The organism is Phytohabitans rumicis, from assembly GCF_011764445.1.
GTDB lineage: Bacteria > Actinomycetota > Actinomycetes > Mycobacteriales > Micromonosporaceae > Phytohabitans > Phytohabitans rumicis.
In genome coordinates this window covers 7,051,010-7,165,998 of sequence record NZ_BLPG01000001.1, presented here as the reverse complement: position 1 = coordinate 7,165,998, position 114,989 = coordinate 7,051,010, and the positions used below count along the sequence as shown (strand labels likewise).

General features: G+C 69.2%; 108 protein-coding genes and 14 pseudogenes (2 of these 122 running past the window's edge). 53 read left to right on the top strand and 69 right to left on the bottom strand.

Features of this window, described 5'->3' with window-relative positions; all coding sequences use genetic code 11:
• Together istB (Prum_RS32670) and Prum_RS32665 are read left to right on the top strand one after the other, a co-directional pair.
• Window positions 1-362, top strand: partial view of an IS21-like element helper ATPase IstB gene (gene istB, locus Prum_RS32670; protein WP_173084403.1) — the 3' portion only. Its footprint begins 403 nt before the window's first position; the window shows 362 of its 765 coding nt (coding positions 404-765); its start codon lies beyond the left edge, outside the window; its stop codon occupies window positions 360-362.
• Between the two features lie 148 nt (window positions 363-510).
• A complete protein-coding gene (locus tag Prum_RS32665) occupies window positions 511-888 on the top strand; it encodes a hypothetical protein (protein WP_173079951.1) in 378 nt (125 codons plus the stop codon).
• Window positions 889-1,084: 196 nt separating this feature from the next.
• Here Prum_RS32665 and Prum_RS32660 read toward each other — a convergent pair whose 3' ends face one another.
• Window positions 1,085-3,361: a tetratricopeptide repeat protein gene (locus Prum_RS32660; RefSeq protein WP_173079950.1), complete on the bottom strand. Its 2,277-nt coding sequence runs from the start codon at window positions 3,359-3,361 to the stop codon at window positions 1,085-1,087.
• 370 nt (window positions 3,362-3,731) lie between these two features.
• On the opposite strand from Prum_RS32660, the gene Prum_RS53980 reads away from it, so the two are divergent.
• On the top strand, window positions 3,732-3,854 hold the full coding sequence (locus tag Prum_RS53980) for a hypothetical protein (protein ID WP_281369066.1): 123 nt from the start codon (window positions 3,732-3,734) through the stop codon (window positions 3,852-3,854).
• Window positions 3,855-4,065: 211 nt separating this feature from the next.
• Here Prum_RS53980 and imuA' read toward each other — a convergent pair whose 3' ends face one another.
• The 22 genes and pseudogenes from imuA' to Prum_RS32555 all read right to left on the bottom strand — a co-directional run bounded on the left by imuA' (window position 4,066) and on the right by Prum_RS32555 (window position 25,470).
• The gene (gene imuA', locus Prum_RS32655) at window positions 4,066-4,875 is read right to left on the bottom strand and encodes a DnaE2-dependent mutagenesis accessory factor ImuA' (protein WP_173079949.1); all 810 of its coding nucleotides are present in this window, start codon (window positions 4,873-4,875) and stop codon (window positions 4,066-4,068) included.
• A gap of 151 nt (window positions 4,876-5,026) precedes the next feature.
• Complete coding sequence (locus Prum_RS32650) at window positions 5,027-5,689, bottom strand: hypothetical protein (RefSeq protein ID WP_173079948.1); 663 nt, start codon at window positions 5,687-5,689, stop codon at window positions 5,027-5,029.
• Between the two features lie 362 nt (window positions 5,690-6,051).
• On the bottom strand, window positions 6,052-6,840 hold the full coding sequence (locus tag Prum_RS32645) for a transposase (RefSeq protein ID WP_246278238.1): 789 nt from the start codon (window positions 6,838-6,840) through the stop codon (window positions 6,052-6,054).
• A 116-nt stretch (window positions 6,841-6,956) separates the two neighbouring features.
• Window positions 6,957-7,304: pseudogene (locus Prum_RS55285) on the bottom strand (IS110 family transposase); the annotation flags it as partial.
• Window positions 7,305-8,277: 973 nt separating this feature from the next.
• Complete coding sequence (locus tag Prum_RS32635; RefSeq protein ID WP_173079945.1) at window positions 8,278-9,111, bottom strand: SAM-dependent methyltransferase; 834 nt, start codon at window positions 9,109-9,111, stop codon at window positions 8,278-8,280.
• A gap of 627 nt (window positions 9,112-9,738) precedes the next feature.
• The gene (locus Prum_RS32630; RefSeq protein WP_173079944.1) at window positions 9,739-10,650 is read right to left on the bottom strand and encodes a helix-turn-helix domain-containing protein; all 912 of its coding nucleotides are present in this window, start codon (window positions 10,648-10,650) and stop codon (window positions 9,739-9,741) included.
• Window positions 10,651-10,721: 71 nt separating this feature from the next.
• Entirely contained in the window at window positions 10,722-11,477 is a 756-nt protein-coding gene (locus tag Prum_RS32625) for a tetratricopeptide repeat protein (protein WP_173079943.1), read from the bottom strand.
• Window positions 11,474-11,755 carry a hypothetical protein gene (locus Prum_RS32620; protein ID WP_173079942.1) on the bottom strand — a complete coding sequence of 94 codons (282 nt, stop codon included), beginning with the start codon at window positions 11,753-11,755 and terminating at the stop codon, window positions 11,474-11,476. Before Prum_RS32620 ends, Prum_RS32625 begins: the two co-directional genes overlap by 4 nt.
• Window positions 11,756-11,849: 94 nt before the next feature.
• Complete coding sequence (locus tag Prum_RS32615; RefSeq protein WP_218577433.1) at window positions 11,850-12,656, bottom strand: SAM-dependent methyltransferase; 807 nt, start codon at window positions 12,654-12,656, stop codon at window positions 11,850-11,852.
• Window positions 12,657-13,041: 385 nt separating this feature from the next.
• The gene (locus Prum_RS32610; protein WP_173079940.1) at window positions 13,042-14,022 is read right to left on the bottom strand and encodes a hypothetical protein; all 981 of its coding nucleotides are present in this window, start codon (window positions 14,020-14,022) and stop codon (window positions 13,042-13,044) included.
• Window positions 14,023-14,097: 75 nt separating this feature from the next.
• Window positions 14,098-14,754, bottom strand: a complete 657-nt coding sequence (locus Prum_RS32605; RefSeq protein ID WP_173079939.1) for a hypothetical protein — start codon at window positions 14,752-14,754, stop codon at window positions 14,098-14,100.
• A 44-nt stretch (window positions 14,755-14,798) separates the two neighbouring features.
• A complete protein-coding gene (locus Prum_RS32600; RefSeq protein ID WP_173079938.1) occupies window positions 14,799-15,041 on the bottom strand; it encodes a hypothetical protein in 243 nt (80 codons plus the stop codon).
• Complete coding sequence (locus Prum_RS32595) at window positions 15,038-17,299, bottom strand: tetratricopeptide repeat protein (RefSeq protein WP_173079937.1); 2,262 nt, start codon at window positions 17,297-17,299, stop codon at window positions 15,038-15,040. The genes Prum_RS32600 and Prum_RS32595 overlap by 4 nt, the downstream gene beginning before the upstream one ends.
• Window positions 17,296-18,627, bottom strand: coding sequence for a hypothetical protein (locus tag Prum_RS32590; protein ID WP_173079936.1), 1,332 nt, complete (start codon window positions 18,625-18,627; stop codon window positions 17,296-17,298). Before Prum_RS32590 ends, Prum_RS32595 begins: the two co-directional genes overlap by 4 nt.
• 35 nt (window positions 18,628-18,662) lie before the next feature.
• The gene (locus Prum_RS32585) at window positions 18,663-19,511 is read right to left on the bottom strand and encodes an endonuclease/exonuclease/phosphatase family protein (protein WP_173079935.1); all 849 of its coding nucleotides are present in this window, start codon (window positions 19,509-19,511) and stop codon (window positions 18,663-18,665) included.
• Complete coding sequence (locus tag Prum_RS32580; protein ID WP_173079934.1) at window positions 19,508-20,557, bottom strand: hypothetical protein; 1,050 nt, start codon at window positions 20,555-20,557, stop codon at window positions 19,508-19,510. Before Prum_RS32580 ends, Prum_RS32585 begins: the two co-directional genes overlap by 4 nt.
• Window positions 20,558-20,600: 43 nt before the next feature.
• The gene (locus tag Prum_RS32575) at window positions 20,601-20,996 is read right to left on the bottom strand and encodes a hypothetical protein (protein ID WP_173079933.1); all 396 of its coding nucleotides are present in this window, start codon (window positions 20,994-20,996) and stop codon (window positions 20,601-20,603) included.
• A 640-nt stretch (window positions 20,997-21,636) separates the two neighbouring features.
• On the bottom strand, window positions 21,637-22,239 hold the full coding sequence (locus tag Prum_RS32570; protein ID WP_173079932.1) for a GNAT family N-acetyltransferase: 603 nt from the start codon (window positions 22,237-22,239) through the stop codon (window positions 21,637-21,639).
• A 14-nt stretch (window positions 22,240-22,253) separates the two neighbouring features.
• Window positions 22,254-22,481 (bottom strand): hypothetical protein, encoded by a 228-nt coding sequence (locus Prum_RS52255; protein WP_246278237.1) that lies wholly within the window; start codon window positions 22,479-22,481, stop codon window positions 22,254-22,256.
• Between the two features lie 86 nt (window positions 22,482-22,567).
• A complete protein-coding gene (locus Prum_RS32565) occupies window positions 22,568-23,701 on the bottom strand; it encodes an APC family permease (protein ID WP_246278236.1) in 1,134 nt (377 codons plus the stop codon).
• A gap of 80 nt (window positions 23,702-23,781) precedes the next feature.
• Window positions 23,782-24,573, bottom strand: coding sequence for a GPP34 family phosphoprotein (locus Prum_RS32560; protein ID WP_173079931.1), 792 nt, complete (start codon window positions 24,571-24,573; stop codon window positions 23,782-23,784).
• A 180-nt stretch (window positions 24,574-24,753) separates the two neighbouring features.
• Window positions 24,754-25,470, bottom strand: a complete 717-nt coding sequence (locus Prum_RS32555) for a hypothetical protein (protein WP_173079930.1) — start codon at window positions 25,468-25,470, stop codon at window positions 24,754-24,756.
• Window positions 25,471-26,690: 1,220 nt separating this feature from the next.
• On the opposite strand from Prum_RS32555, the gene Prum_RS32550 reads away from it, so the two are divergent.
• Complete coding sequence (locus tag Prum_RS32550; protein WP_173079929.1) at window positions 26,691-26,969, top strand: hypothetical protein; 279 nt, start codon at window positions 26,691-26,693, stop codon at window positions 26,967-26,969.
• Between the two features lie 69 nt (window positions 26,970-27,038).
• A complete protein-coding gene (locus tag Prum_RS32545; protein ID WP_173079928.1) occupies window positions 27,039-27,320 on the top strand; it encodes a hypothetical protein in 282 nt (93 codons plus the stop codon).
• 111 nt (window positions 27,321-27,431) lie between these two features.
• Here Prum_RS32545 and tmk read toward each other — a convergent pair whose 3' ends face one another.
• Window positions 27,432-28,085, bottom strand: a complete 654-nt coding sequence (gene tmk, locus Prum_RS32540; RefSeq protein ID WP_173079927.1) for a dTMP kinase — start codon at window positions 28,083-28,085, stop codon at window positions 27,432-27,434.
• A gap of 319 nt (window positions 28,086-28,404) precedes the next feature.
• Between tmk and Prum_RS32535 the strand changes: the two genes are divergently transcribed.
• From Prum_RS32535 to Prum_RS32520, 4 genes and pseudogenes are all read left to right on the top strand, one after another.
• Window positions 28,405-29,736: a helix-turn-helix domain-containing protein gene (locus tag Prum_RS32535; protein ID WP_173079926.1), complete on the top strand. Its 1,332-nt coding sequence runs from the start codon at window positions 28,405-28,407 to the stop codon at window positions 29,734-29,736.
• A gap of 1 nt (window position 29,737) precedes the next feature.
• On the top strand, window positions 29,738-30,274 hold the full coding sequence (locus tag Prum_RS32530) for a flavoprotein (protein WP_173079925.1): 537 nt from the start codon (window positions 29,738-29,740) through the stop codon (window positions 30,272-30,274).
• 3 nt (window positions 30,275-30,277) lie between these two features.
• Window positions 30,278-30,646, top strand: a pseudogene (locus tag Prum_RS32525) (PCC domain-containing protein).
• A gap of 313 nt (window positions 30,647-30,959) precedes the next feature.
• A complete protein-coding gene (locus Prum_RS32520; RefSeq protein WP_308785392.1) occupies window positions 30,960-32,111 on the top strand; it encodes an NAD-dependent epimerase/dehydratase family protein in 1,152 nt (383 codons plus the stop codon).
• Here the strand turns inward: Prum_RS32520 and Prum_RS32515 are convergent.
• The 7 genes from Prum_RS32515 to fxlM (Prum_RS32485) all read right to left on the bottom strand — a co-directional run bounded on the left by Prum_RS32515 (window position 32,071) and on the right by fxlM (Prum_RS32485) (window position 43,508).
• The gene (locus tag Prum_RS32515) at window positions 32,071-33,447 is read right to left on the bottom strand and encodes a helix-turn-helix domain-containing protein (protein WP_281369065.1); all 1,377 of its coding nucleotides are present in this window, start codon (window positions 33,445-33,447) and stop codon (window positions 32,071-32,073) included. The genes Prum_RS32520 and Prum_RS32515 overlap by 41 nt on opposite strands.
• Window positions 33,448-34,043: 596 nt before the next feature.
• A complete protein-coding gene (locus tag Prum_RS32510; protein WP_173079923.1) occupies window positions 34,044-35,165 on the bottom strand; it encodes a hypothetical protein in 1,122 nt (373 codons plus the stop codon).
• A 58-nt stretch (window positions 35,166-35,223) separates the two neighbouring features.
• Window positions 35,224-37,293 (bottom strand): methyltransferase, FxLD system, encoded by a 2,070-nt coding sequence (gene fxlM / locus Prum_RS32505; protein WP_173079922.1) that lies wholly within the window; start codon window positions 37,291-37,293, stop codon window positions 35,224-35,226.
• Between the two features lie 38 nt (window positions 37,294-37,331).
• Window positions 37,332-38,588, bottom strand: a complete 1,257-nt coding sequence (locus tag Prum_RS32500) for a lanthionine synthetase C family protein (protein ID WP_246278234.1) — start codon at window positions 38,586-38,588, stop codon at window positions 37,332-37,334.
• Window positions 38,585-41,671 (bottom strand): lantibiotic dehydratase, encoded by a 3,087-nt coding sequence (locus Prum_RS32495; protein WP_173079921.1) that lies wholly within the window; start codon window positions 41,669-41,671, stop codon window positions 38,585-38,587. The genes Prum_RS32500 and Prum_RS32495 overlap by 4 nt, the downstream gene beginning before the upstream one ends.
• Window positions 41,672-41,761: 90 nt before the next feature.
• Window positions 41,762-41,935, bottom strand: coding sequence for an FxLD family lanthipeptide (locus tag Prum_RS32490; RefSeq protein ID WP_173079920.1), 174 nt, complete (start codon window positions 41,933-41,935; stop codon window positions 41,762-41,764).
• Window positions 41,936-42,254: 319 nt separating this feature from the next.
• The gene (gene fxlM, locus Prum_RS32485; protein WP_281369064.1) at window positions 42,255-43,508 is read right to left on the bottom strand and encodes a methyltransferase, FxLD system; all 1,254 of its coding nucleotides are present in this window, start codon (window positions 43,506-43,508) and stop codon (window positions 42,255-42,257) included.
• A gap of 184 nt (window positions 43,509-43,692) precedes the next feature.
• Here fxlM (Prum_RS32485) and Prum_RS32480 point away from each other — a divergent pair, with 184 nt between their 5' ends.
• The gene (locus tag Prum_RS32480; protein WP_173079918.1) at window positions 43,693-44,139 is read left to right on the top strand and encodes a helix-turn-helix domain-containing protein; all 447 of its coding nucleotides are present in this window, start codon (window positions 43,693-43,695) and stop codon (window positions 44,137-44,139) included.
• A 108-nt stretch (window positions 44,140-44,247) separates the two neighbouring features.
• Here the strand turns inward: Prum_RS32480 and Prum_RS32475 are convergent, their stop codons facing one another.
• The 3 genes from Prum_RS32475 to Prum_RS32465 are packed head-to-tail and all read right to left on the bottom strand — an operon-like array spanning window position 44,248 to window position 45,979.
• Window positions 44,248-44,898 carry a hypothetical protein gene (locus Prum_RS32475; RefSeq protein WP_173079917.1) on the bottom strand — a complete coding sequence of 217 codons (651 nt, stop codon included), beginning with the start codon at window positions 44,896-44,898 and terminating at the stop codon, window positions 44,248-44,250.
• The gene (locus tag Prum_RS32470) at window positions 44,871-45,467 is read right to left on the bottom strand and encodes a hypothetical protein (RefSeq protein ID WP_173079916.1); all 597 of its coding nucleotides are present in this window, start codon (window positions 45,465-45,467) and stop codon (window positions 44,871-44,873) included. The genes Prum_RS32475 and Prum_RS32470 overlap by 28 nt, the downstream gene beginning before the upstream one ends.
• A 2-nt stretch (window positions 45,468-45,469) precedes the next feature.
• Window positions 45,470-45,979, bottom strand: a complete 510-nt coding sequence (locus Prum_RS32465; protein WP_173079915.1) for a SigE family RNA polymerase sigma factor — start codon at window positions 45,977-45,979, stop codon at window positions 45,470-45,472.
• A gap of 623 nt (window positions 45,980-46,602) precedes the next feature.
• Between Prum_RS32465 and Prum_RS32460 the strand changes: the two genes are divergently transcribed.
• The 5 genes and pseudogenes from Prum_RS32460 (at window position 46,603) to Prum_RS32435 (ending at window position 52,638) form a co-directional block, all read left to right on the top strand.
• On the top strand, window positions 46,603-47,817 hold the full coding sequence (locus tag Prum_RS32460) for a helix-turn-helix domain-containing protein (RefSeq protein WP_173079914.1): 1,215 nt from the start codon (window positions 46,603-46,605) through the stop codon (window positions 47,815-47,817).
• A 2-nt stretch (window positions 47,818-47,819) separates the two neighbouring features.
• Window positions 47,820-48,170, top strand: a pseudogene (locus Prum_RS32455) (creatininase family protein); the annotation flags it as partial.
• 222 nt (window positions 48,171-48,392) lie between these two features.
• On the top strand, window positions 48,393-49,472 hold the full coding sequence (locus Prum_RS32450; protein WP_218577432.1) for a tyrosine-type recombinase/integrase: 1,080 nt from the start codon (window positions 48,393-48,395) through the stop codon (window positions 49,470-49,472).
• Complete coding sequence (locus tag Prum_RS32440; RefSeq protein WP_246278232.1) at window positions 49,469-52,054, top strand: tyrosine-type recombinase/integrase; 2,586 nt, start codon at window positions 49,469-49,471, stop codon at window positions 52,052-52,054. Before Prum_RS32450 ends, Prum_RS32440 begins: the two co-directional genes overlap by 4 nt.
• Complete coding sequence (locus Prum_RS32435; protein ID WP_173079910.1) at window positions 52,051-52,638, top strand: DUF6262 family protein; 588 nt, start codon at window positions 52,051-52,053, stop codon at window positions 52,636-52,638. The genes Prum_RS32440 and Prum_RS32435 overlap by 4 nt, the downstream gene beginning before the upstream one ends.
• A gap of 24 nt (window positions 52,639-52,662) precedes the next feature.
• On the opposite strand, the pseudogene Prum_RS32430 reads toward Prum_RS32435, so the two are convergent.
• The 9 genes and pseudogenes from Prum_RS32430 to Prum_RS32390 form a co-directional block, all read right to left on the bottom strand.
• A pseudogene (locus Prum_RS32430) lies at window positions 52,663-53,300 on the bottom strand (creatininase family protein).
• A gap of 310 nt (window positions 53,301-53,610) precedes the next feature.
• Window positions 53,611-53,763 (bottom strand): annotated as a pseudogene (locus tag Prum_RS55280) (Tn3 family transposase); the annotation flags it as partial.
• A 22-nt stretch (window positions 53,764-53,785) separates the two neighbouring features.
• Window positions 53,786-54,823 carry a hypothetical protein gene (locus Prum_RS32420; protein ID WP_173079909.1) on the bottom strand — a complete coding sequence of 346 codons (1,038 nt, stop codon included), beginning with the start codon at window positions 54,821-54,823 and terminating at the stop codon, window positions 53,786-53,788.
• Between the two features lie 26 nt (window positions 54,824-54,849).
• Window positions 54,850-55,746: an RNA polymerase sigma-70 factor gene (locus Prum_RS32415; RefSeq protein WP_246278231.1), complete on the bottom strand. Its 897-nt coding sequence runs from the start codon at window positions 55,744-55,746 to the stop codon at window positions 54,850-54,852.
• Window positions 55,747-55,774: 28 nt separating this feature from the next.
• Entirely contained in the window at window positions 55,775-56,947 is a 1,173-nt protein-coding gene (locus tag Prum_RS32410; RefSeq protein WP_173079907.1) for an NAD(P)/FAD-dependent oxidoreductase, read from the bottom strand.
• A gap of 151 nt (window positions 56,948-57,098) precedes the next feature.
• Entirely contained in the window at window positions 57,099-58,052 is a 954-nt protein-coding gene (locus Prum_RS32405) for a sigma-70 family RNA polymerase sigma factor (protein WP_173079906.1), read from the bottom strand.
• A 10-nt stretch (window positions 58,053-58,062) separates the two neighbouring features.
• Window positions 58,063-59,262 carry an NAD(P)/FAD-dependent oxidoreductase gene (locus Prum_RS32400; protein ID WP_173079905.1) on the bottom strand — a complete coding sequence of 400 codons (1,200 nt, stop codon included), beginning with the start codon at window positions 59,260-59,262 and terminating at the stop codon, window positions 58,063-58,065.
• A 307-nt stretch (window positions 59,263-59,569) separates the two neighbouring features.
• Complete coding sequence (locus Prum_RS32395; RefSeq protein WP_173079904.1) at window positions 59,570-60,868, bottom strand: ArsB/NhaD family transporter; 1,299 nt, start codon at window positions 60,866-60,868, stop codon at window positions 59,570-59,572.
• The gene (locus Prum_RS32390; RefSeq protein ID WP_173079903.1) at window positions 60,865-61,311 is read right to left on the bottom strand and encodes a CBS domain-containing protein; all 447 of its coding nucleotides are present in this window, start codon (window positions 61,309-61,311) and stop codon (window positions 60,865-60,867) included. Before Prum_RS32390 ends, Prum_RS32395 begins: the two co-directional genes overlap by 4 nt.
• A gap of 286 nt (window positions 61,312-61,597) precedes the next feature.
• Here Prum_RS32390 and Prum_RS32385 point away from each other — a divergent pair, with 286 nt between their 5' ends.
• The 7 genes from Prum_RS32385 (at window position 61,598) to Prum_RS32355 (ending at window position 65,392) form a co-directional block, all read left to right on the top strand.
• Entirely contained in the window at window positions 61,598-61,927 is a 330-nt protein-coding gene (locus Prum_RS32385; RefSeq protein WP_173079902.1) for a hypothetical protein, read from the top strand.
• A gap of 16 nt (window positions 61,928-61,943) precedes the next feature.
• Complete coding sequence (locus tag Prum_RS32380) at window positions 61,944-62,321, top strand: hypothetical protein (protein WP_173079901.1); 378 nt, start codon at window positions 61,944-61,946, stop codon at window positions 62,319-62,321.
• 75 nt (window positions 62,322-62,396) lie between these two features.
• Window positions 62,397-62,543: a hypothetical protein gene (locus tag Prum_RS32375; protein ID WP_173079900.1), complete on the top strand. Its 147-nt coding sequence runs from the start codon at window positions 62,397-62,399 to the stop codon at window positions 62,541-62,543.
• A gap of 85 nt (window positions 62,544-62,628) precedes the next feature.
• Complete coding sequence (locus Prum_RS32370; protein ID WP_173079899.1) at window positions 62,629-62,946, top strand: hypothetical protein; 318 nt, start codon at window positions 62,629-62,631, stop codon at window positions 62,944-62,946.
• A gap of 229 nt (window positions 62,947-63,175) precedes the next feature.
• The gene (locus Prum_RS32365; protein WP_173079898.1) at window positions 63,176-63,550 is read left to right on the top strand and encodes an STAS domain-containing protein; all 375 of its coding nucleotides are present in this window, start codon (window positions 63,176-63,178) and stop codon (window positions 63,548-63,550) included.
• Between the two features lie 56 nt (window positions 63,551-63,606).
• Window positions 63,607-63,900, top strand: a complete 294-nt coding sequence (locus Prum_RS32360) for an STAS domain-containing protein (RefSeq protein WP_173079897.1) — start codon at window positions 63,607-63,609, stop codon at window positions 63,898-63,900.
• A gap of 832 nt (window positions 63,901-64,732) precedes the next feature.
• Window positions 64,733-65,392 (top strand): arsenate reductase/protein-tyrosine-phosphatase family protein, encoded by a 660-nt coding sequence (locus Prum_RS32355; RefSeq protein WP_173079896.1) that lies wholly within the window; start codon window positions 64,733-64,735, stop codon window positions 65,390-65,392.
• Window positions 65,393-65,420: 28 nt separating this feature from the next.
• On the opposite strand, the gene Prum_RS32350 is transcribed toward Prum_RS32355, so the two are convergent.
• Entirely contained in the window at window positions 65,421-65,762 is a 342-nt protein-coding gene (locus Prum_RS32350; protein WP_173079895.1) for an Rv3488 family transcriptional regulator, read from the bottom strand.
• Between the two features lie 122 nt (window positions 65,763-65,884).
• On the opposite strand from Prum_RS32350, the gene Prum_RS49865 reads away from it, so the two are divergent.
• Complete coding sequence (locus Prum_RS49865; protein WP_218577429.1) at window positions 65,885-66,301, top strand: chromate transporter; 417 nt, start codon at window positions 65,885-65,887, stop codon at window positions 66,299-66,301.
• Entirely contained in the window at window positions 66,298-67,083 is a 786-nt protein-coding gene (locus Prum_RS32345; RefSeq protein WP_218577428.1) for a chromate transporter, read from the top strand. Before Prum_RS49865 ends, Prum_RS32345 begins: the two co-directional genes overlap by 4 nt.
• A 91-nt stretch (window positions 67,084-67,174) precedes the next feature.
• Here Prum_RS32345 and Prum_RS32340 read toward each other — a convergent pair whose 3' ends face one another.
• The 4 genes and pseudogenes from Prum_RS32340 to Prum_RS32325 all read right to left on the bottom strand — a co-directional run bounded on the left by Prum_RS32340 (window position 67,175) and on the right by Prum_RS32325 (window position 71,083).
• Complete coding sequence (locus Prum_RS32340) at window positions 67,175-67,546, bottom strand: NAD-binding protein (protein ID WP_173079894.1); 372 nt, start codon at window positions 67,544-67,546, stop codon at window positions 67,175-67,177.
• Window positions 67,547-67,625: 79 nt separating this feature from the next.
• Window positions 67,626-68,854, bottom strand: a pseudogene (nhaA, locus tag Prum_RS32335) (Na+/H+ antiporter NhaA).
• 235 nt (window positions 68,855-69,089) lie between these two features.
• Window positions 69,090-69,869, bottom strand: a complete 780-nt coding sequence (locus Prum_RS32330) for an ABC transporter permease (protein WP_173079893.1) — start codon at window positions 69,867-69,869, stop codon at window positions 69,090-69,092.
• Complete coding sequence (locus tag Prum_RS32325) at window positions 69,866-71,083, bottom strand: ABC transporter ATP-binding protein (protein ID WP_246278230.1); 1,218 nt, start codon at window positions 71,081-71,083, stop codon at window positions 69,866-69,868. The genes Prum_RS32330 and Prum_RS32325 overlap by 4 nt, the downstream gene beginning before the upstream one ends.
• Here Prum_RS32325 and Prum_RS32320 point away from each other — a divergent pair.
• The 7 genes and pseudogenes from Prum_RS32320 to Prum_RS32295 all read left to right on the top strand — a co-directional run bounded on the left by Prum_RS32320 (window position 71,021) and on the right by Prum_RS32295 (window position 76,767).
• Window positions 71,021-71,997, top strand: a pseudogene (locus tag Prum_RS32320) (calcium/sodium antiporter). The gene Prum_RS32325 and the pseudogene Prum_RS32320 sit on opposite strands and share 63 nt — an antisense overlap.
• A 108-nt stretch (window positions 71,998-72,105) precedes the next feature.
• Entirely contained in the window at window positions 72,106-73,029 is a 924-nt protein-coding gene (locus tag Prum_RS32315) for an ABC transporter ATP-binding protein (RefSeq protein WP_173079891.1), read from the top strand.
• Window positions 73,029-73,817, top strand: a complete 789-nt coding sequence (locus Prum_RS32310) for an efflux permease Rv1217c-related protein (RefSeq protein WP_173079890.1) — start codon at window positions 73,029-73,031, stop codon at window positions 73,815-73,817. Before Prum_RS32315 ends, Prum_RS32310 begins: the two co-directional genes overlap by 1 nt.
• Window positions 73,818-73,845: 28 nt before the next feature.
• A pseudogene (locus Prum_RS54610) lies at window positions 73,846-74,448 on the top strand (RsbRD N-terminal domain-containing protein); the annotation flags it as partial.
• Window positions 74,343-74,918: a PucR family transcriptional regulator gene (locus Prum_RS54605; protein ID WP_308785442.1), complete on the top strand. Its 576-nt coding sequence runs from the start codon at window positions 74,343-74,345 to the stop codon at window positions 74,916-74,918. The pseudogene Prum_RS54610 and the gene Prum_RS54605, both read left to right, overlap by 106 nt.
• 201 nt (window positions 74,919-75,119) lie before the next feature.
• Window positions 75,120-75,491 (top strand): annotated as a pseudogene (locus Prum_RS32300) (creatininase family protein); the annotation flags it as partial.
• 481 nt (window positions 75,492-75,972) lie between these two features.
• The gene (locus Prum_RS32295) at window positions 75,973-76,767 is read left to right on the top strand and encodes an SAM-dependent methyltransferase (RefSeq protein WP_246278229.1); all 795 of its coding nucleotides are present in this window, start codon (window positions 75,973-75,975) and stop codon (window positions 76,765-76,767) included.
• A gap of 155 nt (window positions 76,768-76,922) precedes the next feature.
• Here Prum_RS32295 and Prum_RS32290 read toward each other — a convergent pair whose 3' ends face one another.
• The 4 genes from Prum_RS32290 to Prum_RS32275 form a co-directional block, all read right to left on the bottom strand.
• Window positions 76,923-77,717, bottom strand: coding sequence for a helix-turn-helix domain-containing protein (locus tag Prum_RS32290; RefSeq protein ID WP_281369136.1), 795 nt, complete (start codon window positions 77,715-77,717; stop codon window positions 76,923-76,925).
• A gap of 322 nt (window positions 77,718-78,039) precedes the next feature.
• Entirely contained in the window at window positions 78,040-78,903 is an 864-nt protein-coding gene (locus Prum_RS32285) for a helix-turn-helix domain-containing protein (RefSeq protein WP_173079887.1), read from the bottom strand.
• A 9-nt stretch (window positions 78,904-78,912) separates the two neighbouring features.
• Window positions 78,913-79,431, bottom strand: coding sequence for a DUF6879 family protein (locus tag Prum_RS32280; RefSeq protein WP_173079886.1), 519 nt, complete (start codon window positions 79,429-79,431; stop codon window positions 78,913-78,915).
• Window positions 79,431-79,634: a hypothetical protein gene (locus Prum_RS32275; protein WP_173072766.1), complete on the bottom strand. Its 204-nt coding sequence runs from the start codon at window positions 79,632-79,634 to the stop codon at window positions 79,431-79,433. Before Prum_RS32275 ends, Prum_RS32280 begins: the two co-directional genes overlap by 1 nt.
• Before the next feature lie 255 nt (window positions 79,635-79,889).
• On the opposite strand from Prum_RS32275, the pseudogene Prum_RS52240 reads away from it, so the two are divergent.
• Window positions 79,890-80,012: pseudogene (locus Prum_RS52240) on the top strand (SAM-dependent methyltransferase); the annotation flags it as partial.
• A gap of 338 nt (window positions 80,013-80,350) precedes the next feature.
• Here the strand turns inward: Prum_RS52240 and Prum_RS32265 are convergent.
• On the bottom strand, window positions 80,351-81,829 hold the full coding sequence (locus tag Prum_RS32265) for a hypothetical protein (RefSeq protein ID WP_173079885.1): 1,479 nt from the start codon (window positions 81,827-81,829) through the stop codon (window positions 80,351-80,353).
• Window positions 81,830-82,157: 328 nt separating this feature from the next.
• Between Prum_RS32265 and Prum_RS32260 the strand changes: the two genes are divergently transcribed.
• From Prum_RS32260 to Prum_RS32240, 5 genes and pseudogenes are all read left to right on the top strand, one after another.
• The gene (locus tag Prum_RS32260; RefSeq protein WP_173079884.1) at window positions 82,158-83,231 is read left to right on the top strand and encodes a WD40 repeat domain-containing protein; all 1,074 of its coding nucleotides are present in this window, start codon (window positions 82,158-82,160) and stop codon (window positions 83,229-83,231) included.
• A 125-nt stretch (window positions 83,232-83,356) separates the two neighbouring features.
• Window positions 83,357-84,469, top strand: a complete 1,113-nt coding sequence (locus Prum_RS32255; protein WP_173079883.1) for a damage-control phosphatase ARMT1 family protein — start codon at window positions 83,357-83,359, stop codon at window positions 84,467-84,469.
• A gap of 180 nt (window positions 84,470-84,649) precedes the next feature.
• Window positions 84,650-84,793: pseudogene (locus Prum_RS52235) on the top strand (IclR family transcriptional regulator); the annotation flags it as partial.
• A gap of 101 nt (window positions 84,794-84,894) precedes the next feature.
• Window positions 84,895-85,428, top strand: a complete 534-nt coding sequence (locus Prum_RS32245) for an Rv1733c family protein (RefSeq protein WP_173079882.1) — start codon at window positions 84,895-84,897, stop codon at window positions 85,426-85,428.
• A gap of 231 nt (window positions 85,429-85,659) precedes the next feature.
• Complete coding sequence (locus Prum_RS32240) at window positions 85,660-85,881, top strand: CBS domain-containing protein (RefSeq protein WP_173079881.1); 222 nt, start codon at window positions 85,660-85,662, stop codon at window positions 85,879-85,881.
• Between the two features lie 99 nt (window positions 85,882-85,980).
• On the opposite strand, the gene Prum_RS32235 is transcribed toward Prum_RS32240, so the two are convergent.
• The 4 genes from Prum_RS32235 to Prum_RS32220 form a co-directional block, all read right to left on the bottom strand.
• On the bottom strand, window positions 85,981-86,445 hold the full coding sequence (locus tag Prum_RS32235) for a pyridoxamine 5'-phosphate oxidase family protein (protein WP_218577425.1): 465 nt from the start codon (window positions 86,443-86,445) through the stop codon (window positions 85,981-85,983).
• 1,015 nt (window positions 86,446-87,460) lie between these two features.
• Window positions 87,461-87,811 carry a hypothetical protein gene (locus tag Prum_RS32230; RefSeq protein ID WP_173079880.1) on the bottom strand — a complete coding sequence of 117 codons (351 nt, stop codon included), beginning with the start codon at window positions 87,809-87,811 and terminating at the stop codon, window positions 87,461-87,463.
• A gap of 235 nt (window positions 87,812-88,046) precedes the next feature.
• A complete protein-coding gene (locus Prum_RS32225; protein ID WP_173079879.1) occupies window positions 88,047-89,270 on the bottom strand; it encodes a cation:proton antiporter in 1,224 nt (407 codons plus the stop codon).
• A 7-nt stretch (window positions 89,271-89,277) separates the two neighbouring features.
• A complete protein-coding gene (locus Prum_RS32220; RefSeq protein WP_173079878.1) occupies window positions 89,278-89,760 on the bottom strand; it encodes a cation:proton antiporter regulatory subunit in 483 nt (160 codons plus the stop codon).
• 243 nt (window positions 89,761-90,003) lie between these two features.
• On the opposite strand from Prum_RS32220, the gene Prum_RS32215 reads away from it, so the two are divergent.
• Both Prum_RS32215 and Prum_RS32210 read left to right on the top strand, forming a co-directional pair.
• Window positions 90,004-90,330, top strand: a complete 327-nt coding sequence (locus Prum_RS32215; RefSeq protein ID WP_173079877.1) for a hypothetical protein — start codon at window positions 90,004-90,006, stop codon at window positions 90,328-90,330.
• A gap of 53 nt (window positions 90,331-90,383) precedes the next feature.
• On the top strand, window positions 90,384-90,596 hold the full coding sequence (locus Prum_RS32210) for a hypothetical protein (protein ID WP_173079876.1): 213 nt from the start codon (window positions 90,384-90,386) through the stop codon (window positions 90,594-90,596).
• Window positions 90,597-90,608: 12 nt separating this feature from the next.
• Here Prum_RS32210 and Prum_RS32205 read toward each other — a convergent pair whose 3' ends face one another.
• The 3 genes from Prum_RS32205 to Prum_RS32195 all read right to left on the bottom strand — a co-directional run bounded on the left by Prum_RS32205 (window position 90,609) and on the right by Prum_RS32195 (window position 93,131).
• Entirely contained in the window at window positions 90,609-91,100 is a 492-nt protein-coding gene (locus Prum_RS32205; protein ID WP_173079875.1) for a TrkA C-terminal domain-containing protein, read from the bottom strand.
• 29 nt (window positions 91,101-91,129) lie between these two features.
• Window positions 91,130-92,422, bottom strand: a complete 1,293-nt coding sequence (locus Prum_RS32200) for an ArsB/NhaD family transporter (protein WP_246278228.1) — start codon at window positions 92,420-92,422, stop codon at window positions 91,130-91,132.
• Between the two features lie 382 nt (window positions 92,423-92,804).
• On the bottom strand, window positions 92,805-93,131 hold the full coding sequence (locus Prum_RS32195) for a hypothetical protein (RefSeq protein WP_173079873.1): 327 nt from the start codon (window positions 93,129-93,131) through the stop codon (window positions 92,805-92,807).
• Between the two features lie 810 nt (window positions 93,132-93,941).
• On the opposite strand from Prum_RS32195, the gene Prum_RS32190 reads away from it, so the two are divergent.
• The 4 genes from Prum_RS32190 (at window position 93,942) to Prum_RS32175 (ending at window position 97,192) form a co-directional block, all read left to right on the top strand.
• Window positions 93,942-94,895 (top strand): HAMP domain-containing sensor histidine kinase, encoded by a 954-nt coding sequence (locus Prum_RS32190; protein WP_173079872.1) that lies wholly within the window; start codon window positions 93,942-93,944, stop codon window positions 94,893-94,895.
• A gap of 3 nt (window positions 94,896-94,898) precedes the next feature.
• Window positions 94,899-95,555, top strand: coding sequence for a response regulator (locus tag Prum_RS32185; RefSeq protein ID WP_173079871.1), 657 nt, complete (start codon window positions 94,899-94,901; stop codon window positions 95,553-95,555).
• Between the two features lie 18 nt (window positions 95,556-95,573).
• A complete protein-coding gene (locus tag Prum_RS32180; RefSeq protein ID WP_173079870.1) occupies window positions 95,574-96,350 on the top strand; it encodes a hypothetical protein in 777 nt (258 codons plus the stop codon).
• Window positions 96,351-96,538: 188 nt separating this feature from the next.
• On the top strand, window positions 96,539-97,192 hold the full coding sequence (locus tag Prum_RS32175) for a hypothetical protein (RefSeq protein ID WP_173079869.1): 654 nt from the start codon (window positions 96,539-96,541) through the stop codon (window positions 97,190-97,192).
• Between the two features lie 108 nt (window positions 97,193-97,300).
• Here the strand turns inward: Prum_RS32175 and Prum_RS32170 are convergent, their stop codons facing one another.
• On the bottom strand, window positions 97,301-97,495 hold the full coding sequence (locus Prum_RS32170; RefSeq protein ID WP_173079868.1) for a DUF2795 domain-containing protein: 195 nt from the start codon (window positions 97,493-97,495) through the stop codon (window positions 97,301-97,303).
• 1,046 nt (window positions 97,496-98,541) lie between these two features.
• Here Prum_RS32170 and Prum_RS32165 point away from each other — a divergent pair.
• Window positions 98,542-99,120, top strand: a complete 579-nt coding sequence (locus Prum_RS32165) for a peptidase inhibitor family I36 protein (protein ID WP_173079867.1) — start codon at window positions 98,542-98,544, stop codon at window positions 99,118-99,120.
• A gap of 69 nt (window positions 99,121-99,189) precedes the next feature.
• Here the strand turns inward: Prum_RS32165 and Prum_RS32160 are convergent, their stop codons facing one another.
• Window positions 99,190-100,245 (bottom strand): CU044_5270 family protein, encoded by a 1,056-nt coding sequence (locus Prum_RS32160; RefSeq protein WP_173079866.1) that lies wholly within the window; start codon window positions 100,243-100,245, stop codon window positions 99,190-99,192.
• On the bottom strand, window positions 100,242-100,808 hold the full coding sequence (locus Prum_RS32155) for an RNA polymerase sigma factor (protein WP_173079865.1): 567 nt from the start codon (window positions 100,806-100,808) through the stop codon (window positions 100,242-100,244). Before Prum_RS32155 ends, Prum_RS32160 begins: the two co-directional genes overlap by 4 nt.
• 828 nt (window positions 100,809-101,636) lie before the next feature.
• Here Prum_RS32155 and Prum_RS32150 point away from each other — a divergent pair.
• Entirely contained in the window at window positions 101,637-102,404 is a 768-nt protein-coding gene (locus tag Prum_RS32150; protein ID WP_173079864.1) for a GAF domain-containing protein, read from the top strand.
• 753 nt (window positions 102,405-103,157) lie between these two features.
• Here the strand turns inward: Prum_RS32150 and Prum_RS55915 are convergent.
• Together Prum_RS55915 and Prum_RS52230 are read right to left on the bottom strand one after the other, a co-directional pair.
• Window positions 103,158-103,259: a DUF8847 domain-containing protein gene (locus Prum_RS55915; protein WP_503826944.1), complete on the bottom strand. Its 102-nt coding sequence runs from the start codon at window positions 103,257-103,259 to the stop codon at window positions 103,158-103,160.
• Between the two features lie 432 nt (window positions 103,260-103,691).
• On the bottom strand, window positions 103,692-104,270 hold the full coding sequence (locus Prum_RS52230; RefSeq protein ID WP_246278227.1) for a hypothetical protein: 579 nt from the start codon (window positions 104,268-104,270) through the stop codon (window positions 103,692-103,694).
• Between the two features lie 714 nt (window positions 104,271-104,984).
• Here Prum_RS52230 and Prum_RS32140 point away from each other — a divergent pair.
• The 5 genes and pseudogenes from Prum_RS32140 (at window position 104,985) to Prum_RS32120 (ending at window position 108,886) form a co-directional block, all read left to right on the top strand.
• Window positions 104,985-105,449, top strand: a complete 465-nt coding sequence (locus tag Prum_RS32140; RefSeq protein WP_173079863.1) for an XRE family transcriptional regulator — start codon at window positions 104,985-104,987, stop codon at window positions 105,447-105,449.
• Window positions 105,450-105,549: 100 nt separating this feature from the next.
• A complete protein-coding gene (locus Prum_RS32135; RefSeq protein ID WP_173079862.1) occupies window positions 105,550-106,392 on the top strand; it encodes an SAM-dependent methyltransferase in 843 nt (280 codons plus the stop codon).
• A 153-nt stretch (window positions 106,393-106,545) separates the two neighbouring features.
• Window positions 106,546-106,632 (top strand): annotated as a pseudogene (locus Prum_RS55275) (hypothetical protein); the annotation flags it as partial.
• Window positions 106,633-106,718: 86 nt separating this feature from the next.
• Window positions 106,719-107,369: an SAM-dependent methyltransferase gene (locus tag Prum_RS32130; RefSeq protein WP_246278225.1), complete on the top strand. Its 651-nt coding sequence runs from the start codon at window positions 106,719-106,721 to the stop codon at window positions 107,367-107,369.
• Between the two features lie 708 nt (window positions 107,370-108,077).
• Window positions 108,078-108,886: pseudogene (locus Prum_RS32120) on the top strand (IS5 family transposase).
• A 99-nt stretch (window positions 108,887-108,985) separates the two neighbouring features.
• Here the strand turns inward: Prum_RS32120 and istB (Prum_RS32115) are convergent.
• Window positions 108,986-109,660 (bottom strand): annotated as a pseudogene (gene istB, locus Prum_RS32115) (IS21-like element helper ATPase IstB); the annotation flags it as partial.
• Window positions 109,661-109,813: 153 nt separating this feature from the next.
• Between istB (Prum_RS32115) and Prum_RS32110 the strand changes: the two are divergent.
• On the top strand, window positions 109,814-110,119 hold the full coding sequence (locus Prum_RS32110) for a group II intron maturase-specific domain-containing protein (protein ID WP_173079859.1): 306 nt from the start codon (window positions 109,814-109,816) through the stop codon (window positions 110,117-110,119).
• 1,289 nt (window positions 110,120-111,408) lie between these two features.
• Window positions 111,409-111,675 carry a protein kinase domain-containing protein gene (locus tag Prum_RS49855; RefSeq protein WP_218577424.1) on the top strand — a complete coding sequence of 89 codons (267 nt, stop codon included), beginning with the start codon at window positions 111,409-111,411 and terminating at the stop codon, window positions 111,673-111,675.
• 177 nt (window positions 111,676-111,852) lie between these two features.
• Here the strand turns inward: Prum_RS49855 and Prum_RS32100 are convergent, their stop codons facing one another.
• Window positions 111,853-112,293 carry a hypothetical protein gene (locus tag Prum_RS32100; RefSeq protein ID WP_173079858.1) on the bottom strand — a complete coding sequence of 147 codons (441 nt, stop codon included), beginning with the start codon at window positions 112,291-112,293 and terminating at the stop codon, window positions 111,853-111,855.
• Window positions 112,294-112,464: 171 nt separating this feature from the next.
• Between Prum_RS32100 and Prum_RS32095 the strand changes: the two genes are divergently transcribed.
• Complete coding sequence (locus tag Prum_RS32095) at window positions 112,465-112,617, top strand: hypothetical protein (RefSeq protein WP_173079857.1); 153 nt, start codon at window positions 112,465-112,467, stop codon at window positions 112,615-112,617.
• Between the two features lie 224 nt (window positions 112,618-112,841).
• Here the strand turns inward: Prum_RS32095 and Prum_RS32090 are convergent, their stop codons facing one another.
• Together Prum_RS32090 and Prum_RS32085 are read right to left on the bottom strand one after the other, a co-directional pair.
• Window positions 112,842-113,402, bottom strand: coding sequence for a WD40 repeat domain-containing protein (locus Prum_RS32090; protein ID WP_173079856.1), 561 nt, complete (start codon window positions 113,400-113,402; stop codon window positions 112,842-112,844).
• Window positions 113,291-114,989 carry the 3' portion of a trypsin-like peptidase domain-containing protein gene (locus tag Prum_RS32085; RefSeq protein WP_173079855.1) on the bottom strand. Its footprint extends 1,913 nt past the window's final position, so 1,699 of the gene's 3,612 nt are visible here — the last part of the coding sequence; its start codon lies off the right edge, out of view; its stop codon occupies window positions 113,291-113,293. The genes Prum_RS32090 and Prum_RS32085 overlap by 112 nt, the downstream gene beginning before the upstream one ends.

Genomic DNA, 114,989 nt, shown 5'->3' with positions numbered 1-114,989 from the left:
GCAACTGGATCACCCGCCTCGCCGAGGCGCACCGCGGCAACCGCCTCGAGGCCGAGCTGAAGAAGATCCGCCGCTACAAGCTGATCATCATCGATGAGGTCGGCTACATCCCGTTCGACCAGGACGCCGCCAACCTGTTCTTCCAACTCGTCGCCTCCCGCTACGAACAAGGCTCGATCATGGTCACCTCGAACCTGCCCTTCGGCCGCTGGGGCGAGACCTTCTCCGACGACGTCGTCGCCGCAGCCATGATCGACCGACTCGTCCACCACGCCGAGGTCCTCACCCTCACCGGCGACTCCTACCGCACCCGCCAACGCCGCGAACTCCTGGCCAAGGAAAACCGCGCCAGCCGCGACTGACCAAACCGCACGGGGGTCAATTTTCCCGGAGCGCTAGAGGGTCAAAATTTTCGGAGCGTTGACACTGGTTGGCGTGGTGGTCGGTCTCGTCGGGGCTGGCCTTACGAGCCGGCTAAGCGACCGCCGTCGCCACGCCCACGAGCGCAGCATGCGCGTTCTCGACCGGGAGCTCGACGCTGCGATCGAGTTTCGCACGGCGGCCGACCGCCTCTGGCGTACCGCGTCCAGCGCCGATGTGGCGAACCACATGCTGTCGAACGCGGAGGGCAACCGGAACGAGGAATCTATCCAGGCACACCGAGAGCGGTGGAGTGAGGCAGCCGAGGCGCGGGGTGATGCGTTCCGCAAAGCAGAAGCCGTGTTCGCGGTGATCGACCTTCTCTTGCCGGCAACCAGCAAGGCGGCGCGTGACTACCTTGACCTCTGCGATCAGGAGGATCACCGAACGTCGAAACAAACCGAGCGAGAGGCTGCGAAGGCAGCGTTTGACGACGCGCTGTGGGCTGCGTTGAAGACCACGCGGTAGAGGAACCATCTTGGTGCGCAACCTGGCACGACACGTTGTGGTTGACCGACAGGCTAGCCAGTCCAAGGTACAGACCGCTGAGGCCGCCCAAGCCCGCTCCGAGGAATACCGCATGGTTGGAATAGGTGCACTCCACCAGTAAAACCAGTAAAACGCGCCAACCACCCCTCTCGCTTGGGCCCCCTTTGATATGAACTCAGAGCTTAAGTCGACCCGCTGCGTCGTCGTTATCGCGCGTTGAACTACGTGTAATTGCGGCAAGCTGCTCGGCAGCGCCGAACGTGCCTGCATTAACCTCGGCCTGCAGATCGTCGAGGCGTCCGTCGCGGGCAAGCAGCGCGACTAGCCGAACCGCTGCATCGCCGTAGCCCGCGTCTGCGTGCTGGCGCAGCACACCGATCGCGTCCTCCACCTCACCTCGTGCCATGTACAGATCGACAAGTTGGTCTGCCGCGAGGCGATCACCGGAGTTGGCCGCCGGCCGTAGCACGTCAATGGCTTCCTCGAAGCGGCGCTCCGCACGAAGTCGATCGGCGAGTCGACGTGTGGCGGGCTGATCACCAGCGCTCGCACGCTCGCGTAACTCTTCGAGGTTTCCCTCCTTTAAGAGCAGGACTGCGAGCCGGCGCGAGGCGTCGCCCTCGCCCGCGTCGGCGGCCTGGCGCAGCACGGCGATAGCGTCTCCGAGTTTGTGCTGCTCTACGAATAGACTGGCCAGCTTGCCTGCAGCGTGGAGGTCGCCCATGTCGGCACGCTGCCGGAGCCCATCCGTGTCGCCCATCCTCACAAGGAGGTCGACCAAACTAAGCGCGGCCGTTTGGTCGCCAGCATCAGCGCGGAGACGCAGCTCCTCTACTCTTCCCGATGCGCCAAGCACCCGCGCAAGGCTTATAGACGCATCTCGGTTGCCCGCATCAGCGTGAGGGCGTAATAGGGCGGCGGCCTCGTCGGCGTAGCCGTATTTTACGAATCGGTCGATTACCTCCCTGGTCCCCCATGTGATCCCAGAATCTCGGTAGTTGCCGAGAAGGTATGGCCCGAGCACTCTGATTGCTTCGTCGACGCGGCCCTGCTGGAGAAGTGGATCGCCGACGCTCAACGCAGTGATCCAGTCTCCAACCTGGTCATCGTGTCGGATCAGTACCGCAGAAGCCTCGTCGGCACGCCCTTGCGTCACGAGGAGATCAACCAGTTGGCGTGCCGCGTCTCGGTTGCCGGTTTCCGCTCCGCGTCGATAGAGGGCCTCAAGGTGGCCAGATCGGCCACGCCGGGCAGCCCCGGCGACCAACTCGTCGAAATCTCGGTCTTGGTGGTGCTCGACCAACGCCTGCCAGGCCAGCTCGGGTAGAGGCACCTCACGGCGCACTTGGCGAGCATGTTGGTACAGAAAGTCCGCCACGACGTAACCAGTTGGACGACCAATTTCATTAGAGACTGGTGTTAGGGCGGCGGTAGCGCCCCGCAGTTTGGCGGTGGCGTAGGACAGCGCCTGATGGGCCCAGTCAGGTGGGGCGGCGGCCTGGTCTGCCGGCATCAGGTAAGCCGCTGCCGCTGCCACAAGCAAGGTTCGTGTCAGCGGCGTTTGAACACCGACACGGCGGGCGTCTAGAGCCGCAGTCAACACCGCCTTGCCGTACGGATCGTGGGCATGCTCCCACCGTCGGACAAGGTCCGGACCGGCCGCCAGGACCTGCGTGAATCCGCCGTCCTCGCTGTCGAGGGCTACTCTAATCCGCGAGTCGATGCCGGACAGGGCCTCGGCGCGGCGCCGCTCGGATGCGCTGAACCGATCCGGGACATCAATCAGGTCAGCGATGTCGAGCAGCTCTCGGTCACCGGCGTTCAGGTCCGGCATACCCGGGATTCGCGTGGCGCTCCGCTCGTGGTACTCGTGCGGCCACAGCGTGGCTACCAACACGGCGCCTGCACGGATCAGCTCGCGGGCTAATCCGGCTGTCAGTCGGTTCTCCAAGCTGAGAAGTCGCTGTAATTCGTCCAGCCAGACCACCGTTCTTGGCGAAGGGCACGCCGCGAAGGCCCGGATAGCTGCGACATCCTCGGGGTGAATCAACCACCACTCCGGCAGCGCCGCCTGCACGGCCTCGTACAGCGCCCGACTCTTCCCGACCGATGAGCCGCCAACCAGCAGGACGAACCCGCCCATCTCGGCTGCAGCGGTAATAGCGGTCCGCAGATCCGGATCCAGGTCGCGCGGCACATACACCGGTAGTTCCCTGGTTGCCGCATCGGCCTGGATAGAATCGTGCACCCCGAGCAATCGCGCGCGCGCCTCCCGTATCCGCACGGCCCCCGCCGGGCGCCGTAGATGGGCGGTGGCCACCCGCTCCCACGCCGCCAGCCAGGGCGTCCGCGATTCCTCGTCGAGGCCGCAGGCCGTCAGGAAGGTCACCATCCTGTTCCGTGTTGGCACGGTGCCGCCGCTGAGCAGGTTGCTGATCGTCGACTTCGGCAATGCTCCGCTCGTCGCCCGGTCTAACGCAGCGTATGAGCGAGCCCCACGCAGCCGCTTCAATCCTGCCTTCAACTCAGGAAGCGTGTGCAACCTGCCAGGGTCGAGGGGGCGACTGCCATCTGCTGGTTCTTGATCAGCGCGCATGCCTACTCCTGCCCGTTCGGCGAGATCGATCGAACCCTGAGAAGCCCAGCCTAGGCACCACGACAAGTTCGCGGTTTGCGCAGGTCACCCAACTGGGTGCTTGACCCGATCGTTCGGCTTCCTCCCAACCCGATGCCGGACCCCGTACACCCCGGGTCTGCTCGAACGGTCATCTAGGGAGACCGGCCGGACCCTCCCGCTCCGCCAACGGAACCGGGAGCGCAACATGAACGGCGAACACGACGAGAAGCGCACCTGGCGCAAGAAGATCACCCTGGCCGCCATCACCGGCGCGGCCGCGGGCGCCGTCAGGGCACTGCTCAGTTGGGCGCTAGATCTAATGCCCTGATCCATACTCACCCTCCACTGCTGCGGGCCTGACCAGCCGTGGTCGGGCCCGCGCACGTTCGGTCCCAGGAAGGAATACCGCACGGTCGGAATAGGTGCAGTCCACCAGTAGACCCCCGCAACCGTGGTGACGGCCAGCCGTACAAGCCCGTGAAGACCCTCGGCGCGCAGACGCAGAACGACTAGCAGGGATACCGGCCGCCCGGGCGGAGTTACGCGCTTAGCGCCACCGGACCTGTCTCGTCCCGCGCGGCCCGGCGCGGCGCCATGTCGGCGGGATCGGGTAGCGGGATCGGCACCACCAGCTCGCGGGAGCGGGCCCCTGCGCCGCGGCCGGTAGAAGTCACGGTCATCACGGCGCGGCGTAACCGGCCACGGCCTGCGCCGAGGCCCTCCCACGCGGGCGGATCAGCGACCAGGACCACGTCGGCGCCGGGCCACACAACTGCCGGCCCAGCGGGGACGAGGACGGCGCCGCTACGGCGAGCTCGCGCGGCCAGCCGCTGCGCGGTCTCGGCGTTCACCTCGCCGTCGACGCCGGTCACCACCATGGCGAGGCCATCGAGCAGGATCGCGGTGATCGCTGCCCAGTTCGGGCCCGGGTCCGGCACCAGCGCCAGCCGCTCAAGGCGTACCCCGTACTCGTCGGCCGCAAGGGCGCCGAGCCGCGGCATGTTCACCACAGCGGCGTATCGGCCGGCCGCAGTCGGGGTGGCCAGCAAGGCGAGGATGAGCGACGTCGTCCCGGCGGCGACCACGACCGAGCCGTGCCGAGGGCCGCCCGCAGGGAACAGCGGCTTGAGGGACGGGTGGACGGGCAGCAAATGATGTCGGCGTTTGTCGGTGTTTAGGTCGTCGGCCTGCTCGACCGGCCGCAGCACAGCAGCGGTGGCCGCACGCTGGGCCGCCCGGGTGGTGACGCCGGCGAGGACCTGTTCAACCTCCGCTGGATCGCCGACGCGACCGGGCCACGCCGTCGCCCCGCCCGGGAGGGGTGTAAGTCCAAGTCGTTGCGGTGCCACCTCCACACGGTATCGAACACTCGTTCGACTCGTTAGGGGGAACAGGCGCATCTTCACCAGGCCGACGGTCGTGTTGGGGTGGGGGCACGCGATGCCATGGGTACCTCCGTCAAGCAGGGTGGCGGCAGGCACCGTAGACCGAGATTCCCGATTAGGTCCGGGGAACGACCGTGGGCAGCCGGCCACCGAGCCGGCACAGCGCGGCGATCGTGAGCATGTCTCGGGAGTAGCCGCGATACGGGGCAGCTGGTGGTCGCCGGTCGGGGTCGCTGAACTGGTCGAGGACACGGTTGGCGAATGAGGCCACCGTGATGGCGTCCAACGACCTGGGCGTGCCGTCGTCGTCCGGCTGTCGCAGCAGCGCCTCGATGTCGTCTGCGGTCTCGTTGAGTAGCTGGTCCAGGTCCTGATCGTGCGCAGCGTTGTCGAGGATGGTCTGCGCGTACTCCGCCCGGATCTCATCCAGCGTGTGCATCCTGCGGCCGGACGACGTAATGAAGCGGACCTTGCCGCGCCGGATCCGCCGGCCCGCGAGGTGCAGGCCGAGCCGCCCGCCGGTCCATCCGCGCCGGGCGCTGAGGCGGTTGTCCCAGTGAACCGCGATCATGAGCATGAGCGCCGCAGCTGGGAACATGGTCCACAAGTCGCGGTAGACGATCGTGGCGGCGAAGAGACCCGCCGTCGCTGCGGTGAGCAGGAGCAACGGCCCGATGATCCACCTACTTGCCGCCACGCGCAGCGTGAGCATGGGCCACATCATCGCCGCGTTGGCCAGGCCGATCACGCTGGTGCCGGTCGTGAACAGGTGATCCATTCGCGGACGGTACCTGGCCGGTTACCGGCGCATCCATCGGCCGGGCGGGTTCACCAGTTCGGGTGACCGGCTGTTTGCCGGGCCCGCAGTTGGCGGGCGACGCGTGACAGGGCGCATCCCATGTACCGGCCCGGCTGTTGCCCGGCTCTTCGCGGTCCCTGCCGGACTCGCTGTCCACCACCCGTGGCCGGTGCAGGTGGCGTGCCCGGTCACGAGGCGGCGCCGGCCACGGTCACCAGGTGCGCGTGGATCCGGGTCACAGCGTGCTGAATGCGGATGGAGGGCCGGCCGGGCACCGCTCCCACGTTGGAGCTCGAGGCTCGGGATTGACTCAGGCGTACCGGCCGGCCTTCAACCCGCATTCAGTCGCCAGGAACCACAGTGGACGTTGAGAACGCGGCTGCCTCGTCGTATTGCTGGCCTGTGGCCAGACAGTGGTGCAGGCAGCTGAGCAGGCGTCCGGCGACGCGGCGAAGGGCGCCGGCGTAGGTGTCGCCGGCTGTGCGCCGTCGGTCGTACAACGTCCGGCATCCTGGGGAGCGGGTCAGCGACGTGAAGGCCCACAAGATGGCCGTTCGCTTGAGTCTGCGGTCGCAGATCCGCCGATGGGTGACCAGGCGGCTGGAGCCGCTTTCCCAGGTCAGTGGTGCGACGCCGGCGTATGCCCGCAGCCCTTTCGAGGTGGCGAATCGTGCGGGGTCATCGCCGATCTCGGCAAGGAGTCTGGCGCCGGTCAGGAGCCCGCACCCGGGAAGAGAGGTGTAGATCTTAGCCGTGCCATGGTCGAGGAACGCGTCAGTCAGCTGGGTAGTGAGGTGGTCGCTGGCCCGGCAGGCTTGCTCGAACAGGTCCAGCACGGTGCGTACCTCGACGGCCATGGCCTGCTCGACAGGCGCCGGAAGCCGCAGCACGGGAACTGCGAACGCCTCAGCCAACCGGTACGCCTCGGCGTCGATCAGACGGGTCCGGCCGGCCGCCGCGAGGATCTTCGAGAGGCGATACGGGGTCAGCCGCTGCGCGGTCGCGGCAGTGGGTCCGGCGGCCAGCACTGCCCGCGCCTCCCGGCGCCGCAGACCGTAGTCAAGCCCGGCCCATACGTCGACCGCCGCCGGGTGCGCCTGGCACAGCAGCGCGCGCAGCCTGGCCTGCACGCGTTCGCGGGCAACCTGGGCACGCAGTTGAGCCTGGGCCAGGATGCGGATCGACGCAGCAGCAGAGCTGACATCGGGCAGCGGACGCAGCCACCCCCACCCTCACGCAGGATCAGCGCAAGCAACTCCGCGTCGGACCGGTCCGATTTCCGCGGAGCCGGGGACACGCGCCGCCGGTACGCCGCCACGACATTCGGCGGAATCTGGTAAACCTGCTGTCCCTTCTCGCGTAGTGCATGTACCAATAGGCCCTCACACGTCTCGATCGCGACCGGCACATGCCGGCGGCTGTGGGTGTGGCTGGCCCGCAGGCCGGCCAGCAGCGCGCATAGCTCCCGCACGCCTGCAGGCGTGGCGGCGAAACGCGCGTGCGCGATGGTCGAACCACCCTGGTCGATGACCGCGACGTCGTTCAGGCCGTGAGACCAGTCGATCCCGGCTACAAACCTTGGCGCCCGTTCCATAGGTGGTGGCCCTCTCGGTCGAATACCTGCCATCAGGGACGCGGGCGCCCGGCCTGTGTCGACGAAACCGCAGTCGCTCGGTGACGCGAGGCCGACCAACGATCTCGCCGACGTCCGGACACAGGGCAAACCAAGGGCAAGCATGGACACAGGGCGCGAATGACCCGCGCAAACCCTGCGATGGCAGGGACCAAGCGGCCAGTCATCCCGACAGGACTGCCGCCGATGAGCCACCCCCACAAAGGTGGGGAGCATCGGGATGCCGCACATGTTACTCACAGAGGCGGACCCATCGCCACCCCGCACGGAGGCCACCAGGCTGGTCCGTCGCACCGCAATAGGGTCCGGTGCGATGAGAGCGCAGCCGAACGCGGTTTACGTTGGACGAGAAGGTTTGCAGGAGGATCCGAATGCCCCGCGCTACCCAACGCCGTCCAGCCCGGCCCGCCTCCACCCCGCGCCAGCGCCGGTCGGACCCGACCGCCCCCATTGCGTCGCAGGACCAGGCCGTCGAGCTCTACCGCGGCGGCGCCACTACCCGCCACGTTGGCGTGGCGCTCGACGTCGAGTCGACGGTGCGGCGGTGGCTGCGTGCCGCCCGGGTGGTCATGCGCCCAAGTGGTCCGCGACCGGACCCGAACACGCCGCCGAAGCCGGCCCGCGCGTCGCCGCCGCACCGCGGTGTATGCCGACCCCAAAGGGCCGCTGCCGGCCAAGACCCGCAACCGCATCTTGACCTTGCTACGTCGCGGTTACAGCCCGGTGGAGGCTGCCGAGGTGGTGGGGGACCATCGTGGAGCGACTCTGGGGGGTCGGCGAGGCTGTTGCCCGCGTTTGTGATTGCTGACGGGGAACTGGCCACAGCAGTTGACGGTCCCGCACTGGCGCCCGGACGGCACGGTGGGCGCGATCGACGAGCCGCTCTACGCAGTGGCGTGGCCCTCTTCAGTTCCAAACCCGTTGCCCTGGCGGTCTATAGATCCTTGTATCCGACGCCAGCCACGATGCCGGAGCGAGATGGGTGATCGACAAAGGGGCCTAGATCCGTGTCCGTGTGATCGGGACGCCATTCGGGCACCCACACCAGCCCAGGCGGCACGAGCGTGAACCCATCGAAGTACCCAAGGATTTCGTCGGGCTGCCGGAGCCGGAAGCCGGAGTCGGTCCGCTCGCGGTATTCCTTCGCGCCCTCTGCAGCGCTGGCAGCGCTACCACCGACTTCAGGTGTCGGGTGAGACATGGCCAGGTAGCTACCAGGCGCCATGCGTTCGCGCACCGCCCGCACCGCCGCGGCGGCCGCTGTATCGTCCTGTACGAACTGGACCACCGAGGCGAGGATGATAGCCGTCGGCATGCTCAGGTCGATGATCGAGGACAGAGCGTCGTCCGTGTCTATCCGGTGGAGTAGCTCGCCGGGGTCCCGGAGGTCGCCTTGGACGGCGTCGGCGAGGTCGTTGCCGTCCAGTATCTGGTGGCCGTGCATGACGGCCACCGGATCGGTGTCCACATAGAGCACCCGGGAGTCTGCGGCAACGGCCTGGGCAATCTCATGGACGTTGCCCTTCGTTGGGATGCCTGATCCGATGTCCAGAAACTGACGGATCCCCTGCTGGGCGAGGTAGCTCACCGCTCGTCCGAGCCAGGCCCGGTTGGCCCTGGCGATCAGTGGGGCGAGAGGTTGCAGCGTAAGGATCTGCGCGGCGATTTCGCGATCGACTTCGAAATTGTGCGTTCCGCCCAGATAGTAGTCATACAGGCGTGCCACGGATCCACGCGTGGTGTCGACGCCTCTTGCCCAACCCTGCATGACGGCCTCCCCCTTCGTCAGTCCTGAGCCCGTTGTCCAGCCACCGATCTTCGACCCCGAGCAATACAGGCAGCGTCACGCCGCTAGATGAGCCAGCAACCGCCTCAAACGCCACCGCGTCGTCGCCACCAGATTCGACAAGGTAACCACGTGCTACCTCGCCACAGTCCACGTCGTCGCGATCAACGAGTGGCATCGACCCAGCTATGAAACATGGGCTGAGGGCCGACGCGCAAGGGACTACGAGGGCCGCGCGAGCGCCGCCGGACACCAGCCCGATGCCCGGCCTGCTAGTGGCGAGCTACGGCTTTCAACCAACACCGCAGTACTGATTGACGTCGATGAGCGCGGCCGGCCATGCCGTGTCGTGTCGCCGATCGGTTTGAGCCCGCGCGGGTCGATGATCCGGCACCAGGCCACCATCTCGCTGGGCGGCTCGGAGTCTGCGGACCGGCGGGTGTAACCGACCGAACCGGACGCCGCTGAGGGGCCTCAAGCACAACGGCGATGGCGATGGGGCGGGCGGGTATTGGCGGTCGCTCGGCACGCTGCGGCTGGTGTGGCGTCGGGCAGTGGCTGATGGGATGGGCCCGGCAGGCGCGGCCCGTGCGCGGTATCCGGGCTTGGTCAGCTGGGCTGCAAGTGCGCCGCTGTGGTCAGCCGGGCTATGGCGGCGTCGATGGGGCGGAGGTCATACGGGTCGGTGGCCGCCTCCAACGCGACGAAGTCGGCTAGATACTGCTCGGTTTCGCAGGAGTCGGTGTCGGTTCGGCGGCGCCGGCCGTCGCGGACGAACAGGACCTCACCGTCGTCGGCGAACCCGAAGATGACGTACGGGCTGCTCAGGCCGAGATGCAGGCCGTGGCTGTACGGCAGGATCCGAACGTTGATGTGTGGGTGGGCTGCCATCTGTTTGAGGTGCTCCAGCTGGGCCAGGGTGATGTCCAGGTCGGCGGGCGTGGCGCCGACCGGCCGGTCGATGACGGCCTGGTCCAGCACGTACGACATGGTTGGCGGGTGTGGACGTTCGTGCAGGGCTTGCTGGCGCAGGCACGCCTGGATTCGACGCTCGGTCCGATGCGGTGGGGTACCTGGTGGGGCGAAGCGGTACTGCACCGCGCGGGCGTACGCCTCGGTGCGCAGGATGGCGGGGATCAGGGCGTGGTCGAACTGGCGGATGGTGCCGGCGGCGTCCTCGTGGGCGAGGCGCAGCAGCGTGTCGGCGTCGTACACGTCGCGGTAGCTGGCCCACGGCTGCCGGGTTCCGCGTACCGCCAACGCCGCCAGCGCGTCGATCTGTCCGCGGTTGGTCACGCCGTACGTGTGGGCAAGCACCGTCAGGTCGGACTTCGACACGCCGACGTGACCGGTCTCCATCCGGATCACTTTTGTTTCCGACCAGCCGAGCAGCGCCGCTACCGCGGCCTGGGTCAGCTGCGCGGCCTCGCGTAGCTGCCGTATCGCTGCGGACAACCGGCGCCGGGCCAGGATGGGGTGTAGTTGCTCGTCGTCCACGGGTGGTCGGGGAGTGCCTGGCACGGAACATGGGGTTGACGATGTGCGTGAAACGGAAGAGTTGAGGCTGCGCTGGGGCTCGCGGCTGCCGGGGGTCATCGGGTGACGCCCCCGTCCGCGTCGCCGTACAGGTATGAGCCGGCGGTCGCGCCATCGCGGCATTGCCGGCACGGTGGGCCGCCTGGTGTGCGGGCCAGGCGCGTCGCTTGTCGGATCAGCGGGTCGCCGGTGGGCAGGTGCTGGTGGGCCAAGGTGACGGCGGCGACAAAGCTCTGCACCGCGTCGGGGTCTGCCTGGCAGCGGCGCTGCATCTGCGCGAGGGTCAGTAGCATCCGCACGTGGGTGCGGTGATCGTGTGGGTGATGGCGGCGGTAGGCGGCAAGGACGGTGGACATCTCGGTCCGCGCGGCCGCGCATCGGCCGTTGACGTGCTGGGCGAGGGCCAGGTCGGCGCGGGCGATGAGCGCCGCGCTGCCGTCGGGACCGACCCGGCGCTGCAGTCCTTCGACCAGGCCTTGGAAAAGCTGGATGCAGCGGTCGAGTTGGCCGGCGCGATACAACACACCAGCGAGTGCGCCACGCGCGGCCAGGGCGGGCAGGGCATCCGGTTCGGGCAGGCGCTGGCTGACCTCGAACGCGTGGGTGGCCCACCGCTCCGCAGCTGGGTCACGGCCGAGCACGACCGCGTACAGCGCAGCCGCGCGCATCACGACCGGGTTCGAGTCCTGCACGGCCGGCGGCTTCGGCGGCAGCGCCTCGGCCAAGACGGCCTTGGCCGCGGCGCTCTGACCGGCGTCGATGAGCACGGCGGCGTAATCGACCGCGCCGGCGTCGACCTCGAATACCATCAACTGCCTTGCCTTCCTTGATGTGCGCGACGGCTCAGGCTGGGCCGGCCCGCGAAAAGTCGCTTCGGCCGGCCGGGCGCGGGTTCGGCCCGCTCGGCAGGGTCGGGGTGCGCTGCGGTGTCGCCGTCGCCGGGTGTGGCGAGGATCTGGCGCAGAATCGCCTCTTTGACCGCTGGGTCTGGTTGCCAGCGGCGCGCGCTGGCGGCAGCCAGCGGCTGCCAGGTCTCGAGCAGTTCCCGCGTGGCGCGGCGGTCGATGAGGTTGAAAAACCAATCAAACATCGCGATGGTGTCCTATCTTGGCTCGTGGTGTTCCGGGACGGCGGCGGAAGTCGGGGCAGTTAGACGCGCCAAGACCCGGCCTGACGGTGGGGGGTTACGGCTTTCGGACGACACCGCAGTACTGGTTGACGTCGATGTCGGGATCCTTCGGCCCTGGGCACCAGCGCGTGCAGGGCACGACGCCTGGCTGCAGCAGTTCCAATCCGTCAAAGAACCGTCGGATCTCGGCGGAGCTGCGGTAGACGATCTTCGGCCTGCCGCGTTCGTTCCAGAACGTGACGATGTCGTCCGCCTCGGCTTTCCTGATGTCGTGGCATCCGTGCGCGATGGCCAGGTAGCTGCCGGGCGGCACGGCGGCGGCGAGTTGTCGCACCACTTGTTGTGCTTCCTCCTCGTCGAGGATGAAATGCACGACGCCCAGCAGGGTGATCGCGATGGGTTTGTCGAAGTCGAGGGTGCGGCGCGCGTCGCGCAGGATCGTGTCCGGGTTGTGTAGGTCGGCTTCGATGTAGTCGGTGGCGCCTGCGGGGTTGCTGGTGAGCAGGGCGCGGGCGTGCACGAGTACGAGCGGGTCGTTGTCGACGTACACGATCCGGGACTCGGGGGCGATCGACTGGGCGACCTCGTGGGTGTTGTCGGCGGTGGGCAGGCCGGTCCCGATGTCGAGGATCTGCCGGATGCCCTGGTCGGCGACGAAGTAGCGGACGACGCGTTGCAGGAAGGCCCGGTCGGCTTTGGCAAGGTCGATGATGGACGGAAAGCGCCTGGCGATCTCGTCTCCGGCGACGCGGTCTGATGCGAAGTTGTCCTTGCCGCCGAGCCAGTAGTTCCACAATCGTGCCGAGTGCGGCACAAGCGCATCAAAGTTTGGGTGTGGCTGGCTACCTGTCATGGGGCGCATCTCCGTGGTCTGTCAGGGTGCGGAAGGGCGTCGGAAAGTCGGACGATGGCGTGCGCAGGGTCCAATTGCCTGCTGGACGGGTGCGAGCGGCCCGCGCGGGTCTGGCAGGCGCGCGGCCCGCCGTGTTGACGCTCACCGCGGCTCGATGCCGGCCAGGAGGCCGCCGGTCAGATGGCGGGCGGTCATGTCCTGGGGGCCGGTCGTCGCCACGGCCACCGACAGCGGCCTCACCTGGGGACGGTGAGCACACCAGACGGGACCAACCCGGCGGCGGCTCCCATCTCTAATAGTTCGACGGCGCGGTGTGCGGCTGGTTGGCGCCGGGGGTGCCTGGGCCGGTGTCGGTGGCTCACGGGAGTTGGTTCCCCTCTTGGTGGTGAGGTGGCTAGCAGCCGACGGCTGGTGTGGTGGTGGATGTGGTGCGGGTGACCTGCTGCCAGGTGTGGGTGAGTTCGGTGGTGGCCCGCTCGTACGCGGGCACGCTGCCCGGGTCGAGGAAGGCTGTTTGGTAGGCGACCGGTTGTCCGGTCCGGGCGTCGAAGGTCAGGGTGTAGCGGACGGTGCGGTCCGGCTGCGGCAGGTCAACGTCCATTGCGCTGACGGCCACCGTGGTGCGGCCACCTGACGTGGTCGGGGCGAGAAGGAGGCCGGGGGTTTCGGCCAGCAGCCGCAGGACCGTGGCCCGGACCGGCGTGCTCGCGTAGTGGTTTTCGAGCAGGGCGGCCAGGTCGGCGATCACGTCGGTGGGCGTGCCTGCCCTGCCGGGTAGCTGCCGCCGCAGCATGGCCGGGTCGTCGGCGAGTGGTTCGTCGACCCAGCCGGGCATGTCGCGGTTCCACCTGGTGTCGGCGTTGATCTGCCGGCAGCCGGCGGTCAGCTCGAAGCTGACTTGCCTGCCTTCGCCGCCGGGGCCACGCCACCGGTGGGTGCGCACCACGTGCCGGCCCAGCGGTCCGGTGTGTCCCGGCAGGATGTCCGGGTCGTGGGAGTCCTGCCGGACCTGCAGGTAGGCGTATCTGCCGGGTGCGTCCTGCCCGCGGGCGGCGACCCGGTCGGCGAATGAGCGCAGTTCCCGGCGCACCCGCCGGTCCACAGTAGGGGTTGGAGCCGACAGCATCCCGGCGGGCGACCGCGACGCCCACGCGTCCACGGACGCCGGTGCCGGCGCGGCGGGGGTGGACTGCTGCGGGTGCCCGGTTGGCGGGACGGTGTACCGAACCTCAGGCCGGGCCGGCCCGGGCAGGTAGGCTGCCGCGGCCACGACCGCGGCGGCAGCACAGATCGCGGCCACCGACACCGCTATGGCCACCGTCCGTCGGCGTCCGCGGTCGATAGGTGGTGGTGTCAACGCCTCGTCGTGGTTCACGAACACTCTCCAGGTCTGCTGTGCGTTTGCGGGCAGCCGCTGCGAACTTCGCGGGCCGGATCTGCCGCGGGCGGGTCAGAGGTCGGGGGTGCGGGTACGGCGTCCCTGTTCGATGATCAGCAAGTAGCTGGCGACACTCGCGGCCCGGTCCGTCGGGTCGGCTCCGGGCAGGGCGACGTCCTCGAAGGCCAGGACGTGGCCGGTGCGGGGATCGAACAGCGCGGTCATCCGGCTGCTTTGGTGCTGTGCGGTGACAGCGACCGCGGCTCGTCCGGCCCGGTCGGTGGCAGCGCCGCGGAATAGCAGCCCGCTGCGGGCCAGGCAGGTCAACAGGGCCTGGCGCACGTCGATCGAGGCCAGCAGGTGCGGATGCCAGAAGGCCAGCGACCCGACTGCGTGGAGCCGCTGCGCCGCGTGGCCGCCGTCGGTCGCGTCGAGCTGCGCACACAACCGCTCGGGGTCCGTTGAAAGGTCACCGGCGACCACGGTGAACATGCCGCCGGCAGCAAACCGGCTGGTGACCTTCTGCAGCGAATGGTCGGCCTCTGCCGTCAGCTGAGCGGCTGCGGGACCGACGAGCTCGACCAGCAGGCCGGAATCATCCGGGGCCCGCCACAGCGAGCGTCGAGTCACCTGTGCAACCCCGTCCGCGGCAGCCCACTGCAGTGCATGGGCGTACTCGAAGCCGGCCTGTTGCTGGTCGATGGTCGAGGCGCGGATTGTCCCTGCCAACGCAAGCAGCGGCTCGCGCGCCGGTTGGTCGTGCCCGGCGGTGATCAGCGGGTCCTGCCACCGGCCAGCCCACCCGCCGACCGGTTGTGGGGCCAACACGGCCGATGCCCGATCGTGCGGCCCGTCTCCTGGACCATGGCAGTGACCGCGAGCGTGGCCCCCAACCCGGCAAGCACCACGACGGCGAACGCCCGGCGGACCCGCCGACGGCGCCGCGTCAGGAGCGCCGCCGCCGTCTGCTCGATGCTGTCCGGCTCCACACCGGCATGGCCACTCTCGGCGCTCATCGGCGCTCGATCGATTCGAAGAGCTGTCGGGCATCGGCGGCCTCCCGGTCGCCGAGTTCCTCGAACAAGCGCACCGCCTCGACGAGGTTCGCGGCGGCGCTGTCACACTGGCCCAGGCTCAGGGCCAGTTCGCCGAGCGCCCAGCGGGCGAGGGCTTGGCCGCGCGGCGATCCGCGTTCGGTCATCTGACAGAGCGCCGTGTCCAGTTCGGCGGCGGCGCGCTGGTGCTCGCCAGCGTGGGTCAACACGCGGCCCAACTCGATGCGGGCACGGGCGTGGTTGTACGGGTCCGCGCTGTCGAGGTCGGCGAACACCTCGATTGCCTCGGTGAGGGTGTCGACTGCCCGCTGCACCTCGCCTTTGCCGGCCTGGGCCCGGCCAAGGTTCACAAGCACCAGCCCCGTGCGTCGGCGGTCGCCCGCCTGCTGGTACAGCCGCAGCGCCCGGGTGAACACGCCGACCGCGTTCAGCGGCGACTGTTGCGCCAGAGCCACCTGACCCAACCCGTTCAGCGCGGCGGCCAGCTGGTGTGGGTCGGCCAGTTCCTCGCCCAGGACCAGGCTGCGCGCGAACAGCTGATGCGCCTGGTCGAACCGGCCGCGGTCGTAGCAACCCCACGCGTGCCGGGCCAGGGCGGCAGCCTGGTAGTCGCGGTCGCCGAGCCGCTGCGCACAGTCCACGGCGATGCGGTCGACGACCTCACGGTCCCGGTGGTAGCGGCGCAGATGAAACAGCGGCCACATCGCGTAGGCCAGCCGGAACGCCAGTTCCGGCCAGAACGTCGCCGCGGCCGAGGTCGCCTCGACCAGGTTGACACGCTCCAACTCCAGCCAGTCCAGCGCCTCATCCCAGCCAGCCAACCCCTGTACCTGGACCGGCGGGAGGTCGGCCTGGAACTTCGGTGTGCGCCGCCGGTACGGGGTCAGGATCCGGTCCGCGGCCAGCGCGACGGCCAGGTACCACTGGATGATCCGCAGGATCGTCGCGGCCTGCTCAGGGTCGTCCGACGCGTGCAGGACGGCGTGGTCGCGGACCGCGTTCGGGTAGGTGTACCGGTCGCCGGGTAGCTCGTCGAGCAGGTGCGCGTCCACCAGGATGGTCAACGCCTGCACCGTTTCCTGGCCCGACAGTTGTAGCGCCGCTGCCGCGACGGCTGGCCCGAAGTCTGGGCCGGGGTGCAGCACCAGGAGCCGGTAGCAGCGGGCTGCCAGCGCCGGCAACCCGGTGTATGACGCCTCGAAGGCGGCAGTCATAGAAACATCTCCGTCTGCTCGGATGGACAACGTGGACAGTCGGCCGCGGCAGTGGGCCAACTCGTCGAGCAGCCGACGTATCGGCCACTGTGGACGTATTGCCAGCCGCGCGGCGGTCACAGTCAGCGCGAGTGGCACGCCGCCGCACGCCCGCACCAGGTCGGTGGCGGCGGCCGGGTCGTCGGCCACCCGCCGATCGCCGACAACCCGTTCGAGAAAGGCGACCGCGGACCCCTCGTCCAGCGGCCGCACGGTGAGCACCTGCGCGCCGTCCGCGACCAGACCGGCAAGCAGGGTGCGGGCGGTGACCAGCACGACGCAGCCGGGCGAGGCCGGCAGCAGCGGGCGTACCTGAGCGACCGACACGGCGTTGTCCAGCAGGAGCAGCAACCGTCGGTCCGCGGTCAGCGACCGCCACAGCCCCGCCTGCTCCTCAACGGCGGCCGGCACGCGCTCAGGTGGCACGCCCAGCGAGCGCAACATCCGGCCCAGCGCGTCACCCGCCGACAGCGGACCATTCGGGCTCGCGCCGCCCAACTCCACGTGAAGCTGCCCATCCGGCACCAGCCCGGCCACGGACATCGCGCAGCGCACCGCGAGTGCCGTCTTGCCGACGCCCGGCAACCCGGTCAGCAGCACCACCCGCCGGCGGGCATTGTCGCGGAGAACCTGCTCCAGCGCGGCCAGCTCACGCAGGCGGTCAACCCAGTAGACCGGTGCGGGCGGTAGCTGCCGCGGCGCCGGCATCTGCTGCCACAGCGCGACAATCTCGCCGGCCACCGCCTCATCGGCGACAGCCGCACGCCGCAGGACGGCGCGCAACGCGGCGACCGCCTCGCGGTCTGGGTGACCCTGCGCCCGGCTCAGCACGACCGCGGAGGCCGGATCGTCACTGGTACGGCGCCGCAGCCGCTTAAGGGCCGCCCTGCCGGCCTCGGTGAGCCCGTCGGCGACCTTACCCACCAACGCGGCAGCAACCGCGGCGACCATCGCCTCGTCGATCATGTGGCAGCCACCCGACGGTAGACCGCCGTTCTCGGACCCTGATCGGCGGCGAAGTCGCCGTATCCGTGCTTGGCAACGTGTTTGAGCACCACGCGGGCACCGGTTTCGAGCGCCACTCCCGCCGAGTTCACTGGGGCACGGGCCACCACGCGCATGATCGTTTGGCAACGAGATCGGGGGCCATCTCGTCGGCGTACCCCGTCACCCACCGCGATCGATGGCAACCCGATCTGCACCGCAGGCGCGCCAGCGCCGAGGAGCGGAAGCGGGACGGCAGCCGGAAGGTCACCCGCGGTGACCCGCCGCAGATGCGGGAACCGCGAGCGAGTGGATCCCAATCCCGTTGTCCATTGCCCCATCCGAATTACTCGATCGGAGCTGTGGCGCTCGATGACGTTGCCGGAGTGGTGCTCATCCACCTTGCCGAAATCAGCCCAGTTGTTGTACCGGGACAGGCACAGCCCGCCCTCCGGGTAGTCGTACGGCAGCGGCTGCCCGCTCGCGCCGTCAAAGCTTCCGCCGTACACGGGCTTGCCACGCTCCTCGTAGACCCCGTGCACGGAACGTTGAAAGGGGCGACAGTAGGTGCGGGTGGCCGCCAGCCAGATCGCCCGCATGTCCCGGTACCGGCCGAAGTAGTGGGCGTGACCCGCCTCCGGCCAGAACGCGCCGTCCGGCCCCCAGTACTCGAACGTCAGCTCACTGCAAAAGCGACGCGCATCAAATGTCGCCATCCGCTGCGGAAAGCCGTCGGGAAGGCCGTAGCCGTGGACGTGCCCGAGAAACTCGCCGTCTTGCGGCGACAGCGCACCATCCGTGCGACTCGGGCTCGTCGCCGCGTCACCCACGGCAACACTCACCAGGATCAGGATCGCCAGACCGATCAGGACGGTGCGGCCAAGCCGACCGCGACCGGTTCCGCGCCTGCTCCTACCGGCGCCTGGCCGGGTGGCGGACGGTTGCCGCGTCTGGGCTGGCGCACGCCGGCCCACATCGTTGCCGGTCACGGCTTGTGTCCGATCCGGCTGGCAAACGGCAACCGACTGCGCGGCCGACGGTCCCCACTCGGTTCGCCACTGCTCGGCTATCCGGTCCGCGTCGGCGTGCAGCGCCTCCCGCCGGCCAGGCCCGGCGAACACCAAGAAGGCGACGACGGCGAAACCGTCGACCACGCTGCCCGCGATCCCTCGCGCCCTGGCAACCAGGCCGTTGCCGGCGCTGCGCGTGCCGCTGGCGGCCAGCTCGTCCGTGCCGTCGCGGGGCGCCGCACGCAAAGCACCGGTCGGATCTGCGCCGGCAATCACGGTGTCCGCCTCCGGGTCTAACATGGCTGACCGAGGCTCGGGCAGGCTGGGTGGGCGGGTCACGGTGCGGCGGGGTCGTAGTGCACGCCGACGGGTAGGTGGTCGGAGGCGGCCCGCGCGATGGATGTGTCGATGACGACGGTGTGGCGGATGGCGTCGAGCATGCGGCGGGTGGCCAGGATGGCGTCGATGGGTCGGGGGCCGTTGCGTTCGCTGGGCCAGTGGCCGGTCGTGATCGACCTCGGCTGCCCGAGGACGACGGCGGGGTCGTGCAGACCGGCGTGGGACAGGGTTTGGGCGGCGAGCCGGTTGGCGACGGCGATGTCGGGGTCGTCGCGGTTGTCCCACCAGGGCTGTGGCCAGGCCAGTTCCCGACCGTCCCGGTCGGCGTAGTAGTAGGGGTTGTTCCAGTCGGCGCCGACCAACCCCATCGAGGTGGTCATGGCGTCGGCGAGGAGGGTGGCCTCGTCCGGGCGGCGCGGCCCACCGGCGCGTGGTGGTGCGTGGTAGCAGGCATGCCGGACCCGGTGCCCGTCATCGACGTTCAGTTCCACGCTGATCAGCGCATGCCACCATTGGTGGCCGCGGTGGATGCGCATGCTGCCCGGTGTGGCCCAGATACCGGGCCGCCATAGCAACCCGAGCCCGAGGTCGTCGTGGCCGCCCGGGGTGGCGGCGACGGGGCCGGTGTAGTCCGGCCCGAGCGTGCACCGCATGCCGGTCGCCTCGGCCAGCCACAACGCGGCCTTCTCGGCGTGCTCGTCGCTGTGGCCGGGCAGTTCCTGAACCGCGATCACATCGGGGGCGGCGTCGCGGATCACCTGCTCGACCAGGCGGTGCCGGTCCCGCTCGTCCGGTGTGTCGTGACGGCGGTAGTCCTTGGCGTTGTAGGTCAGAAAGGTGATCACGGCGTCGTCCTAGGCCCCAGCGGCCGCTGCCGGTAGGCGGGTGTGGGTGGCGTGCAGGCTGGTGCTGGAGTCCGCACGTCGGTGGTGTGGGCCCGGTCGAGGAACAGGGTGTAGCTCAGGAACCCTGTGCGCTGCCACGGGGCGGCATCCGGGCTCGGGGTGCCGGCTGCGGCGGTGTTGGTTGTTGAGCTGGCGAGCAGGTTGCCTGTTGCCGGGTCGAAGATCAGGGTCTTGCGGAGCGTCGTGTTCGGCGGGACCGGCGAGGACAGGGTGGTGACGACCGCAATGCCGGTCCGTCCGTTCTGATCGGAGACGTCTTGGTGCACGGTGATGTTCGGCTGCCGGGCCAGCATCCGCAGGATGCCTCGCCGGGTTTCCAGGGGCACGATGCGGGCGCCATAGAGTTGCGCGATCTGGCCGAACAGGTCGATCCCGCTGTTGGGTGGCGGGCCGAGAAGTTGACGGCGGACCGCGTCGGGATCACTGGACAGCGGACCGTCCCACGGCCCCGCCTCCCTCGCGGTCCACGTGTCATCGGTTTCCGCTGGGCAGCCTTTGGCCTCATCGACGGCAAACATTCGGCCCGAGTCGACCGTGTTGGTCCAGTGCTTGATGCGCCGCACGGAGACGGTGACCGTGACCGTGTCGACCGGGCCGGTCGCGGACAGCGCCTGCGGGTCGGCTTCCCAGACCCGGATGTCGGTGTACTCGTAGACCGCCTTGCGGGCCTCGAACGGCGATGCCACGATGTTGTTCGCGAACCGGTCCAGGTCCGCCTTCGCGGACGGCGGCCCGGCCGCGGCCGAGGGCTCGTCGGCCGTCACCGGCACGGGCGCTCCTGACTCGCCGTCGCGCCACGGCAGCGAAACGACCGCCGCCGTGAGCAGCACGACGAGGGTCGCGGCCACCGCACCGAGCGCGGTCCACCGGGCTCGGCGGCGCGAGGTGCCGACCTCGCGCGTCGCGTCGTCGGTCGGTACTTCTGTGCCGCGGTCGGCGAGGGTTGTCACAGGCTGGTCGATCTCGGGATTCACGGGGGTGGTCACGGTGTATGGCCTTCTGTGGTGATCGGACAAAAGGGAGGTCGGCCTATGCCGGATGTACGGCGCTGCCAAGACCGCGCAGGCCGGTGGGGATCGAGAGGATGTAGGTGCCCCAGCCGGCCAGGCAGGAGGCGATCAGGAGGGTCCAGGCCGTGTCCACCGGCCCTGGCCAGGTGAACGTGATGGTGACACCGGCTGCGGCGCAGCCGAGGATGAGCGCCAGCCCTGCGGCGCGGTTAGCCAGTAGCGGCCATCTCGGCGTTGGCCCCAGCGCCTGCGCCTGCGTGGTGATTGGCGGCATGGTCGGTGATGCCTGCGGTGGGGTGGTCGGCGGTGCGGGTGGGGTAGCCATCACTGCCCGACCCGCCACGCTGGGCGCCAACAGCGGCGCGACGCCGGGGTGGCCGTCGCGGGAGGTGGTGCCAGGTCCTGCGCTGCTCATGAAGTTCGTCCCTCGATACGGGTTGTGGGCTGGTGGTGGTGATGGCCGGGGCCGAAGGGCGCAGCACGGTTTGCGGGTGCGACTGCTCGTTCGGAGGCGGGTGAACGGGTGTCGCTCGCGCTGCGCGCCTTCGGCCCCGGCCCGCCCGCCGGGTCGGGGATGCTCGGCGGGCGGCCTCGGTGTTGGCTAGGTGAGGTCAGGCCGGCGGTGATGGCCGAGGTAGAGGTCGCAGCGGCATCCATGGGCGCTGCCGGGCTGTCGGTGCGGGTGTGGGCCACGGCTATGCCGCCGACCACGCCGAAGACCAACACGAGAGTCACCGTCGCCGCTGCGGCGCTCACGGCCCTGGACCGTCGGCGTGGTGGGGTCGGCTCGGGTAATAGTCGGTCGGAGGCGGCGGTCACTTGGCCACCTCCTGATCGCTGCTGCGAATCGGGGCCGTCGTGCTCATCGATGGTCTCCTGTGGACGGTGAAAGGGGTGCGGACTCGGCCGAAGCCCCATGAATGAGGGCCTGTTTGGTGAGCGTCGTTACTTCGGGGCTGTCCTGGGGGCAAAAGCTGGTCTGATCAGGTCGGCAAGCTCGGTCAGCGAGGTGATGACGTAGTCGGCTGCGGCGCTCACGCGGGTTGCCGCGGGTGTCAGTGGTTCTGCGTGGGGCGCCACATGCGGTAGAGGTGGGCGTCGTCGGACACCTCGATGACCGGTGGGTTCATGTCGGTGTAGCCGTGGCGCTGGTACAGGTTGCGGTTCTGTTCGCTGGTGGCTTCCAGGTAGGCGGGGATGCCCTGGGCATCGAGGCGGGCGTGGGTGTGGTTCATGAGGGCGCTGCCGAGGCTCTGGCTCCAGCGGTTGGGGTGCACGGCGAGGAACAGCAGGTGCCAGTGCGGGTCGGTGGGGTGGTTGGCTTCCATCTGCCGGTCGAGGTGCTGGAAGCGGCCGAGGTGTTCGCCGGCGAGGTCGGCCAGGCGTTTGTCGTAGTCCTCGGGTTCGCTGGCGCCGTTGGTGCGGTCGAACCAGACCGCGGCGCCGGCGGCGTCGGTGGTCATGACGACCTGGCCGGCGCCGCCGATGGCGTGCGCGACGTATAGGCGGTACCAGTCCCGGGTGACCGGGCGGCGTCGGTCCGGGTCGGGTACGAGGAAGTGGATGACGTCGATGTGGTCGAACGAGTCGGCGATCAGGTCGGCGACGTGGTCGATGTCGTCCTCGCTGGCGGTGCGTAGGGCCGGGGTGGTGGTCATCGGTTGCCTTTCGGTTAGAGGATGGTGGAGAGGCCGGAGGCGGTGGCGCTGCGGGTGCCGCGTCCGATGCCTTCGTAGACAGTCGGCTTGGTGCGTTTGAGGATCAGGCCCCAGGCGGTACCGGCCGCGAAGATCACCAGGTAGGCGATGGGTGCGACGCGTGCGGGGCCGGTGCCGGCCTCGACGCCGTACATGGCGGCGAGGTTGTCCACGGCGAGGTAGGTGACGCCGAGCAGGATCACGGTCGCGATGAGCGGCGCGATGAGCCGTTGCCACAGGTTCTCGCCGCGCGCGTTGCGGGCGAAGAAGCCGATGACGGCGATGCTGGTCAGGGTGTAGAGAAGCAGGACGCCGAGGCCGCCGGTGGTGCTGCCCCAGTAGAACAGTTGGACGAGGGGTCCCAGCCGGCGATGGCGTACGCCGTGAGCACGACGAAGGCGAGTGCCGTCTGGGCGAGGGAGGCGTTGCGGGGGGCGCCTTTGATGGTGGTGCGGCCGAAGACTCGGGGCAGGACGCCTTCGCGGCCGAGGGCGAAGGTGTAGCGGGTGATGGCGTTGTGGAACGCGAGTAGGGCGGCGATCAGGCCGGTGCCGAGCAGGATCTTTCCGACGGTCACGGCGGTTTGGCCGAGTTCGGCGGCGGCCTCGTTGAAGAACAGGTCGGCGCCTTCGGCGCTCGCGCGGTCGATGGGCTGCGGGCCGGCGGCGGAGATCTGGACCCAGGACGCGAGCATGTAGACCGCGCCGATGGTGGCGATGGTGACGTATGTGGCGACGGGGATGGTGCGCTTGGGGTCTTTGCTCTCCTCGATGTAGACCACGGACTGTTCGACGCCGGCGAACGAGGTCGCGCCCAGGACGATGAAGACACCGAGCATCGGCCCGGACAGGTCGCTGACGGACATCGCGGCGCCAGAGAAGACGAAGCCGGGGGCCAGCATGATCGCGACGCTGTAGAGCACGACCAGGACCGTTTCGGCGATGACCAGGAAGACCAGGACGTATCCCGATAGCTTGATTTCGTTCGCGCCCAGGACGCCGACCAAGATCCATGCGAGGAAGGCCGGGACGTACCAGGGGACGTCGAAGCCGACCCAGGTAGACAGCAGCGGGGCACCGATCGCGGCGCCGAACGCGCCGTAGCAGCACAGTTGGAAGCTGCAATAGGTGAGCAGTGCGCCCCATGAGGTGCCGACGCCCCAGGGGCGGCCGATGCCGTGGGCGACGTAGGCGTAGAAGGCGCCGGCGTTGGGGATGTGCCGGGCCATCGCCAGGTACCCGACCGCGTAGATCATCAGGATCGCGGCGACGGCACCGATCGCGATAGGGAAGCCGATCAGGCCGGTCGCGGCGAGCGCGAGGGGGACGACGAGCGTGATGACGGTCAGTGGCGCCACCGATGAGGCGATGGCTGAGCCGATCGCGAACGGGCCGAGTCGGTTGCGGGCCAGCGCGTTGGACACGCTGGTCGCCGCTACGAGGGGGTTGATGTTGCGGGCACCGTGGGTTCCTCCGGAAGGGTGAGAAGGGGATGGGGGTGGTGCTAGCGCATGGCTGCCTCGCCGACGGCTACGTCCGCGGCTTTGAGCAGTTCGCGCGACATGGGATCCAGGCCCGCTCCGAGCTGCCGTGTCAGTTGGGTTCGCTCGGCGGGGGTCAGAGTGGACAGTGCATAGTGGTGCAGACCCGTGACCAGGAACAGCCCTGCAAGGAGCAGTTCAGACGGGGACAAGGCACGGTCGCGCTGCACTGCGTCGCTGATCGCGTTGGCCGGCGTTCCCGTGGCGATGGAGTCGTACGGCACGTAGCGCACCTTCGTGCCACCCAGCAGCCTGCGGCGCTCGTCGCGCCGGATCAGGCCGGTCCGCGAAAGCCGGTCGATGACTCGCTCCTCGGCGCGTTTCTCGTAGGCCAGGTACGACAGCCACTCGCCGAGATCGTGGCCGCGTTGGCGGTGCCGGTTTTCCGCCTGTGCCGGCGGCGGCCAGGCCCGGCCGCGCGGTGCCGTAGGCGGCCTGCCCCAGCTCTGTTCGGCCGCTACCGGTGCGCGTGCCTGTATCCGTGCCGTTGGCGGCGGCGTCGGCCAGGTCTGCTCTTCGGCGGCCATCTTGATCAGCAGCGGGGCCAGTGCCGGATCGTCGGGCAGTTCAGCGATTGTGCGGAACAGTTCGCCCTGCCGCAGCTCGCAGTATTGGTCGTGGACCAGTTCGGCGAGCAGGCCAGTGGCCAACCCGACCGCCAGGGGCCACTCACCGATGTGGGGCTTGCCGTTGACGCTGTCATGCGCCGCTAGCCACAGGTTGTCGGTGAGCCACGTTGGCGCCGCTGACGGCATGACGGATTCCCTTTCTCACACATTGAGGTCGGTCCCCGGGTGGGGCTGCACACGGGGCGAGGCTGCGGTCACCCTCGGCTTTAGCTGTGCCAGTCCGGTCAATTCCCGTGGATCTCGGCCGGGGTGCGGTGGGCGGTTACGTAGCCGCGACCGGCGCGGGCTCGTTGGCTTTCCCCGCGCTCACCCGCGGTCCCCGGCCGGCGAGACGTGCGGGTTGCCCGGCCAGTCCTCGGCCCGTGGGCGGGTGTTGGTGGCGGGCGCGCCAGGACAGTGGGGCATCGGCTGGCGGGCCGTCAGCGCACCAGTCGGCCGGGCGCCGCTGGAGGCGTCCAACGACCGGGGATCGCAGGGATCTTCGGCAACGCCCGGCACGTCGTCCGGGCAGCCGTCGCCCGAATGCGGTTTCACCGGCCACCACCGCGCCCGGGGCGAGCGCCACCGCCGGGGAGCGATCAGGAACCCCTTCCAGTGCCGCGCCGCAGCCGTCATGGCGGCTGCGGCCGGGACGTGGTCGCGGCGATCCGGCCAGGCCCGCAGCGTCTGCGCCACCGAGGTGCATGGGGGCGCCTGGAAGACGTCGACCAGGTAGGCCGCCAGCAGGGCCTCGGCCTCGTCCGCCATGCGGTGCGCGGCACCGCTGTCGGCGTCACCGCGGTGCACGCGGGCGAGCTCGAACAGCGTCTCGTGGATGGCGCTGGGCGTGTACCGGCCAGGCGTCTGCGACAGCAGCCGCGCCGCATGCGCCAAGAGGTCCGCGCCAGTCCAGGTCACTGCGGCGCAGGCCGGGGAAACCACCTGTGGACCGCGCGGCGGGTGCCGGTGTGATGCTCGAACGGTCACGAAGCCGATACGGCGGGCCGTTCCCCGCACGAGGGCGGCCAGGTCGGTCAGGGTCACAAACACCTCCTCCTGCGCAGCTGTGCCGGGGCGAGTCGAGGCCGACAAGGGACGCCATGCGCCCACCGAAGAAGTGAGCGGCCGTTGACGCGCCGACCGGATGCCTCTAAGACTCAAAACGGCGCAAGGTGATGTCGGCCAGCCATGGACCATTGCTCCGACAATTCATTGACACCACTGTGCGTAGTCGACGGTGATCGGTGGCTGCCATGCCTCGCCGTCCGTGGCTTCTGCGGTCGAGCGGAGAAATGCGTGACGCGCGGTTACACGATGCGGTCGCGTATACGGGGCGTGCCGTCAGCCGTCCTGGCCGTATGCATTGGCGCGATGGCCAGCCGCTGGTCTGCGGCTCGTCGATCAGGCCGCTGCCGCGCTCGACTGCGTCGCCTCGTACCGCGAGAGCCAGGCATCGGCCGCCCGGGCAGGAGGGCACGGCCACGGCAGCCCGCATTCACGAAGGCGGCAGCGGGGCCGACCGATGGTCAACGGGGGCCAGTGAAATCCACACTCGATCCAGGCCCGATCGGGTTGGTGATCGTTCCAGTTCTGTGCCGCCTGGTGGTAGGTCAGCTTGTGATCGCCGGATGGCGGCACCGTCGCGCCAGTCACTACAGGCTCGGTGAGATGGGCCGTATCGCCGCCCCGATGGCGCGCCTGCGACGTTGGGTCAGGTGTCATGTGATGGTCGCTTTCCTAGCGGGCCTGGTTGTGCGATGGATCGTCGACTTTCGACGCTCGCGCATGCCGGGCTTCGTGTTCCTGGTACATCAGGTGATCGAGGCGTCGTTCGGCAGCGATCGGCTGCCACGGTGGCATGCGCGCCGACGTTTTCCGTTGATGGGAACCCGCGTCGCGCAGTGTCGGCGAGGGCCCGGCCACACCGTTGACAAAGCTCCGACATTCGTCACCCGAAGGGGGCGGGCAAAGTGCCCGCTATGCTGCCGGGGCGAGGTCAAGCACCTGCTGCCGGAGCTGTACCGGGCGCTGGACGCGGCCGTCGGAAAGCGCCGGAGCATCGTGGCAGGTCTGCTCGTCCAGGCGTACCGGGCCGCGGACGCGGTGGCGGACAAGTTCGGCTTCTACGACCTGTCGGCGTGCGTCATCGGCCTGATGATGGAGGCGGCGCGGGAGTCCGGCGACGAGCGGGCTATCGCCGCGGCCTCCTACGTGCGGGCGGAGACGTTCTGCCAATGGGCAGTACGAGGTTGGCCGGGGCATGTTTGGAGCGCACTACGCAACGGCTCAAGCCCGAGGCGGGAAACGGCGCCGCGGCGGCATACGGCGCGTTGCACATGCGCGCGGCGGTCCTGGCCGCGCGGGCCGGCAGGCTCGCGAAGGCCAATGATCATCTGCTGGAGGCCGGCACCTGGGCGCATGGTCTGCCCGACGGTGGCTACGCGGGCACCGTCTTAGGCCCGGCGTCCGTGCGTATCCACGAGGTCGCGTTGGCCGTCGCCGGCGGCGATCCCGACGCCGCGCTCACCGTCGCGGCGCGCTGACAGCCACGGGCCGACCTGCCCGCCGAACGCCGTTCGCACTTCTACATCGATCTGGCCAGGGCGTTCGCGATGGTCGAGTCGCCAGAGCAGACGCGTGACGCGCTGGTGACCGCTCGGGCGATCGCACCCGAACATGTGCATGATCACCCGCAGGTGCTCGAAACCCTCGACGGGCTGACGCGTGGCCGACTCCGCCAGGACGCGCAGGTGCAGGCGTTGGGGCAGTGGGTCGGCGAGGGCCTCGGCGTCAACTCGCCGTTGCCGGGCCGCAGCAGGTCCGGCAGTTCCCCCAACAAGCTGATCACACCGAACGCGTCGGCGGTGGTGACCGGGTCGTCTGCCCACAGGTGACCCCACGGACCCCGGCGGATCAGTACCGGGCACAGCCCGGCGGCCCGCGATGCCACGATGTCGTTGTCTCGCTGATCGCCGACGTAGTGATCCCACACCCTCGATCGAGGATCACAGCTGAAGACTGTCGAAAATCGCACCGACGATGTGGTCGGGGTCTTTGCCGTGGCAGTCGATGACATGCTGCGGCCAGTCCTCGCCGGCCAGAAACTGCCGGGCTTCGCGGTACAGCTCCAACTCCCGGCGCGGGCTGCCCACCATCTCCAGCCGGCTCAACGCCGCGCCCTGCCTCAACCGGCAGGTCATCACCTCGGGATCGTCCTCCAGGTAGATGCTCGTCGCCGGCAGGACGTACTGGTTGTAGGCCCAGATCTCGTCAAGGTCCAGTCCGTCAACCCGCTGCAGGACCATCGACGACTGGACGTACCGATCGGTGACCACGTGCAGGCATTCATCCAGCGCCGGGATGATCTCCGACTCGACGTGAGCGGCGCGGTCCGCGGCCACGGCGAGCGCAAGCGGCCGGCCATGCAGCACGGACTCCGGCGTGCGCAGCAGCCGCCCAAGCGCACTCTGGGTGGGCTCGCTGGTCAAGTGGACCCGCTTGTTGGTGCGCTTCTCCAAGCGAGTCGCCAGCAGGCCTGCGATCGTGGTCTTTCCCACGCGGTGTGGGCCCTCGACCGCGATGAACAGACTGGTCATGACCGATCGGCGGACACGGGCGGCAGCGGCAGAGCCTGCCGCCCGGCCGGAACGACCATCCACGGCCAACGGCTCTGAGATTCGGAGGGAGTCCGCGCCCAGCGGGTACGGACACAAGTATCGACAATGATTGGTTGATTCACCAGGTGCTCCTTGCCGGCCCTAGCGGGGTCACGCGTTGGCGATGACGAGATCGCCGTGGTCTTCCTGGGCGGGTACCCCCGGCCGGATGGCGCGGTCGCGCCGGCCGGGCCTCCCGGTGCGCCGGAGTGCTCGAACGAGAACACCTCCGAGTTAAGGTCATCGCACCGCATGTCGGACAGCCACCACGGACAGGACTGACAATTCGTTGACATCGCACTCGCGGACGGGAGCGACCAGCATGATCAGCCCGGAAGACATCGCCGCCGCCAGGCAAGCCCTCGGCGGCCGGCTCGCGGCGCTGCGCCAGGCCGAGGGGCACAACCAGCATGCGCTCGCCGGGATACTGTTCACCTCCCGCAGCAGCGTCGCCAACATCGAACGTGGCCGGCAAGCCGGCACCCGCGACTTCTGGGAACGCTGCGACACCCTCCTGCACGCCGACGGCGCCCTGGTGGGCGGCTACGACGAGCTCCGCAAGCTGGAGGCCCACCAGCGGCGCGAAGCCGCCGGCGCCGCTGCGAGCACGGGCGTCGCCGGCCCATCGCCGCTACAGGTCGCGCCGGGCGACCGCTGCGGCGCGAACAGCGCCCTCGACGCGGTACGCGACGGGCTCCGCGCGGCGCTGATCTCCTACCGGCCAGTCCGCCACGCGGCAACAGCCGGCCGGTCCGTCCGCGAACTGTGGGCGGCGACGGCGTCCATCCACGCCGTATACCAGCGCGGCGACTACGGCTCCGCCGCCAGCCGGCTGCCGGTGGTGCTCGACGACGCGCACCGCCTGGCGGACACGACCACGGGCCGGCACCGCGAGCGGGCGCTGCGGGTGGTCGCCGCCGGATACCTCGCGGCGTCGAAGCTGGCCAGCAAGACCGGTGACGGCGCGCTCGCCTGGCTCGCCGCCGACCGCGCTGGTACCGCCGCCAACCTCGCCGGCGCGCTCTCGCTCGGCGCGGTGTCGACCTACCAGACCGCCTGTGCGCTGCTGCGCCTACCCGGCACCGCCACGCAGGCCGAGACGCTGGCCGTCGCCGCCGCCGACGACCTCGGACAGCCAGCCCGCGAGCCCGACGCCGATCTGCTGTCCGCGCGCGGCGCGCTGCTGCTGCTCGCTGCCGTTACCGCAGGTCGTCGCGGTGACCACGCCGACGTACGCGGCTACCTCGACGCCGCCACCGCCACCGCCAGGCAACTCGGCCGAGACGGCAACCGGATGTGGACCGCCTTCGGGCCGAGCAACGTCGCGATTCACCAACTGTCGATCGCGGTCGCGATGCGGCAACCCGACGAGGCGGTCAAGATCGGCCAACAACTCGACCTGAGCCGTCTTCCAGCCGGCCTCGGAGGACGCCGGGCCCAGGTGCACGTGGAACTCGCCGCCGCCCACGCCCAACAGCGCGACGGCGACGCCGTCGCCGTCCTGCACCTGCTCGAAGCCGAACGCGTCGCGGCGCAAGCAGTGCACGTCAACATCGGCGCGCGCGACCTGCTGACCGTCCTACTCCACCGCGAACGACGCTCAGCAACGCCAGGGCTTCGCCCGCTCGCGCAACGGGCCGGGGTGGCGACCTGACATGGGATCAACCCCACACCGCCCGGATCGGGTGCTGTACCTGGTGGTGTGCGCCGCGCCTCCAGCACGCGCCATCGGCGAACTGGTCGACCTACTCCAGCAGAACGGCTGGACGGTCTGCGTGATCGCCACGCCCGAGGCGGTGTCGTGGATCGACCCGCAGGCGCTTGCCGAACAGACCAGCCACCCCGTCCGTTCCACACACCGGCGCCCGGACGATCCCGACGTCCTGCCACCGGCGGACGCCCTCGCCGTGGTCCCCGCGACCTTCAACACCATCAACAAATGGGCCGCCGGCATCAGCGACACGTTCGCCCTCGGCATCCTCAACGAAGCTCTCGGTCTCGGCATGCCCGTCGTCGTGGCCCCCTACGCCAAACCACCCCTCGCAGCTCACGGCGCGTTCCAACGGAGCCTGGAATTCCTCCGCGACAGCGGCGCCACGCTGACCCCCACCGAAGCGATCCGCCCACACCAACCCGACGAGCCGTTCCGCTGGTCCGCGGTGCTGCCCTTGTTGACCCGACCCGCGCAGTAGCCGATGCGTAGCCAGCAGCGGGCCGTCGGCCGCAACTTCGCCGTTGTGTTCGACCACGGCGAGGACTTCTTCGCCGCCCAGAGCGAGTTCTGCCGCGCCAAACCAGATCCGGCAAGGATTCATCCCGGTCTTCATCGCCGGCTTCTCCGAGGTCACGACTGTGAGCACCTGCCAGAAGCTCACCGACCCGCACGCGCCGGCGTGGCCGTCGGTCTCACGGCGCACAGCGCCACCGGACACACCAGCCACCTACTCACCGCGCAGGTCCAGTTCCTGACCGAGATGCTGCTCATCGAGGTCGCCGAACCCGCCATTACCCGCCAGCAGAACCCCGACCTCTACGACATGCCGCTCCTGCGCTTCGGCGCCTAAATGCGACCGCACAGCCCGGTGGACCCAACCCGAACCGGTGACGCCACGCGGCGTCCGCCGTTCCGGCGGCTCGGCCGCAGCCACCCCTCAGCCTAGGGTGATGACAACCCGGTCGCCTGCGAGCCAGCGGAGCCCACCCCGTGGCAGACATTTGCCACCTCACCGCCTCGGCCGTCGTCCTCGACGACCACGACCGCGTGCTCTGGTCGCCACCAGCGGCAGCGGCTGACGCCCCCGTTACGAGTCCGGCGGACCCGCACAGGCCACGCTAGGCGGCAACCGCGACGCCTACAACCGAGGCCACGATCCAGCCGTGCGAATTCGCGGGAATGCGATGGGCTCCGTCGGCGTGGTGCAGCCGGGGCAGGCCGCACGGATCGTCAGCGATGATGGACCGATGCGGCTCCTCATTCTTGGCGGCACCTGGTACCTCGGCCGCGCCATCGGCGAACTCGCCCTTGACGCCGGATGGCAGGTCACCACGTTCAACCGAGGCGTCTCGGCACCGGACCTCGCCGGGGTCGAGGTGGTCCGCGGCGATCGCGAACGCCCCGAAGACCTGCGCCGACTCGCCGAGCATGGTCCCTGGGACGCGGTCGTCGACACGATTGGATACATTCCGAGGCAGGTCCTCGACGCTGCGACCGCCCTGTCGGCCGTGGCCGGTCACTACGTGTTCCTGTCGTCCGTCAACGTCTACACCGGCTGGCCGAACGAGCCGTTGGACGACGATTCCGCGCTGTTCGCGTGTCCGCCCGACGCGGACGCGACGTTCGGCGCGGATCTGGGCTACGCCGGCCAGTACGGCGCCCTCAAGGCAGGGTGCGAGCGCGCCGTCGTCACGGCCCTCGGCGCTGACCGGTCGACCGTGCTGCGCCCCGGTATCATTCTCGGCCCCCGCGAGTACGTGGGCCGTCTGACCTGGTGGCTCGGCCGCGCCGTCCGGGGCGGACAGCTGCTGGTTCCGGGGCCGGCCACCCGAGCGATCCAGCCGATCGATGTGCGAGACGTCGCCCAGTTCGCCCTGCACTGCGCCACCGCCCAGATCGCGGGGGCCTACAACGTCACCGCGCCGCTCGGGCACGGCACGTTCGCCGACCTCATCGGCGGCTGCATCGCCGAGACGAAGGCGGACACCGAACCCGTCTGGGTCGATCCGGACTGGCTCATCGACCACGGCGTCGAACAGTGGACCGAACTGCCGCTGTGGCGCACCCACCCCGGGGTCTGGGCCGTCGACAGCAGCCGCGCGTTCGCCGCCGGGCTGCGCTGCCGGCTGCTGCGCGACACCATCGCCGAGACGTGGACCTGGATGACCAGCGGCGGCGCCGCGATCACCGGGAAGGGTGAGGCCGCCCGAGCCGCCGACCACGGGCTGCCCCCGACCGGGAAGCCGAGTTGCTGGCGGCCTGGCGGCAGGCCGGTCAGGCCGGCGGCAGCGCGGGCGGCGTCTCGTGAGTGGTGACGAACCCGGATGCGAGTTCGGCCATCCGCCGCGCCTTCGGCACACCCCGCCATTGGGGCTCTGACAGCACCCTCTGCACCCGGGACAGGCGGCCGACGAGGCCGATGCGTCGCCAGTCCGCCGGCATCGGCCACAGCGGCGCCAGGGTTTCCCGAGCGCTGTCGAGTTGACCGCCGAGCAGTTGGCAAGTGGCCAGGTCCACCCGCGCCTCCGCGGGTACGGTCGACCATGGATCCGCGGGCTGACTACCGGCCAGCTCCAGCGCGGTGGCCGCAGCCGCGATCGCCGACTCAGCCCGGCCCACCTGCAACCATGCGGTACTCACGCTGCGCGCCTGCTGCGCCGCGCTGTAGCCGAACTCGCCACCGACGACGTCATGCAACAGATCCTGACCGTCCACCGTACGGGCCTCCTCGGCCGCGGTGATCGCCTGCTGCACCTGATCGGCGGCACCGCGGTGCGACCAGGCGCGGGCCAGCACGGACAACGCACGAACCCGCGCGACGCCGGCCGGCGCGAGCGCTACCGCAGCCTCGGCGTACTCGACCGCCTCGGCGGGCTGCCCGGTCCAGTACGCGATCGTCGCCTGCATCCCGCGTGCGTACGCCCGGACGCCGTCGTGGCCGATCACTTCGCCGTAGGTGTAGGCGGCGCGGGCGTAGTCCTTAGCCAAGGGCCACAACCCGAGATCGATACTTTCGCTGGCCAGCAGGCCCGCCGCCTGCGCGACGATGAGGTAGAGCTCCTGTTGCTGGCCGGGACGACGCGTGCGCTCCAGCAGGCTGGCGGCCAGGTTGCGTAGCCGCAGGGTCTCGGTCACTGCGACCGCCGGAGCCAGCCGGGTAAAGCTCCGCGCGATCCGGGTGGCCTCGTCGCGCAGTTGCTCAATGGTGGCGTCTGACACGGCCCACGCCCCTGCGTCCATCGCGTGTTCGCTGGTCTCCCGCGCGGCGTCCATGATCGAACGCGCCACCTCAACGTACGCGTCGCTCGAAGTATCGGCAAACCCACCCGCGCGACTGGACGACCGCGCGGTGGCGGCAAGCAACTGCTGTTCGAGCAGAGTGATCTCGTCGTAGTCTGCGGTAAGGACACCGTCGGTGTTGAGCAGTTGGTCGCAGCGCTGCCAGAACTCGCGCTGCGCGCGCTGGCCGCCTGTCTCGACGTTCGCGATGGTCGAACGCCCGTAGAGGGTCAGCGGCGCGAACTCGTGCTGCGTGTAGCCGGCGGCCTCCCGGAACAACCTCAACCGCCTGCCCAAGGCTCGGCGTCGCTCCCGAACGTCATCAGGGCCCACCGGCGAACCTCCCAGACCCCACGAGGGCAAGGCAGGCATCCTGCCGTGCCGCTCTGGCTATGGCCATACGCAGCCGAACATGCGCCTGCCGGTGTCCAGCACACCGAGCGTGCGTGCCGTCATTATCGGTAGTCGCCGGTGCCGTCGTGCAGCCTTGGTGGCCCGGCTCGGGACGTGTTCGCTCACCCGCGCCTTACGACGGTGGGGTGTGACCTGCAACGACACCGGTCCGTTCGTGCAAGGCCGCGAATGTCAAAGTTTTGTCGGAATTCGTCGGTCCGCGCCTCTCCCGGCACTGCGGGGACCGTCACGGTGGCCCAAGACGGAACCCAGCCCGTCGGGTGGCGACACGACGCAACCCGGCGACGCCCTTGCGATGAGCGATGGCGAAGGTCTGTCACATCCGCCGGTCGGCGACAGCGACAGCCGCCTTCCGGCGCGGTCAAGGCCACAGGGCACGGCATCAATCGCAGCGGCTGAGTCGGCTACACCTCCTCGCCCACATCCATTTCGGCGCCGCTAGTTAGCCGAGGAACTGGTGGCATGCCGGGGATCCGCCGGTCGTAGCGTTCGATTTCCAGCTCGGCCTTCCGCCACCTCAAGCGCGGCCTGCCGGTTCTGCTCCTCAGCCCTAATCAACGCGCGAGCGCCTCTTGGAGCGCTGTTTCGCCGTGGCCTACCGACCGCAGGAGGGCCGTGCGTGAATCGGGTGGCATCCCGGTGCCGAGGGAAGCTGCTTGCACTGCGGCGGCAAGAGTTCGGCTGGTGTGCTCGGTGAGGCGCCCGGCGGCGCCGCTGTTGAGGATCTCCTTGGCGGCGTAGGCGTCACCGCAGGCGGCAGCCGTCGATTCGATCTTCGCGATCACTTCGTCGATTGGGATGGCATCGCCGGCGAGGTCGACCACGAGCAGGCCGAGCCGGACCAAGAACAGCGCGTGTTCGGCCGGCTGGTCCAACCCGCAGTAGGCCCCGATCATCGCGTCGATAGCGACGCTGGTGGGCCGCTCGGCCAGGGACGAACACATTACGGTCAGGCACGCGGCGATGGCGTCCTCCCAGGGATCTGCCGTCGCGGTTTGCTTGAGCAGGGCGATCGCCGTGTCGGGGTTCCCGTCGAGACAGGCGGCGATGACCGCGATCTGGCGGCCGTCGAAGAGCCGTTGGCCGACGCCGTTGTGGTGTTCGGCTTGGTGCAGCGCCTCAGCCCAGCGGCCGGCGCGGCACAGCGCGCGCAGGCCGTCGGCGAGCAGGACCGTCCAGAGCCATTGGACGACGTCGCGGTGGTCGTCGCCGGGCCGGATGATGGTGTCGAAGGCGATTGTTCTGCCGTCGACCACGGCGTCGCTGCGGCTCTTTGCCCCGTGCAGCAGGTCGCGGAGGATTTGGTATCCGGCGGTGCCGTTGCCATCTCGGGTGTGCAGCCGGCCCAGGTTGACCAGCGGCTGCAGGGTGGCCTTGGCCGTCTGCTGGTCGTGCGGCCCGTGGGCGGCGAAGATGTCGAACTGCCGCCAGCACAGATCGCGGGCGAGGTCGGGCAGGCCGCAGTCGCTGGCGATGAGTGCGGCGAGGTTGTGTGCCTCGGCGCCGCGCCGCAGCGGCTCGTCGTGGGCGTGGCTGGCGAGGTCGGCGAGGTGGCGGACCCGGTCGACGCGGTCGGCGAGTGACCGGCACACCGGCTTGCGGCGCGGTACCAGTGGGAACCGTTCGGCGGCGCGGGCGGACGGGATCGTTGCTGGGGCAGGCAGGGGTGACGTCATGAGGTGCTGACCTCCTTGCCGCTGAAGGTGGAAGCTGTTAGGTCGTCGGCGCGAGGGCTTACCAGGTGATCGTGATCAGGGTGTGGGGTCGGGAGATGGGCGCGTCCGGGCGGCCGGTGGGGGTGCCGGCGCGGTAGGCGGTGATGGTGGGCTGGCTGGGCCGTTGCTCTGCCCAGTGGGTGAGCAGTTCGATGGTGTCGTCGGCGACCTTGGCCGCGTCCGGGCCGTGCGCGACGACGCCGAGTTCGTTGACCTCGTCGTTGACCTCGCGGGCGGTGACGTAGGCCAGGGTGTTGCAGGTGTAGAGGCAGGCGCCGCCCCAGCGCATGGCCGGGTTGGCACGGCCGGCGGTGCGGGCCTCGGCGCTAACCGACAGCCGCCCGAAGCTGAGCGGAGCTGTGGTGGCCAGCCACAGGTCGAGGTGTTCGGCGGGTTCGTCGTGGCGGACCCGGATACCGGTCCATTGCGACTGTGGGGCGTGGTTGAGGGTATCGCTGAGTGCAGTGTCGTTGGGAAGGTCGCCGGCATCGACATTGATGGCCACGTCGTCGGCGAGGCGTACGTGGTGTTCGTGGTGCTCGGCGGTGCCGCGCATGGGGACGAACCCGCACACCACCGCGGAGGCGGAGACCATCAGGTCCGGCTCGCGCAGGTCAAAGGCGATGGCTCTGGTGAGCCCGCTGCCGTGCAGGCGCAGCGGCACGACGAGACGACCGCCGGCGGTGAGCTGCTGCCACCAGGCCGGGACGATGTCCCACGCTTCGGCGGTGACGATGATCCGGTCGTAGGGGGCGCCTTCGGGATGCCCGAGCGCGCCGTCACCGCAGATGACCTTTACCTGCGGGTAGCCGGCAGCTTGCAGGCTGGCGGCGGCGCCAGCGGCGAGGTCATCGTCGAGTTCGATGGTGACGACCGTGCTGGTCGGCCCGACGAGTTCGGCGAGCAGTGCCGCGTTGATGCCGGTGGCCGCGCCGATCTCCAGGACCTTGCCGCCCGGCGCGACGTTGAGCTGTTCGAGCATGGTGGCGACGAGCTTGGGGCTGGATGCCGAGGAGACCGAACTGCCGTCGGCGGCGCGGCGGGTGACGACCGGCTTGCGGCCGTACGCCGTCTCCAGATTGTTCCCGGGCAGGAACAGGTGCCGGGGCACGGTGCGGAAGGCGGCTTCGACCTGCGGGGTCTGGAAGGTGCCCCAGCTGGCGATGTAGTCGACAAGCTCGTCGCGGAGCTGTGCGGCGCGGTCGGCGTGAGGGTCGGGCTCGAAGGTCACCGCGCCGACTGTATTCGCGCCGGTGCCGTCGGTTCTGGCGTGCCGGGTCGTGTCGGCGAGGCTGGTGTCCGTGGGGTGCGCGGGTATGTCGAAGACGGTTCGGCTGGCGGCGGTGGCCAGCAGATGCTGGTCGTCGGCGGAGACGCCGTGCCGGTTGAACAGGAACAGCATGTGGTGGGTGAGCACGGCCCGCAGGCCGCGGGTGAGGGTGCCCCGACGGGCCAGCTCGGCGAGGCGTTGGCCGGTGTGCTCGAACGCGTCGACCCAGCGGGGTGTGTGGTGCAGAGGGCTGTCGGCGGTGTCGGTGGTAGCGGTGAGCAACAGTCGGACGTCGTCGACCATGGGCGTCGAGGGTTCGGGGGTCGCTGCTGCCGGGGTGCGGTGGTCGGCGAGCTGCGCCCAGCAGTCGCCCTGCTCGTACCACTCCAGACCGGCGGCGCGCAGCAGTCGCGTGGCCAGAACCACGGACAACTCGCGCCGGCGATCGCGCTGTGCGTGAGCGAGGTGGGCCAGCAGGTATCGGCTGTCGGCGTGGAACAGACTATGGGCGAGGTCGATGCCGGCCGGGCCGCCGAACGCCCGGCCTTCGGGCTCGTAGATCGTTTCGGCGCAATCGCGGACGGTCTCGTGTTGTGTGAGGGCGGCGGAGATCTCGCCGACCATGCCGGCGTTTGCGGTGTGCACCCGGAGCCGCCAGATGCGGCCCTTGCGGATGAACCACCACGCGGTGATGACGCCGGCGTCCTCGGCCGCGGCGAGCATGGGCGCTAGCGCGGTTGCGGCGATCTGTTCGGCGGCCTGCCAGGTCGTGAAGGTGATGGTGAGCTGACGCCAGCCGGTGGTGGTGGGATCGGTCATGTCGCGGGTCCTGTCGGTTCGACGGTGGGTACGGGTGTTCAGTTGATGAGCAGGCAGGCGGGCCATGCTGCGGCGGTGGCGGCGGTGGCGAAGGTGTGCAGGGTGATCGCGACGCCGGCGCGGCCGTCGATCAAGCCCGGCAGCGGATCGACGCCGGTGTGCGTCGTGGCATGGGTGAGCAGCGCGCCGACTAGGCCTGGCAGGTGCGCGGCGAGCGAGGGTGTGGCGGCGTCGGCGGCGGCGTACCAGACGGTGGCGGTCAGGCCGGCCCAGCCGTGGCACAGGTAGGGGTCGGTGAGCCGGGCGAGTTGGGCGGGGTCGGCCAGGCACTGGGTGAGGGCGTGTTCGGCGGCGATCTGCCGGTCGTGCTGGTGGCGGGCGATGGCCGCCAACTGTTGGGCGCGGGCCAGGCCGGGGGTGCCGTAGCACCATGACGGTCGGGCCGGTCCAGGCTGGCCTGGGCGGCCGGCCCGCAGGTCAGCGATGGTGACGCGTTCGGGCCACCAGGGCCCGGTAGGTGTGGGCTGGCGCCAGTCGTCGAGCCAGTGACAGATCCGGTCGATGGCGTCGGCTTGGCCGGGGACCGTGACCTCCTGCCGGCTGGCGAGGGCCAGTAGGGCGAGAGGGCCGGCGATGCCGTGGGCCATTCCGAGGTTGGCGTGCCCGCCCGGGATGGTGGGCTGGCCGAGGCCGGCGTCGCTCGTCCACCAGCCGGGCGCTGCGGGGGCTGCGGCGTCGTGTGCCGGGACCGGTTCGGTGAGCCGGACCAGGTAGTCCAGGACGCGGCGGGTCAGGGCGTCGCCGGGACGGTGGTACAGCTGGTAGGCGCCGAGCCCGGCCAGGCCACGGACGAGGTCGAACTCGGACAACGCCGGGCGGGTGCCGGCCGCGATGCGCGCGTCTGCTGCGCGGAGCCGCCGCTCGGTCAGGTCGGTGACCGCGGCGTCGAGGCGGGCCAGGGCCGGCTGGTAGCGGTCGGGGGCGCTGACCGCGAGGGCGAACGCGACTGCGGGGGTGCCGAACCACAGGCCCGCGCCGCGGCCGACGCTGAGATCCTCACACACCGCGCGGGTCAGCCAGGCATGGACCCGCTGGTCGGCGTCGCTGGTGGTGGAGGCTCGCGCGGCATGCAGCAGCGCGACGCCGGCAGCACCTTTGGACAGCGATTGGTGCCGCCAGCGAGGGCTGGTCGGGCTGTCGTCGTCGCAATCGGCGAGTGGGGGCGGGACGGACAACTCGTCGCTGATGGTGGCGGCCAGCACGCCGGCGGTGGGCTCGACGAGCGTGGCGGTCACGATCTGCCTCCGGTCGGGTGGCGGGCGGCGTAGGCCTGTGCGATTGCACGGGCGAGCCGGTGGGTGCGGGCTTCGGCTTCGGCGTCGATGCCGCAGGCGCGCAGGTGGTGCAGGTGCAGCAGCGACACCGCTACCGAGGCCGGTGTCACGCCGGCGTTGTACTCGGTGAGGCTGGCCGTGTATGTCGTGGCGGCGCGGGCGCGGGCGCGCCACGCGGTGATGATCGCCGCGCCGCCGGGCAGGGTCTTGAGGGTGGGGCTGTCGCCTGCGATGTCGGCGAGGGTGATCGCCTGCCGGAAGAGGCTCCGGTCGGCGATCGCCGCTTGGAGGTCCGGATGGTCGACCAGCCAGCACATGCCCGCCTGCCTGCCGCCGGTGACGGCGGCGGCTAGGTCAGTGAGGCTCACTGCGGTGACCACGTCCGGGTGTGCCTGTCGGGTGTCGGCGAGGGTGGTGCGTTGCGCGACGGCGGCGACCGAGTCGGCGGCGAACAACGCTTCGGCCGCCGCCATCGCGGCGCCGCTGCCGTAGCGGGCGATCTCCGGCCGGTAGGTGTCCAGGGTGACGTCCCGGATAAGGCCTTGTCGACGTAGCCTGGCGGCCCAGGTGCTGCTGCGCCTGGCGGCGGCGGCGTAGTCGGCGGTGTGCACGCGCAGTCGCAGATGCGGCTCCGGGTCGCGATAGGGCAGGAACCACCAGGTCGGCGGCTGCTCCCACTCGGCGAGCAGCGCCGGCAGGTGCTCGATGAGGATGCTGTCGAAGCTGTCCGGGTGCCCATACAACCTGACCGACAGCACCGGTCCCCCAGGTAGGTGGCCATGGTCGCGGCCGACCACCGGCAGGGGCCCGCGGCGGGTCAGTACCGCTGGTGCGGGTGCCGGTGGGGCCGTGCGCGCCATCGGAATGACCACCTCGTGGGCGCGGCCGTCGCACCAGCCGTGATCGGCGGCGGTGGGCGCCTCGGTGAGGACCGTCGCGTCGGGGGTCTTGTCCAAGTGCTCGCGTAGCAGCGCGAGGTCCATCGGCTCGTCGGCACCCAGCCGTAGCCGCCGGTCTGCGGTGCCGACGAACACGCTGGCGGGCAGTCGCATCCGCAGGCGCAAAGTCGCGAAGGCGGCGGCCCACGCGGCGGCCGAAGCGGTCCGATCCGGCAGCGCCGCCGCGGGGATACGCCACCGGGCCGGCGTGAGAATGGTGCGCCGGTAGCGCAGGCGAGGCCGAAACGGCAGGCATCCGGCGGTGCCCCAGTCGAACAGCCCGACCGGGGCGGACGTGGCCTGCGGAAGCTCGATCAGCAGCCGGGCCAGCGGCGGCATCGTGCGCCAGGACGCCGCGCAGGTCAGGACCGGTTCGACGACCTGCCGCTGCGACATCGACAGAAGGAACATTCGGTCCAGATCCGCCGTCACGGCGAGATCGGCCAGGGTGATCTGGTCGGCAGCCGATTCGCGGTGCTCTCCGATGGCCAGGACCGTGGGCAACAGGCGCGGCACCCGGGTGACGTTCTCCACCCGGGGGTGATTGGGCGGGAACGACAGCTGCACGGCGATCGCACCCTCGACGCCGACGGGAAGCGTCCGATAGTGGTCGACCATGCGGTCGCGGTCCTCGTCGCGCAACAGCCGCAGGAACCGACCACTGGTCGCGACCGCGGTCCGACCGATGCCGCGCACCACGAGATCGAAGGCCCCGGCCGCGATCGCCTGCGTCGATGCGGCTCGCACCTCCACTGAGAGGTCAAGGTGGGCCGGTGGCGTCGGTGCCGTGTCGTGGCCGGCAAGAGCGGCGATGGCGTCGTCGTCCAGCACAATCTCCTGTGTGCCGTCGATGACAGCCTGCTGCGCGAGCGCCAGCAGGCGTTCGTCGCGCGACGTGGATCCTGGCCACGTGCGCTGATCATGGTCCTCGAAGTGGTCGGGGAAGCCCAGGCCCGTCGTGGCGTCCACGAGGTCGGTCACCGCAACCACGGTGTTGGCGCCGTACCGGTCGAGAAACCGGGAGTGGTACTCGCGCCAGCCGGGCACCCCGTGCGGGGCCGCGTTCAGGCGTATCAGAGCGTCGGCCGCCCCCGCGGCCTCCGCCACGACTGGGTGCGGCAGGGCCGTTGTGCCGTCGAGCCGCACGTCCACGACCAGCGGCTGAGCGGGCCTATCGGACACGTGGAGCATCCGTTGCGCCACCGGCGGCCGGTACCGGCCGAGCATTCCTGGCTGTCCGGTGGCCCTGAGCTGGGCGTCGATCGCGATCAACTCCGCTACCAGCTCGGTGCACTGGGGGAGGCTGGAGGCCATCACCTCCTGCAGCACGGACAGCACATGCCCGAGACCGTGCGCAGTCAGGGGAGGCCGCAGGTTGCTGATCAAAACGCCGCGAGCCAGCAACTCCGCGATCATGGCATCGACCGCGGCGGCTCGGTCTGGGAATGTGCGGGCAAGACGGTCAATGAGATCCTTGACGCCGACCGGCGACTCCGCCACCGATAGAGCTGCCTCGACTGGTGGGATATACCGCAGCGACACCGTGTGAGGCCGGGCAGTGGCGACCTCGGTGGCGTGCGGCTGCCACAGCACGTGGAGCCGACCACCGCGCACAACCATCAGATCGTTGCGGACGACTCGCAGGCGCAGCCGCAGTTCAGCGATGGCTTCCAAGCGAGCGATGACCGAAGCGAGCCACACGCCGTCGGCGTCGACGGCCGCCGTATGAGCGTCGGCCCAGCGACTGTGCGCGCCGCCGGTGATCTCGACCGGGGCGATCCCAGCGAACAGTCCGAATGGCGTCGCGCGGCCCCTCATCCGGATCACGTAGCGGGCCAACGACATCGCCATCCGCCGCAGCTGCGCCGGGTCCGCCTTCGATCCGCCGAGCACCGCGTCGACACGCTCCGCCAACACCGGGCTGGCAACCGCGACCGCCTCCGCCAGCCGGTCGTCTTTCCAGACCCGCTCAATCCACATCAGCCACGACTCGGCACCGCCGTCACCCTCAGAGTCCGGCCATCGAGGCGCCACCAGCGTGCCGGTGGCGAGACCGGCCCGCAGCAAGACCGCATCGACCGGCCGATACCCCGGGATCGTCGCCATGCACCCCACCCCTTCCCGCACGCGCGTCGATCGGACTGATGGGTCCGTTCACCAGCTCGACAGTGATCCGGTGAACGGACCCGGGGCGGACTAGCAGTCGCTGCCCCTCACGGTGTCGCAGCCGTCGTCCGTGTTGGCCAGCAGCGCTGCGGAGACCGGGCCGGCCTCGACGATGCGCACGTCGAGCTCGAAGCGGTCGCCGTCGGCGCCCGCCGCGCTCGGCGCCTGGTCGACCGCGGACAAGGGCTTGGTGGAGGTGAACATGGTGCGACTCCTTTCGGCAGTCGGGACGTCGATACACCTGCCTGCCAGGCGCCGCATGAAGCCGGGTACACGTCCGGCCAGCTGGCGGCGCCGCTCCAGGCCCGGCGGGGGACGCGGGATCGGTGCGTCGACGTCTCGAGGATTGAGCTATCGGTAGTCAACCGATCACCAATCGATGTCGGTAAGTGGTGTCGGCGGCGGCCGACAATTCGTTGACACCGGATCTCGACCACGCCTACACCCGGCTCATGCCGTTCGCCGCTTGCCGCCGCCGAGCAGGCGGACCCCGCGTGCACGCGGGGCAGCTCGAGCGTGTAGATCAGCGACGGTTCGTGCCGTGCACCCAGTCGACGGCGAGCCGGTTGAGTGGCAGGTCGAAGACGAACTGTCCGGTGATCGGGTCACCGGTACCGGCGGGTTGGATCGCGAAGTGGGGCGTGCGCGTGCGGTATTCGCGGTCCCAGCGGCGGATCTCGTCGACGAGCCGGCGGGCGAGGTCGGCGCCGCCCGGGCCTTGGCCGATCGCGCCGATCTCACACACCCGGCCAACGCCGGCGTCGCGGTCAGGGTTGGTGTCGCGCAGCGTGAGGTAGGCGAGAGCGCCGTGGTCGGTGGTGGCCATCGTGCCCCAGCCGAACATCGACCGGACCAGTCCCCGGTCGATCGCCGACGGCTGCAGGGGCATCCGGCTCAGCGTGTTGGGCAGGGTGCAGGCCAGCCACAGCCAGACCCACTCCGCCGACTCCTGCGGGCCGAGGCACACCCCGGTCCATTGCTCGTCGCGGGGCCGGTCCAGCACACCGGCGAGGGCATCCTGGTCGATCGTCTGTTCCGGGTGGACCTCGAGGGTGACTTCGCCGTCCGGGGTGAGGGCTATGGTGCGGCGCGGGTCGGCCGCGATCCCGCGCAGCGGCATGAATCCGCACATCTCGCTGTCGCGGCTGCGCCAGCAGTCCCCGGCGCGCTCGAAGGTGATCGACCGGGTGATGCTTCCGCGGACCCGCATCGGGACGACCAGACGGCCGTTCGGGGCGAGCTGCTCCAGCCAGGCGGGCGGCACGTCCCAGGCACCCACCGTGGCGATCACCCGGTCGTACGGGGCATCGTCCGGGCCTCCGAACGCGCCGTCGCCGAGGACCACGCGCACGTTGGCGCAGCCGGCGGTGTCGAGGGCCGCCCTGGCCCCGGTGACGATGTCGTCGTCCACGTCGATCGTCGTGACCTGGCCGTGGTCGCCGACCAGGTGTGCCAGCAGGGCGGCGTTGTAGCCCGTCCCGGCGCCGATCTCCAGCACCCGCTGGCCGGGCTCGACGCCGAGTTGCTCCAGCATCATTGCGACGATCCGCGGCTGCGAGGCAGCGGAGATCGCGACCCCGGCGCTGTCGCGTTTGGTGTGTACGACGTCGTCCGCGTACGCCTGCCGCAACGGCACGGTGGGCACGAACACGTGACGCGGCACCGTCCGCACCGCGCTGTCGATCAGATGGCTGGACACCACGCCCTCAGTCCGGAGCAGATCCGCCAAGCCGAATCGAAGTACATCACAAGTATCAATGGCAGCGTTTTCGGTCATTTCACCTCGCACCTGACCGACCCTAGTGCCGCCGGACGGGGTCGGTAAGCGAGCGCGGCGGGTTCCGACAAAACATTGACACGCGACCGCCGCACACGCGCCGCTGGCCGCCATACGCTTCGTCCCCAAGCAACGGCAGTCGGCGCGTCACTGTCGACAACCACGCGCGACAATGGGAGCCGAGATGGCAGACCCGCCACAGATTCGACAGACCCGAAAAAACCTCGGGCAGCGCCTCGCCGAGCTGCGCCACGCAGCCGGCCTCAACCAGCACGAGCTAGCCACGGCGGTCAACTACGCCCGAAGCACCGTGGCCAACATCGAGGTGGGCCGGCAAAACGCGCCGGCCGAATTCTGGGAACGCTGCGACACCATCCTCAACGCCGCCGGCACACTGCGCGCCGCCTACCACGCCCTCTGCCTGGCCCAGTCCGCCCACCGGCACGACGAGGCACGCCGCCATCCCAGCGCGGCCGACCCGGCCGCGCCCGCACACGACGCGCGCGAAGGGCTGGCCCACCGCCCGGTGACCGTGGTGGGCTCCCCAGTTCTGGCCGGACGCCTGGCGCAGCTGCTCGCCCCAGGCATGGCGACCAGCGCGCCGCCGTGGCGAGGCTGGTGCCCGGGCTAGGTCGAGCGTCGCTCCGTCAATCGCCTGTTCACCGATGCGGCTGACGACGTTCGCCGGCGGCAGCACGGCAGAGCTCACCGTGCCGCGCGCCTACGCCCTTCGTTGGCTCTACCCGTCCCAGGATGTCGTGCCGGCCAGCAGCAGGTGGGAGCCGGCTGGTGCGGTGGCGACTACCCAGCGCCGGCCGCTGGCCAGGTCCAGCACCTCGACGGTGATCACGTCACCGGTCCGGGTGATCAGCACCGCGCCGTCGGCGCGTACCGCGGCGAGTTGGCGACTGGCCGCTCCCCGCCCCGACGGCAACCGGTACCGGTCCAGGACCTGGCCGGCGGCCGAGATGGTCAACAGGTCGCCGCTCCCGCCGGAACGCGCGCTTACGAGCTGGTAGACCAGCGTCTGGCCGCTCGGAGCGATGAGCAGTGGCATGGCCGGACCGGTGCCAAGCTCGTCGCCTTTGCCGAGTACCCCGTTGCCCATTGGCACGTACAGGCCGCGCTGCGCGCCGGTGCGGCCGTCGGCGACGGCGAGGAAAAAGCCGGACGGCTCGCCGTTGGGCCGGTACGGGCCGGTGAGCGATGGCATCGGCGTGCCGGTCGAGTCCTCGTTGGGATCGTGGTCCCGGCGCGGGGCCAGCAGGAGGTCGCCCGACGGAAAGATGTCCCGGACCGCCCAGGCGTCGGGATCGTGGATGACCACCTCGTGGCTCTGACCAGAGGCCAGCGCCACCACAGTCACGCCCGCCGCGTTGGCGCCGGGCACGTTTGGCTCCACCACGACCAGCCGGCTGTCGGGGACCAGGCGACCACTGTCCCGTCGGGCAGCGGACGGCTCATGGTGCCGGTCAGGTCACGCAGCGTTCGGGCGCTGTCCCGACCGGATACCAGCCAGCGGCCGTCGGGCGAAAGACTCGCCCGCCCGCCGCCGTCGACCTTGTACTGCGCGCCGTCGCGGGTCAGCAGGAAGAACGTCCTACAGCTCTCGTCCAAGGTGGCGCACGGCGCGTGTACCAGCGCGCCCGCTCCGACCGGCCGGTCCGCGGGAAGCGGTGGCGCCGAGTCGGGCACGTCCCAACGTTCGGGTATCCAGTCGACGTCGAGCGTGTCGGCCGGCCCCGCGGCGTCGATGCCCGGCAGGCCACCGCCGCCGGATCCTCCGGCGAGCGGCGCCCAAGCCGCCACCACAGCCAGTACGGCCGCGACCGCCACGCCGACCGGCGCCAGTCGAACCAGCCGCTGCCGGCGGCGCGCGACCCGAATGACGGAGTTCGCGACATCGTAGTACTTGGCCTGGTCGGCCTGCGTGGCAAAGTGCTCGCGCAGTCCGGTCATCACTACACCTCCTCAGTGATCAGTTCGGCCAGGTGGGGTTCGAGCGTGCGCAGCCGACCCAGCGCATGCGCCGTCTGACTCTTCACGGTCCCCTCGGAGCAGCCCAGGATCCGGGCCGCCTCCGCCACCGAACGGTCCTCGTAGAAACGAAGCACCAGCACCGCCCGCTGCCGCGGCGTCAACCGGGCCAACGCCCGGTCCAGCGCGATACGGCGTACGGCGCTGTCGGCCTCATGCCCTACCGGCGACTCCGGCAGCCACGCGACCGGCCGCTCATCGAGCCGTTGCCGACGCCGCCACAGCGAAATCGCCTCGTGGTACATCACTTTGCGGACGAATGCCTCCGGCTGGTCGTACCCCGAGATCGTCCGCCACCGGCGGGCAGTCTTGAGCAGCGCGTTCTGGAGCAGGTCCTCGGCCGCGGCGTGGCTGCCGGCCAGCACGTACGCCAGCCGCGACCACGCCTCGGTATGGGCGGCGAGGAATTCGCCAAACCCGTCGAACTGGGCCAACTGCCGCCTCCTTCAGTCATCGATGTAACACGAAGCAGGCGCAGGCGGGGTTGGAAGGCAACTCCCGTTGATCATGATCGGTGTGGCACGGCAAGCCCAGCGCGGATACCGGGCGACGATCTGTTTCGGTCTGGATGCCCAACGGGCCAATCGGCGACTCCCTCGATTCCGTGTGCCAGGCGCGCACCCGCACACGATTCAGGCGGTTCCAGCTCGTACCTGGTACGCACGACCGCGTCGGCCAGCACCACCTCCTACAAACAACAGGTCCGCCACGCCATCCAGCAGGACCTCGACCACCTGTACCCGATCAAACGAGACGCCGCTCACGACATTGCCGGGCCCCTGGCAACGGACCCTTGTCGGCGAGCGTGCAGGAAACTCCGACAAAACATTGACACGCCGCCACACACCGCAGAGTGCTACCTCGACATACGCTCCGCGAGCAGAGCCGCATTGTGCATCGAGCCAATCCAGACCGAGACGGAATCCACCTTGAGACAAGAGTCGAACCCCACACTCCTCGAAAGAAACCCGTGGAACCTCACGGGGTAGCACGCCGCCGACGTCGTGGCCCACATCAGCAGCGTCCTCACCGTCCCCGCCATTGCCGGAGCGCCACCATGAGTACAACCGAATCCACGCAGGCACGTGAAGCGAGACGGCACCTCGGCGCGCAGCTGGCCGCTTTGCGCGACGCCGCAGGGCTACGGCAACATGAACTAGCGCCCAAGGTCGGGTACGGCCGCAGCACGATCGGCAATGTCGAGATCGGAAGCCAGCGAGTCCCACGACAGTTCTGGCTCGATTGCGACGATGTCCTGGGGACCGGCGGCATCCTGACAGAGCACTACGACGCGATCGAAGCTACCGAGCGTCAAGCCGCGAAAGACGTGGCACTGCGTCTGGGCGAGCCCGACGGAGCTTCCAGTGTTGATCCTGCGATGGCGGTGCACTGGACCGGAATGCTGCACCTGCTGGCCGGCTCGCACAACATGTTCGGTCCGCGACAGGTGAACGATGCCGCTTGCCGAGAGCTGGCCGTGATCGGCCGCTATCGACACGAGGCGATCGGCGATATCAAGACCGGGCTGCTCGCGGTCGAGGCGCGATGGGCTGAGTTCGCATCCTGGACGGCCGACAACGTCGGCGACACGGCCGCCTCGACCTACTGGCTTGACCGGGCCCTCGTCCTGGCGCGCAAGGCTGGCGATGCACCGATGGCGTCCTACGTGTTCATGCGACAGGCGCAGCAGGCTGCTGACCGCCTCGACGGGGCGCGGGCGGCCACCCTCGCCACGACAGCCGCAACTGCACCATTGACAGACCGCGACCGCGCTCTGTGTGTCGTACGCCAGGCCCAGGGGCACGCACTTCGCGGAGACCGCGACGCGTGCTCGTCGGCCCTCAAGACCGCTCACCGGCTTGCCCTCCGCGCCGAGCGCGTACCCATCGACGACGATCCCGGCACGATCGGGCGGCATTGCACCCACGCCTACGTTCAAGCCCACGAAGGGTATTGCCTGCTCAGGCTCGGCAATGGCGAGGAAGCGGCGCGCCTGCTCGACGCGGTCCTGGACCAGTGGCCCGCCGGCTTCCGGCAGGACGAGGCGCTTATCAGGACGTGGCTCGCGATGGCCTACGCGATGGCCAACCGGGTCGCTGAGGCTGGAGGCCAGGCAAGTCAGGCGCTGGGTATCGCCGCCGCGACATCGTCCGCCCGCGCGATGCGTGTGCTGGGAGAACTCGACGCCCGGCTCGCTCCGCACTCCGGTGCCGCCGAGGTGGACGCATTCCGGTCCGCCTTCGCACTCGTCCGCTCGACGCGCAGAATGTGACCGTGGACCTGATCAGCTCGGCAACGACCACGGACGAGGCATCCCGGGCCGCCCGCGTGGCAGTTCTTCCCGTCGGCAGCTTCGAGCAGCATGGATCTCACCTACCGCTCGCCACCGACACCATCGTCGCCAGCACCATCGCACGGTCGGTCGCCGCGGCCTATGACCTTCTGCTGTTGCCGCCGGTCACCATTAGTTGCTCTCAGGAGCACGCCGGCTGGTCGGGGACCGTGAGTATCCGCTCATCGACGCTCGCCGCGATCATCACGGACGTCGCCGAGTCGCTACGGCGCGCTGGTATCGACCAGCTGGTCGTAGTGAACGGGCATGGCGGCAACTACGTTCTGTCGAACTTTACCGACCGCGGGTAGGACCGTCCGCGACGTTCCCCCTGGCGTGTGACCAAGGGCGTCCCGTGCTCGTTTACCGACCGGGTTCGGCACGTCCGACCTGTTGGGCGTCGGCGTGGAGGGCACGTGGTTCGCGTTGTTGTTGGAGACTTCCGGGTTCAAGAGATCAGGCTGGGTGATGGGAGTCGAGCGTGGACGATCGTCTGCCCAGCGGGCAGCGTCCAGGTGGAGGCGGATCGGTTCCTCCGACGGCATGACGGCTCCGGCACGCAGCGAACGTACGCCTATCTGCTGGTCGATCACCTGCGGTGGTTGGATCGCGAGTGCCTGCCGCTGGCGGATGTCGGCCTGCGGGATCTTGAGCGCTACATGGGTCTGGTCGGGGCCGAGGTTCGCGTGCCGCTCGGACAGCCCTGGCGGGAGGGCAAGCGTCCGTACGGACGCGCCGCGCTATCGACGGCGGCGGCGTGCTTGAAGGGCTTCTACCTGCATCAGGCGTCCCTTGGGGTCAACGGTGAACTCGGCAGACAGTTGGGCCGGAACCGACTGCCGTCACGGGCCGATCGGCGCCGCACGTTTCTCGGCCACGTGAAAGCCGGGATGCCAGCGAATCCACTGGCTCCACGCGGGCCGCATCGCCGGCATCCGAAGATGCTGCCTGAGGGCGCGCAGGAACGGCTGCTGGCCGAGGTGCGCTCGGCCCGGGACCGGCTCGTCGTGACCTGGTTGGCCGACGGCGGCCTGCGTATCGGCGAGTTGTGTGGGCTTCACCTGCTGGACTTACATCTTCGCGAGAACGCGGCGTGCGGGCAGTGCCGCTCGCCGCACCTTCACGTCTGCCACCGGCCGGGAAACCCGAACCGGGCGGAGGCGAAGAACAAGCACCCGTGGCGCATCGAGGACGGCACGGTGACCGGCGGGCTGATCAAGCGCGTCAGCCCAGCCATGGTGCACACCTACTTCGAGTACGTCACCAGCGAGTACCCGCGGAGCGCCACCGGGCACGGGATGCTGCTGGTCCAGTTGCACGGCCCCGGCCACGGACAGCCGTGGGCGCCGGTGGCAGCCCGACGGATGCTGGCTCGCGCGGGACGTCGTGCCGGCCTCGGCCCGGTCAAACCCCACTCGTTCCGGCACAGCTTCGCCAGCGCCGTGCTCGATGCGGCCGGCGGGAACCTGGTCATCGCCCGCGACGCCGGAGGCTGGTCCTCCACGTCCGTCGTAGACGAGATCTACGCACACGTCGATGTGCACGATGCGGCGTTCGACGCCGCGCTGCGCACGGTCTGGGGCGAGCAGCGGTGACCGCGACACTCGCGCTGCTACCACAGCATTCGAGACCCGACCGGGTGGGCCGGGACCGGCTGGAGATCCTCACCGCCCTGATCAACGCGCCGTCCTTCGACCCGATCTTCCGCACCGACGTGATCCGGATTCCCCGCGACCACTCCACCTACCGGTGGTGGTGTGTGGTCCCGGCCTGTGAAAGGGTCCGCTCCAGCGGGGCGGACATGTGCTCGGTGCACATGCGGGCGTGGGGCGCGGCCAACCGGCAAGGGGTCGGCAAGGCCGCGTTCCTCGCGGCGGCAAAGCCGCTATCACCGTCGGAGTGGGTGGAGCAGGCGACGTGCCGGATCTGCCCGGACCGGCCGGCCGCGCACACCCAGTGGCGGCTGTGCCATCGGCACCTGAGCCGCTGGAAACACCGAGGCGTCCCAGACGAGACAGCCTTCGCGGGCTGGGTTGCAGCGCAACAGCCGTACGCCGGCTTCGGCGCCTGCCTGGTCGCGGTGTGCCCGAGCCTGGCCGACTCGCCGCTGGGGTTGTGTTTCGGCCATGAGACCCGCTACTGCAAGGCCGGCGGCCCTGGTTCGGCCGAGCTGCCGTCGGCGTGGTCCCAGCGCTACGAGCAACACGGCAGGCCGACCCCTGTGTCCTATCAGGACGAATCGTCGTTCCGGCGCTGGTGTACGAGTGCCGAGCCGATGCCGTGGCCGGCACAGGTGAACTTGCGCGGTGTGCGTCCGTTGCTGCGGGCGGAGTTCCAATGGGGCCTGTTCGCGCACACCCAGCAGCCACGACCGACCCGCTGGGACGTCGGGTCGATCCAGAAGCTGGTCAACACCTGCCGCGCCGCCGGCATGACCTCTTTGGCCGACCTCGCGGTCGACAGCTCTGACCGCTGCGTGCGTCGTATCAGTGGGGAGATCGCCCGGGAGTTGTGGCGCATCTACCGCACTCCGGACGACGCCCGCGAGACCGGGATGCTGGACACCGAGCACTTCGGGGTGCGGTTCCCGCGGCGCACCAGCCGTTTCGACCTGACTGCGATCCCGCAGCGCTGGCTTCGGGATCTGGCCTGGGACTACCTGGCCGGGCTGTTGCAGTCACCGCGATGCCCGCGCACCGCCGGCAGTTTCGACAACCTGCGGCGCGCGTGCGTCGAGCTTGGCGCTTTCCTCTCGGTTGATGCCCCGGGCGGTGGGCATGACCCGACGTCGCTGGGCGGCGAGCACATGCGCCGGTTCGTCGCCGACCAACGCCGACGTGAACGCGACGGCCTGCCGTCGCTGGGCATCACCAAGGCCGGCGGGAAACCGTCGACGGTCACGGCCACCACCCGGGGCCTGGTCTTCAACGGCGTACGCACGGTGATGCGCGACGCCCTGGACAGCGGTGTCGCCGACCGCCTGGGCCTGGACCGGCAGTTCCTCACAGGGCTGCCCGCAGGGGAAGGGCTTCCGGTGCGGGCCCGCCGGCCGTTTCCGGACGAGGTCGCGCGTGCGCTGGCCGACGAGACGAACCTGGGCCGGCTCGCCGAGCATCACGACCCGGCCGATCACGGCCTGCGTGACATCTGGGAGACGCTGATCACCACCGGGCGGCGCATCGGTGAGGTGCTGGAGGTGCGCTGGGACTGCCTGGGCCGCTACGGCGGGTTGGCGATGTTCTGGCACGACCAGACCAAGGTGGGTAACTTCGACGCCGCGATCCGCATCCCGGAACGCGTCTACGGCCGGTTGGAGACGAGGCAGGCCAAGACGCTGGAACGCTTCACCGCCCGGTACGGCTACCAGCCGGTCGGCGAGCAGCGCGCCCGGCTGGCCCTGTTCCCCAGCCCGTACCGCAACCCCCACGGGACGGTGTCACTGTCCAAGGAGTGGTTCTACGGCCCGTTCCGCGCCTGGGTCGCAGAGATCGACCTGGGGCATTGGGTTCCGCATCAGGCGCGGCACACTCTGGCCACGAATCTGCTTCGCCAGGGCGCCACCCTGACCCACATCCGCCGATACCTCGGCCAGGTCTCCGACCGAATGGCTGAGCACTATGTGCATCTGGCCCACTCCGATCTGGAACAGGTGCTGCAGCACGTGTGGGTCGCCGGACCCGGCACCGCCAACCCGGGCGAGCTCTTGACCACGGGCACGGCCCCGCTGCCCCACGCCGAGGCGCAGGCCCTCGCGATCGACCTGTCGCGGCGCAGCACGCCCGCCGAAGGCGGGTTCTGCACCTTCCAACCCGTCGTTGACGGCGGAGCCTGCCCGTGGGACTTGGACTGCCACAACTGCGACAAGTTCGTCTTGTCCGGCGCTGACCTGCTCTACTGGCGCCGCAAACGCGAACAGTGGCGGCTGCTGGCCGAAGGCGCCCCAGACGACGCCACCGCCGACTATCTGCACCAGCACTTCGAGCCAACCGCTCGGGCCATCGACGGGCTGGAGAAGGCCCTGGCCGGGCTCGGGCTCCTCGACGACGCTCTCGCGCTCGATCTACGAAAACCGCAGGACTACTTCCACCGCGTCTGGTCCACCGCCTTCCGCGCCCGTGACCTCACCGCAGCCGGCGCGGAAGCCGGCGACACCAACGAACCCGTGGAGGCCGGGTGAGCGCCTCGGCCTCGCCCAGGTCCCGCACGGCCGCCGCCGTCGCGGCCCGGCGACGCCGTAGCCAAGCTGCGGTGCAGCGGGTCCAGGACGCGCTCACCGTCCTGCGGCGGGAGAAGGCCCGGGTCACTGTCGCCGCGGTCGCTCGCCGCGCCAATGTCTCCCGAACCTTCGTGTATGACAACCCGCAGGCTCGCGCCGCCGTCGCCGCAGCTCTGGCCGACGCCGAGCAGCAGCACACGCAGCTACGCCCGGCCCTGGACGACGCGCAGCATGCCGGGTGGCGGGAACGGGCGCTCAACGCCGAAGACGCGCTCAAGAGCGCCCACACGGAGATCACCCGTCAGCGCACCCGCATTGGTGAACTCCTCGGGCAGATCCGCGACCTGCGAGCCGAGTGGGACGACGAGACCATCGCGCGGATCACCACCGAGAACACCACGCTCAAGCAGCGGGTCCGTCAGCTGACCACGGAGAACCGCACCTTGGAGGAAAGGCTCGCGGCGGCCCGGTCCACCCTGCGTTTCCAGGACCGGCGCATCGCCGACCTCGAAAGCCGCGTCGCTGACCCGGCCGGCAGCACCTGACCAGCAGTCCTGCCCCATTGTCGATCAGGGCTCAAGCAGCTTGTGCACGCGGGCGAACGACCGAGACAGGCTGTCCAGCACCGCTGCGCCCTTCTCCGCGCTGCCCAGCGACGGTCGCCCGATGATGCCCGAAGCTGTGTAGCCGCGCATCCCGACGGTCAGCAGGTCTGGCCGGTCGTTCGCCTCGTGGTCAGCCGTCTGGTATCCCTCGCGCAGCAGTTGCGGAGCCCCGTGCAGCAACAGGGAGACCTCAATCTCACCGCCGTGCATGTCCTCGTGAGACCCGGTCTTGCAGCCCGCATCGGCCCGCGCCGTATTCCAGTCCTCGCTGGCGGGGAACAGCGCCATCCGCGGTCGGACCGTCGTCGCCTGCTGAACGACGTTGCGTAGCGCGTAGTTTCCGCCATGCCCGTTGACGATCACCAAGTTCTCGACCCCGATGCCTGCAGTGACTCGTCGATGTCCTCGATCACCGCCATCAACGTGCGAGCGGTGATGCTCACCGTCCCGGCGAACCTGGCATGTTCATGCGAGCACGAGATCGTGATCGGCGGTAGCAGGAACAGCCGGTAGTCGGCGGCGAGGCGCTCGGCGATCAGGCAGGCAACCACGGTGTCCGTGACGAGCGGCAGGTATTCGCCGTGCTGCTCGAAGCTGCCCACGGGCAGGATCGCGACACGAGCACCACGAATGCGGGCGTCGGTTGACGTCGCCGTTGGCAGCAGGAAGGTCACCCGCTAAGCCTGCCACGCGGTATGTCGGCCGGCAGCCTCAGCCGCCGAGCCTGCGTGCGGCGCGTTGACGTGGGTTTCCTGCCGCAGGTCCCGGCTGGTGCGTGTCCTTAGCCCCTGTCCGAGTGGTTGTCCGGGGTACATCGTGGGAACAGGCGCCTGCTGCAGCGTGATCTTTCGGCCACCCAGGCCGCATTGGCAATCGCCGAGCGGCGAGGTGCACCGTCGCGCTGAGGCGGCTGATTCTAACGCCCTGCAGAGCGCGGACCCGGTTGGTGACCAGGGAGCCGGCGATGCGCAGCATGTCCGGCCAGTGCGTGATGATCTTCGCGAGGTTGACCTTGTTGCGGGCGATCGCGTTGAGCGGCCGGTAGTCGCCGGGCTCAGCGCCGGGCGAGTGATGCCGCCGCTGGACCTCATGCGGTCGCCTGTGCGGCCGGTTGCGTGGTGGTGGTCACTGGGGTGGCGGCCGGGCGTCGCGGGCGCAGGCCGCTGGCAAGGCACAGCAGTATGCCGAGGGTTAGCCAGGTGGCGAGGACGATGACCGAGTGGGTGGTGTCGTGGCTGTCGAAGAAGGCGGTGGAGCGCAGTAGCCGGCCACCGGCGCCGGGCGGTAGGAGTTGGCCGAGCGTGCCGGACCAGCCGGGCAGCATTTCGGGTGCGGTCGCGGTGCCTGATAAGGGGTTGCCGATGAGCATCATGGTGGCCGCGCCCAGGCCGAGCCCGGTGTATCCGAGCACGGATTCCAGCCCCAGGATGGTGAGGGAGGTGGCCGCAATGGTCAGGGCGACCGCGCCGGTGTTCGCCCAGTAGGAGCCGGTCAGGGAGCCGAGCCAGAACTGCAGAATGGCCCCCAGGGCGAGGCCGCTGGTGACGGCGAAGGCGAGCGCTCCGATGACCCGTCGGGTAGTGCCGAGGACGAGTCTGGTCAGCAGGAGTGCGGCGAGCAGACCGCCCATGACCAGGGGGAGGGCTGCGGCGGCCAGCCCGGCGCCACGCGGGTCGTCGGCCGGCAGCGGGACGAGGTCGCGGACGGCGGCCCCCGTGCTGGTGCCCTCGGATTGCGCCTGGTTGAGCGCGGCGGCGATGCTGTTGAGGGTCTGGGCGACGGCTGTGCTGGCGGCGGAGGCGAGGATGACCTGTGGGGTGCCGGAGCTTGCGTCGATCGCCCCGTACACGTCGCGGTCGCGGATGAGCTGTTCGGCGGCGGTGGTGTCGGCGACCTCGGTGATCTCGAAGGCGTCGGGGAGGCGTTCGTGGAGGGCGGCGCTGATCTGTCCGACCGCGGGTGCCGGCCCGGCGACGGCGATCGGCACGTCGTGTACCGACGAGTGTACCGAGGGCCAGGCGAAGGCGGTCAGCAGTACGCTGACGGCCGCCGTGAGCAGGGCGACGGCCCGGGCCACCGCCGTCCAGGGCGACGGTGGTGCATCGGGCTGGGCCTGAGCGGCCATGTCGTCTCCTCCGGATAGGACGGTGTTCATCGCAGGGTGAGCGCGGTTGCCGACTGGACGCGGGTAAGTTTTTCGGGGTTGCGGACGTAGTAGAGGCCGGTGATGCGGGCGTCTTCGACGCGGACGGCGAGGATGCCGTCGAGTTGGCCGTCCAGGCGTAGTACCAGTGATGGGTTGCCGTTGACCACGGTTGGCTCGGCGGTGAGGATGCTGTCCACTTTGCCGAGGCCGCCGAGGAACATGCGGGCCACCTTGCCGGCGCCGGTGACCGGCCGCAGCGCGGCCTGTTTGATGCCGCCGCCGTCGGCCACCAGGACCACGTCCGGGGCCAGCACGTCCAGCAGGCGTTGCAGGTCCCCGGTTTCGATCGCGTGCCGCAGCGAGTCCAGCGCCGCCCGGGTCAGGCTCGCCGGGACCATCTGGCGGGGGCGGCGGGCGTCGACGTGCTGGCGGGCGCGGTAGGCGATCTGGCGGACCGCCGCCGGGGTCTTGTCGAGGGCGGCCGCGATCTCGTCGTAGCTGACATCGAAGACCTCGCGGAGGACGAACACGGCGCGTTCGGTCGGCGCCAGCGTTTCCAGAACGAGCATCAGCGCCATCGACATGCTCTCGGCGAGCTCGACGTCGTCGGCCACGTCCGGTGCGGTGAGCAGCGGCTCCGGCAGCCAGGAGCCGACGTACGCCTCCTTGCGGCGCCGCATGGTACGCAGCCGGTTGAGCGCCTGCCGGGTGGTGATCCGCACCAGGTAGGCCCGCTGGTCGCTGACCCGTGCCAGGTCGACTTTGACCCAGCGCAGCCAGGTTTCCTGGAGGACGTCTTCGGCGTCGGCCGCCGAGCCGAGCATCTCGTAGGCGACGGTGAACAGCAGGTTCCGGTGGGCCACGAAGGTTTCGGTGGCGGGGTCGGCGGGCGGTGTGTCCACTGCGAGATCTTCCATTTCGATGGTCGGGTCAGCGTTCGGCCAGCGTCTGGAGCCGCTGACGGCGGGTGTCGTCGCGGAACTTCCAGGTGTAGGAGCCGGGCTGGTGCGCCTCGTGCGCCAGGTGCTCGATCAGGCCCGGGAAACTGTCGCGCTTGATCTTGGCGCCGAGGAAGCCGCCGACCGCGAAAGCTTTGGCGATATCGTTTTTCGAGGCGAGTTGGACGGTGGCGGCGCCGTGGCCCAGGCTGACGCATTGCCCGAAGAAGCCGATGGCGATCGTCGTGGGTTGTCCGCCCGTGATCCGGGCGAGCACGGTGTCGGCCGCGTGCGCACCGAGTGGATTGGCGGCCTGGCAGCTCATCCGCAGCGGCAGATTCGACGGCGCGGCCGAGTCGCCGGCGGCGACGATGCGGTCGTCGTCGATGCTGGTGAGCGTCTCGTCGGTCAGCAGGCGCCCGGCCGCGTCGGTCGTGAGCCCGCTGCGGGCAGCCAGGTCTGGGACGCTGAACCCGGCGGTCCAGATGGTCACCGTGCTGGGCAGCTCGCGGCCGTCCGCCAGCCGGACGGCGTCACGGCTCACTCCGGTAACCCTCGCATCGGGACCGTCGATGATGCTCACCCCGAGCTTGGCCAGCCGCTTGGCGAACCTGCGCCGGGTCCGGGGGTGCAGATACGGGTGGAGGACCTTGCCACACACGAGCGTCACGGCGCGGCCTTCGGCGGCCAGCTCGGCGGCGACCTCGATGCCTGTCGCGCCGGCTCCGACCACTGTCACCATGGCCGTCGTGGGTGTGGTGTCGAGCACCGACCGCAGCCGCTGCGCCTCTTCCAGGCTGGCCATGGTGTGGGCGTACTCGGCGGCCCCGGGCACACTCGGGTCGGCGCTGCCGCTGCCCACCGCGTAGATCAGGTAGTCGTAGCCCACCGCGGCGCCGTTCGCCAACGCAACGGTGCGCCCGGTCGTGTCGATCCGGCTGGCGGTGTCGACGACCAGCGCGACGCGGTCGGCCAGGATGTCGCGGTAGCCGACGACCGCGTCGCCGGTTCCGCCGACGAGCTGGTGCAGGCGGATGCGGTGCACGAAGTCCGGCCGCGGGTTGATCAGGGTCACGGCCACGTCGTCGCGCTGGGTGAGGCGGTTGGCCGCCATGACGCCGGCGTATCCGCCGCCGACCACGACCACCCTGATGTTCTGCGTCATGATGTCTCCCTCGTACCTCGGCGTTCGGCCACAAGACACCGCCCGAGGACCTGGCATAACAGCGCGTGAGCCGGGTCACTCGCCGCGGCTCACGTCCAACGTTCAGCAAGCAGCCGGCCGAAGGGGTTGCACAGGCGGAATCGGCGTCGGGTCACCACTGGGTGATGAACGGCTTGTCCGGTTCGTGCTCCCGCCAGGCTTCCGTGAGGCGGGTGAGGCGGGTGGGTGCGGCGATGCCGCGCACGGTGGCGATCTTGCCGTTGGCGAGGTCGAACGTCACGGCGCCGACGATCTGGCCGCCGAGCACGAACAGGACGGCCGGGGCGCCGTTGACCAACGCGTAGTGCACGGCGGGCGTACCGCCGGCAAGTCGCCGCTTCGCGGGCGTGGGTGTGAAGCCGGCCCGTGCGACGGCGGCGATGCGCTGCGCGGTGTCGTACCGCAGCAGCGTCTCGGTCAGCCCGGCGCCGTCGGAGATCGCGATCGCGTCGTCGGTGAGCAGCGCCACCAGCCGTTCGGTGCGGCCCGAGGAGGCAGCGGTGAGGAACTCCTCGACGATCCTGCGGGCGGATGCCGGGTCGACTTCGCCGCCGCCGCCGCCGCGGCGCGCGGCGCTGATGCGGCGTCGGGCCCGGTGCAGATGCTGCTGGCTTGCGGACTCGGTGATGTCGAGGATGTCGGCGATCTCGGCGTGGCTGTAGGAGAACGCCTCGCGCAAGACGTAGACGGCCCGCTCGACGGGCGACAGGCGCTCCATGAGCGTCAGCACGGCCAGGGAGACCGATTCGCGCTGCTCGAAACTGTCGGCCGGACCGAGCATCGGGTCGCCGTCGAGCAGCGGTTCCGGCAACCAAGCGACGGTGCGTTCGCGGCGGGACTGTGCCGAGCGGAGCCGGTCGAGGCACAGGTTGGTGACGACCTTGGTCAGCCAGGCCTCCGGCACCTTGATCTGCTGCCGGTCGGCGGCCTGCCAGTGCAGGAACGCGTCCTGCACGGCGTCTTCGGCGTCGGCGGCGGAGCCCAGCAGACGGTAGGCCAGCGAGGCCAGCCGCTTGCGGCTGGCCTCGAACCGGCTGGTGTCGAAGCGATCGGTGGTGCTGTCCACGGGTACCAACCTAGGCGGCTGCGCGACGGCCTTCTCGGCGGAACCCATCCGGCACGGCGGCCAGGCGGTGCCTGCGCTTGGGTAGGCCGAAGGTCGGGTGCGAGATGGTCCACAACGCGATCCGGTTGATGCCCTCCTTGATCAGCGCAGCCGTCCGGCCGCCCTGATGCTTCGGCTTTGCCCGCCCTTGATCGTCGACGAGCTGCAACATCCCGTCGCGCCGTCCGAGGGTGATGTAGTTGTACGTGTAGACCAGCTTGGTAGTCGCGACCTCGCGGCCGGTCAGGCGCGCCACGATCGCCTCCATGGCCTGCCTGCCGGTGAAGCCGGCCGAACCGCAGGACATCGGCAGCGGCCGGCCGTTGTCGCCGATGGCGTGGACGCTGTCGCCGATGGCGTACACGTTCGGGTGCGAGACCGACCGCATGGTGCGATCCACGACGATCTGACCGTTCTCGGTGACCTCCAGCCCGCTGGCAGCGGCGATGGGGTTGACCGCGAACCCGGCCGTCCACACGGTGGCATCCGACGCCAGGGCCGTGCCGCCGGCGCACAGCACTCGCGTCGCTTCGACGGCTTCGACGCTGGTGTGCTCCAGGACGGTGACGCCCAGCCGGTCGAAGGCCTGGCGCAGGTGACCGCGGGCCCCGGTGGAGAGCCGGGCGCCCAGCTCACCACGGGCGACCAACGCCACCGACAGGCCGGGCCGGGACTCGGCGATCTCGGCGGCGCACTCGATGCCGGTCAACCCGTCGCCGACGACCAGCACCCTTCCTCCTGCGCCCAGGCTGTCCAGGCGCTCACGCAGGCGCAGCGCCGCTGGCCGGCCGGCGACGTTGAAGGCGTGCTCGGCCACGCCGGGCACGCCGCGATCGTCGACGCGGCTGCCGAGCGCGTAGACCAGCGTGTCGTAGCCGAGTTCGCCGCCGCCGTTGGCATCGGCCACAGCGACGCTATGGCGCTCGGGTTCGACGGCGGTGACCCGGGCCACGCGCAGCCGGATCGCCGTGCCCGCGAAGGCGTCGGCGAGCTTCAGAGCCTCGATCTCCCGGCCGGCCGCGACCTGGTGCAGCCGCATCCGCTCGACGAAGTACGGCTCAGCGTTGACCACGGTGATCTCCGTGTCCTCCGGCGACAGCTGGCGGGCCAGGTTTCCGGCCACATAGGCCCCGGCATAGCCGGCGCCTAAAACGACGATGCGGTGCTTCATGTGCTGCTCCTGTCAGGTCGCTTGCTCTCGGTGAGTTGAGCGGGGCAGCCCACCGATTGCTGACAGGAACTACCTGTGGCATGCGTCACAGAGCGACGGGAGCGCCGCCCAACGCTGCTCGCGACGCCAAGGCGGCGCGGATGCAGGCCGAGCTGAACAACGCCGCCGCCACGATCCCGATATCCTCGGCGCGGCTGGCGCATCCACGTTGCGACGCCTCACGCAGTGCACCCAGCCCGACAACGTCGCCCGCATCATGCCGCCGCCAGGCCGGGACAGCAGCCGACCGTGACTGCCGTGGATGCGTTCACGCGAAGGCGAAGTAACGTAGCCACAGATACGGCACTGCCAAGGCGACGGTAACTGCGGTGACGATCAGGCCGTACTTGGTGAATGTCCAGAAGCTGATGGGTTTGCCGGCGCGTTCGGCTAGGCCGAGGACGACGACGTTGGCGGAGGCGCCGACAGCTGTCGCGTTGCCGCCGAGGTCGGCACCCAAAGCCAGGGCCCACCACAGGACCTGCGACTGGCTGGTGTTGCCGTTGCTGTGCACCATTTCGGCGACGACAGGGCTCATCGTGGCCACGTACGGGATGTTGTCCACGACCGCCGACAGCGCGGCGGAACCCCACAGCAGGACGATGGAGGCGAAGAACAGCCGCCCTTCGGTGGCCTCGACCGCGGCGCGGGAGATTTCTTCGATGACTCCGGTGGCCACCAGGGCGCCGACCATGACAAACAGGCCGGCGAAGAACACCAGCGTCGGCCACTCCACGTCTTTGGCGACCTCGCCCGCGTCGAGACGGGACAGCGCCAGCAAGACCAGTCCGCCGACGAGGGCGACGACGGATGGTTCCAGGTGCAGGACGGTGTGCAGCACGAACGCGGCGGTGACGACCGTCAGGACCAGTCCGCTGATCACCAGTAGGCGGGGGTCGCGGATCACGTCCCGTTCCCGCAGAGCGGCGATCTGGACGGCCCGGTCCGGGTCGTAGCGGAACGCGGACCGGAACAGGATCCGGCACAGGCCGACGAACACCACCATCAGCACCACAATGAGCGGGGCGAGATGGATGAGGAAATCGTTGTAGGACAGGCCGCCCCGGCTGGCGATGATGATGTTCGGCGGATCACCCACCAATGTGGACGTGCCGCCGATGTTGGAGGCGAGGACCTCGGCGATCAGAAAGGGTGCTACGGGTACGCCGAGGCGTTCGCAGACCAGGAATGTGACCGGCGCGATGAGCAGCACTGTGGTGACGTTGTCCAGGAACGCGGACGCGACCGCGGTGACGAGTACGAGCAGCACCATGACCCGGAAGGGTCGGCCTTTGGCGCGTTTGGTGGCCCAGATGGCCAGGTACTCGAACGCGCCGGTGCGTTTGAGCACCGACACGATGAGCATCATCCCGACGAGCAGGAAGATGACGTTCCAGTCGATGCCGGCCTCTTGCGAGAAGAACGCGTGTTCGGCGTCGGTGGCGCCGATCAGCAGCATGATCGCGGCGCCGCCGAGGGCGGCGGCGACCCGGTGGACCTTCTCGGTGGCGATCAGGGTGTAGGCGGCGGCGAAGACCGCGACCGCGGCCCAGGCGGTGACGCTCACGTGCCGAGCATCCGGTCGAGCAACGCGTCCAGCGTGATCGCCCCCAGCATCCGTTGATCCTTACCGGCGACCGCGACCAGGGGGCTGCGGGCCCGGGCCATGACCGCGGCGATTTCCAGCACGGTCGCGTCCGGATCCACGACCGGCAACTCGCGGTGCTCGCGGGGCAGCAACTCGGCGACGGTGCGGTCGCCGACGTTGCGGATGAACAGGTCGGCGGCGGCCTCGTCGATCACCCGGGCCAGGGTGGGGTCGTCCTGGCAGTACGACGGGATCGCCATCCGCAGCACCTGCGTGCCCGGCAGGATCGTCTTCGGCCGGCCCACGGAGTCGACCACGATCAGGCCGGGCAGGTTCTGACCCGCCAACAGCCGTGCCGCGTCCAGGGCAGGGGTGTCCACACCCACCGTCGGGAACGGGACGGCCAGATCGCTGGCTCGCATAACGGGCGCCTCCCTGCACCTGGTCACGGCAACTACGACGCCGACCAGGCTTCCCGGCACACCTGCCGATCACCCTACCGCCTGGCAATCAATCGATGGCTCAGCCGTGCGCGGAACGGCTCCCGGCCGTATTCTGAGCGGTAGGTGAGCCGGGAAGCCTGGTCGGCAAAGTTACGCGCGAGTACCCGACCTGTGAGGCCACCGATGAACCTTCACCCCACTGCCACAAGCGGCGTTGGCACCTGGGCGGGCTGCGTGCACCACAGCGATCCGCTGGAGGTACGACATGTCCACACCCACCCATGAACTGGTTGGCCGCGCCCTGTGCGATAGCGACGGCCGGTCGGTCGGCACGATCACCGCCATCTACCAGTACCCGGACGAGCTGCGCGCCCCCTGGGGTGCCGCCGCGGTCACCCACGGCGTCCTGCGCCGATCGACCCATCTGGTCGACCTGGAGAACGCCGACCTGGACGCCGACCCGGTACGGGTGCCGCACACCCGTCGCACGATCACCACCGCCCCCAACTATCCGGCGCTGATCGGCGACACGCTCGCCGATCACCACGCCGCCGACGTCCGCGCCCACTACTGGGGCGCGGCGCAGCCGGCCTGACCCACGCGCCGCCGTCTTGGCCAGCACAGCGGCGCCCGCCGTACCCGGGGCGGCGCATCTCGCCACTGCGGTGAAGGAGGTCGAGTTGCTGCCCTCCACCCGTAGGCCGGTGGGCAAGCCGGTCCAGCTGACCGCCGCGGTCGTCACGGTCCTGGTCGCCGCGGCAGCCATCGCTTTGGCGCTGATCGCGAAGGGCACCTATGGTGCCGCGCGCGCCGAACAGTTCACCCGGCAGCCGGTCACCGCGCGGCTGCTGACGGACGCTGGCCGACCGGTGCTGGTACCTGGTGCACCTATGGCGGGGCGGGCCGCTGGTGCCGGCCCAGTGGGTCATGTCCGATCACCGCGCTCATGTCGGGGCGGTTCGGGTTGTGGCGTTCCAGCCACCCGGTAGCTGTGGCTCGACCGGGACGGGCGGCCGGTGCCGGCGCCCGCCTCGTACGGGCAGGCAGTCACCCGGACGGCTCTGGTGGTCGCTGTGGTGGGCCTGGGGTTCACGGTCCTGATCGCCGTTGTCGCTGCCGCTGTCGGGGCGGTCGACCGTCGCCGCCGCTACCAGGCCATCGACCGTGAATGGGAGCACGTGGCACCGCAATGGAACCGCCACCACCGCTGAACCCACATCGCGCTTCGAGCCTGCCGTGCCGGGCCTGCGGGGCAATTGCCCGGCCGGCGACGGCGCGGGCGCGGATAATGCCCTGATGGCCCGGCCACCCAACGACGACGCGCTGCGCAGGATGCTCGCCGAGGCGCGGGCACAATACGACCTGCACCCGACCGACTTCCTCGAAGGCGTCCTGACCGGCCTCAGCCAGATTTTCGACGACGACTCGTTTCGGGCGGTGCTGCGCCACGACGACCAAGCCACTCACGCCGGCGGCCGGTCCACGAAGGAAAGAGTCCGTCACTACTACCACGGCCTGACCGCGGCCCTGCAATGGGTGACCGGTGACGTACCAGCGCCGCCGCTCTCGCTCGTCCTGACACACCCAACCGACAACCACCCGCCGGATGCGTAGCACCCGGCTCTAGGCGGGCGCGCCCCGTCTACGAGCCGAGCGAGTGGGCGGCGTTGCCGCCAGGATCGGGTCGAGGTTGGCCGCCTACGTGCGGCGATCAAGGGCCCAGCCGGCGCGTCGCAGCCGCCACGTCCGGGCCCGCCCACACGTGATCCCGCCAGCAAACCGATGCCGGCACGCGTCGCGGGCCGGCCGGTGGCTCCGGCCGCTGTCCGGCTACCGTGTGAGCATGCCGCAGTCGCCGGGGTTATCGTGCCGGGTGGAGGTCCGCGGCGACACGGTACACCTGAACGTGGTGGGAGAACTGGACCACCAGTCCGGCGACGCGTTCGACCAAACGGTTCGGGCGGTGCTGTCCGGCCGCCCGACGATGCTGGTGTTGGACCTGACCGCCGTGACGTTCCTTTCTCTGGAAGGTGTCGCCGCCATTGTCGATGCGTGCTACCGCGCGGTAAACGGCGGTAGCACGCTGGCTATCCGTCCGAGCCCGCAGGTGGCGCGTCGGTTGCACAGCGTCGGGCTCGCCGAGCTGGTCACCGCCTACGACGCCGGGCAGGCCGGTCGGCCGGCAGCACCCGATCCGGCCAGGGACCGCAGCCCGTAACGTCCGGTGCCCGCTCATCCGGCGGATGACGTGGATGGCTCGATAGTGTGTGGCCTATGGCCGTATCGGACCGGTTGTCGTGTCAGGTGCGCGAACGCGCGGACGGGGTGCACCTGATCGTCACGGGTGAGCTCGACTACAGCAGCCGCGACGCGTTCAATATCGCGGTACGGGCCGTGCTCACCGGCTATCCGGGCGGTGTGGTGTTGGACCTGACCGCCGTACGTTTCGTGTCTTCGGAAGGCGCCAGCTCGCTGATCGACGCCGCGCGCCGGGCCGCCGACGCCGGAACCAGGCTGACCATCCTCACCAGCCCACCGGTATGGCGGCGCCTTGAGCTTCTCGGGTGACCCAAATCCTCACCCTGGCCGCCGACGACCGGCCCCCGTCGCAGCAGGTCCCGGCGCCGGGTCCGGAATAGGCTCGCCGCCGTACGGCGGGCGTCCACGTCTGGGCGACATTCGCGCTTTGGTCGCCACGATCAGCTCCCGGCCGCTACTGTGTGCCGGCTACACCGGCGCAATGTTCGGGTCCTGCCCGGTGTGGGGCCTGGCGGTGTCCGTCCCATCGTCATCGAGACGCGCCGGGCCGGTACGGCCGTCGGGGAGCCGAGTCACCCTTCGGGCCGCGACAGCGTTGAGTGTGCTGTGCCCGTTGTCCGTAACCCCCGGGCGGGAAGGGGGATGCCCGTGAGCGACGAATACGACGACTCCGGCGATCAGGCCGCACAGGACCAACCCCGCGATACGACGCGCTCGTGGCAGCCCGACACCAGACGGCCCGCTACCGGCGGCAGGGCGGTGGACCGGCTCCGCTCGAATCAAGGACGCTGGCACCGGGACCAACCCCGCTGACCGCCCGCCACTGAGGTTCGTCTCCTTCCGCTACGCCGAGGGGCAGGTGGGCGAACCCCTGGACGACAGGGGACGGGTTGCGTTCGAGGCACTGCACCCGAGCGCGGTCCACCGCCGCCGCTGGTCGGGTCATCGGTGAGGTTGCTGGTCGCGTGCGGGTGCCCGGTCGGGGTCCACACAAGATCGTTCGCAAGGCGGTCCGGACGCGGAGCGGCACCGCGTCGGGCGTGCGGAAGTGTCTCGTGTTCACCTGTTGGCCATCTAGCACATTACGGGCGCCGATATCGTCACCGGTAGACGGCGAACGGCCCCGGCTAGGGAGATGGCGATGCCGCGCGATCTGGAACAGTTTGAGCTGCTCAATACCCGCTCCCAGTTGCGGCGTGCGGCCGAGCACGCGTTCGCGTTCTACCGGGGTGCGATCTCCCGTGAGGAGTGCCAGCAGGTCATTGACGACTCGTACGAGTTGCTGGGCAAGAGCGCTCGGGTCAAACACCATCTGGTGCCGCTGGCACAGATGTGGACGATCGAGCGGCTGCGGCGGGTCGGGATCCTGGATCGCCGGTTCACCCGGACAGCGCCGGAGGTGCTGTTCGTCGACCGGCACGACACCCATGCGGCACCAATGGCGGCGGCGTTGCTGGCCAGCTACGCCCGTGGCCGGGTCCACGTCAGCTCGGCCGGCGACGAGCCGGTCAGTGCCATCGACCCGGACGTGGTACGGGTGCTGGCCGACCTTGGCGTCGATGCCGGGGAGGCGTTCCCGAAGCCGCTGACCGACGACGCCGTGCGCGGCGCGGATGTGATCGTGCTGCTGGCCGATGTCGCGGTCGTGGCGGGCTCGGAGGTGACCGGCCAGCTGCTGCGTTGGGATGTCGGCGCGTTGGAAGGCCAGCCCTACGAGGTGCTGGAAGCCGCCCGCGACGAGCTGGATCTGCGGGTGCTGCGTCTGCTCGCCGACGTGCTAACCACCGCCGGCACGGTATGAGCCCGCCGGGGACAGCAACGTCAACCGGTCACGGCCGACGGGTGTTGCGGGGCCGGGGACGCGTCGGTGCCTGCGGGGTGGGTAGCACCTCGGCCACCAACTCCCGCAACGCCCGCCGCCACTCGTCTAATGCCTCCATACCGGCCTCAGTGATCGTGTAGATGCGGATCCGCCGCCCGTCGCGCACCTGCTGCCGCGACGCCAGTAGCCCGGCCTGCTGCATGCGGTGCAGCGTCGGATACAACGTTCCCGGGCTGATCTGGTAGCCGTGGCGAGCCAGCTCAGCGGACATCCACGCGCCGTGGATCTCACCTTCGGCGGCGTGGTGCAGGATGTGCAGCTCTACCGCCCCGCGCAGGAACGACTTCACTTGTTACCGTCTCCCGATATCAGATCTTGGTCCAGCCTGCCGTTTGTCCGTAGGCCGCAGCTGAACACACCGTACGACCGCCGCGTGAGCACCGGTCACGCCCGCTGCGGCGAACACGCCACATGACCGGCGCGCAACCGCCCGGCTCGCCCGGGGACGACGAGCCGACGTCCCGGCCCGGCCGGCCGCCGGTGCGGGAGGTGGCCTGGCTGTTTCTCAAGCTGGGCACCATCGCGTTCGGCGGCCCGGCCGCGCACACCGCGATGATGCGTGATGAACTGGTGCGCCGCCGCCGATGGGTCACCGACCAGCGGTTCGTGGACCTGATCGGCGCCACCAACCTGATCCCCGGCCCGAACTCCACCGAGTTGGCCATCCACCTCGGCTACGACCGGGCCCGCTGGCGTGGCCTGCTCGCCGCCGGCATCTGTTTCATCCTGCCCGCCGCGTTAATCGTCACCGCGCTGGCCTGGGCGTACGTGACCTACGGCGACACCCCGCCGTGGCAGGGGTGCTCTACGGGATCGTCCCAGTGGTGATCGCGATCATCGCGCACGCGCTGGTCGGAATGTCCCGCGCCGCGGTCAGGAATATCCGGTACGGCCTGCTCGCGGTCGCGGCGCTGGCCGCGTACCTGGCCGGCGTCAACGAACTGCTCGTCCTTGCCAGTGGTGCCGCGTTGGCCGCCGGGGTACATCTGGCCCGCCACCGGCCGCGCCCGCCCGCCGCTCACGGGCTGCTCGCCGTGCCGGTGTTCACCGCTGGCGGGCAGCCGCTGTTCCCCGATCCCACCGCCGGGCAGTTGATCCAACTGTTCGCCACCATGCTCAAGATCGGCTCCGTGTTGTACGGCAGCGGCTACGTGCTGCTGGCGTTCCTGCGCGGCGACTTCGTCGACCGGCTCGGCTGGATCACCGAACAGCAGCTCATCGACGCCGTGTCCATCGGACAGGTCACCCCCGGACCGGTGTTCACCACCGCCACGTTCGTCGGCTACCTGGTCGCCGGCCCACCCGGGGCGTTCCTGGCCACCGTCGCGATCTTCCTGCCGTCATTCGTGTTCGTCGGGCTGCTGACCCGGCTCACCGACAAGCTACGCTCCACCGCCTGGACTGCGGCCATCCTCGACGGCGTCAACGCCACCGCTCTCGCCCTCATGGCCGGCGTCTCCTACCAACTGGCCCGCACCGCGATCATCGACCCGCTGACCGCCGCGACCGCTGTCATCACCCTCATCCTGCTGTGGCGCACCAGAATCAACAACGCCTGGTACATCGCCGCCGGCGCCGTCATCGGCCTCGCCCACACCCTCCTCGCCTAAGAGATCGCCAGCGCGCCGGACCCGGCCGGCCGTGTGGGAGCGGTTGGAGTCGTCCGGCATCGTCGGGTCCGAGCCGCCACGTCTGGTGTGCTCAGCGAGATCGACCGCCTGTCATCTTGCCGTGTCTGCCGGTGGTGGCCCTGGCCCAGATCTCACCAACACCGTTCTCGGCCAGGGACAGCACGGTCAGCACACTGGCTTGAAGGGCGGTGCCGATGCCGACGACCGCGCGGGTGAACCCGGGTACGCCGGCCCGCCGCAGCGCCTGCTGGTCGGTGCCGTCGGCGTGGGCGACGCGAGTGAGCCGGTCCGAGCATGCCTGCACGACCTCGGGGTTCTCGTCGATGCCGAGCACCTCATGGCCAAGGCGGGCCAGGCTCGCGGCGACCTGCCCGCCGAAACTTCCCAGGCCGATGACGACTACCCCGCCGTCGCGGGTGAGGGCTTTGCCGGTGGTAGCCAACGGTGGTCGCTCCTTTCTGGTATCGGGTCAACCGCTGCCTGCTGCGCTCGGCCGATGCGACGGTACGAGCGGGTGTCGTTCATGGCCTTTGGGCGGTGGTGTGCTGGCGGCTGCGGCGGCGCAGCATGAGCACTGCGATGGTGGCGGCGGTCAGGGAGGCGGCCAGCACGGCGGTGGCGGCGTGGGATCCGGTGGCCGCCTCGGGTAGGGCGAGTTCGGTGACCAGGAGGCTGACGGTGTAGCCGATCCCGCCGAGTACCGCTACCGGCAGCACGTCGGCCCAGCCGACCCCGTCCGGAAGGGCTCCGATCCGGGTCCGTACGGCCAGCCACGCCCCGCCCATGATGCCGACCGTTTTGCCAACCAGCAGGCCGGCGACGACGCCGTGGGCGACCGGGTCGGTGACCGCCTGCGGGATCGTGCCCAGTGGGATCCCGGCGGCGGCGAGCGCGAACAGGGGCACCACGATCCCTGCCGACAGTGGGTGCAGCCGCCGCTCCAGCCGCCGACCGGGAGCCTCGACCTCACCGGACCTGGGTCGTACGGGGTGAGCAGGCCCAGGGCGATGCCGGCCACGGTGGCGTGCACCCCGCTGGCGTGCACGCACACCCAGACCGCGACGGCGACCGGCACCAGCAGCCAGGCCGGGCTGCGGTGGCGTTGCGCCCACCAGTAGGCGGCGCACAGCACGGCGGCGCCGGCCAGCCAGGCCAGGCTCAGATGGTGGGTGAACAGCACCGCGATCAGGGTAATCGCACCCAGGTCGTCGATCACGGCCATGGACAGCAGCAGCACCCGTACCCCGGACGGCAACGCCGAGCCGGCCAACGCGAGCACCCCCAGGGCGAAGGCGATGTCGGTGGCGACCGGGATCGCCCACGCCCCACCCTCGGCCGCCGCCCCGCGGGAGGCCAGTAGCGCGATCCCCGCCGGCAGGATCATGCCTCCGGCGGCGGCCGCCAGGGGCAGGGCGGCGGCCCGCCACCCGGCCAGCTCGCCGACGGTAAGTTCCCGCTTGACCTCCAGACCGGCGACGAAGAAGAAGATCGCCAGCAGCCCGTCGGCGACCCACCCGGCCAGCGGCAGGTCCAGGTGCAGCCATCCCGGGCCGACCGCCACTTCGGTCTGCCACAGCGCCTTATACGAGCCGCCGGCCAGGTTCGCCCATAGCAGCGCGGCAGCGGTAGCGGCCAGCAACAGTTTCCCGCCGGAGGTTTCCTGCCGCAGATACTCGGTCAACGCGTCCAGACGGCCCGCGACCCGGCGCGCGGCGGCCAGGCGGGAACGGGAAAACGAGCGGCGAGGCATGAGAGGTGGGCCTTCCGGATCGGCGCAGCACAACGGACGCTGCCGACCCGACTTCCCGGCACACCTGAACGAATCCCACCCTACCCGGCCAGCGGTGAGGATCCCAGGCCACGCAGCACGAGCGGTGTCAGCCCGCCGGGTGGCTGCCAGCGCTGACCGGCGATGCAAGTCCAGACATGCGGCCACCGCGAACGGCTCGGAGGGCGCCGGGCCGATCGCAGCGCGCTGGCAGGGCTCAGGTGGTGTGGTCGGTGCGCTGCCACCAGCGGATGGTGCCGGTGATGGCGAGGATGGCGACGGTGGGGACGGTGAGGTAGCCGATCAGATGGGGTGTGGGTTGGTCGGGTCCGGCCAGGCCGGCGTGCAGGGCGGGTATCGCGTACGGGTACCAGCCGCCGTAGCCGAGGGCGGTGATGATCTGTGCGGTGAACGTGGCGGCGATCAGCGCGGCGATTCCGGGCAGGTAGCCGCGGCCGAGGCTGGCGGCCAGCCCGAACGTGATGGTCAGGGTGGTGGTGAGCAGCCCGGTGACGCCGATCCGGGCGACCCCGTACAGGGCGGCGGACGTGCTCCATCCGGGTAGTGCGAGCAGCGCGCCGACGGCGACGCCGAGGCCGGTCATGTAGAGGCACAGCAGCAGGCCCCAGGCGACCGCGACCGCGTATTTGGCGGTGACGATGGCGGCGCGTGGGGTCGGCAACGCGAGCAGGTCTTTGGCGGTGTGGTCGGCGAACTCCCGGCCGAACATCCACACCATGGTCATGCCGAAGATGAGGATCCCGCCCACGGCGATGATTTGGGCCAGCAGCCGCAGGTGGCCGTCCCAGTCCGGGGTGAGGGTGGCCAGTTGCGCCTTGTCGCCGAGCAGGCCGAGCGAGCGGGCCCGGCCAGGGTTGACGGAGATGAACATGAACAGCCCGCCGACGGCGACGCCGATGGTCGCGGCCAGCAGGGTGACCCAGGGCAGCCGGGACCGGCGCAGCTTGAGCCACTCCACGGCCAGCGCGGCGTTCACCGGCCGATCTCTTCTTGCTGGGCGGGGTCTTGCTGGTGCACGAGGCGTAGAAAGTATGCCTCCAGGTCCTCCTGTTCGATGTCGAGGCGGGTGGGTGGATGCCCGGCGTGCACCAACAGGGTGGCGATCTGGTCGGGCTGTTCCAGCGCCCGCCGATCGGTCACATGCAGGTGAGCTCCGTCGGAGTCGATGATCGGATGATGGCCAGCCACCCGCAGAGCGTGCGCCGCGCCGGCCAGGTCTCGGGAGGCGACGGCCAGACGTTGCTGGATGCGGGTGGTCAGCTCGGTGGTGGCTAGTTCGGTGATCATCCGGCCCTGGTGGATGACGCCGATGCGGGTGGCCAGTCGGGCGACCTCGGCCAGGATGTGGCTGGACAGCAGCACGGTGGTGCCCTCGGCGGCGAGGTGCTGCAGCAGATGCCGGATCTCGACGACGCCGGCGGGGTCGAGGCCGTTGGCGGGTTCGTCAAGGATCAGCACCCTTGGCCGATGGATCAAGGCTTTGGCCAGGCCGAGGCGTTGCTGGTTGCCCAGCGACAAGGTTCGGGCACGCCGGTTCGCGTAAGGGGCCAGCCCGAGCCGGTCGATGACCTCATCCGCGTGGTTGTGGCCGGGCAGGTGGCGTAGCCGGGCCGCCACACGAAGGTTCTGCACCACGGTCAGTTCTGGATAGGCGGCCGGCGTCTCGACGAGGAACCCGACCTCAGCCCAGATCGACGCGTCCGCGCCACGCAAGGGCCGGCCGAGCAGGTGGACCGTGCCTGTGGTGGGCGCGATCATGCCCAGCAGCACGCGGATGGTGGTGGTCTTGCCGGCGCCGTTGAGCCCGAGCAGCGCATAGATCTCGCCCGCCGCCACCCGCACAGTGATGCCGTCGACGGCCCGCACCGGGCCGTAGCACTTGACCAGGTCGCCTATTTCGATCGCCGCCGTACCCATGCCTGGCTCCCATCCTGAACACAGCAGGTTCGGTGCCGACCAGGCTTCCCGGCGCTCCAATACGTGCAGGGTAACCGACGCAGTCCCGAGGCCGCGGCCCGATTTTGCGTAGGGCTGGCGGGGCGTGGTGCGGTACCGTGTTGGCTCTGGAGTGCCGGGAAGCCTGGTCGGCGGTATCGATAACCGTTGACCGCTGAAAGGGCCCCGCCGATGCTCACCCAAATCCTGCTCGCTGCTGCCGGGCTCGCCCTGTTGACGGTTGCCGCCGACCATCTCGTGCTGGGGTCGTCGCGGCTGGCGACCCGCTTGTCGATTCCCCGGTCGTCGTCGGTGTGGTGGTCATCGGGTTGGGCACCTCGGCACCGGAGTTCCTGGTCTCCGGGGTCGCGGCAGCGCGCGGCGACACCGGGATCGCGGTCGGCAACCTTGTCGGGTCGAACATTTTGAACCTGACGTTGATCCTCGGCGTGGCCGGCCTGATCGGTTCGGTGGCCGTGACATCGGCGGTGATCCGCCGCGAAGTACCCCTGGCCGTGGCCGCGGTCGTCGTGCTCGCATTCCTAGCCTGGGCCGGACTATCCCCAATGACCGGCGCGGTGCTCGCGGTGTGCGCGGTCGGTGCGGTGATCCTGTTGCTGCGCTGGGCCGCCCGCGGTCGTGGTGACCGCGAGTTGGCCGAGGATGTGGAGGAGTTCACCGACGCCCCGGCCACTGTGGACGTGCCGGTCGCGGTATCGGCCCTTCCGGGCTGGGTGGAGCCGGTCCGTGCCGTGCTCGCCCTGGCCGGGGTGTTGGGCGGGGCCCAGCTACTCGTCGGCAACGCGGCCGAAATCGCCGCCGACATCGGTGTCTCCCAGGTCATCATCGGGTTCACCCTCGTCGCGGTGGGCACCTCGTTGCCCGAGCTGGTCACCGCGATCGCCGGGCAGCGGCGTGGTGAGTCGGATCTGGTCGTCGGCAACCTGTTCGGCAGCAACCTGTTCAACAGCCTGATCGGCGGCGCGATCGTCGGGCTCGCCTCCGGCGACGCCCCGGCCCAGGCGGGGGTCGCGCTGCTGGTGGCGATGATCCTGACCAGCGGGCTGGCCTGGGCGCTGCTACGCCGCGGCCTGACCCTCAACCGCTTCGAAGGGGCGGCGCTGCTGGCCGCCTACGTACTGACCCTGCCCATGCTGCTGTCCACATGACAGCCGCCGCACGCTGCGGGTTTGCCGGGATCCGGAAGGCCGCTGGCGTCAATGTCGGCCGGACGCCGCTCTGGAAGCCAGCCATGAAGGGATTTGACGATGTGGGGCATGAGCAGTGACATCGCCATCCACGCCGAGGACTTGACCAAGTTCTACGGCGACCGGCGCGGCGTCGAAGGACTGACCCTCGACGTCCACGCCGGACAAGTGTTGGGTTTCCTGGGCCCGAACGGGGCCGGCAAGACCACCACCATCCGGCTGCTGCTGGACTTCCTACGCCCCACCCGCGGCCACGCCACCGTGCTCGGCCTGGACCCGCGCCGGGACAAAGCCCTGCTGCACCGGCAGATCGGCTACCTGCCCGGCGAACTCGCCTTCCCCGGCCGGGACAAAGCCGAAGACCTGCTGCGGTTCTTCGCCGCCGCCCGAGGCGGCGTCGCCTGGAACCAGGTCACCACTCTCGCCGACCGCCTCGAACTCGACCTGTCCCGATCGATCCGCACCATGTCCAAAGGCAACAAACAGAAAGTCGGCCTCGTCCAAGCGTTCATGCACCAGCCCGCGCTACTCATTCTGGACGAGCCGACCAGTGGTCTGGACCCGCTGATGCAGCAAGAGTTCCTGGCCATGGTCGCAGATGCCCGTACCGACGGGCAGACCGTGTTCATGTCCTCCCACGTCCTGGCCGAAGTCCAACAGGTCGCCGACCGGGTCGCGATCGTCCGCGACGGCCGCCTGGCCGCTGTCGAACGCGTCGAATCGTTGGGCCGACGCGCGACCCGCACCGTCGAAATCCACTTCGACGACCCCGTCACCGGCGAAGAATTCGCCAGCCTGCCCGGCGTTAGTGATGTCGTGGTGTCCGGGCCGATCCTGCGCTGCACCGTCGACGGCCGGCTCAGCCCACTGATCAAAGCCGCCGCCCGGCACGAGGTCATCGACCTGCTATCGGCAGAACCCGACCTGGAAGAAACGTTCCTGTCCTACTACTACCACCAGCCCACCGATGTTCAGGCCGAAGGAGCCCGCTGATGCTGCCCGCACTCGTGGTCAAAACCTGGCGCGACGACCGGCGCGCCATCATCGGCTGGTCGGCCGGGATCGCCGCGTTCACCACCCTCTACACCGCCTTCTACCCCCAATTCCAAGGCGCCGCCGAACTCAAGAACGACGCCCTGCCCCCGGACATGCTCGAATTCCTCGGCATCCAAGACATGACCTCCGCCGTCGGCTACCTACAAGCCACCATCTACAGCCTCATCGGCCCCCTGCTGGTCATCATGGCCGCGATCACCCTCACCATGCGCACCATCGCCCGCCCGGAAGAAGACGGCGGCATGGAACTGCTACTGGCCAACCCGTTGACCCGCAAAGCGTTCGCCGCCCAACGCCTCGCCGCCGCAGCAACCGCGGTCACCGCGATCACCGCCGTGCCCTGGCTGCTCGTCGCGGTCCTCGCCCCCGCCACCGGGATGAACGTCCCACAAAGCAACATCGCCGCCACCAACGCCGGGCTGATCCTGCTGGTGTGGTGCTACGCCGGCGTCGCGTTCCTGGTCGGCGCCTGGACCGGACGCCGCGCACCGGTACTCGTCGTCACCGGCACCCTCGCCGTGGCCACCTACCTGGCCAACGCCGTCTCCGGGCTGCTCGACGGCGGCGACTGGCTCAAATGGCTGTCCCCGTTCCACTACTTCATCGGCACCGACCCGCTCCGCACCGGCTGGCACCCCGCCCACCTCACCCTGCTGGCCGCCGTCGCCGTCGCCACCGCCACTGCCGGGATCCGCGTGTTCGACCGACGCGACATCGCCGTCTAAACCGTTGCCGGACCCGGAAACCGAGCCAATGACCGACACCACACCAGATTGGTTGCACCGGCAGGCCGACCGCCTGTACGCCGCAGCCTCCACATCCCCGGACGCCGCCCACCAAGCCGCAGCCATCGGGCAGCAGGCAGCCGCCGACAACACCCGACTGTCTGCCCTCGTCGATGTGTTCCTCGCCGCCGCCACCCGCCACTGGAGATCTACCAAACGCGAGAACGCCGACCCTGAACACCTGCACGCGGCGGCGACAGACCTCCTGCACACCATGCAGGCGCTGACGGCCTCGGCGATGCACGGCTACCACCAACACACCCGCACTGAGCTATCCCGCCAGGACGACGAACGCGACCAGTTCATCAGCGACCTGCTCTCCGGGCGAGCCGACCCCGGCCGGCTCGCGCACCGGGCACACCGCTACGGCATCCGACTAGCCGGCACCCACACCGTCATCGTCGCCCGCGGCAACACCCTCAACAACACCGTCGCCGGCCGCGTCGACGACGCCCTCGCCACCCGATACGGCGCCGGCAACACCCTCACCACCCTGCGCGACGGGCAGATCATCTGCCTCGCCACCGGCGGCCTACGCGGCCTACCCGCCGAACTCGCCCACCACCTACTCACCCACCTCGGCCCCACCGGCTGGCAAATCGGCGTCGGCCGCCCCCACCCCGGCCCCACGGCATCACAACCTCCCTCGACGAAGCCACCGGCGCCCTCGACCTCGCCGCCAAACTCGGCTTCACCACCCCCGTCCTGCACGCCGCCGACCTCCTCGTCTTCCCCGTACTCCTGCGCGACCGCGATGCCATCACCGACCTCGTCACCACCGTCCTGGGCCCCCTGGCCACCGCCCGCGGCGGACCCCAACCCCTCCTCGACACCCTCACCGCCCTGTTCGACAACCAGGGCAACCACACCGCCACCGCCCGACAACTCCACCTGTCCGTCCGCGCCGTCACCTACCGCCTCGACCGCATCCACACCCTCACCGGCTACCACCCGGGCGAACCCACCCAACGATTCACCCTCCAAACCGCCGTCCTCGGCGCTCGCCTACTCGGCTGGTCCGCCAAGGCAGCTCCGCATTGACGACCGCCGCGGCACGTTGACGCCGGACAAGGCCCTTCGATCATCCGCTGGCTGGCCCGAGCGACCACCCATTCCCGGCAGCCTCTAATTCGATATCGGACACGTGAACCCAGCGAGCCCTCCTCGCCGTCACCTCGCGAACATGTAAGGTAGGCGAAAGCGCAGGTCATGGCTATCACGTCAACGACTACGGTCGGTAAATCGAACGTCGTCCAGGAGGCCAACGTCGAATCCCGTCGCATGGCGCTCTTCCCCGGACGGGATGACTGGGACGTGGCACGCAAACAGGCCGGCCTCACCAGCAGCAGCCACGACGACATGCACGCCGGCGAGATCGAAACGTCTCTGCTCCTGCACGTCTGCCCCGAACTGGTTGGAAAAGGATTCGCAAGCGCCGACCACGTCACGGAACGGCCCGACCTCCTCGTTCTCGGCATGCAGGGATACACGACCAGCGGCGTCATCGGCAGACCCTCGCAGGCGACAGCAGCAAAAGGAAAGGCAGTGCTGAAAAGCCTGACAGACTCTTTCAGCCGTACGCTTTCGGTCCTGCGCGACGGTCTACCGAGTTAACCTCCAACGGCCACAGCCGCCTGGCGACTTCGGGTGCGCCCGTGTGGTCCGCGTTCCGTGACCCGCGCGCAACACTGCTTGGAGCCGCGCACTGACATCGCAGATCACCGCAGCGGCTGTGCGGGATCTTCGCGGCTCGTGAACGGTGTCACCCTGCGGCTTCCCGGGAAGGCGCGCCGAGTAAGCACACGGTGCAGCGACTCTCCGGTCGCCCACGCGCCGGGCGCAGGCACATGCCATCTCGCATGCGTGTCAGGAAATTGTCGGAGTCGACCAGCGGTCCTTCCCGACATCGACCTGCACCCGCTTTGATGATGGTCACCAAGATCTATCGTCCGTTCGCGTGCCGTTCGCCGCTCCCGGCACCGGCGAACGGGTCGGTTCGCGAAGGAGCATGCCCAATGAGGATCAGCCACGGACGCCGCGGTCGCTGTCCCACGCAGCCTCTCGCGCGCCGCGTTCTGGACAGGGGACAATCGCTGTGACGGAAAGCCAGATTGCCAAGCTTGACACCGGCGTGCCGCATTCGGCGCGGCTGTGGAATTACTGGCTCGGCGGCAAGGACAACTTCGCGTGCGACCGGGAAGCCGGTAACGAGATCGCCCGGCGGTTCCCGTCCATCATCCAACTTGCCCGCGCGGACCGGGAGTTTCTGCGCCGGGTGGTCGGGTACTTCGTCGCCGAGCAGGGCATCGGGCAGATCCTCGACATCGGGACCGGGCTGCCCACGGCCGACAACACTCACGAGGTCGCCCAGAAGATCGCGCCGCAGACGCGGGTCGTCTACGTCGACAACGATCCTCTCGTGTTGAGTCACGCCCGCGCGCTGCTCACCAGCGGCCCTGAGGGTGCGACCGACTACCTCGATGCCGACCTGAACGATCCCGAGGGAATCCTGCGCGAGGCGGCGCGCACGCTTGACTTCACCAAGCCCGTCGCGGTCACGATGCTCGGCATCGTGCACTTCATCCTCGACGACGACAAGGCCCGAGCCGTGATCCGCCAGTTCGTGGACGCGCTGCCCTCAGGCAGCTTCCTGACGATCGCGCACGGCTGCCACGACATCAACCGGGCCGAGGCCGACGACATCGTCGGTTACTGGAACGAGCGCGGCACCCCGAAGATCGTCTACCGCAGCTCGGAGGAGATCGCACGGTTCTTCGACGGCCTGGAGGTGCTGGAGCCCGGCGTGGTGTCGTGCTCCCGCTGGCGCCCCGAGCCCGGTGATATCGACATCGACGTGAACCAGTACGCCGGCGTCGGCCGCAAGCGGTAGCACGGCCGGAACGCAATGCTGACACGGGTGAGACCCAGGCCGCGGAGCTCACTCGGGGGTTGACCCGGCCAGACCACGGCTGCGAACGCGGATTGTCCGCCGACCGCAGCGCCGTCTTGGCCCAGTCCGTTACCTCGCGGATGCGGCGGCGTTCGTTAGCTCACCCTCCGCTCCGGCATCGAGTAGATCTGGGCGCCGCCATCTGGCGAGCTATGAGCGATAGGTAGCGACGAACTCGGGCGGCAGGAAGGCCAATGCCCACACGCAGCGCAGGGCGCTGGCACGTTGTCACGTCGCTTCAGGAGCTGACAAAACCTCGCGAGTACGTCGACGTCAGCGCGCTTGAGCGCCTGGTCGAGGATGCCCTGTGCGGTGAGCCGTAGCGGCCTAGACGCCTGTTTGCTCTCCCAGGCAGAGACTGTGGAGGCGGTAACGCCGAGGTGCACCGCGAAGACGCGGACCGGTAGCCGCATCGCCTCGCGCAGAGCGCGCGCCTCGCGACCGCTCCACTGGGCGACTGTGACGCTGCGCCGCTTTTCTTCCGCCAGCGCCCCATCGAGGACGCCAAGATCCTTCGGGGACCCACGACGGACGGCCTGCTGGTGTTCCTGTTTGCGCGCTCGGCCGATCTGCCTGTTGTACTCGCGGACCAGACCATCGAGGTGCTCGAACGCCTTCACCAGGGAACCAGCGGCACCGAGTACCTGGTCAGCGTGAGCCCAGAAAGCGCGAGGGATGTTTTGTCGGCCCGTCTCGACGTTGGCGATCGTGCTTCGCGAGTAGCACGTGCGCCGCGCCAGGTCCATCTGCTTCACGCCGGCCGTGTCACGCCAGGCAGCGAGTTGGCGACCGAGATCGCGTCGGGCCTCACTGAGGTCTGCGGGAGCAACCGTCGTCCCGTGAGGCCACGGGTCGGCCAGGTCCCGGCCCGCTGCGCATGCGTCCGCCACGGAGTGCACTCGTTCAGGCAGGCTGGCTGCGACCGTCGACACCCGTACCTCCAGCACAAACTCGGATGTAGCAGGCCACGCCGTGCAGGCAGTGACGGACGGCCGTCCAACTCGGAGCCCCGGGCTTACCGTCTGAGCGGTCCTCAGGTTGACCCACGTCACTCCTGTACAGCAACCGTGGCCAGGTCGTATCGACGATAGGAGCCTGGTGGCAAAGCGGTCGACAGTGTTGCGCGATGTTGCGGCAGGCCAGTTCGTCGTCGAGCACCCGCGCGGCGAATGGACCGCGCCGGCTGGCCGTGCGCGGCTTGCCTGCGGTTGCTCAGGTCGACGAGGCTGCAGGCTCTTGCAACAGCTTGTCTCGGGCTCTCCCGATTAGCGCCTTCGCGTTCCGGCCGAAGACCGCAGTCCGTCGCATCCTCTCGAAGGCGGCCGTATACAGCTCGATCTCCTCAGGGCGCGTGACGTCCAGGCCGGTGGTCAGCGTCTCGACCTGGACAAGTGAATCATCGAAGATCCAGAATGAGGTTTGGCTGTGTCCGTCGAGACCACTGGTTGCGGGGATGAGGCCAAGCGAAACCCGCGGGAGGCGCATGACCTCTGCGAGGCGGTCCAGTTGGTCCAGCATGGCCGGCGCTGAGGGGACCCTGCTGTAGAGGACTTGTTCCGCGAGTAGGAATATAAATCGCCGGTCGCCCAGGCGAAGTATCCGTTGGCGGTTCATTCGGATTGCGTTGGCCACCTCGGTGTCGTCCTCCGGCAGCGACATAATGTCTCGCCAGTGCGCCATGACTGCCATCGAATACGCCTCGGTCTGGATAAGACCAGGAACGACCCAGTGCTCGTGCACCCGGAAGAACTTGGTGCGTTCGTAGAGCGCTACCCATGGCTCCTGTAGTTGGCGCAGACCACGCCGCGCCGCGTGGCGGTAGTCGCGGTAGAGCGTGTCCACGGCGCGCATCTGGGCGATGAGATCGGTGGCGTGCGGTTCGGCGCCGCACGCGGCACACCACATTCGGATGTCGGCGTCGGAGAGGCTCTGGCCGCCATGCTCAACGCGGGAGATTTTGGTGTAGTGGAAGCCGGTGATGCTTGCGAGCTTCCGTCCCGAGAGGCCCGCGTCGAGGCGGATCTCCCGGAGACGGTTGCCGAACGCTTCTCGTGCTTTCTGCTGTTTGCTGGACACGGGCTTGGGTCAGTCCGGCTGGTACTCGCGGTGCGGGATGCCGATGCTCCATACCGCATCGAAGGCAGAAGAGCACAGCTCGATGTCGTGGGGCTCAGTGCTCGTCGTGAAGTCGATGTTCCGACCGTCGCCTGCATAGTGGTGGAAGATCACCAGTCGGTGATCGAGCATCCAGAAGTCGTTTCCCGGGAAAGGAATGGAAGACACCAACCGGCGAGGCACCCAGCGGTGTTCCTCGCCGGCGTCTTCGCTCGCCCCGACGACGGTGTAGGCCCAGCGCTGGTAGTCCGACAGCGGCTCGGAGACCACGTGTGCCCGGCGCAGCGACTTGCCCTCAGCGACGAAGCGGCGGACGTCGTCACACCAGGGCTGCATGAAAGCGAGGTCATCAGGCTCGCCTGCCGCCCAGGCCGCCATGTGAGGCAGTTCGACCTCAGTTCCGTACGAGTCGCGCATTTCCAGATGCACCGACTCCTTCTCGAAGTGCCTGATCGCCTCCTCGAACTCGGCAACGGTGAGCCGGGCCATCAGTCTCCTTCCGCGAAGAACGGAATCATCCTGTCCGGGATCTCGACGCATGCCTCGCCCTCGGGGATGCCCATCTGCGCGAGCACCCCGGGGTCAGTCACGACCCAGCCCTGCACGATCCAGCTGCCCCGGTCCGTCTTGTACAGGGTCGGCGAGTTCGTCGGCTGAGACTCCGGGTCTGCTGCGATCAACCTAATCTGCACCATGTCCTCCTGTCCCGATGAGTGCACGATGTTGCGCACAATGGCCAGTCTGACGAGGGTGTTCCGCGTGCGTCAACGGGCTGTACCCGTGATCCCGGTGGTGCCATCAGTTCGAGTCCGTCAGCAGCAAGTGCACCAGTGCCACGCCGAATACACTGACAGCCCCAGCAGCTGATCCAGCCGCACCAGCGTGTGGATGGAGAGCACCTTGGCCCGGCACCAGTGGGAGCAACCTGCGCGCGCGGACCGGGAGTTCTGCGCCGGGTGGTCAGGTACTTCGTCGCCGAGCAGGGCATCCGGCAGATCCTCGACATTGGGACCGGGCTGCCCACGGCCAATAACACTCACGAGGTCGCCCGGAAGGTCGCGCCGCAAGCGGTAGCACGACCGGAACGCAATGCTGACACGGGTGAGATCCGGGCCGCGGACCAATCGAATGTGCAGCGGTCCGAGTGCGGCACAGCCCGCCGCGCCGTGGTCAGGTGCCCTTCGGTCCGCTCCTTGGCGGCGGCGCCATCGCTTCACGATGCGCGCTTGAGAAACACGGCCGAGTCGGTCGTACCGGCCCGAACGTCACTCACCCGACGCGATTCGGTGCGTCCGATGTTGGCCGGAAGCGCATAATTCAGCGGTCTCCTAGCGTGGCAACATCGGCACGCTCGAGCGGCCTAGCCCCCATCACGGCCCGGTTCCCGTTCTCTCCCTGCCCGCCCCGGTCAGCTGCCCCGGCGATCCTTCCGCCACCACCTGGTCCGTCCGGTCGGTGCAGCGGACACCTCGGAGGAGGTTGCCTGTGCCGGAGCCGGCTGCGGCCCGGCGACGACCGTGCTCGGCTCGGCGCCGAGGATCGCCACACGGATCGCCGGCCAATCCCGAACCCGCCACCAGCGGAACAGTTGCAGGCTGCTCACGACGGACACCGTCAGCGCGGCGACGAACTCCGGCCGCGTGTAGACCTGCGCGGTGCGCTCTGCCGGGGGCAACTTGTGCTGGTGGTTGACCACCAACACTCCTCCGTCGACCGGCTGGTCCGGCCGAAGCTGCGGCCAGGTGTCGAGGTGCCGCTGGAGGTAGCCGACCAGGTTCTCTTGCGCGGCCCCACCGGCTCCCTTGACCTCGACGAGCTTACGGTTCGAGCCCGGGGCGCTTGCGAGTAGATCGGCCGACTGGGGCGCACCGAGCTCGGCGTCCAGGTCGATGACGCTCAGCCCGGCGGCGGTCAGGACCGCGGCCACCGCCTCGACCAGCTCGGTGCCGGTGCCGTAAAGCAGGCCGTAGCGGATCGGCGACGCCTTCTCCTCGGCCACACGTAGATCCTGTTCGAATTGCGTGCGGTCCAGCGTGTAACGCTCCTCCAGCTCGGCGAGACCGGCGCGGGCGGACAACTCGTCCCCCGTTTGCAGGTCGGGGTCGACGAAGTGCGGTGAGCGGGTCCGGCGCAGCACCGCGGGGGCATACTGCGGCAGGGCCTTGTGCATCAACCAATCCAGCACGTTGTCCCAGGCGACGCGGTCCGGCAGCACATACCATCGCTGATCGCCAGCGAGGGAAACCCACGCGGCAACAACGGGGGCCCCAAGGCTGTCGATGAGGATGGGTTCCAGGGTTCCTTGGGCGGGATGGTGCGTCTCGCCACCGAACCCGTCCCCGCGCACAGTGGTCGCCCCATGCAGTTGCAGCGCCCACCAGGCTGCCGTGGGCGGCCGGGTGAGCAGCCGAATGGCGAGGTCGCGATCCGCCGGACTCAGATCGGGAGCGATCTCCGGCCGAGTGCCCGTCGGCAACCGCCGGCCGCTGACACGGGTGAACATATCCGCGAGCGAGACGGAGGCATAGTGCGAAAACAGTGAACGCTGAAGTTCATCCCCGTCGGCGTCCCCGATCACGGCCACCACTAGGGCGAGCTCGCCGCGCCGAGCGGCCCCGGCCAGGAACCGATCCCGTTCGGCATCGCCACGGTTATGGAAGTGCCCCGGCTCGATGGCGACCGCGCAGTCGCTGGTCTCCATACCTAGCCAGCGCGGTTGCAGGCCGTGCTTCTCCCAGGCCAGGTCACCCGGTACCCGCGGGGCTCGTTCCCGACGTCCGACATCCCGCTGATGCTGCAGCTCGGCCAGCAGCATCCGCTCTTGTTCGGAGTTGGGCTCGGGCTGCCCGACGTGCACCGATACCAGGCCGGTCGAGGGAGAACTCACGAGAGCCAAGGCTAGTGCGCACCAACTCCGGACGGACGCGGATTTCCCGCGCACGACCGCGGGCAGCACGGTGCCCGGCCAGGAGGACGGAGCCAGGGGATACTTGGCCGCCTCGTCCACAGCGGCCCGGCGCTGGCGGCGCTCCTCGCGAGCCCGCACGACATGCGGCGCCGGGTGGAATACGAATCGTGCACGTCTATCGCGGCCACACCCAACGCAGCCGGCGCGAATGCCCGCAGCGTCCATCAGGGCAAAGCGGTTTGTCCACAGCCCGCGCGGTGGGCCGACCGTCCGTACAGACCACCGACTGCCGCAGAATGGAGCCGAGATGACCTACCGCGTCAGCTACCGCGACGCCACCGGCGCCAAACGTCTCGTGGCCGTCGTAGGGTCACTGGTCGACGCTCAGCGTGTCATCGACGCGGTGACCACCGAGGTGCCGCCATCTGCCGATCGTCTGGTGGCCGACGAGGACCTCATGCTCGAGTTGATGGCGCGGCCCGCCTACATCGTCGCGAAGGCCGTCCTCTGCGGCGCCGAAGCACTGGTCGCCGACCACGCCATCGTGAACTCCATCGACGGAACCGACACCGAGCCGGCAACCACCGCCCTCGCGCTGACCGGCGCCGGGTTCCTGCTCGGCGGGCTCACCGACCGCCGCGACATCGCGGCGACGCTGCTGGTCAGCCTTCTGCGCGCCGACACCGAGCACGGCGCGGCGCGGGAGCTCAGGCGCATCAGCGACGATCCCATGTCGTTCGGCATCGACTGGGTCCGCAGCGGGCCGTCCGCGCAGCCAGAAACGTACGGGCACGTCGGGGCCGTCACCTCCGTAGCCAGCCACGGCAGCTTGATCGCTTCCGGCGGGGAGGACGGCACGGTCAGGCTCTGGAACCTTGGCCAGCAACGGCCGCGTACCTGTGCCGGGCACACCGGCTGGGTATTCGCCGTCGCGATCTCCGCCGACGGACTCCTCGTCGCCTCCGCCGGTGACGACGGCATGATCCGGCTGTGGGACACCCGCACCGACATGAACGTCGGGAGCCTCGTCGGTCACACCCGACGGGTGCGATCGCTCGCCTTCACCCGCAGCGGCCGCGATCGGATACGGCTCCGGCGACATCCACGTCCACAACCTCACCACCGCCGCACTGGAAGCCACACTTATCGGACACAACGGCAGGCCACTCATGGCTCGGCTTCACCACCAACACCGACCAGCTCGTCTCCGCAGCCGCCGACGGCACCGTCCGGTCGTGGTCCCTCAGACGCCAACAGCAGGACGCCGAAGTCCGCATCGCGGCACTGCGCCGCCCTCGCCGCCGAAAGCAACCGCATCCTGGCCGGCTCCGCTACCACCGTCGCGATGCCCACCTGCGGTGACCCCACCGAGAAAGGCTAAAAATCCGTCATGCCGACGTCACTGCTGCCCATTGACCTGGATGCTGCCCTCTCCCGGGCGTCGCACCGGAACCCGACCTCCCACCGCTGATCTTCGGCGCCCCTGGCTCGTTCGCATCCGGCGTCATGCGCGACCGCCACCCGGCCCTGATCGACCATATCCGTGCCGCCCACCCGTACGGCCCGACGCAACTTGCGGCGCTCGACAGGCTGCAGGACGAGGCGGTCGGGGCGCCGATGCAACCGCTAGACGCCGCCCCGGACAGCGCCGCGTGGGCCGCCTGGGGAGCCAACTACTTCGGCAAGCCGTGGTCACAGGCCCCTTTTCTGTGGGCGGAAAGCTACTTCTACCGCCGACTTCTCGATGCCGTCGACTTCTTCACCCAAGGCCCCTGGTACTGGATCGACCTGTTTGCACACCTCAAGACCGCAGAACTTCGCGATCCCACCCTCGAACCCGAACTCGCAGCGCTGGAGCACATCCTGGACCTGCCGCCCCAGAAACGCACTGAGGTTCTGCTGCTCGCATCGCTGTGGGGCAACCGCGCCGACCTCGGATTCCGCATCGGCGTCGAAGCCGCCGTCGGCAACCACCAGGACGCCGCCGGCCTGATCGCAGACGACACCGCACCCGTGCTGTCGCTGCTGCACACCGGTCCCCAGCCGATCGCCGTCATCGCGGACAACGCCGGGCGGGAACTGCTCGCCGACCTCATCCTCATCGACCACCTCCTGGACCAGCACGGCGGCACGACAATCGAGCTGCACGTCAAGCCGGCGCCCTACTACGTCTCCGACGCCACGACCGCGGACGTCACCGCCTGCCTCCGCCGGCTCGCCGACACACCCGGGGCCTCTGCCGCTATTGCTGGCCATCTGCGGGCGGCTATGCAGGACGGGCGGCTGGCACTAAGGACGCACTGGTTCTATTGCGCACCCTTCTCCTTCCACCGAGCGCCAGCCGACCTCACCCAGATGTGGGAGCCGGCCGCCCTCGTGCTGCTGAAGGGGGATCTCAACTACCGTCGCCTGGTCGGTGACTGCGGATGGGCACCGACCGCGCCGTTCCAGGAAGCCGCCGGCTACTACCCCGCACCCGTCGTCGCGTTACGAACGCTCAAGTCGGAGGTCGTTGTCGGCATAGACGCCAAGACCGTCCAGGACTTGGAGGATCATGACCCGGCCTGGCGGACGAACGGTTCCCGAGGAACGGTGCAGTTCCTGGCCCGAAGGATGTAGAGGCGAAACACCGACTCCTACTGGTCGGACCGCCGACCTGCCGGATGTGCAAACAGCGTCCCCGTGTGTGTCCCTCGGCGAGCGACCTATCGGACCGAACGGAGCCCCTTCCGAGGCCGTCGCCAGCGCGGAACTGAGGTGTCCCACCCGCGACCGCTGGGCGCCAACCCCGGCCCGCACGTATCCGCCCCGGTCCGCGACCGCACCGGCCGGGTCATCGCCTCCATCAGCGTGTCCGGCCCGATCGACCGCATGGGCCACCGACCCGGCGACCGCCACGCCATCGCCGTGCTCCGCGCCGGCCAACGGCTATCAGGCATCTAGGACCGGCCAGCCGGGATGGCGGCCAGGCGCGGCCCCGGCACGGCACGAACGGACTCGCATCACCTCCCGCCGCCTTAGAATGAGCCAGGGAGATGGTGCCGATGGCCATCGAGCAACCCGATGGTGGACCGTACCGGCTGACCGCCGCCGTCCTCAGCGCGGCAGTGCTCGCCGCAGGCATCGTCTTGACCATCATCGGCACCGCCACCTACACCGCGGCGCGGGCGGAGAAGTCCTCCCGGCATCAGGTCACCGCCCACCTGGTTCAGGACAGCGGTCCACCGCTGATCGTGCCCGGCGCCCCGGTCGCCGTCCCGCCACATGGGTTCGCGCAGTGGACCGCGCCGGACGGCGCACGGCACACTGGGCTGGTGCGCGCCGAGCCGTACCAGAAGGCGGGCACGGCCGTGTCCATCTGGATCAACACCGCCGGCGAACCCACCGAGCCGCCCGCCACCGCGGACGGGGCAGCCACCCGCGCCGTGCTCGCGGTCGCGGTCGCCGGGTCAGGGCTCGCCGCAGTCATTGCGCTGGTCGCCCAGCTCACCACCGCGGCCGACCGCCGACGCCGGTACACGACGATCGACCGCGAATGGGCCCACGTCGAACCCGAATGGACCGGCCGCCGCAGCTGACAGCACCGGGTCAGCGTCGAGGCTGACCTGGCCCTCCTTCCGGCCGCGCCGGGTAGGGTGATCGTCAGGTGTGCCGGGAAGCCTGGTCGGCGTCGTATCCGCTGCCCGACGTGACCGGGGGCCTCCCATGCGAGCCAGCGAGCTGGCTGCACCGTTCCCGGCCATAGGCGGGACAACCCGGCGCTGGACGCGGCCCGGCTGCCAGCCGGACAGAACCTGCCCGGCCTGATCGTGGTCGACGAGGCCGCGCGGCCCAGCAGCATCCTGCCGGGTACACAGGTGCTGCGAACGGCGATCCCCTCGTACTGCCAGAACGACCCCACCCCCGCCCGGATGATCAACGAAGCCGCCGCCGACCTGTTCATCAGCAACGTCGAAAGCCGCACCGTCGCCGAGCTGCTTGCCCACGAACACCGGCAACTGCCCGTCTGCTGGTTCAGCGTCAGCTGGTAGACGTCCGGGCACACGCTCGCATCGATGCGATGCGGACGGATTCCGCCATCCAGTCTGGTCGGATGGGTCCCACGTCGCTACGGGCGGGCACCGGCCGGTTCAGGCTGTGGTGAGGCGGAATCCGGTCAGGATCTGCGGGTGGATGCTGATCATGGTGTCGACGGCCGGGTCGAGCCACGCGTCGAGGCGTTCGGTGTGGCGGGTGGCCTGGTCGGCGTCGGTGATGGGGCAGGCGATGCCGGTGGCGACGACACTCCAGCCGAGTCGATAGTCCTGGTCGAGCTGGTCGGCCTGGTAGGCCACAACAATGTCGTCGGCGACGGTGAGCGTGGCGGCGACTTTCGCGGCGAGCCGGGTCCGGACGATGATCCGCCCCTCGTCGATGAGGTGGTTTACTGGTCGGATCGCGGGCAGTCCACGGACCGTGAACATGACCCGTCCGTATCGCACGCTGGCCAGCAGGTCCAGGCACTGCTGTTCGTCCAGTTCCTGCCGGTGCCGTTGGCCGCTGATCCGGGTCGGGTGGCCGGACATCGTGTGCCGCCGGGTCGACTCGTCGCTCACCGCACTGCCCGCGCGGATCGGTTTGCGTGTCCCGGTCGGGCAACGACGACTGCCGGGTGCGGCTGGCCGGTCGGCGTGCTGTCCGGTCGGGTTCGGTGGGGGCGATGAGGCCGAGGTCGCCGTCGTAGCGGCGATACAGCAGGTTCCCGCGCCGGCTGTGGCGGTCGGTGAAGAACACGAACGGCAGCCATCCCTGCGCAAGCCGCCGCGCGGCCTGCACCAAGGCCAGTCTGGGAACCCTGCGCGGGTTCACGGTCAGCGGCAGTGTGACCGGCAGCGACGGCGGGTGCATGCTGCGCTGACGGGACAGGCACAGCCCGGTCGGGCCGGCCCGGTAGATGATCGCGTCTTCGCCGGTTTCGGCGTCGGTGTAGAGCATGACGTCGTAGTCCATCGCGTTCATGAACGCCGCCGCCTGGCAGGGCATCCCGACGTGTAGCCAGTAGGTCTTCAACCGGGCGACCGCGCCCGGTCCGGGACTGCCGAGGGACCGCTTGTCCGGGTCCGGCCAGGGCCACGGCTGCCACCCTGTGGTCAACCGGCTGATCTGCCGCTGCAGCCGGGCCGCGGCCGCTGTGATCGCGAGCCGCGCCGAACGGCCGGCGATCTGGACGCGGGCGGGCGCTCCGCACACCCGAAGGTTGACCTGGACGAGGGTCGGACCGCCGGCGCAGTTACCGCCGCTCAGCCGTACCCGTACCCCTGCTGGGTTGATGGCGTGGGCGGCGGCGGCCGCGCCGATCATCTGTCGGGCACAGTCCGCGTCGTCGGAGCGCACCTGCCCGCGCCCGATGATGCGGATATCGCCGTGCGGTATCCGGGCGTTGGTCACACCGGTGGTGTCCATGGTGCTCGGCATGATCTCCTCGCGTGCAATAGCACGGTCAAGCCTGGCAGCGTTCTGTCCAGAACGGATAGGGGCGAAGGTCCCGAACTGGACGGGACCTTCGGCAGCCCGCCCTTTGCGGATTCGCGACCGATGTGCATTGAGGCGATCACGGGTCTGGCTAGGCGGTCAGCGTCGGTTGGCGCGCCACCAGCGTCGTCGTTGCAGGCTCAGGGTGCGGTCGATCGATTGCTCCAGCTGGTCGATGCGGTCGATGAGGGCGGCGTGGGGCAGGTTGCTGACGTCGCCGAACGCGGCGGCGAGGCGGGCGTACCAGCGTCCGGGCGTGCGGCCGGGTGGATTCTGCGTCGGCGGGCAGAGTTGGGCCCGCAGGAGCCGGATCTCTGAGGCAGCGCTGACCGCCCGGTGGCGCTGGTCGGCTTCGGCGTTGGCGGCGGCGACATCAACGAGTTGAGCGAGATCGTCGAGCAGTTGGGTCACGTCGATGAGCGTTCCGGGTGCGATCGGCTGGCCGCTCATGGTGGTCTCCTGGCTCGGATCGAGGTAACCACGCGCGGCGCGAGGCGACGCTCTTGCCATCCGGTCCGCGGACGCCGGGGTAATGCCCAGTACCCCCGGTTGCGGCTGCAGGCGCGAGGTGGGACGTCACTGCTGGCCCGAGCATCAGGATCACCCGGCTGTTGGCCGGCGGCTATCCGTGCCAGCACCCATCTACCCGGTGGCACAACCCGGGGTGGGTCGACGCGTTCGTGGTCTACGCCGTTATGTGGTGGGAGTGCGGCTGGGAGGGGGCTGGAGCGGCCGTTGGCCCGTCCCGGCGGCGGTCGCGGTCACGGGCGCGGTGCATCAGTGGTTCGACGGTGCGGGCGGCCAGTGGTGCGAGGATGGCGAGGATGAGGACGTAGGCGGCGGCGAGGGGGCCGAGGCTGGCGTGGGCGCCGGCGGCGACGGCGAGGCCGGCGATGACGATGTTGAATTCGCCGCGGGGGATCATTGCGGCTCCGGCTCTGGCGCGGCCGGCGCGGCCGATGCCGGCGCGGCGGGCGGCCCACCAGCCGGTGGCGTACTTGGTGGCGATGCCTGCTACGGCGAGCAGGACGGCGAGTGCGGCGACGGGTGGCAGGTCGGCGGGGTTGGTGGATAGGCCGAAGAAGACGAAGAACACGGCGGCGAACAGGTCGCGTAGGGGGCTGAGCAGGTTCCGGGCGGTGTGTGCCAGGGGCCCGGACAGGGCGATACCGACCAGGAACGCGCCGACGGCTGCGGAGACTTGCAGGCTTTGCGCGATGCCGGCGACCAGGACGGTCAGGCCGAGGATCTTCAGTAGGAGGACTTCTTGGCTGGGGCTGTCGACGAACGCTTCGACGAAGCGTCCGTATCGGACGGCGATGAACAGCACGATGGTGACGGTGCCGGCGGCGATGGCCAGTGCGAGGGAGCCGCCGAGCAGGCCGGTGCCGGCCAGGACCGCGGTCAGGATCGGTAGGTACAGGGCCATGGCGAGGTCTTCCATGACCAGTAGTGAGAGCACGACCGGGGTTTCCCGGTTGCCGATCCAGTCCAGGTCGGACAGGACTTTCGCGGCGATGCCGGAGGAGGTGACGTAGGTGACGCCGCCGAGGACCAGCGCCGCGACCGGTCCCCAGCCCAGCAGCACGGCGAGGATGACACCGGGTGCCGCGTTGAGCACCAGGTCGAGTAGTCCGCCGACAGCTGAGGTGCGGAGTGTGCCGACGAGTTCGGGTGCGGTGTATTCCAGGCCGAGTGAGAACAGCAGCAGGATGACACCGATTTCGGCGCCGGTCGCGATGAACTCCTCGGTCGCCCCCAACGGCAGCAGCCCGCCTTGCCCGAACGCCAACCCGGCCAGCAGATAGAGCGGGATCGGGGAGATCCGGAATTTGATCGCCAGCGCGCCGAGCAGTCCGAGGCCGAGTAGGACCGCGCCGAATTCGACCAGTAGCAGCGAACCGTGCACGCCGCGCTCAGCCCCGCGCCAGCAGTTCGGCGACCGCGGCGGTGCCGTCCGCGGTGCCGACCACGACGACGACGTCGCCGGCCTGGAACACGAAGTCCGGCCGTGGGCTGGCGACCACCTCGTTGCCGCGCACGACCGCGACGATCGAGGCGCCGGTGCGGGTGCGGGCCCGGGTGTCGCCCAAGGCCCGGCCGGGGTAGGGCGAGCCTGCCACGATGGGGATCTGCTCGGTGACCAGACCTTCCACTTGGCGGTGCAGTTCGCCGATCCGTTCCACGACCCGGGCGGAGGCCAGCAGTTCGGCCATGCCGTCCGCCTCCTCGGCGCTGAGCGTCAGGGTCACCGCGGCGGTGTCGGGGTCCTGCCGGTCGTAGATCACCACTTCGCGGCGGCCGGTGCGGTGTGACACGACCCCGACGCGGCGGCCTCGTTCGGTGACGAACTCGTGCCGCAGTCCGATGCCCGGCAACCCGGTGCGGTGTACTTCCAACGCGAACGCCTCCCAGAATCCACATTCGCCTCGGCATCAAGGCCCTGTTCGCCGTGGCCTTGAATTGCATACACCACGATCAGATCGCGATTCAACATGAGCCCACCACGGCCGCCTCCGCAGCGGAATCGAGTCCGAATTGTGGCCGACAAATGGGTGTCAGCACCCATTGCGTCGGCGGCTGCCTTTCGGTAAAGGTCAGAGCTGGTTCGGTCGTCGACCATTCTTTTGGGAGCGGCGTTGATGAGCACCTATTCCGGTGACCTGGTCGGGCGGGCGTTGCATGCCCGCGACAATCGGCCCGCTGGGCGGATCACGGCGGTCTACCACTATCCGGTCGTCATGTGCGCGCCCGCGGGCGCTGTGGCTGTCAGCAGCGGGCTGCTGCGCCGATCACGCCTGGTCGATCTGCAGGACGCCGACGTTGTTGATGGCGTCCTGACCGTCCCGCATGACCGCGACACCATCCGCCGCGCACCCCACGCCGGGTTGGGAGGTGGTGGCACGCTGTCCGAGCCGGACGCGGCGAAGGTACGCGAGCACTACCGGAGTGCGGCGCAGCCTGTATGAGCGCCGCCCGCCGGGCCGTCCCCGCTCCCGCCTGGTTTTGACGGAGTTGAGCTGTGACCAACGAACCTGACCAGGGGCCCGGTTCGGGCCTGCACCGTATGTTGGCCGGCGTGTCGTTCCTCGCCGCGGTGCTGGCTTTGGCGGCGGGTGTGGCGACCGGTAACGCTTTGGTGGTGGCCGCTGGGCTGGTCCTGGCGGTGGTGGGCCTGTACGAGTTGGACCTCGGCCCGCAGGAGCCGGGCGCCTGCCGTCCACCCAGTACTTAAACCCTGCGGCGGTCAACGCTTCGCGTCGGCGGGGCCGAACTCGGTCGCGTCGAGCAGTCGCGCCAGGGTGGTGATGCCGTCCATGGTGCCGGCGGCGACGACGGTGTCACCGCCGGACAGTAGGGCGCCCGGGTGTGGCCAGCCGGTGAGGGCACCGTCCCGGATGACCGCCAGGACCCGCACGCCAGGAGTCTTCAGCGCTGTCGGGTCGTGGCCGACCGCGGGTGACGCGGCCGGGACTTGCAGCCGGGCCAGGCACGGGCCGTCCGCGCTCGCGTCGATGTGTTCGACGGTGAACGTCGCGTGCAGCAGATCCCCGATGTGGTGCGCCTCGTCGGGCTCGAACGTCGCGGCGCGGTGCACGGCTTGGGGGTCGTCGTCGCGGTAGATCGCCAGAGTGTGCCGTCCGTCGCGGCGGCGGATGACACCGACGCGCTGCCCGGCCCGGGTGGTGAACGCGTGCAGGGTGCCGATGCCCGGCAGGTCCTGCCGGTCGATCCACATAGCTGGTCCTCCTTTGTGGATTGCGGGGTCTAGGTGAAGTAGCGCAGCCACACGTAGCCCCAGGCGACGGTGACGGTGACGAGGGTGGTGATGATGCCGTACTTGGTGAACTGCCAGAAGCTGATGGGTTCGCCGTGTTGGGCGGCGATGCCCAGCACCACGACGTTGGCGCTGGCGGCCACGGCGGTGCCGTTGCCGCCCAGGTCGGCGCCGAGCGCGAACGACCACCACAGCGCCTGCCCGGTCTGCGCATCGGGTGCCTGCGCGGCCAGGTCCTCCACGACCGGGGCCATGGTCGCCACGTAGGGGATGTTGTCGAAGAACGCGCCGAGGATCGCGGAGCCGAAGATCAGCGCCGTCGCGGCCAGGAAGTAGTTGTCGCCGACGGCGTTGACGGTCCAGCCGCCGAGCCGGTGGATGACGCCGGTCTCGACCAGGCCGCCGACCATGACGAACAGGCCCATGAAGAACACCAGGGTGGCCCATTCGACCTCGGCGAGGTAGTCGGCCGCCTTCACCCCGGAGACGAGGACCATCAGCCCGGCACCGAGCAAAGCGACGACCGCCGGCTCCCAATGCAGCATGTGGTGCAGGCCGAACCCGACCATCACCAGCGCGAGAACGGCCAGGCAGCGCACCAGTAGCGGTTTGTCTTTGATGGCGTCCCGGCCGTTGAGGTGCATGACCGCGTCGACCTGCACCGAATGCCGGAACGCGCTGCGGAACATGACCCGGGCCATCACCACGAACAACGCGAACAGCACGACCACGATCGGTGTCATGTGGACGATGAAGTCGTTGAACGACAACCCGGCCCGCGCCCCGATGATGATGTTCGGCGGGTCACCGATCAGGGTGGCCGCGCCGCCGATGTTCGAGGCGAGGACTTCGGCGATCAGGTACGGCGCGGCGGGTAGGCCCAGCTGCTGGCACACCGCGATCGTTACTGGGGCGACGAGCATGACGGTGGTGACGTTGTCCAGGAACGGGGACGCGATCGCGGTGATGCCCATCAGCAGGACCAGCAGCCGGTAGGGGCGGCCGCGGGAGCGTTTGCCGGCCCAGATGGCCAGGAACTCGAAGACGCCGGTCTGTTTGATCACCCCGACGATGATCATCATGCCGAGCAGCAGGAAGATGACGTGCCAGTCGATCCCGGCGTGTTCGTTGTAGAACATGTCGTCGCCGGGCACCAGCCGCAGCGCGACCATCAGCCCGGCGGCGCCGAGGACGACCGCGACCCGATGGACCCGCTCGGTGGCGATCAGGAAGAACGCCACCGAGAAGATGACCAGGGCGGCGACCGCGGCGAGCCCGTTCACCCGGAGCACCCCGGCGGCCCGGTCTCGGTCGCGTTGCCGTAGACCCGATGATCGCTGCCACCGGGTGTGTATCCGTGCGGTGAGGTGCGCATGGGTCATGCTGGCCCGCGACGGCGGTGGTCAACTATTGGTGCCGACACCCATATCGGCGCGGCCGAACCATGCAAACCGTCCCCAGCGACGCCGACCCGCCTGGACCTGCAGATGCGCGGGCACGGCCGTCACGGCGCAATTGGGTGGTGGCACGGATTGCCCAGCCTGGCTGTGTGCGGTGAGCTGGACGCCAGGCCGCGCGGTACCGGTCCGAAGATGCCTTATCCAACCGTTCGCCTCCTCGGGCGGCAGCTTCGGATCCTCCCGCCCGCGCGGCCCACCACAGCGTTTATACCGGCTGCGAGGCACCCCAGTAATGCTCCCGCACCTTCATCGCGTGGCCCTGCGACAGCGTGTCACCCACCATCGGCGTGAAGCTCGGCGCGCTGGTGATCGTGTTCCGGTCATGCGGGACGGTGAGAAGGCCGTCGACCACCTCGGCGTTTTCCAGATCGACCAGATGTGTGCGGCGCAGCAGCCCGACCGCGATCGCGACCGCGCCCGCAGGGGCGGCCAGTTCGGTCGGATAGTGGTAGACGGCGGTGATCTTGCCGACCGGCCGGCTGTCGGAGGCGTGCAGGGCGCGACCGACCAGATCATCAACGTGTGCGGTCATCCGCAACTCCCTGAAACGGTTGGGTGGTTACGACAGCCCGACCGTCCCCGACCCGGCAACGACCTCGCAATCCGTGCCGACACCCATCTTTTGCCCGCAGGCGCCGCCTTCGCGGCGTTGCGCCCACGCACGCCGCTTCTGGTGCGCGGCCGGCAGCAGCGTTGGTCACCGCCGGTGGCCTCGCCGGCGGCGAGTGTGCTGGGGGTCCAGCAGGTTCACGGCCGTCGCGGCCAGGACGAGTCCAGCGGCCAGCAGCAGCCCGTGGCCGGTCGCGATCCCCGTGCACAGGCCTGCGAGAGCTATGGCAAGCACCAGCCACCGGACCAGAGGCCGATGTCGGCGGGCTGGGCGCGAGGGCGCGCACCGCCCGTTTTCGGCGGACCGGCCGCAGTCGGCGGCATGAGCCTCGCGGCGCACGTGGTCCTCGAAACGATCCATCAAGATCCCCTATAAGGGGGCCGGCGCGTGGCCCGGCGCGTCGCCGGTCACGCACGCCAGCCGCCGGCCTGAGCAGTCGTACCGGCCGGCCACACGCGGGTCGACGAGTCCGTGTGCCTGGCCCTCATCGTCAGCGGCACCGGCGCCGCGCGCCTATCCGCACCGGCACCCAAAGCCGGGTCGCCGCACCGGCTATTTCGGCCGGCGCCGGCCCTGGACTGGCCCGCCAAGTGGGTGTTGCCACGGATAGACATCGGCCGGTGCCCGCGGACACGCTGGCGTTGACCGGTGCACGGCCCACGGGAGGAAACAAGGGCAAACCAGGCGCCAGGGGTGATAGTGGGGGCAGAACTCAGGAAGGAGGGCTGGCGCGTGTCCCTGTTCTGGCGGATCTATCTGCTCAACGCCGCCGTGCTCACCGTGGCTGCCGGGCTGCTCATGCTGGGCCCGGTCACCGTCTCCACCCCGGTGCTGTTCACCGAGGCGCTGATCGTCACCGCCGGGCTGGCCGCGATGCTGGCCGCCAACGCGGTCCTGCTCCGGATCGGGCTGGCCCCGCTGCAGCGGCTCACCCGGGCGATGACCACCATCGACCTGCTGCAACCCGGACCCCGCCCCGCGGTCAGCGGCCACGCCGCGATCGCCGACCTGATCCGCACCTTCAACACCATGCTCGACCGGCTCGAGGCCGAACGCGCCACCAGCAGCGCCCGCGCCCTGTCCGCCCAGGAAGGCGAACGCCGCCGCATCGCCCAGGAACTGCACGACGAGGTCGGGCAAACGTTGACCGCGGTGCTGCTGGACCTCAAACGGGTCGCCGACCAAGCCCCCGAACCGGTCCGCAGCCAAGTCCACCAAGTACAGGAATCCACCCGCGACAGCCTGGACGAGATCCGCCGCATCGCCCGCCGCCTGCGCCCCGGCGTGCTGGACGAACTCGGCCTGATCAGCGCCCTCAAAGCCCTCACCACCGAAATCTCCGGCCACACCGGCCTATCCGTCCGCCAGCACTTCGACGCCAACCTGCCCGACCTCGGCCACGAGGCGGAACTCGTGTGCTACCGGGTCGCGCAGGAAGCCCTGACCAACACCGCCCGGCACGCCCACGCCGTCCACGTCGAGCTCACCCTGCGCCGCACCCCGGCCGGGGTTCAGCTGTGTGTCCGCGACGACGGCCGCGGCCTTCGCCGCAGCACCGAAGGCGCGGGCATCCGTGGCATGCGCGAACGGGCCCTGCTCGTGCGGGCCCAGCTGTCCCTGGGCGCCAGCCCCACCGGGGGCACCGAAGTACGCCTGCACCTGCCGGACCCGGACGGGAGCCTCTGACCCATGCCCACAGCCACCACCCGGATCCTGCTCGCCGACGACCACGCCCTGGTCCGCCGCGGCGTACGGCTCATCCTCGACAACGAACCCGACCTGAGCGTCATCGCCGAGGCCGGCAACGGCGCCGACGCCGTCGAACAGGCTCGCACCCACCGGCCCGACCTGGCCATCCTGGACATCGCCATGCCCCGCCTGACCGGCCTGCAAGCCGCCCGGGAACTGTCCCGCCTCCTGCCCGACCTGCGGATCCTGATCCTGACCATGTACGACAACGAGCAATACTTCTTCGAAGCCCTCAAAGCCGGCGCCAGCGGCTACGTCCTCAAATCCGTCGCCGACCGCGACCTCGTCGAAGCCTGCCGCGCCGCGATGCGCGACGAACCATTCCTGTACCCCGGCGCCGTCAACGCCCTGATCCGCAACTATCTCGACCGCGCCGCCGACGGCGCCACCGTCCCCGACAAGGTGATCACCGACCGCGAAGAAGAGGTCCTCAAACTCGTCGCCGAGGGCCACTCCTCCAAAGAGATCGCCGACCTGCTGTTCATCAGCGTCAAGACCGTCGAGCGGCACCGCGCCAACATGCTGCAAAAACTCGGCCTCAAAGACCGCCTCGAACTGACCCGGTACGCCATCCGCGCCGGCCTCATCGAACCCTGAACCCCGGGACCACCCGTGATGGCCACGCCCGAGCAGCTGATCCAGCTCGCCGCCTCCTTCGGGTTCAGATACCCGGAGCTGCGCGATGACGTGGCCAACTGGCTGTCCTGGTGCCTGCCCCGCGGTGTCGACCCCCTACGCCCCGCGGCACCGGTGCTGGCCTACTACACGCGCGAGACCAGTCACGGTCCCGAACCCTTGTACATCTGGCTGCACTGGTCCCGGCCGCGTCGACGGCCCACCGCCCCAGCGCCGGGCCGCCAGCCCACACCGGGACCCCACGGCGAGATCGGCCCACCCGGACCAGGCCGGCGCGGACGCCGGCGACGCCCCGCCACGATGCTGTCCGCCGACCAGACCAGGCGCCTTCTGCGCGCCGCCGAACAACACGACGGGCAACCCGCGACAGTCGCCTTGTTCCTGCTGGCCACCACCGACCACATCCGGCTGCACCACATCTGCTGGCTCGACGTCGCCGACATCGACACGACACAAGACACACCGCTGCGCCTGAGCCTGCGCCCACCCGGCGGCCACACCCTCGTCCTACCGCCCGTCGTCGCCAACCACATCGCCGCCCACCTGACCGCCTACCCCCGCGCCCGCGAATTCAAAACAGAACACAACCGGATCCGTGTGCCGCTGCTCCGCAACAAAGTGGGAGGCAGAACAACCGCATCCGGGCTCGGCCAAGGAATCCGCCGCATCGCCGCGACCGCCGACCCTGACATCGCGGCACTCGCCGCCCGGATCACCCCCGGCTGGATCACGGTCATGGACCTCAGCACCTGGTGACCCGGGGGTGACGGCTCACCCCGTTGACGGCTTGGGCGGCCTGGCGTGGCGAACCTACGAAATCGAACGATACGTATGGTGATGGCGTGGGTGTGTTCAGCCCCCGGAAACGGCACCAGCCAAACCGGCCCTATGCCGGCCGCCGGCGATGCCTTGACCAGCTCAGGAGAAGGCGGAGAGGACAGGCAGTGAGCATTGACGCGACGGCCTTCTACACGCAGCAGCGTGCGGCGTTCGCCGCGGTCCACGATGTTCTCGGGCCCAGCGGCGCCCATGTCGAATTCGGCACCGCCGGCGAGCTGGCCGCGCTGATGGCCCGCCTACCAGCCGAGACCACGGTGTTCGTCGCCGAGACCGTCCACATCGACATGAATTTGCAGCTGGACCAGAGTCCGAACCGGACGGCCGCGGCCGCCACGGTGATCCCGTTGGGCGACGAGAACGACCTGGTGCACATCCTCGACGAGGGCCGCCCCCAGCAGGCGGTGCGGCTGGTACCCGGCGTCGAGTTGGGTGCCTACATCGTCGCCGAGGACGCTGCCGGGGTACCGGAGGTGACCGTGCCGTTCCCGCCGTACGAGCGGGCTGTCGAGGCGCTGCGCGACGGTGACCTGCGTGACGTGTTCGCCGCGCAGGTCGAACTGCTGAACTGGATGGCCGCCACCCTGACCGAATCACCGCCCAGCGACGACCCGACCGACGACCAGAACGTGTCCGAATGGATCAGCGACCCCGAACTGCGCGAGCACCTGGGCGTGGAGGCCGAACGGCTGCGGCAGGCCGCCGCCCGACTCGCCGCGCTGGGCGCCCGGGCCGCCGCACACCGCGCGGCGGGTGACTGACAGCGGGCCTGGGCGGCGTCCACTGACACCGGGTGGCCGAAAAACGAGTTCGCCGCTTCGTTCCTGTGCGGGATTCACCCGGGGCGAAGGGATCTCGGTGGGACTTTGTCAGAGGTTGACGGGGATGTCGGCCAGGTCGTACCACAGGTCGCGGATGGTGCTGTAGGGCTTGTCGGGCAGCCCTTCGATGACCGTGATGATCTCCGGGCGGGCGTGGCTGCCGACGGCGTAGGCGAGCAGGTTGTCGCCACCACGTCCAAAGCGAGAAGCTCGCCCGCGGCCAGCTACCCCGCGAGATGACACCGCAGGAGGCCGAACAGATCAACGCATTCGGCCACGCCGACTAGCGCCCGGGAGCCTCACACGCCCGTTGGACAACGGTCTCCGATCGCCTACGAAAACGCCACCCGAGCAACATCAACTAGGCTGGCCCCAGCCGCATAACCCGTGTCCAAGATCAGGGGTCAAGCCCCAGGGTCTTGGGATGCCGGCAAGGGCACCAGAGCGCGAACGGTTGAAGCCGACCCAGGCAGCCCGGAGCGCGCGTGCCCGCACGATGGGGGTAACCACATGGACCGGACCACCCTCGCGGTGGTCCGGTCAGTAGGGGGAGCTTGGGGGCAACCACCCTATAAGACCGATAGTACCGGCAGGTTGCGGATTGTGGCCTTGGTGAAACGGGTCGAGCGGCCTGCCCGTGCATGGGGGCAGGGGCAGGCCGCTCGCGTGACCGCGTTGGGGCGTTCGGCCGTTTGGGGGGTTAACCGCCCGCGCCCATGCCATGGCCACGTCGCCGGGAAGGGCGGCAACTTGGCGACCGGCGTTACACGCAGGCCCGTCGGGGCGCCGGTGTCCTGCCCTGGTTCAGTCGCCCAGCAGTCCGGCCGGAACCGCGCTGCTCTGGCGTGAAGCTGTCGACCGGGCGGTACCCGTAGGCGGTCATAGTTCGGACCGTGAACCTCATCGACACCGCGTGGCGTGCCGCGCGTTCTGGCCTGTGCCGACTATGACCTGGTCTGGTGGGTCTCCGGCGATTGAGAAAGAATCCCGAACGTCGACTTCTACGCCGGGCTCGTTTACAACCACTGAGAAAATTGGGTCACCGTGAAACGCCGTGGAACGACGGCGTAAGAACGTCGCCGCAGTCGAAATTCCGTGTCTACGAATCATGGATCCGACTGGTGATCACATTTGTCTCCGACATAGGTGTGCCATCGGCTTCAGTAAGGTTCGCGACTCGACCGAGTTGACGTTGATTACGGTCTGTATCGTCAAAGGCACCCTGGGTAAGGAGCTATGGGTGCTCCGCTGTCGACAGTGATCCTGTATCGGTTGGCAGGAGGATCGAGGTGTCCGTCAAGATAGCGACGAGAACAGCTGCGATAGCCGTGGTGATGCTTTCGATGATCGGCGGGATGGTGCAGCCGGTCGCCGCTGCGCCGAAGGTCGATGGCAGGCCTGGAATGGCGACTTTCCAGGGGCGTGTGATTGACCTTGCCAAGGGCTGGCAGGGAGCGCAGACCTGCCTGGTCTACTCGGCCGCGGATACGCGGTGCTTCGCCACGCACGCGGAGGCCGATGCGGTGCTGGGTTATACACGGGAGCGCGACCCTCTCTATCAGGCCGCGCAAGGATCGGCGGGCTCGGTTGTTGTGCTGGCGGTGCCCGTGTGTTCGAGTGGCTGGCTGTGTCTGTACGCCGACACGAACGGCAATGGTCGGCGGTTGCAGTTCCGGGACGAGTACTGGCAGTACCTGTCCAATTGGGACTTCGACCGGCAGACGTCGTCGTGGCGTAACAACCAGGGCTCCAGCGACGCGGGGCATTTGTCGATGTACAACCTGAGCACCGTCTACAACTGCGGCGCGAACAGCTACGCCAACAGTCTCGGTATCTACAACGACCAGGCGTACGCCGTGTGGGGTTGAGGGTGCCGGGGATGAGCCAGGGGTGGCGGCCGCTATCCGCCACCCCCTGGGGCCGCCAACTTACAACGATCATGGGGTTCCGGTGGTGAACCGGGCGTCGTGGAATATGACGTAGCTGGTCACCGCGGGGATCCGTACATTCAGGCTGCCGGCCGTGGTGGTGAGGGTGCGTTCGTACGCGAGGAACCGTCCGGACGTGCGATCGACGATGAGAGTGTGCCGGACTGGAAGGCCGCCCGAGGTCGAGGTGGTGGAGAACGCCTCGCCTGGTCTTCCGGTCCGGTCCGTCACCGGTCCCGTGTAGTCGACAGTCGGCAAGCTCGCCAGCAGGCGTAGGACGGAGGCGAGCTCCTTGCCGGTCAGCACCCTTTCTTTGAGCAGGTCCACCACCGCTGTGAAGTAGCCGCCGGTGTCGGTGATGTTGTGGTTGCGGCGCAGCCACGCTCGCAGCTGGTCCGCGTTGGGTGGTGGCCGGTCGTCCCAGAGCCAGGCGTGCCCGCCGGGTGGGTCGTCGGTGCGGCGCGGTGTGGTGTCCGACCCGGGTGACCGGTTCGCCTTCCACGCCTGTTCGGCATCGTCGTCGGGAAACCACGGAGTTCCGTATCGTGCGATGGTGACGGCGGCGTCGTCGGGTTGACGCCAGATCTGCGTTTCGCTGGGCACGACGGCGGTCGTGACCTGTTGGCCGTCGATGCTGGCGTTGAGGTCCCAGCTTTCGATGCGTAGGTACTCCACCGTTCCGCCGCCGGGCCGGTCGGTGGCCTGCGCGGCGCTGGCGAGCTGCTGGAGCACGGTGGCGGCGGGCAGCTGCGGCCCGGGTTGGTAGTTCAGGCCCGGTGGGGTGGCCGCGTACGCGGAGGTGGCGTGGGACGGCCACAGTACGACCGTGAGGGCTGCGACCACGACGGCCATGGCGACGGCGGCTACCCCACCGACCAGGAAACGCTGTCGGCCTGTCCATCTGTGTCGGCGTCGCTGCGGCTGCTGGTCCGGCGGTTCCTGCAGGATCCGTTGCAGGATCCGTTCCTTGGTCTCCTGGTCGGGGACCTGCCGAGCTCGGGAGGCCGCAGCGAGCGGGCCCCACCGTTCGTGTAGTTGCCGCGTGATCGCCTCGTCGTCCGTCACCGCTTCCTCCCTTCCCCGGACCGGTCTTCTGGCTCGTCGTCGTTGACGTCGTCGGGCGGCCCTGCGGTTGCCGGGTGGAAGGCCGCCAGCTTGTCACGGAGTCGCTGCCTGCGCATCGCCGCGGTGGAGCGCTTGAGCCCGAGAATCTCGGCAATCTCGGTTGCCCCGTAGCCCTCGTGACAGGACAGGAAAAGAATCTCCCGGTCCAGGTCCGAAGCCAGGGCCTGGAGCACTCGCTCGAAGCTCAACTTCTCCAGGACGGCATCAGCGGGATCGTCCACGACAGGCAGGTCGTGCAGGCCGGCCCGCTGCCGCGGCATCTTCTGTTGGTTGACCTTGCCGCGGATCGCATTTCTGATCTTGTTGTTGGCGACCGCATAGAGCCAGGCTCTCGCTGCCTCGTCCGGGATTTTGTCGCGCTTCTCCCATGCCGTCGCGAAGACCTCCGCGAGGATGTTCTCAGGATCGAGACCCGCGGCCTTGAACTGTACAAACCTCCAAATCGCGTCGTAGTGCTCCTGATAGATCTTTTCGAACCGCACGCGCCCGGCGGCAGGATCCATTCGCAACTCCTCCGCCCGTATTGTTTCGGGCGGGCCGGAAAACGTCACACCAGATCAGGCGACGCCCATACGGGTGACCCCAACGATCAACGACCTATCGCGCGACGATTACGTTCCGTCTACGTCGCGACAGCCGTTCGTCATCGACGCCGCCGGGCCTTTCGCGGCTTTCCTCGACAGATCTCATCCCGGATTCCGGCGTAGTCGCGATAGCTCCACCGACGACGACGCCAACATGCCAGTACGCAGTTTACTGACAAGTACAGCGAATCTTGCATCGTGAAATCTGTCGTTCGCCTGGCGGTCTGACTAGATCTACCAGGCTTTTCCGCCTCGTGTTGATTCACGGTTCCCGTCATTCGGGAAGTTTCGGCTCTGTGTGACGCAACATCAGCTTCGCGAGACTTCACAGTTGATCGCACACACCGCGATCAACTACTACACGCTACCAACAGATCACGGGGAGCAGATCGTGGTGAGGCGGGTACCCGCCGCGCGTCCTACCCGGACCCCGCGCGGCCGACACGCAGCGTCACATGACGCCGCAGCATCCGACCCGGCCCTGCCGAACTCGCCGTTGTGGCCAGACCCTGCGGCTTTCCGCACGCGCCCGAACCGGCCACCGGCCTCGCCGCCGACACAACACGGCATCCAATCGGCCGGCCAGCACCAACTGGCATCAGCGCCCGCAACCGGGGCGGCTGTCCGTGACCTGTCAACAGCCAACTATCCGAATACCAGCACCGTAGGAGAACAGTGACAACCCCACCACCGGACCAAGGCCGAACACCGCGCTGGGTCCGCCGAACCCTGCGGTACGCAGCCTCCGTGTTCCTGCCCGTCGCGGTCGCCTCGGCTACCGCGGTGGCCGCCGTGAGCCACGGCACCACCCGGGCGTTCTGGGCAGTCACGGCCATCATCGCGACCGCCGCCAGCGCCGTCTTCGCGTTGGTCAAGGAACGCCAAGCACGAGCCGCGACAAAGACCGCCAGCCTGGCCCGCGCCCAACTGGCCGCCGGGCTGAACCGGGCCGGCGCACCCCTGCTGACCGTCCTGGGCAAGGTCACCGCCGCCAAGACGACCGAAGACCTGCACGCCGCCGTCGACGTCCTGGCCGAGCGCGTCGTGGACATCGCGCAGTCCCAATGCGGCCGACACCGCCGGCCCGGCGCCACCCTACGGGCCGTCTACTACGCCCGCGTCGACGACCGGCTCGAGCGTCGCACCTGGACCGGCCGCCAGGACGACACGCCGCCCCGACGCGCGTTCAGGGCAGGCTTCTCCCTCCACGAGACCGAGGTCGTCCGGTTCGCCACCACCGAGGAGGTCCAGGTGGTCGACGACCTCTACTACCACGCCCCACCACACTTCGTGCACAGCAACAACCGCGGCTACCGGTCCTTCATCGCCGTGCCCATCCACGCCGGCGAAACCAGCTTCGGCATGCTCGCCGTCGACTCCGACCTGCCCGGCTCCCTCACCGACGCCGACAAAGGACACATGATCCTGCTCGCAGGCGTCCTCGCCGCCGGCCTGGCCCACCAGGCCAACCACATGACCCCGACGAACCCCACACCATCCACCCCGGAGGCATGAGGATGCCCACCCGAACCCAAACGGCCTCCCGATCCGCCGTCCGAACCTCACCACTGCTGTCCGACGAGGACCGCCAGTTCCTAGCCGGCGACCTCAGCGCGGACTGCTTCCTGGAAACCGCCCGACGTCGCGCAGCCGACCAAACCCGACGCGAACTAGCCCGCTACACCTGCACCGCAACCCTCGCCACCCTCATCACCGTCGCGTTCATCACCGTCGGAACAGGCCTGTTCCGCCTCCCCACCACCGCGGTGTTGGCCGGCACCGCAACAAGCCTCGGTGGCCTAGCAGCAATCCTCGGGCCACTGGCCCACCATCACCGGCGTCAAACACGCACACCCAAATAGCACACGGCCGTGGTGGACGGCCACAGCGCCGTCCACCACGGAACAACTCGGCCAACTCCTTCATCTCCGCACTGGTCAACCGGCCCGCGCCACCACCGGCGTCATCGACCTTCGGCCGGATCCTGCTCCCGCCGCACCTACCCCGTCGCGTTCCAGACGGTCCACCAGACGGGCACCAGCGAACGTCGCCACCCCCGCGACGCCGGCATGATCGTGCTGATGGCCGGGCTCAACCTGAGCATCGTGCGACCCCAGGGCGATCCGCACCCGTCCTAGAGCGGCAGATCGTCGAAGCCCCGCTGTACCGGTAGACCAGCCAGCCATCGAGGTCACCGGCATACGCGTAGATGTGATCCGTCTGCGGGGCCAGCACGTCCGCGGCACCGAGAAACACCCCAGTCTGCGGTCAGACCACAGTGGACGGAACCCGGCCCGACGAGTCTGTCTGCACCGCTAAGACCCGGCCGTCGGCCGGCCCACCGTCAAGCCACACCTCCACCACGCCCATAACCTCCTCATCAGAGACCATGGCCCCGACGACGGCTACCCGCCCTGAGCATACGGCGAGCGACACATCCTGCCGCCCTCGCGCGTGACCGCGCGGGCCCGGACGAGTGCGCTTAGGTCGAGTGGCCGGGAGGGGTCTCACCTCCCGGCTCTCACAGATCTGGGCGTGACAGTCTCCCGTCACCCAGCTCTTGTCATCCTGTCTGCCAGGGCGTGTGGACCCATGCCCAGTGGGCGAAGAGTCTGGGGTGCTGGCTGGTGATGCCGCCGCGGCGGGGCTCGCCCAGGTCTTTGGCCATGCCGCATTCCGCTCGGGGCGGGCCGTGGTCGCAGTCGATCGCGGTGAAGGCACCGTCGGCATACGCCGGCTACGCCGGCAGCACGGTGGACGCGGCAAGCAGCACGGCGGCGGCCGCCAGTCCTGGACGGACGGTCAGCATATGTCCGCCGGCTGGACGGCGATGGTGATCACCTTCCACTCGTCACCCTGGCGGTTGGCGACCGTGGCGGTCGTCAGCCTTCGTCCCCCGACGATGTTGTTGACCTTCTCGCCTGAGTCTGTGTAGACGAGGAAGTCGCGGTCGTCCAGGCAGTCCATGATGGATACGACGGTTGGACTCGGCAGCGGGCGTGCATCGGTCGGTACCGGCTCGGAGCGGTACTCGCCGCGGATGATCTGGCCCGCCCGCCGGAAGTGAGCCAGTCCCGTCTGCAGTGTCGTCAACGCCGAACCGGCCGCGTAGCGGGCCAGCAACTGCCCGTTCGGATCGGCCGTCAGCCCGGCGCGCGCGTAAGCCGTCAACATCCCGCGGTAGGCAAGCAGCGCGTTCCGCTCGGCGACCGCGCGGGCGTCCTGTGTCGCTACGCCCGCAGTCGTGTCCACCGGTGGCGAACTGTCCGAGCCGTGCCCGCCGCAACCGGCCGCCAACACGGCCGTCGCCAGCAGCAGGCGCTTCGCGCGACCGCGGCCGCTCTCCTTCCCGCTGAACGCAACGGCTCCGTGGTGCATCATCATGGTTCACCCCTCATCGAATTCGGCGATCTGTAACGTTCCGCGCTGGTGTTCCCCGCTCGGCGGGCTCACCCCTGGCCGTCAGGGCGTGGACTACCCACGCGGCGACGGGTTGCGAAGGTGGGTCAAGGTCCGCAGCTTGCGAGTCGGACGAGTTGGCGGAGCCCTGCGCCGGCGAGCGTTTGCGGGACATGGGTTCAGCTGCCCGCCGGCGAGGGCTCGTGGACGGCCCGGCGTCCGCCCACCAAGTCAATGCACGCCTCCGCATCACACGGGGGCCCGCGGGCCCTGGAGGCACCGCCCACCGTCGACCAGCCGTGGCTACGGCCCTGCGGGGCTGACGCGGCGATGCCGACCTCGGCCGGACCTGACTGGATCACCGTGCACCTCCGTTCACCTGGCGCCATCGCGAGGCGAACAACACGCCTCGCTCCCGCCGGTCGGTCCCCTCCGCCGCCGACGCGTCGGCACCCCGTGAGGAGGTCGACGGCATCGTCCGTCGCTGAGCACGCGGTTCTTGCACGGCGGTAGAAGTGGTCTTCGGCGGACAACCGTGACACACCCCGTGTGTTCACCACGAGCATCGGCTACGGTGTTGGTGTTCACATCAGTCAACACCGACGATCGGAGCATCCCAGGTGTGCGCGGAGGTTGTCAACCAGTGAGAACGAGGCAGGATTGTCCGCACACGATGGTGAACAGGTTGTTGGTCGCATGAGCGACCCTGACAGTCCCGGAGGGCGGACGTTCGCCGCCAAGCTCCAGTACCTGTACGACAACGTGTTGCCTGCCGGTCGGCGCAAGGCGTACACCGACCGAGAAGTGGCGGCGGGCATCAAGGAGCTGGGCTACGACATCTCGTTCAACTACCTGCACACTTTGCGCTCGGGGACGAAGACCAACCCGACGATGCGCCACGTGGAGGCCATCGCCAAGTTCTTCGCGGTCCCGGTCGGCTACTTCGCCACCGACGACGACGCGGCCAAGGTCGAGCAGGAGTTGGCGACGCTGGTGGGGCTGCGTGAACTCAAGGAGGCGCTGGACGATCCCGGCATCCGGGTGTTGGCGCTACGGGCACGCGGCCTGTCAGCCGACAGCCTGGCGCGACTCGGAGACATGATCGACCTCGTGCGGAACCTGGAGACCGGGCACCGCCGAGATCACTCTGCTGAGGCGTGATCGCCGCGGTCACTCTTCCACACGTCGAATCATTTCGATCATTGACGATCGTCAGCCAGACGACTGACGCTGGTGTTGTTGACGGGGAGGTGCCATCGCGATGGAAACGTCAGATGGTCTGCTGGACGCGGACCACCAGAAGGCGTCATCAGCTCGGATGTACGACTTCTATCTGGGCGGAACCCACAACTTCGCTGTCGATCGGGCTGCCGCCGAGCTGGCGATCGCCCAGATGCCACTGATCCCGACGCTGTGCAAGGCGAATCGGGCGTGGCTTGGTCGGGTGGTGCGGTTCCTGGCCAGGCAGGGGGCGACGCAGTTTCTGGATATCGGCTCGGGTATCCCCACGATGGGTAACGTCCATGAGATCGCCCAGCAGGTGGCGCCGGGCGCTCGGGTGCTGTACGTGGACATCGACCCGGTCGCGGTGATGCACAGCCGGCAGATGCTGACCGACAACCCGCTGGCCGCCGCGGTCGAGGGCGACGTGCGCCGCCCGCAGGAGCTGATCGACCGTATCGAGTCCGATCCGGGTCTGAAGGCGATCATCGATCTGGATCGGCCGGTGGCGTTGATTCTCGCCGCCGTGCTGCATTTCGTGCCGGACGACGACGAGGCGTACGGCGCGGTCGAAGTGCTGCGGGACCGGCTGGCCCCGGGCAGTTGGCTGGCGATCTCCCACGGCGCGGTCGAGGGGTTCGGCGCCGTGCAGGCGGCCGGCGTGCAGCAGGTATACGAGAAGACGCGAACACCGGGCGGGTTACGTACCCGCGAGGGCATCACACGCTTCTTCGACGGCTTCGACCTCGTCCAACCCGGAATCGTCTGGGGCCCCGAATGGCGGCCGACACCATCCGACCCCCATTTTTTCGATCATCCCGAGAAGTCCGGCGGCCTGGCTGGCGTGGGGAGGATTCCACCGCCTCAGGCACAGACCACATAGCCGCTGGGCGCCGCAAACCGACGGCCACGACGGACATCCGCTGTCGCTGTCGACGCCACCACACCACGCGCCAGTCATCGACACTGGGTGTCCTGCCGATTCCCGTGCGATGATATCGGCGGCCTTACGGACCACGGGAGGTGCTGCGCCACTATGGACACAGCAGACCAGACGGCCAAGATCGAGGCCGGACGCGCGACGTCCGCCCGGATGTACGACTACTACCTGGGCGGCACAACCAACTTCGAAGCCGACCGCATCGCCGCCGACGAGGTCATCACGCGGATTCCGCTCATCCCCGCGATGCCCGGGCGAACCGGGCCTTTGTGGGTCGGGCGGTACGGTTCCTGGCTGAGCGGGGCGTCCGCCAGTTCCTCGACATCGGCTCAGGCATCCCCACCATGGGCAACGTCCATGAGATCGCCCAGCAGGCAGCACCAGACGTGCGCGTCCTGTACGTCGGCATCGACACCGTCGCGGTCCTGCACAGCCGGCAACTGCTCGCCGGCAACGACCAAGCCTCCGCCATCGAAGGCGACCTACGCCACGCACGGGAACTACTGGACCAGCTGCACACCCCCGAACTAGCCGCAATCATCGACCTCGACCAGCCGGTCGGATTGATTCTCGCCGCCGTGCTGCATTTCGTGCCCGATGACGATGAGGCCTACGGCGCGGTTTCCATGCTGCGGGAGCATCTATGGCAAGGCAGCTGGCTGGTGATCAGCCACGCCGCCGTCGAGGGCTACGCAGCGGAGGACGCGGCGGCAGCCACGCGGGCCTTCGAACGGACCACCGCTGCGCACGCCGGCCTGCGCAGACACGACGAGATCGCACGGTTCTTCGACGGCCTTGACCTGGTCGATCCCGGCCTCGTCTGGCTGCCCGACTGGCGACCTGCACCCGTCGACCCGCAGGATTTCAGCGCCGCGCCGCACCGCAGCGGATTGCTCGCCGGTGTAGCGCAGATCAGATGACCGATGCGCGACGGTGCCTCCTCATCCCCGCAGGTCGGACCGCGCCGACGAAGGAGCGAAGCAGTCCGTAGTGGACGCTGCCGACAAGTCTGCCGAGGTTGGCACCAGGTGCGCGTCCGTCGCGCGGTCGTCGACGTCGGCCGACCGACCGCCGTCCTGATGGCAGCCATACTCCTGTGGCTGCCCGACGACAAGGCGTACGGTGCCGTCGCATTGTTTCGCGCGCGACTCTTCCCAGGCAGTTGGCTGCTGCTCACCCGCGCAGCCGTTCGAGGCGGGGTAGGTGGCCGCGGCCGCGTAGGTGCATGAACACACCTCACCGCCTGCAGGCCGCGCACCCGGCAGGCCACTGGCCGGTTCTTCGGCGGCTTCGACCTCGTCGACTCGGGCCTGGTGTGGCTTGCCCGAATGGCGGCCGGCTTCAGCCGACCCACCAGAGTTTCGTCGCGGAACCACTGCGTTCCGGCCCGCTCGCGGGCGTTGGTGAAGTGCCCTGGCCGACAATCGGGGATGCGCTCAGCTGACCGGTGAGCCGCAGCGACATTGCAATTCCGCACTGGTTTGCGCGTGCCTCGCCGAGCCTCATCAGACACCGGCCCCGAAGCCCCAAGGGGGCTCTGTGCGTGTCCCCCACTTAGGGAGTGTCTCAGTTGGTGAGGTGGTGACCTCGGGCATGATCTTCTATTCGTGGTGGACCTCGTTGATGACATGATCCGGACCTGGGCGCCTGACGATTTCTGGGAGGTCGTGCAGCCGCTGCTGCCGGTGCCGGTGAAGCGGCCGCAGGGCGGTGGGAAGCGTCGGGCCGACGACCGGGCCTGTCTGGCGGCGATTGTGTACATGGTCCAGGCGGGGTGTTCGTGGCGGAAGCTGCCGGCCGCGTTTTTCGGGGTGTCGCGGCCGACGGTGCACCGTCGGTTCACGCAGTGGACTAGCTACGGGTTGTGGGAACAGGTGCATCACCAGTTGCTGATCCGGCTGAACGTCGCTGGTGGCATCGACTGGTCGCGGGCGGTGGTGGACTCGATCACTGTCCGGGCGCTCAAAAGGGGATCTGACGGGGCCAAACCCGGTCGACCGCGGCAAACCAGGATCGAAGATCCATATTCTGTGCGACCGGCGGGGTGTGCCGTTGACGGTGCTGATCTCGGCGGCGAACACCCCGGACGCGGAGTTGTTGTTCCCGCTGCTGGACTCGATCGCCCCGATCCGTGGCCGGCGTGGCCGGCCCCGCCAGCGGCCGGACAAGCTGCACGCCGACAAGGCCTACGACCACAAAGCGATCCGGGCCGAGGTCCGCCGCCGCGGCATCCTCGTGCGGATCGCCCGCAAGGGTGTGGAGTCCTCTCAGCGGCTGGGCCGGCACCGCTGGGTGGTCGAGGGTCTGCTTGTCCTGGCTGATGAACAACCGCCGCCTAGCCCGCCGCTACGAACGCAAATCCGCGCACCTCCAAGCCTTCGCCGACCTCGCCGTCATCCACGTCTGCTACCACCGACTCGGGAAGGTCACCAACTGAGACACTCCCTTACGTCGCAGCCACGCCCATGTGGGCGATCGAGTAATCCCCCGGGGTTGCGGTCACGCAATTCCTCCAGGGCTGGCCCGTGTGCTGATGTTACTTCGCGTTCGTGGTGGACTGGGGGACGGCGCGTCCGGGGCGCTTGTTGGGCCGGTAGCTGGGGCCGTTCATGAAGACCTGGTGGCTGGTGTTGATGAGCCGGTCGAGCAGCGACTCGGCAACGACGGGGTTCGGGAACAGCGGATACCAGTCCGGCGGGTTGCGGTTGGAGGTCGTAATCAGCGACCGGCCGGCTTGGGCTCGTTCGCTGATGAGCTCGTAGAGGTCGTCGGCTTGCTGTGGGGTGTACTCGCGCATCGCGAAGTCGTCGAGGATCAGCACGTGGGGTCGGGCGAGTTCGCCGAGGCGTTTGGGCCAGGTGCGGTCGGCGTGGCCGTCGGCGAGGTGGGCCAGGACGCGGCTGGTCTTGTAGAAGCGGACCTCGGCGCCTTGGCAGATGGCCAGGTGTCCGAGGGCTTGTGCGACATGGGTTTTCCCGATACCGACGGGGCCGTGCAGGAGGACTGATTCTCCACTGTGGAGCCAGCGGAGGGCCGCGAGGTCGCGGATCTGCGCGGCGGGCAGCTTGGGGCTGGCCGCGAAGTCGAAGCCTTCCAGGGTGGCCTGTTCGTCGAAGTGGGCGCGGCGCAGCCGGCGGTGCATGGACATGGTCTCCCGGCGGGTGATCTCGTCTTGGCAGAGGACCTGCAGGAAGTCCAGGTGCCCGAGTTCGCCCGGCTTGGGCTTGGACCAGGCGGGCGTCGAGGGTTTCCACGAACGTCCTCACGGTGATGACGCGCACGAACAAGCGCAACCCCTACCAAGCCGCGCTACAGACATCCCCAAGATCAACGACGGACAAGACCAAACTCGTCGTCACCTTCGGTGACGGCTGACACTCTGCTGCATCGACTTAACCCGATACTGCGGGGCTGGTGCGCCTACTTCCGGCCCGGGATGTCCAGCGCGACCTTCAACCACTTGGCCAGCTTTGTCTGGCGACAGGTATGGGCATGGCTGCGCCGTAAACACCGCCGGAACACCTGGAAGGAACTGCGACGCCGCTACTGCGGCGGCGGATGGTGGCCCACCAGCGACGAAGGACGCCTGCTACACGCCGGGACGATCACCACAACGCGGTATCGCTACCGGGGAGCAGCCATCCCAACCCCCTGGCAGGCCACGACATGAGGATCCACACCGAAGCCCGAACGGGACTTGTGGAGAGCCCGGCGCTCAGTAATGGGCACACCGGGTTCGGAAGGCGGTCCGGGGAAACCCACCGGTGGAAACACCGGCGGGGCGCCCGGGCCGACCTTGCGAGGGCATCGACGTGCTCGCCGACTCTTTGGCTCGCGGAAGTTCCGAAACGTACAAGACGGCCCGCGGGGGCCGTAGCCATGATCGATGCATGACAAAGAGCGGGACTTCCCATGACGCACGAGCGCTCGACGGTGGGTCGGGTTCACCCTCCCGGAAGGGCCGAAGAGCCACCAGACGGCTGAGCTGCGAACATGGCGTGATTCCAGGTAGCCGACGCAGGCAGCCCAGCCGCGACCACCACCGACCGTGACGAGCTGTCGACGGGCACGATCACCGCCGCACCAGAGAACCGATCGTTGAGCCGTTTCCTTCGGCGGAAGGATATTGTGCCGAAGGCGAAGATCAGAAAGCGTGTCACCACCGCGGTAGCGCGAGCGACTACCCAGCGTCGCCCGCCGTTACCCGGAAAGGCTCAGTGCCGAGTCATGACAGCCGGGGTGGGCGTGCGGAACTATGTATGACGGAGAGTCGATGCGACGCGCGAGCGCATCTGTTGCCATACTTCGATTTTTGCGATCTTCATAAACTTCAATTTTGATCTATGTGCGGGAGCGACCATGCGCCGACTAAAACGAATTGCCACCATCGCTGTCACGGCGGGCATAGTTCTCGCCGGTATGGCCACACCGGCGGCCGCGGACACCTGGGTGGGCACCCCGCCGAGGTGCTCCGGCTTGCCGAACGGTGGCAGTCCATACAATTGGGGCGGATGGTGTAACGGCACCGGCCCCAACTACACCTACCACTCAAGGATTACCTGCAGCGGATCCGGAACCTACACCCAGAATGGTCCGATGAAGTGGGCCGGCGACAGCGGGGGCTCCTTCGCGGCCTGCCTCACGGGTGACACGTTCTCGAACCGGCGACTGCTGCGTTACGAGTTCGGCGTACACGTCGGTACCGTCTACTTGTGATCCGATTCATCTGCTAGCACATATTCTGAGAACCGGTTCAGGCTGTGGCCTGGGCCGGTTCTCGCTGTGGGCTGGTGAGTCGGTTGCGCATCAGATACGGCTTGTAGCGGCGCGAACCAGGCGCGCATCGTCTAGGCTCTCGTGCGAGGTTTCCGCAGCTCAGGTCAAGCATAAATTGATTGACCGACCAGCAGCACGAGTCAGGGAGCCATTCCGGGCAACGGCTTGATCTACAACGCGTTCATGGACGGGCACGAGTTCGGTCTCGCCGCGGCGATGCGGATATGTGGTCAGATGCTGGACGCCCTGGAGTACCTGCACCAAGACCTCGCCTACGTCCACAGGGACGCAAAGCCCGGCAACGTCCTACTAGACCAGGCACGCGAGAATGCCGTTCTTGCCGATCTCGGCTCGGCCGGCAGGATCGACCCGCACACCAATATGGCGCGCGACTACGGCGGAACGCCCCTGTACCTCGCCGGAGGCCAAGGCCACCGGGCAGGTGACTAACAGGTCTGACCTGTACTCGATTGGCGTTGTGACAGTAGAAGTGCTTGCCGGCAGGTTCGAGTACGAGAACATCGTCTTCGCCGACGTGGATTCTCGTCTTGCCACCGGCAAAGCGTGCGCTGGTCGACCAGCGCTACACCCTCCCGCCCGCTCGGTGATCATGGAACGCGCGAGGCGCTACGGGTTAGCGGGTTCCCCGGGTCCGGGCTGGACCGTCGAACACCACAGGCACAGCACGCGCGGCGCGGTGGCCGGCACGGCGAACTCCTGCCCGCATGGGCGGCGGCTACGGCCGGCGCGGATGCGCCGGTACCGGCGGCCGACACAGGTCACGGTCATCTCGGCCGGCAGCTCGTCACCGACCATGCGGGGTTGGGCGTGCCCACACTCGTCGCATACCGCCTCCGGCGGGGCTGCGGTCAGCTCACGCTCCGGCATGATGCTGATCGAGCGCTGATCGGTGCTGTGCGTGGTGACCTGGCCGCACCCGTCGCACCGCAGGTACCGCACCGTGAGCGCGGTCGGGTAGCGCACGTCGCGGACGAACTCGCGCACCATCATGCGGACGAACGCCAAACCGGCCGGCTCGGGCTCGTCACTGCCGGACTGCTGCACCATGGCCACATCAGACCGCACCCGCCCGCACGGGGGCCAATCCCCGCCAACCCTTTCCTGGCCGACTACGCGTTCGCGGCGGCAAGGCAACGGCCCGGCCGACGACTCGCCGCCCCGGCCGCATACAAGTCACTCGACATCCTCGAACGCCTTACCCCCAGGACACACCCAGTCATGGTGGCGGACCTGCGGCACACCCTGAGCACCGTCGCCAGCACGCTGGCCAAGACCCGCGAGGAGAGCGTCGCGGCCGAGATCCGCCGCCGGCTGGAAGATGTGCAGGACAGCCCAGCGGCCGGACCGGCGGGCGACTCGGCCGCTCGATGATCAGGCCGTGTCAGCGCCTCATCCGCCAACTACTTCGACGGCGACCGCCCACGATCACCTGCAGCCGTCTGGTCTGCCGTCCCCGCGAGCCCCTGGCTGCTGAGCCAGGCCGGACCACGAACCCTTACCGGATAGTCAGCGGGCCGAGTGATCCCGGGTCAAACTTGGACTGTGGTGCGTGTGACTGGCCGGATTCATTCGGCGCTTGGGAGCGTGCGGCGGGTTCAGGCGAGGTCGATCGTCAGTATGCCGACGTCGAGGCCGACGGCGAGGAGGCCTGGCAGCGCCGTGCACGCTGGCGCGGGGTGATACACGGGGATGACAAAGCAGCACCGGGCAGTGATGGGATCCCAGAGGCGTACGGTGCGGTCGTTGCTTGCGGTCGCGAGGAGCGTGTGGTTGTTGACTGTCACGGCGCACAGTGCACGGACCCAGTCAGTGTGGCCTTCGAGGCGGCGTAGCTCGCTGCCGGTTGCCGGATCCCAGAGGCGTACGGTGCGGTCGTCGCTAGCGCTGGCCAGGAGCGTGTGGTTGTCGACTGTCACGGCGCACAGTGCACGGACCCAGTCAGTGTGGCCTTCGAGGCGGCGTAGCTCGCAGCCGGTTGCCGGATCCCAGAGGCGTACGGAGCGGTCGTCGCTAGCGCTGGCCAGGAGCGTGTGGTTGTCGACTGTCACGGCGCACAGTGCACGGACCCAGTCAGTGTGGCCTTCGAGGCGGCGTAGCTCGCAGCCGGTTGCCGGATCCCAGAGGCGTACGGAGCGGTCGTTGCCAGCGCTGGCCACCAGGGGATGCCGACTGTCACGGCAGATACCGCGTTCACGGTGCCGGTGTGGCCTTCGAGATGGCGCAGTTGAGTGCCGGTGATCGGGTCCCAGACCCGCACGGTTCCGTCGTCGCCGGCGGTCGCGAGTCGCGTGCGACCCTCAGCGGTCACGGAACACGCGGCGGTCACCGCGCCGGCGTGACCTTCGAGGCGGCGAAGTTCGCTGCCGTTGGTGGGATCCCAGAGGCTTACCAGCCGGTCGTCGCTGGTGCTGGCGAGCAGTGGGCGGTCGACCGTGATGACGCAAAGCGCGTTCACGGTGCCGGTGTGGCCGTCGAAACGGTATGGTTCCGCGCCGGCCGCCGGCTCCCACAGGCGTACCGAGCCGTCGTCGCAGGCGGTCGCGAGCAGTTCGTGGCCGTCGATCGGCACGACACACATCGCGTTCACCGTGCTGGCGGGGATCTCGATACGGCGGAGCTCAATTCCGGTGACCGGATCCCAGAGCCGGATGGTCCGGTCGTCGCCGGCCGTGGCTAGCAGTGTTTTGCCGTCAACTGTCACCGTGCACACTGCCCGTACCCAGTCGGTGTGGCCTTGGAACCGGCGTTCCTTACCCGCCACGGGATCCCACAAGCGGACGGTCCAGTCGTTGCACGCCGTAGCGAGCAGTGTGCGGCCTCCTTCGGTTATGGCACAGGCAGCGTTAACTGTGCCTGTGTGGCCCTCGAATGTGCGGAACTCACCGCAGATGGCCGGATCCCAGATGTAGACAGTCCGGTCGTCACCGGCGGTGCAAAGCATTGCGCGCCCCTCGACGGCAATGGGGCACATCGTGTTCACTGTGCCGCTCGGGGTTTCGATGCGGCGGTACCCGGTGCCGGTGGCCGGATCCCAGAAGCGGATTTCCATGGCGCTGCCTGCGGAGGCGAGTCGCTGGTGTCCGTCGACCTTTACTGCACACATGGCGTTTACTGGGCCGGTCGGATTTCGGATGCGCCGGAGATTGGCCCCGGTGGCCGGATCCCAGGTGCGCACGGTTTGGTCGGTTCCGGCTGAGGCGATTAGCGCGCGGTCGTCGGCGGTCACCGCGCAGACGGCGGTCACCGCGCTGGTGTGCCCTTCGAGGCGGTGTAGTTCGGTGCCCGTGGCCGGATCCCAGACCCGTACCGTGCCGTCGTCTCCGGCTGATGCCAGCAGCGAGCGACCGTCGGTAGTTACCGCGCATACCGCGTTCACCCTGCCGGTATGTCCTTCCAGGCGGCGGACCTCGGTTCGCGGTCGGGTTCGGGCCCAGCGTGCTCGGTAGGGGATCGGCCGGTCGTGGGTGATGGGCGACAGGTTCTCGAGCTTTTGGGTGATGCTGAACATGGCGGCGCGCTCGGGCGGTGGTGCGGCGTTCGCGTGAGGGGTGAGACTCAGCAGTCTGGTGCGAGCCCGAGCTGCTACGGAATGGGCCCGGTGGGCGGGCGGCAGGAGCCGAAGCAGATCGGCGTGGAGCAGGTAGTCGTCGTCGGTCAGCAGCGCGTCGATGAGGCCGGCACGGTGGGCGTGATTGGGCAGCGAGCGCAGCAGGTATGGCGGTGCGGCGTCCCAGCCGTTGTCG

Coding starts and splice junctions, on each gene's coding strand:
- Prum_RS32665 (WP_173079951.1), top strand. CDS start 511: ATGCGCGTTCTCGACCGGGAGCTCGACGCTGCGATCGAGTTTCGCACG.
- Prum_RS32470 (WP_173079916.1), bottom strand. CDS start 45,467: ATGACCGGACTGCGCGAGCACTTTGCCACGCAGGCCGACCAGGCCAAG.
- Prum_RS32545 (WP_173079928.1), top strand. CDS start 27,039: ATGGTCGAGTCGCCAGAGCAGACGCGTGACGCGCTGGTGACCGCTCGG.
- Prum_RS55915 (WP_503826944.1), bottom strand. CDS start 103,259: ATGGGCGTGGTGGAGGTGTGGCTTGACGGTGGGCCGGCCGACGGCCGG.
- Prum_RS32460 (WP_173079914.1), top strand. CDS start 46,603: ATGAGTACAACCGAATCCACGCAGGCACGTGAAGCGAGACGGCACCTC.
- Prum_RS49855 (WP_218577424.1), top strand. CDS start 111,409: ATGGACGGGCACGAGTTCGGTCTCGCCGCGGCGATGCGGATATGTGGT.
- Prum_RS32095 (WP_173079857.1), top strand. CDS start 112,465: ATGGTGGCGGACCTGCGGCACACCCTGAGCACCGTCGCCAGCACGCTG.
- Prum_RS32365 (WP_173079898.1), top strand. CDS start 63,176: ATGCCGCAGTCGCCGGGGTTATCGTGCCGGGTGGAGGTCCGCGGCGAC.
- Prum_RS32410 (WP_173079907.1), bottom strand. CDS start 56,947: ATGACGCAGAACATCAGGGTGGTCGTGGTCGGCGGCGGATACGCCGGC.
- Prum_RS32245 (WP_173079882.1), top strand. CDS start 84,895: ATGGCCATCGAGCAACCCGATGGTGGACCGTACCGGCTGACCGCCGCC.
- Prum_RS32325 (WP_246278230.1), bottom strand. CDS start 71,083: ATGGTCGGCGGCAACCGTCAACAGGGCGAGCCCGGCAGCAGCGAGCAG.
- Prum_RS32280 (WP_173079886.1), bottom strand. CDS start 79,431: ATGGCCCGGCTCACCGTTGCCGAGTTCGAGGAGGCGATCAGGCACTTC.
- Prum_RS49865 (WP_218577429.1), top strand. CDS start 65,885: ATGACCGGCGCGCAACCGCCCGGCTCGCCCGGGGACGACGAGCCGACG.
- Prum_RS32515 (WP_281369065.1), bottom strand. CDS start 33,447: ATGCCTGCCTTGCCCTCGTGGGGTCTGGGAGGTTCGCCGGTGGGCCCT.
- Prum_RS32260 (WP_173079884.1), top strand. CDS start 82,158: ATGACCTACCGCGTCAGCTACCGCGACGCCACCGGCGCCAAACGTCTC.
- Prum_RS32390 (WP_173079903.1), bottom strand. CDS start 61,311: ATGCGAGCCAGCGATCTGGCCGTCCCGTTCCCGACGGTGGGTGTGGAC.
- Prum_RS32100 (WP_173079858.1), bottom strand. CDS start 112,293: ATGGTGCAGCAGTCCGGCAGTGACGAGCCCGAGCCGGCCGGTTTGGCG.
- Prum_RS32420 (WP_173079909.1), bottom strand. CDS start 54,823: ATGGCCGCTCAGGCCCAGCCCGATGCACCACCGTCGCCCTGGACGGCG.
- Prum_RS32205 (WP_173079875.1), bottom strand. CDS start 91,100: ATGTGGATCGACCGGCAGGACCTGCCGGGCATCGGCACCCTGCACGCG.
- Prum_RS32310 (WP_173079890.1), top strand. CDS start 73,029: ATGCTGCCCGCACTCGTGGTCAAAACCTGGCGCGACGACCGGCGCGCC.
- Prum_RS32140 (WP_173079863.1), top strand. CDS start 104,985: ATGAGCGACCCTGACAGTCCCGGAGGGCGGACGTTCGCCGCCAAGCTC.
- Prum_RS32510 (WP_173079923.1), bottom strand. CDS start 35,165: ATGACGTCACCCCTGCCTGCCCCAGCAACGATCCCGTCCGCCCGCGCC.
- Prum_RS32570 (WP_173079932.1), bottom strand. CDS start 22,239: ATGACCACCACCCCGGCCCTACGCACCGCCAGCGAGGACGACATCGAC.
- Prum_RS32180 (WP_173079870.1), top strand. CDS start 95,574: ATGGCCACGCCCGAGCAGCTGATCCAGCTCGCCGCCTCCTTCGGGTTC.
- Prum_RS32360 (WP_173079897.1), top strand. CDS start 63,607: ATGGCCGTATCGGACCGGTTGTCGTGTCAGGTGCGCGAACGCGCGGAC.
- Prum_RS32185 (WP_173079871.1), top strand. CDS start 94,899: ATGCCCACAGCCACCACCCGGATCCTGCTCGCCGACGACCACGCCCTG.
- Prum_RS32230 (WP_173079880.1), bottom strand. CDS start 87,811: ATGAGCGGCCAGCCGATCGCACCCGGAACGCTCATCGACGTGACCCAA.
- Prum_RS32215 (WP_173079877.1), top strand. CDS start 90,004: ATGAGCACCTATTCCGGTGACCTGGTCGGGCGGGCGTTGCATGCCCGC.
- Prum_RS32355 (WP_173079896.1), top strand. CDS start 64,733: ATGCCGCGCGATCTGGAACAGTTTGAGCTGCTCAATACCCGCTCCCAG.
- Prum_RS32560 (WP_173079931.1), bottom strand. CDS start 24,573: ATGCCGTCAGCGGCGCCAACGTGGCTCACCGACAACCTGTGGCTAGCG.
- Prum_RS32600 (WP_173079938.1), bottom strand. CDS start 15,041: ATGAGCGCCGAGAGTGGCCATGCCGGTGTGGAGCCGGACAGCATCGAG.
- Prum_RS32615 (WP_218577433.1), bottom strand. CDS start 12,656: ATGCGCCCCATGACAGGTAGCCAGCCACACCCAAACTTTGATGCGCTT.
- Prum_RS32590 (WP_173079936.1), bottom strand. CDS start 18,627: ATGTTAGACCCGGAGGCGGACACCGTGATTGCCGGCGCAGATCCGACC.
- Prum_RS32315 (WP_173079891.1), top strand. CDS start 72,106: ATGAGCAGTGACATCGCCATCCACGCCGAGGACTTGACCAAGTTCTAC.
- Prum_RS32495 (WP_173079921.1), bottom strand. CDS start 41,671: ATGGCGACGATCCCGGGGTATCGGCCGGTCGATGCGGTCTTGCTGCGG.
- Prum_RS32135 (WP_173079862.1), top strand. CDS start 105,550: ATGGAAACGTCAGATGGTCTGCTGGACGCGGACCACCAGAAGGCGTCA.
- Prum_RS53980 (WP_281369066.1), top strand. CDS start 3,732: ATGAACGGCGAACACGACGAGAAGCGCACCTGGCGCAAGAAGATCACC.
- Prum_RS32370 (WP_173079899.1), top strand. CDS start 62,629: ATGGCCCGGCCACCCAACGACGACGCGCTGCGCAGGATGCTCGCCGAG.
- Prum_RS32385 (WP_173079902.1), top strand. CDS start 61,598: ATGTCCACACCCACCCATGAACTGGTTGGCCGCGCCCTGTGCGATAGC.
- fxlM (WP_281369064.1), bottom strand. CDS start 43,508: ATGACCGAAAACGCTGCCATTGATACTTGTGATGTACTTCGATTCGGC.
- Prum_RS32530 (WP_173079925.1), top strand. CDS start 29,738: ATGGGATCAACCCCACACCGCCCGGATCGGGTGCTGTACCTGGTGGTG.
- Prum_RS32595 (WP_173079937.1), bottom strand. CDS start 17,299: ATGATCGACGAGGCGATGGTCGCCGCGGTTGCTGCCGCGTTGGTGGGT.
- Prum_RS32635 (WP_173079945.1), bottom strand. CDS start 9,111: ATGCAGGGTTGGGCAAGAGGCGTCGACACCACGCGTGGATCCGTGGCA.
- fxlM (WP_173079922.1), bottom strand. CDS start 37,293: ATGACCGATCCCACCACCACCGGCTGGCGTCAGCTCACCATCACCTTC.
- Prum_RS32255 (WP_173079883.1), top strand. CDS start 83,357: ATGCGCGACCGCCACCCGGCCCTGATCGACCATATCCGTGCCGCCCAC.
- Prum_RS32650 (WP_173079948.1), bottom strand. CDS start 5,689: ATGGATCACCTGTTCACGACCGGCACCAGCGTGATCGGCCTGGCCAAC.
- Prum_RS32575 (WP_173079933.1), bottom strand. CDS start 20,996: ATGAGCAGCGCAGGACCTGGCACCACCTCCCGCGACGGCCACCCCGGC.
- Prum_RS32480 (WP_173079918.1), top strand. CDS start 43,693: ATGGCAGACCCGCCACAGATTCGACAGACCCGAAAAAACCTCGGGCAG.
- Prum_RS32620 (WP_173079942.1), bottom strand. CDS start 11,755: ATGTTTGATTGGTTTTTCAACCTCATCGACCGCCGCGCCACGCGGGAA.
- Prum_RS32155 (WP_173079865.1), bottom strand. CDS start 100,808: ATGGATCCTGCCGCCGGGCGCGTGCGGTTCGAAAAGATCTATCAGGAG.
- Prum_RS32490 (WP_173079920.1), bottom strand. CDS start 41,935: ATGTTCACCTCCACCAAGCCCTTGTCCGCGGTCGACCAGGCGCCGAGC.
- Prum_RS32195 (WP_173079873.1), bottom strand. CDS start 93,131: ATGACCGCACACGTTGATGATCTGGTCGGTCGCGCCCTGCACGCCTCC.
- Prum_RS32400 (WP_173079905.1), bottom strand. CDS start 59,262: ATGAAGCACCGCATCGTCGTTTTAGGCGCCGGCTATGCCGGGGCCTAT.
- Prum_RS32535 (WP_173079926.1), top strand. CDS start 28,405: ATGATCAGCCCGGAAGACATCGCCGCCGCCAGGCAAGCCCTCGGCGGC.
- Prum_RS52230 (WP_246278227.1), bottom strand. CDS start 104,270: ATGATGCACCACGGAGCCGTTGCGTTCAGCGGGAAGGAGAGCGGCCGC.